At 56.0% G+C, this 108,550-nt stretch carries 123 protein-coding genes and 1 tRNA gene (1 of these 124 cut by a window edge); 58 read left to right on the forward strand and 66 right to left on the reverse strand.

Going from position 1 to position 108,550, the window contains the following annotated elements; translation table 11 throughout:
* The first annotated feature begins 198 nt into the window (after nucleotides 1-198).
* Together ACYSMN_RS16500 and ACYSMN_RS16505 are read left to right on the forward strand one after the other, a co-directional pair.
* Nucleotides 199-522 (forward strand): hypothetical protein, encoded by a 324-nt coding sequence (locus ACYSMN_RS16500; protein ID WP_488925014.1) that lies wholly within the window; start codon nucleotides 199-201, stop codon nucleotides 520-522.
* Between the two features lie 44 nt (nucleotides 523-566).
* Complete coding sequence (locus tag ACYSMN_RS16505) at nucleotides 567-1,142, forward strand: SMI1/KNR4 family protein (RefSeq protein WP_488925015.1); 576 nt, start codon at nucleotides 567-569, stop codon at nucleotides 1,140-1,142.
* Between the two features lie 1,181 nt (nucleotides 1,143-2,323).
* Here the strand turns inward: ACYSMN_RS16505 and ACYSMN_RS16510 are convergent.
* Entirely contained in the window at nucleotides 2,324-2,539 is a 216-nt protein-coding gene (locus ACYSMN_RS16510) for a sensor histidine kinase (protein ID WP_488925161.1), read from the reverse strand.
* A complete protein-coding gene (locus tag ACYSMN_RS16515; RefSeq protein WP_488925016.1) occupies nucleotides 2,449-2,664 on the reverse strand; it encodes an ATP-binding protein in 216 nt (71 codons plus the stop codon). Before ACYSMN_RS16515 ends, ACYSMN_RS16510 begins: the two co-directional genes overlap by 91 nt.
* 218 nt (nucleotides 2,665-2,882) lie before the next feature.
* Here ACYSMN_RS16515 and ACYSMN_RS16520 point away from each other — a divergent pair, with 218 nt between their 5' ends.
* Nucleotides 2,883-3,947, forward strand: coding sequence for a hypothetical protein (locus ACYSMN_RS16520; protein ID WP_488925017.1), 1,065 nt, complete (start codon nucleotides 2,883-2,885; stop codon nucleotides 3,945-3,947).
* Nucleotides 3,944-4,306, forward strand: a complete 363-nt coding sequence (locus ACYSMN_RS16525) for an STAS-like domain-containing protein (protein WP_488925018.1) — start codon at nucleotides 3,944-3,946, stop codon at nucleotides 4,304-4,306. Before ACYSMN_RS16520 ends, ACYSMN_RS16525 begins: the two co-directional genes overlap by 4 nt.
* A gap of 955 nt (nucleotides 4,307-5,261) precedes the next feature.
* On the opposite strand, the gene ACYSMN_RS16530 is transcribed toward ACYSMN_RS16525, so the two are convergent.
* From ACYSMN_RS16530 to ACYSMN_RS16540, 3 genes are all read right to left on the reverse strand, one after another.
* Nucleotides 5,262-5,459 carry a hypothetical protein gene (locus ACYSMN_RS16530; protein WP_488925019.1) on the reverse strand — a complete coding sequence of 66 codons (198 nt, stop codon included), beginning with the start codon at nucleotides 5,457-5,459 and terminating at the stop codon, nucleotides 5,262-5,264.
* A 26-nt stretch (nucleotides 5,460-5,485) separates the two neighbouring features.
* A complete protein-coding gene (locus tag ACYSMN_RS16535; RefSeq protein WP_488925020.1) occupies nucleotides 5,486-5,788 on the reverse strand; it encodes a hypothetical protein in 303 nt (100 codons plus the stop codon).
* Nucleotides 5,789-5,994: 206 nt separating this feature from the next.
* Nucleotides 5,995-6,507: an N-acetylmuramoyl-L-alanine amidase gene (locus tag ACYSMN_RS16540; protein WP_488925021.1), complete on the reverse strand. Its 513-nt coding sequence runs from the start codon at nucleotides 6,505-6,507 to the stop codon at nucleotides 5,995-5,997.
* 259 nt (nucleotides 6,508-6,766) lie between these two features.
* Here ACYSMN_RS16540 and ACYSMN_RS16545 point away from each other — a divergent pair, with 259 nt between their 5' ends.
* Complete coding sequence (locus ACYSMN_RS16545; protein WP_488925022.1) at nucleotides 6,767-7,075, forward strand: hypothetical protein; 309 nt, start codon at nucleotides 6,767-6,769, stop codon at nucleotides 7,073-7,075.
* 405 nt (nucleotides 7,076-7,480) lie between these two features.
* Here ACYSMN_RS16545 and ACYSMN_RS16550 read toward each other — a convergent pair whose 3' ends face one another.
* On the reverse strand, nucleotides 7,481-7,837 hold the full coding sequence (locus ACYSMN_RS16550) for an SLOG family protein (protein ID WP_488925023.1): 357 nt from the start codon (nucleotides 7,835-7,837) through the stop codon (nucleotides 7,481-7,483).
* A gap of 150 nt (nucleotides 7,838-7,987) precedes the next feature.
* Between ACYSMN_RS16550 and ACYSMN_RS16555 the strand changes: the two genes are divergently transcribed.
* The 6 genes from ACYSMN_RS16555 to ACYSMN_RS16580 all read left to right on the forward strand — a co-directional run bounded on the left by ACYSMN_RS16555 (nucleotide 7,988) and on the right by ACYSMN_RS16580 (nucleotide 10,935).
* Nucleotides 7,988-8,317, forward strand: coding sequence for a hypothetical protein (locus tag ACYSMN_RS16555; protein ID WP_488925024.1), 330 nt, complete (start codon nucleotides 7,988-7,990; stop codon nucleotides 8,315-8,317).
* Nucleotides 8,310-8,804: a hypothetical protein gene (locus ACYSMN_RS16560; RefSeq protein ID WP_488925025.1), complete on the forward strand. Its 495-nt coding sequence runs from the start codon at nucleotides 8,310-8,312 to the stop codon at nucleotides 8,802-8,804. The genes ACYSMN_RS16555 and ACYSMN_RS16560 overlap by 8 nt, the downstream gene beginning before the upstream one ends.
* A 51-nt stretch (nucleotides 8,805-8,855) precedes the next feature.
* A complete protein-coding gene (locus ACYSMN_RS16565) occupies nucleotides 8,856-9,167 on the forward strand; it encodes a DUF3846 domain-containing protein (protein ID WP_488925026.1) in 312 nt (103 codons plus the stop codon).
* A gap of 64 nt (nucleotides 9,168-9,231) precedes the next feature.
* Entirely contained in the window at nucleotides 9,232-9,933 is a 702-nt protein-coding gene (locus ACYSMN_RS16570; RefSeq protein WP_488925027.1) for a hypothetical protein, read from the forward strand.
* Between the two features lie 78 nt (nucleotides 9,934-10,011).
* Nucleotides 10,012-10,683: a PD-(D/E)XK nuclease-like domain-containing protein gene (locus ACYSMN_RS16575; protein ID WP_488925028.1), complete on the forward strand. Its 672-nt coding sequence runs from the start codon at nucleotides 10,012-10,014 to the stop codon at nucleotides 10,681-10,683.
* A 27-nt stretch (nucleotides 10,684-10,710) separates the two neighbouring features.
* Nucleotides 10,711-10,935 (forward strand): hypothetical protein, encoded by a 225-nt coding sequence (locus ACYSMN_RS16580; RefSeq protein WP_488925029.1) that lies wholly within the window; start codon nucleotides 10,711-10,713, stop codon nucleotides 10,933-10,935.
* A 102-nt stretch (nucleotides 10,936-11,037) separates the two neighbouring features.
* On the opposite strand, the gene ACYSMN_RS16585 is transcribed toward ACYSMN_RS16580, so the two are convergent.
* A complete protein-coding gene (locus ACYSMN_RS16585; protein ID WP_488925030.1) occupies nucleotides 11,038-11,526 on the reverse strand; it encodes a hypothetical protein in 489 nt (162 codons plus the stop codon).
* 139 nt (nucleotides 11,527-11,665) lie between these two features.
* Nucleotides 11,666-12,412: a hypothetical protein gene (locus ACYSMN_RS16590; protein ID WP_488925031.1), complete on the reverse strand. Its 747-nt coding sequence runs from the start codon at nucleotides 12,410-12,412 to the stop codon at nucleotides 11,666-11,668.
* A gap of 127 nt (nucleotides 12,413-12,539) precedes the next feature.
* Here ACYSMN_RS16590 and ACYSMN_RS16595 point away from each other — a divergent pair, with 127 nt between their 5' ends.
* Nucleotides 12,540-12,755 carry a hypothetical protein gene (locus ACYSMN_RS16595; RefSeq protein WP_488925032.1) on the forward strand — a complete coding sequence of 72 codons (216 nt, stop codon included), beginning with the start codon at nucleotides 12,540-12,542 and terminating at the stop codon, nucleotides 12,753-12,755.
* 62 nt (nucleotides 12,756-12,817) lie between these two features.
* Here ACYSMN_RS16595 and ACYSMN_RS16600 read toward each other — a convergent pair whose 3' ends face one another.
* Both ACYSMN_RS16600 and ACYSMN_RS16605 read right to left on the reverse strand, forming a co-directional pair.
* Nucleotides 12,818-14,134 (reverse strand): site-specific integrase, encoded by a 1,317-nt coding sequence (locus ACYSMN_RS16600; RefSeq protein WP_488925033.1) that lies wholly within the window; start codon nucleotides 14,132-14,134, stop codon nucleotides 12,818-12,820.
* Nucleotides 14,135-14,374: 240 nt separating this feature from the next.
* Nucleotides 14,375-15,241: a S24 family peptidase gene (locus ACYSMN_RS16605; protein ID WP_488925034.1), complete on the reverse strand. Its 867-nt coding sequence runs from the start codon at nucleotides 15,239-15,241 to the stop codon at nucleotides 14,375-14,377.
* A gap of 103 nt (nucleotides 15,242-15,344) precedes the next feature.
* Between ACYSMN_RS16605 and ACYSMN_RS16610 the strand changes: the two genes are divergently transcribed.
* Genes ACYSMN_RS16610 through ACYSMN_RS16640 form a run of 7 tightly spaced genes read left to right on the forward strand, consistent with a single transcriptional unit; the run spans nucleotide 15,345 to nucleotide 18,671 of the window.
* Nucleotides 15,345-15,605, forward strand: a complete 261-nt coding sequence (locus ACYSMN_RS16610; RefSeq protein ID WP_488925035.1) for a hypothetical protein — start codon at nucleotides 15,345-15,347, stop codon at nucleotides 15,603-15,605.
* Complete coding sequence (locus tag ACYSMN_RS16615) at nucleotides 15,605-15,904, forward strand: helix-turn-helix transcriptional regulator (RefSeq protein WP_488925036.1); 300 nt, start codon at nucleotides 15,605-15,607, stop codon at nucleotides 15,902-15,904. The genes ACYSMN_RS16610 and ACYSMN_RS16615 overlap by 1 nt, the downstream gene beginning before the upstream one ends.
* Entirely contained in the window at nucleotides 15,901-16,239 is a 339-nt protein-coding gene (locus ACYSMN_RS16620; protein ID WP_488925037.1) for a hypothetical protein, read from the forward strand. The genes ACYSMN_RS16615 and ACYSMN_RS16620 overlap by 4 nt, the downstream gene beginning before the upstream one ends.
* Before the next feature lie 12 nt (nucleotides 16,240-16,251).
* Nucleotides 16,252-17,250: a hypothetical protein gene (locus ACYSMN_RS16625; RefSeq protein WP_488925038.1), complete on the forward strand. Its 999-nt coding sequence runs from the start codon at nucleotides 16,252-16,254 to the stop codon at nucleotides 17,248-17,250.
* Nucleotides 17,243-17,995 carry a hypothetical protein gene (locus ACYSMN_RS16630; protein ID WP_488925039.1) on the forward strand — a complete coding sequence of 251 codons (753 nt, stop codon included), beginning with the start codon at nucleotides 17,243-17,245 and terminating at the stop codon, nucleotides 17,993-17,995. Before ACYSMN_RS16625 ends, ACYSMN_RS16630 begins: the two co-directional genes overlap by 8 nt.
* The gene (locus tag ACYSMN_RS16635) at nucleotides 17,992-18,198 is read left to right on the forward strand and encodes a hypothetical protein (protein WP_488925040.1); all 207 of its coding nucleotides are present in this window, start codon (nucleotides 17,992-17,994) and stop codon (nucleotides 18,196-18,198) included. The genes ACYSMN_RS16630 and ACYSMN_RS16635 overlap by 4 nt, the downstream gene beginning before the upstream one ends.
* Nucleotides 18,189-18,671, forward strand: a complete 483-nt coding sequence (locus ACYSMN_RS16640; RefSeq protein ID WP_488925041.1) for a VRR-NUC domain-containing protein — start codon at nucleotides 18,189-18,191, stop codon at nucleotides 18,669-18,671. Before ACYSMN_RS16635 ends, ACYSMN_RS16640 begins: the two co-directional genes overlap by 10 nt.
* Before the next feature lie 126 nt (nucleotides 18,672-18,797).
* Here ACYSMN_RS16640 and ACYSMN_RS16645 read toward each other — a convergent pair whose 3' ends face one another.
* Nucleotides 18,798-21,968, reverse strand: coding sequence for an Eco57I restriction-modification methylase domain-containing protein (locus ACYSMN_RS16645; protein ID WP_488925042.1), 3,171 nt, complete (start codon nucleotides 21,966-21,968; stop codon nucleotides 18,798-18,800).
* Nucleotides 21,969-22,588: 620 nt separating this feature from the next.
* Between ACYSMN_RS16645 and ACYSMN_RS16650 the strand changes: the two genes are divergently transcribed.
* From ACYSMN_RS16650 to ACYSMN_RS16685, 8 genes are all read left to right on the forward strand, one after another.
* The gene (locus ACYSMN_RS16650) at nucleotides 22,589-23,245 is read left to right on the forward strand and encodes a hypothetical protein (protein WP_488925043.1); all 657 of its coding nucleotides are present in this window, start codon (nucleotides 22,589-22,591) and stop codon (nucleotides 23,243-23,245) included.
* A 30-nt stretch (nucleotides 23,246-23,275) separates the two neighbouring features.
* Complete coding sequence (locus tag ACYSMN_RS16655; protein ID WP_488925044.1) at nucleotides 23,276-24,337, forward strand: XRE family transcriptional regulator; 1,062 nt, start codon at nucleotides 23,276-23,278, stop codon at nucleotides 24,335-24,337.
* A 311-nt stretch (nucleotides 24,338-24,648) separates the two neighbouring features.
* Nucleotides 24,649-24,870 carry a DUF2188 domain-containing protein gene (locus tag ACYSMN_RS16660; RefSeq protein ID WP_488925045.1) on the forward strand — a complete coding sequence of 74 codons (222 nt, stop codon included), beginning with the start codon at nucleotides 24,649-24,651 and terminating at the stop codon, nucleotides 24,868-24,870.
* 129 nt (nucleotides 24,871-24,999) lie between these two features.
* Nucleotides 25,000-26,226: a nucleotidyltransferase domain-containing protein gene (locus tag ACYSMN_RS16665; RefSeq protein ID WP_488925046.1), complete on the forward strand. Its 1,227-nt coding sequence runs from the start codon at nucleotides 25,000-25,002 to the stop codon at nucleotides 26,224-26,226.
* On the forward strand, nucleotides 26,226-26,696 hold the full coding sequence (locus ACYSMN_RS16670; protein WP_488925047.1) for a type II CBASS E2 protein: 471 nt from the start codon (nucleotides 26,226-26,228) through the stop codon (nucleotides 26,694-26,696). The genes ACYSMN_RS16665 and ACYSMN_RS16670 overlap by 1 nt, the downstream gene beginning before the upstream one ends.
* Entirely contained in the window at nucleotides 26,693-27,913 is a 1,221-nt protein-coding gene (locus ACYSMN_RS16675) for an SAVED domain-containing protein (protein WP_488925048.1), read from the forward strand. Before ACYSMN_RS16670 ends, ACYSMN_RS16675 begins: the two co-directional genes overlap by 4 nt.
* 386 nt (nucleotides 27,914-28,299) lie before the next feature.
* Nucleotides 28,300-29,169 carry a GNAT family N-acetyltransferase gene (locus ACYSMN_RS16680; protein WP_488925049.1) on the forward strand — a complete coding sequence of 290 codons (870 nt, stop codon included), beginning with the start codon at nucleotides 28,300-28,302 and terminating at the stop codon, nucleotides 29,167-29,169.
* A 276-nt stretch (nucleotides 29,170-29,445) separates the two neighbouring features.
* Nucleotides 29,446-29,778: a hypothetical protein gene (locus tag ACYSMN_RS16685; RefSeq protein ID WP_488925050.1), complete on the forward strand. Its 333-nt coding sequence runs from the start codon at nucleotides 29,446-29,448 to the stop codon at nucleotides 29,776-29,778.
* 140 nt (nucleotides 29,779-29,918) lie between these two features.
* On the opposite strand, the gene ACYSMN_RS16690 is transcribed toward ACYSMN_RS16685, so the two are convergent.
* The gene (locus tag ACYSMN_RS16690; protein ID WP_488925051.1) at nucleotides 29,919-30,854 is read right to left on the reverse strand and encodes a hypothetical protein; all 936 of its coding nucleotides are present in this window, start codon (nucleotides 30,852-30,854) and stop codon (nucleotides 29,919-29,921) included.
* A gap of 225 nt (nucleotides 30,855-31,079) precedes the next feature.
* Here ACYSMN_RS16690 and ACYSMN_RS16695 point away from each other — a divergent pair, with 225 nt between their 5' ends.
* Nucleotides 31,080-32,234, forward strand: a complete 1,155-nt coding sequence (locus ACYSMN_RS16695; protein WP_488925052.1) for an AlbA family DNA-binding domain-containing protein — start codon at nucleotides 31,080-31,082, stop codon at nucleotides 32,232-32,234.
* 915 nt (nucleotides 32,235-33,149) lie between these two features.
* On the opposite strand, the gene ACYSMN_RS16700 is transcribed toward ACYSMN_RS16695, so the two are convergent.
* The 4 genes from ACYSMN_RS16700 to ACYSMN_RS16715 form a co-directional block, all read right to left on the reverse strand.
* Entirely contained in the window at nucleotides 33,150-33,347 is a 198-nt protein-coding gene (locus ACYSMN_RS16700) for a hypothetical protein (protein ID WP_488925053.1), read from the reverse strand.
* Nucleotides 33,348-33,413: 66 nt separating this feature from the next.
* On the reverse strand, nucleotides 33,414-33,671 hold the full coding sequence (locus tag ACYSMN_RS16705; RefSeq protein ID WP_488925054.1) for a hypothetical protein: 258 nt from the start codon (nucleotides 33,669-33,671) through the stop codon (nucleotides 33,414-33,416).
* Between the two features lie 48 nt (nucleotides 33,672-33,719).
* Nucleotides 33,720-34,166 (reverse strand): hypothetical protein, encoded by a 447-nt coding sequence (locus ACYSMN_RS16710; RefSeq protein ID WP_488925055.1) that lies wholly within the window; start codon nucleotides 34,164-34,166, stop codon nucleotides 33,720-33,722.
* A 1-nt stretch (nucleotide 34,167) separates the two neighbouring features.
* Nucleotides 34,168-34,626: a M15 family metallopeptidase gene (locus tag ACYSMN_RS16715; RefSeq protein ID WP_488925056.1), complete on the reverse strand. Its 459-nt coding sequence runs from the start codon at nucleotides 34,624-34,626 to the stop codon at nucleotides 34,168-34,170.
* 307 nt (nucleotides 34,627-34,933) lie between these two features.
* Between ACYSMN_RS16715 and ACYSMN_RS16720 the strand changes: the two genes are divergently transcribed.
* Entirely contained in the window at nucleotides 34,934-35,293 is a 360-nt protein-coding gene (locus tag ACYSMN_RS16720) for a hypothetical protein (protein WP_488925057.1), read from the forward strand.
* A 593-nt stretch (nucleotides 35,294-35,886) separates the two neighbouring features.
* Here the strand turns inward: ACYSMN_RS16720 and ACYSMN_RS16725 are convergent.
* Nucleotides 35,887-36,306 (reverse strand): SLOG family protein, encoded by a 420-nt coding sequence (locus ACYSMN_RS16725; RefSeq protein ID WP_488925058.1) that lies wholly within the window; start codon nucleotides 36,304-36,306, stop codon nucleotides 35,887-35,889.
* Nucleotides 36,307-36,485: 179 nt separating this feature from the next.
* Between ACYSMN_RS16725 and ACYSMN_RS16730 the strand changes: the two genes are divergently transcribed.
* The 11 genes from ACYSMN_RS16730 to ACYSMN_RS16780 all read left to right on the forward strand — a co-directional run bounded on the left by ACYSMN_RS16730 (nucleotide 36,486) and on the right by ACYSMN_RS16780 (nucleotide 45,627).
* On the forward strand, nucleotides 36,486-36,845 hold the full coding sequence (locus tag ACYSMN_RS16730) for a hypothetical protein (RefSeq protein WP_488925059.1): 360 nt from the start codon (nucleotides 36,486-36,488) through the stop codon (nucleotides 36,843-36,845).
* Between the two features lies 1 nt (nucleotide 36,846).
* Nucleotides 36,847-37,128 carry a hypothetical protein gene (locus ACYSMN_RS16735; RefSeq protein WP_488924606.1) on the forward strand — a complete coding sequence of 94 codons (282 nt, stop codon included), beginning with the start codon at nucleotides 36,847-36,849 and terminating at the stop codon, nucleotides 37,126-37,128.
* The gene (locus ACYSMN_RS16740; RefSeq protein WP_488925060.1) at nucleotides 37,115-37,399 is read left to right on the forward strand and encodes a hypothetical protein; all 285 of its coding nucleotides are present in this window, start codon (nucleotides 37,115-37,117) and stop codon (nucleotides 37,397-37,399) included. Before ACYSMN_RS16735 ends, ACYSMN_RS16740 begins: the two co-directional genes overlap by 14 nt.
* A gap of 52 nt (nucleotides 37,400-37,451) precedes the next feature.
* Entirely contained in the window at nucleotides 37,452-37,634 is a 183-nt protein-coding gene (locus ACYSMN_RS16745) for a SymE family type I addiction module toxin (RefSeq protein WP_488925061.1), read from the forward strand.
* 53 nt (nucleotides 37,635-37,687) lie between these two features.
* Complete coding sequence (locus ACYSMN_RS16750; protein WP_488925062.1) at nucleotides 37,688-38,002, forward strand: DUF3846 domain-containing protein; 315 nt, start codon at nucleotides 37,688-37,690, stop codon at nucleotides 38,000-38,002.
* Nucleotides 38,003-38,005: 3 nt separating this feature from the next.
* Nucleotides 38,006-39,013, forward strand: a complete 1,008-nt coding sequence (locus tag ACYSMN_RS16755; RefSeq protein WP_488925063.1) for a hypothetical protein — start codon at nucleotides 38,006-38,008, stop codon at nucleotides 39,011-39,013.
* A 68-nt stretch (nucleotides 39,014-39,081) separates the two neighbouring features.
* Nucleotides 39,082-39,327, forward strand: a complete 246-nt coding sequence (locus tag ACYSMN_RS16760) for a hypothetical protein (RefSeq protein WP_488925064.1) — start codon at nucleotides 39,082-39,084, stop codon at nucleotides 39,325-39,327.
* A gap of 48 nt (nucleotides 39,328-39,375) precedes the next feature.
* Entirely contained in the window at nucleotides 39,376-40,047 is a 672-nt protein-coding gene (locus tag ACYSMN_RS16765; protein ID WP_488925065.1) for a PD-(D/E)XK nuclease-like domain-containing protein, read from the forward strand.
* Nucleotides 40,048-40,245: 198 nt separating this feature from the next.
* The gene (locus ACYSMN_RS16770) at nucleotides 40,246-44,370 is read left to right on the forward strand and encodes an RHS repeat-associated core domain-containing protein (RefSeq protein WP_488925066.1); all 4,125 of its coding nucleotides are present in this window, start codon (nucleotides 40,246-40,248) and stop codon (nucleotides 44,368-44,370) included.
* Between the two features lie 5 nt (nucleotides 44,371-44,375).
* A complete protein-coding gene (locus tag ACYSMN_RS16775) occupies nucleotides 44,376-44,771 on the forward strand; it encodes an Imm10 family immunity protein (RefSeq protein WP_488925067.1) in 396 nt (131 codons plus the stop codon).
* A 220-nt stretch (nucleotides 44,772-44,991) separates the two neighbouring features.
* On the forward strand, nucleotides 44,992-45,627 hold the full coding sequence (locus tag ACYSMN_RS16780) for a hypothetical protein (RefSeq protein ID WP_488925068.1): 636 nt from the start codon (nucleotides 44,992-44,994) through the stop codon (nucleotides 45,625-45,627).
* Between the two features lie 382 nt (nucleotides 45,628-46,009).
* Here ACYSMN_RS16780 and ACYSMN_RS16785 read toward each other — a convergent pair whose 3' ends face one another.
* The 8 genes from ACYSMN_RS16785 to ACYSMN_RS16820 form a co-directional block, all read right to left on the reverse strand.
* Nucleotides 46,010-46,420 (reverse strand): hypothetical protein, encoded by a 411-nt coding sequence (locus ACYSMN_RS16785; protein ID WP_488925069.1) that lies wholly within the window; start codon nucleotides 46,418-46,420, stop codon nucleotides 46,010-46,012.
* A 184-nt stretch (nucleotides 46,421-46,604) separates the two neighbouring features.
* Complete coding sequence (locus ACYSMN_RS16790) at nucleotides 46,605-47,240, reverse strand: DUF6266 family protein (RefSeq protein WP_488925070.1); 636 nt, start codon at nucleotides 47,238-47,240, stop codon at nucleotides 46,605-46,607.
* A gap of 57 nt (nucleotides 47,241-47,297) precedes the next feature.
* Complete coding sequence (locus ACYSMN_RS16795; protein ID WP_488925071.1) at nucleotides 47,298-47,900, reverse strand: thermonuclease family protein; 603 nt, start codon at nucleotides 47,898-47,900, stop codon at nucleotides 47,298-47,300.
* Nucleotides 47,901-48,235: 335 nt separating this feature from the next.
* Nucleotides 48,236-49,585: a site-specific integrase gene (locus ACYSMN_RS16800; protein WP_488925072.1), complete on the reverse strand. Its 1,350-nt coding sequence runs from the start codon at nucleotides 49,583-49,585 to the stop codon at nucleotides 48,236-48,238.
* 167 nt (nucleotides 49,586-49,752) lie between these two features.
* Nucleotides 49,753-49,834 (reverse strand) — tRNA-Leu (locus ACYSMN_RS16805).
* Nucleotides 49,835-49,860: 26 nt separating this feature from the next.
* Nucleotides 49,861-50,397: a Fe-S protein assembly co-chaperone HscB gene (gene hscB, locus ACYSMN_RS16810; protein ID WP_488925073.1), complete on the reverse strand. Its 537-nt coding sequence runs from the start codon at nucleotides 50,395-50,397 to the stop codon at nucleotides 49,861-49,863.
* 109 nt (nucleotides 50,398-50,506) lie between these two features.
* Nucleotides 50,507-50,809 (reverse strand): putative quinol monooxygenase, encoded by a 303-nt coding sequence (locus ACYSMN_RS16815; RefSeq protein ID WP_488925074.1) that lies wholly within the window; start codon nucleotides 50,807-50,809, stop codon nucleotides 50,507-50,509.
* 112 nt (nucleotides 50,810-50,921) lie between these two features.
* Complete coding sequence (locus ACYSMN_RS16820; RefSeq protein WP_488925075.1) at nucleotides 50,922-51,698, reverse strand: SAM hydrolase/SAM-dependent halogenase family protein; 777 nt, start codon at nucleotides 51,696-51,698, stop codon at nucleotides 50,922-50,924.
* A gap of 133 nt (nucleotides 51,699-51,831) precedes the next feature.
* Here ACYSMN_RS16820 and ACYSMN_RS16825 point away from each other — a divergent pair, with 133 nt between their 5' ends.
* The 4 genes from ACYSMN_RS16825 to ACYSMN_RS16840 all read left to right on the forward strand — a co-directional run bounded on the left by ACYSMN_RS16825 (nucleotide 51,832) and on the right by ACYSMN_RS16840 (nucleotide 56,625).
* Nucleotides 51,832-52,950 (forward strand): PhoH family protein, encoded by a 1,119-nt coding sequence (locus tag ACYSMN_RS16825; protein WP_488925076.1) that lies wholly within the window; start codon nucleotides 51,832-51,834, stop codon nucleotides 52,948-52,950.
* 173 nt (nucleotides 52,951-53,123) lie between these two features.
* On the forward strand, nucleotides 53,124-53,600 hold the full coding sequence (locus ACYSMN_RS16830; RefSeq protein ID WP_488925077.1) for a GNAT family N-acetyltransferase: 477 nt from the start codon (nucleotides 53,124-53,126) through the stop codon (nucleotides 53,598-53,600).
* A 262-nt stretch (nucleotides 53,601-53,862) separates the two neighbouring features.
* Complete coding sequence (locus tag ACYSMN_RS16835) at nucleotides 53,863-56,106, forward strand: ComEC/Rec2 family competence protein (RefSeq protein WP_488925078.1); 2,244 nt, start codon at nucleotides 53,863-53,865, stop codon at nucleotides 56,104-56,106.
* Nucleotides 56,107-56,160: 54 nt separating this feature from the next.
* Nucleotides 56,161-56,625 (forward strand): hypothetical protein, encoded by a 465-nt coding sequence (locus tag ACYSMN_RS16840; RefSeq protein WP_488925079.1) that lies wholly within the window; start codon nucleotides 56,161-56,163, stop codon nucleotides 56,623-56,625.
* Between the two features lie 169 nt (nucleotides 56,626-56,794).
* Here the strand turns inward: ACYSMN_RS16840 and ACYSMN_RS16845 are convergent, their stop codons facing one another.
* Both ACYSMN_RS16845 and ACYSMN_RS16850 read right to left on the reverse strand, forming a co-directional pair.
* Complete coding sequence (locus tag ACYSMN_RS16845; RefSeq protein WP_488925080.1) at nucleotides 56,795-57,199, reverse strand: Imm51 family immunity protein; 405 nt, start codon at nucleotides 57,197-57,199, stop codon at nucleotides 56,795-56,797.
* A gap of 40 nt (nucleotides 57,200-57,239) precedes the next feature.
* Nucleotides 57,240-59,417: a S9 family peptidase gene (locus ACYSMN_RS16850; protein ID WP_488925081.1), complete on the reverse strand. Its 2,178-nt coding sequence runs from the start codon at nucleotides 59,415-59,417 to the stop codon at nucleotides 57,240-57,242.
* Nucleotides 59,418-59,659: 242 nt separating this feature from the next.
* On the opposite strand from ACYSMN_RS16850, the gene ACYSMN_RS16855 reads away from it, so the two are divergent.
* The 3 genes from ACYSMN_RS16855 (at nucleotide 59,660) to ACYSMN_RS16865 (ending at nucleotide 61,534) form a co-directional block, all read left to right on the forward strand.
* Nucleotides 59,660-59,941, forward strand: a complete 282-nt coding sequence (locus ACYSMN_RS16855) for an ATP-dependent Clp protease adaptor ClpS (RefSeq protein WP_488925082.1) — start codon at nucleotides 59,660-59,662, stop codon at nucleotides 59,939-59,941.
* Between the two features lie 94 nt (nucleotides 59,942-60,035).
* Entirely contained in the window at nucleotides 60,036-60,650 is a 615-nt protein-coding gene (gene recR / locus ACYSMN_RS16860; protein ID WP_488925083.1) for a recombination mediator RecR, read from the forward strand.
* A gap of 224 nt (nucleotides 60,651-60,874) precedes the next feature.
* The gene (locus tag ACYSMN_RS16865) at nucleotides 60,875-61,534 is read left to right on the forward strand and encodes a hypothetical protein (RefSeq protein ID WP_488925084.1); all 660 of its coding nucleotides are present in this window, start codon (nucleotides 60,875-60,877) and stop codon (nucleotides 61,532-61,534) included.
* A 462-nt stretch (nucleotides 61,535-61,996) separates the two neighbouring features.
* Here ACYSMN_RS16865 and ACYSMN_RS16870 read toward each other — a convergent pair whose 3' ends face one another.
* The 5 genes from ACYSMN_RS16870 to nuoK all read right to left on the reverse strand — a co-directional run bounded on the left by ACYSMN_RS16870 (nucleotide 61,997) and on the right by nuoK (nucleotide 67,987).
* Nucleotides 61,997-63,403: an NADH-quinone oxidoreductase subunit N gene (locus tag ACYSMN_RS16870; protein ID WP_488925085.1), complete on the reverse strand. Its 1,407-nt coding sequence runs from the start codon at nucleotides 63,401-63,403 to the stop codon at nucleotides 61,997-61,999.
* Nucleotides 63,404-63,523: 120 nt separating this feature from the next.
* Nucleotides 63,524-64,993 (reverse strand): complex I subunit 4 family protein, encoded by a 1,470-nt coding sequence (locus ACYSMN_RS16875; protein ID WP_488925086.1) that lies wholly within the window; start codon nucleotides 64,991-64,993, stop codon nucleotides 63,524-63,526.
* 54 nt (nucleotides 64,994-65,047) lie between these two features.
* Entirely contained in the window at nucleotides 65,048-65,533 is a 486-nt protein-coding gene (locus ACYSMN_RS16880) for a hypothetical protein (RefSeq protein ID WP_488925087.1), read from the reverse strand.
* A 30-nt stretch (nucleotides 65,534-65,563) separates the two neighbouring features.
* Nucleotides 65,564-67,552, reverse strand: a complete 1,989-nt coding sequence (gene nuoL / locus ACYSMN_RS16885) for an NADH-quinone oxidoreductase subunit L (RefSeq protein WP_488925088.1) — start codon at nucleotides 67,550-67,552, stop codon at nucleotides 65,564-65,566.
* 102 nt (nucleotides 67,553-67,654) lie between these two features.
* Nucleotides 67,655-67,987 carry an NADH-quinone oxidoreductase subunit NuoK gene (nuoK, locus tag ACYSMN_RS16890; protein WP_044004096.1) on the reverse strand — a complete coding sequence of 111 codons (333 nt, stop codon included), beginning with the start codon at nucleotides 67,985-67,987 and terminating at the stop codon, nucleotides 67,655-67,657.
* A 385-nt stretch (nucleotides 67,988-68,372) separates the two neighbouring features.
* Here nuoK and ACYSMN_RS16895 point away from each other — a divergent pair, with 385 nt between their 5' ends.
* The 3 genes from ACYSMN_RS16895 to ACYSMN_RS16905 all read left to right on the forward strand — a co-directional run bounded on the left by ACYSMN_RS16895 (nucleotide 68,373) and on the right by ACYSMN_RS16905 (nucleotide 70,179).
* On the forward strand, nucleotides 68,373-68,837 hold the full coding sequence (locus ACYSMN_RS16895; RefSeq protein WP_488925089.1) for a MaoC family dehydratase: 465 nt from the start codon (nucleotides 68,373-68,375) through the stop codon (nucleotides 68,835-68,837).
* A gap of 244 nt (nucleotides 68,838-69,081) precedes the next feature.
* Complete coding sequence (locus ACYSMN_RS16900; protein ID WP_488925090.1) at nucleotides 69,082-69,687, forward strand: RNA polymerase sigma factor; 606 nt, start codon at nucleotides 69,082-69,084, stop codon at nucleotides 69,685-69,687.
* A 111-nt stretch (nucleotides 69,688-69,798) separates the two neighbouring features.
* Nucleotides 69,799-70,179, forward strand: a complete 381-nt coding sequence (locus ACYSMN_RS16905; protein WP_488925091.1) for a hypothetical protein — start codon at nucleotides 69,799-69,801, stop codon at nucleotides 70,177-70,179.
* Between the two features lie 272 nt (nucleotides 70,180-70,451).
* Here ACYSMN_RS16905 and ACYSMN_RS16910 read toward each other — a convergent pair whose 3' ends face one another.
* The 13 genes from ACYSMN_RS16910 to ACYSMN_RS16970 all read right to left on the reverse strand — a co-directional run bounded on the left by ACYSMN_RS16910 (nucleotide 70,452) and on the right by ACYSMN_RS16970 (nucleotide 81,549).
* Nucleotides 70,452-72,203 (reverse strand): serine hydrolase domain-containing protein, encoded by a 1,752-nt coding sequence (locus tag ACYSMN_RS16910; protein ID WP_488925092.1) that lies wholly within the window; start codon nucleotides 72,201-72,203, stop codon nucleotides 70,452-70,454.
* Nucleotides 72,204-72,416: 213 nt separating this feature from the next.
* Complete coding sequence (locus ACYSMN_RS16915; RefSeq protein ID WP_488925093.1) at nucleotides 72,417-72,929, reverse strand: NADH-quinone oxidoreductase subunit J family protein; 513 nt, start codon at nucleotides 72,927-72,929, stop codon at nucleotides 72,417-72,419.
* Between the two features lie 90 nt (nucleotides 72,930-73,019).
* Entirely contained in the window at nucleotides 73,020-73,583 is a 564-nt protein-coding gene (locus ACYSMN_RS16920; RefSeq protein ID WP_488925094.1) for a NuoI/complex I 23 kDa subunit family protein, read from the reverse strand.
* Nucleotides 73,584-73,606: 23 nt separating this feature from the next.
* Nucleotides 73,607-73,897: a hypothetical protein gene (locus ACYSMN_RS16925; RefSeq protein WP_488925095.1), complete on the reverse strand. Its 291-nt coding sequence runs from the start codon at nucleotides 73,895-73,897 to the stop codon at nucleotides 73,607-73,609.
* 29 nt (nucleotides 73,898-73,926) lie between these two features.
* A complete protein-coding gene (gene nuoH / locus ACYSMN_RS16930) occupies nucleotides 73,927-75,006 on the reverse strand; it encodes an NADH-quinone oxidoreductase subunit NuoH (RefSeq protein WP_488925162.1) in 1,080 nt (359 codons plus the stop codon).
* Between the two features lie 98 nt (nucleotides 75,007-75,104).
* Nucleotides 75,105-76,106, reverse strand: coding sequence for an NADH-quinone oxidoreductase subunit G (locus ACYSMN_RS16935; RefSeq protein ID WP_488925096.1), 1,002 nt, complete (start codon nucleotides 76,104-76,106; stop codon nucleotides 75,105-75,107).
* Nucleotides 76,107-76,218: 112 nt separating this feature from the next.
* Complete coding sequence (nuoF, locus tag ACYSMN_RS16940) at nucleotides 76,219-77,559, reverse strand: NADH-quinone oxidoreductase subunit NuoF (protein ID WP_488925097.1); 1,341 nt, start codon at nucleotides 77,557-77,559, stop codon at nucleotides 76,219-76,221.
* A gap of 12 nt (nucleotides 77,560-77,571) precedes the next feature.
* Entirely contained in the window at nucleotides 77,572-77,895 is a 324-nt protein-coding gene (locus ACYSMN_RS16945) for a hypothetical protein (RefSeq protein ID WP_488925098.1), read from the reverse strand.
* A 12-nt stretch (nucleotides 77,896-77,907) separates the two neighbouring features.
* Nucleotides 77,908-78,477: an NADH-quinone oxidoreductase subunit NuoE family protein gene (locus ACYSMN_RS16950; protein WP_488925099.1), complete on the reverse strand. Its 570-nt coding sequence runs from the start codon at nucleotides 78,475-78,477 to the stop codon at nucleotides 77,908-77,910.
* A gap of 21 nt (nucleotides 78,478-78,498) precedes the next feature.
* Nucleotides 78,499-79,767: an NADH-quinone oxidoreductase subunit D gene (locus ACYSMN_RS16955; RefSeq protein WP_488925100.1), complete on the reverse strand. Its 1,269-nt coding sequence runs from the start codon at nucleotides 79,765-79,767 to the stop codon at nucleotides 78,499-78,501.
* Nucleotides 79,768-79,868: 101 nt separating this feature from the next.
* A complete protein-coding gene (locus ACYSMN_RS16960) occupies nucleotides 79,869-80,435 on the reverse strand; it encodes an NADH-quinone oxidoreductase subunit C (RefSeq protein ID WP_488925101.1) in 567 nt (188 codons plus the stop codon).
* 82 nt (nucleotides 80,436-80,517) lie between these two features.
* On the reverse strand, nucleotides 80,518-81,072 hold the full coding sequence (locus ACYSMN_RS16965) for an NADH-quinone oxidoreductase subunit B (protein ID WP_488925102.1): 555 nt from the start codon (nucleotides 81,070-81,072) through the stop codon (nucleotides 80,518-80,520).
* Between the two features lie 81 nt (nucleotides 81,073-81,153).
* A complete protein-coding gene (locus ACYSMN_RS16970) occupies nucleotides 81,154-81,549 on the reverse strand; it encodes an NADH-quinone oxidoreductase subunit A (protein WP_488925103.1) in 396 nt (131 codons plus the stop codon).
* A gap of 129 nt (nucleotides 81,550-81,678) precedes the next feature.
* Between ACYSMN_RS16970 and ACYSMN_RS16975 the strand changes: the two genes are divergently transcribed.
* Nucleotides 81,679-82,287 (forward strand): Uma2 family endonuclease, encoded by a 609-nt coding sequence (locus ACYSMN_RS16975; RefSeq protein WP_488925104.1) that lies wholly within the window; start codon nucleotides 81,679-81,681, stop codon nucleotides 82,285-82,287.
* A 55-nt stretch (nucleotides 82,288-82,342) separates the two neighbouring features.
* Here ACYSMN_RS16975 and pruA read toward each other — a convergent pair whose 3' ends face one another.
* The 7 genes from pruA to ACYSMN_RS17010 all read right to left on the reverse strand — a co-directional run bounded on the left by pruA (nucleotide 82,343) and on the right by ACYSMN_RS17010 (nucleotide 88,115).
* Nucleotides 82,343-84,013, reverse strand: coding sequence for an L-glutamate gamma-semialdehyde dehydrogenase (gene pruA, locus ACYSMN_RS16980; RefSeq protein WP_488925105.1), 1,671 nt, complete (start codon nucleotides 84,011-84,013; stop codon nucleotides 82,343-82,345).
* A 197-nt stretch (nucleotides 84,014-84,210) separates the two neighbouring features.
* Nucleotides 84,211-84,672, reverse strand: a complete 462-nt coding sequence (locus tag ACYSMN_RS16985; RefSeq protein ID WP_488925106.1) for a carboxypeptidase-like regulatory domain-containing protein — start codon at nucleotides 84,670-84,672, stop codon at nucleotides 84,211-84,213.
* 166 nt (nucleotides 84,673-84,838) lie between these two features.
* Complete coding sequence (locus tag ACYSMN_RS16990; RefSeq protein WP_488925107.1) at nucleotides 84,839-85,384, reverse strand: hypothetical protein; 546 nt, start codon at nucleotides 85,382-85,384, stop codon at nucleotides 84,839-84,841.
* 44 nt (nucleotides 85,385-85,428) lie between these two features.
* On the reverse strand, nucleotides 85,429-86,451 hold the full coding sequence (locus tag ACYSMN_RS16995; RefSeq protein ID WP_488925108.1) for a hypothetical protein: 1,023 nt from the start codon (nucleotides 86,449-86,451) through the stop codon (nucleotides 85,429-85,431).
* A gap of 10 nt (nucleotides 86,452-86,461) precedes the next feature.
* Nucleotides 86,462-87,157 carry a YjjG family noncanonical pyrimidine nucleotidase gene (locus ACYSMN_RS17000; protein ID WP_488925109.1) on the reverse strand — a complete coding sequence of 232 codons (696 nt, stop codon included), beginning with the start codon at nucleotides 87,155-87,157 and terminating at the stop codon, nucleotides 86,462-86,464.
* Nucleotides 87,158-87,320: 163 nt separating this feature from the next.
* Nucleotides 87,321-87,644, reverse strand: coding sequence for a (2Fe-2S) ferredoxin domain-containing protein (locus tag ACYSMN_RS17005; protein ID WP_488925110.1), 324 nt, complete (start codon nucleotides 87,642-87,644; stop codon nucleotides 87,321-87,323).
* A gap of 72 nt (nucleotides 87,645-87,716) precedes the next feature.
* Nucleotides 87,717-88,115 (reverse strand): ArsR/SmtB family transcription factor, encoded by a 399-nt coding sequence (locus tag ACYSMN_RS17010; RefSeq protein WP_488925111.1) that lies wholly within the window; start codon nucleotides 88,113-88,115, stop codon nucleotides 87,717-87,719.
* A 110-nt stretch (nucleotides 88,116-88,225) separates the two neighbouring features.
* Here ACYSMN_RS17010 and ACYSMN_RS17015 point away from each other — a divergent pair, with 110 nt between their 5' ends.
* From ACYSMN_RS17015 to ACYSMN_RS17025, 3 genes are all read left to right on the forward strand, one after another.
* Nucleotides 88,226-88,912 carry a carboxypeptidase-like regulatory domain-containing protein gene (locus ACYSMN_RS17015; protein WP_488925112.1) on the forward strand — a complete coding sequence of 229 codons (687 nt, stop codon included), beginning with the start codon at nucleotides 88,226-88,228 and terminating at the stop codon, nucleotides 88,910-88,912.
* 61 nt (nucleotides 88,913-88,973) lie between these two features.
* Nucleotides 88,974-89,624, forward strand: a complete 651-nt coding sequence (locus tag ACYSMN_RS17020) for a hypothetical protein (protein WP_488925113.1) — start codon at nucleotides 88,974-88,976, stop codon at nucleotides 89,622-89,624.
* Nucleotides 89,625-89,697: 73 nt separating this feature from the next.
* Nucleotides 89,698-91,077, forward strand: a complete 1,380-nt coding sequence (locus ACYSMN_RS17025) for an NAD(P)/FAD-dependent oxidoreductase (protein ID WP_488925114.1) — start codon at nucleotides 89,698-89,700, stop codon at nucleotides 91,075-91,077.
* Between the two features lie 182 nt (nucleotides 91,078-91,259).
* On the opposite strand, the gene ACYSMN_RS17030 is transcribed toward ACYSMN_RS17025, so the two are convergent.
* From ACYSMN_RS17030 to ACYSMN_RS17050, 5 genes are all read right to left on the reverse strand, one after another.
* Nucleotides 91,260-91,634 (reverse strand): PH domain-containing protein, encoded by a 375-nt coding sequence (locus ACYSMN_RS17030; protein ID WP_488925115.1) that lies wholly within the window; start codon nucleotides 91,632-91,634, stop codon nucleotides 91,260-91,262.
* A 39-nt stretch (nucleotides 91,635-91,673) separates the two neighbouring features.
* Nucleotides 91,674-92,111, reverse strand: a complete 438-nt coding sequence (locus ACYSMN_RS17035; RefSeq protein WP_488925116.1) for a hypothetical protein — start codon at nucleotides 92,109-92,111, stop codon at nucleotides 91,674-91,676.
* Nucleotides 92,112-92,190: 79 nt separating this feature from the next.
* Nucleotides 92,191-92,538 carry a DHCW motif cupin fold protein gene (locus tag ACYSMN_RS17040; protein WP_488925117.1) on the reverse strand — a complete coding sequence of 116 codons (348 nt, stop codon included), beginning with the start codon at nucleotides 92,536-92,538 and terminating at the stop codon, nucleotides 92,191-92,193.
* A 96-nt stretch (nucleotides 92,539-92,634) separates the two neighbouring features.
* Complete coding sequence (locus tag ACYSMN_RS17045; RefSeq protein WP_488925118.1) at nucleotides 92,635-94,998, reverse strand: M1 family metallopeptidase; 2,364 nt, start codon at nucleotides 94,996-94,998, stop codon at nucleotides 92,635-92,637.
* A 229-nt stretch (nucleotides 94,999-95,227) separates the two neighbouring features.
* Nucleotides 95,228-95,827, reverse strand: coding sequence for a HupE/UreJ family protein (locus ACYSMN_RS17050; RefSeq protein WP_488925119.1), 600 nt, complete (start codon nucleotides 95,825-95,827; stop codon nucleotides 95,228-95,230).
* Between the two features lie 118 nt (nucleotides 95,828-95,945).
* Between ACYSMN_RS17050 and ACYSMN_RS17055 the strand changes: the two genes are divergently transcribed.
* A complete protein-coding gene (locus ACYSMN_RS17055) occupies nucleotides 95,946-96,383 on the forward strand; it encodes a hypothetical protein (protein WP_488925120.1) in 438 nt (145 codons plus the stop codon).
* Between the two features lie 125 nt (nucleotides 96,384-96,508).
* On the opposite strand, the gene ACYSMN_RS17060 is transcribed toward ACYSMN_RS17055, so the two are convergent.
* Nucleotides 96,509-100,261, reverse strand: coding sequence for a beta strand repeat-containing protein (locus ACYSMN_RS17060; RefSeq protein ID WP_488925121.1), 3,753 nt, complete (start codon nucleotides 100,259-100,261; stop codon nucleotides 96,509-96,511).
* Nucleotides 100,262-101,684: 1,423 nt separating this feature from the next.
* Between ACYSMN_RS17060 and ACYSMN_RS17065 the strand changes: the two genes are divergently transcribed.
* A complete protein-coding gene (locus ACYSMN_RS17065; RefSeq protein ID WP_488925122.1) occupies nucleotides 101,685-102,671 on the forward strand; it encodes an L-threonylcarbamoyladenylate synthase in 987 nt (328 codons plus the stop codon).
* A 41-nt stretch (nucleotides 102,672-102,712) separates the two neighbouring features.
* Here ACYSMN_RS17065 and ACYSMN_RS17070 read toward each other — a convergent pair whose 3' ends face one another.
* From ACYSMN_RS17070 to ACYSMN_RS17105, 8 genes are all read right to left on the reverse strand, one after another.
* Nucleotides 102,713-103,915 carry a hypothetical protein gene (locus ACYSMN_RS17070; RefSeq protein ID WP_488925123.1) on the reverse strand — a complete coding sequence of 401 codons (1,203 nt, stop codon included), beginning with the start codon at nucleotides 103,913-103,915 and terminating at the stop codon, nucleotides 102,713-102,715.
* Nucleotides 103,916-103,968: 53 nt separating this feature from the next.
* Nucleotides 103,969-105,186 (reverse strand): hypothetical protein, encoded by a 1,218-nt coding sequence (locus tag ACYSMN_RS17075; RefSeq protein ID WP_488925124.1) that lies wholly within the window; start codon nucleotides 105,184-105,186, stop codon nucleotides 103,969-103,971.
* Between the two features lie 120 nt (nucleotides 105,187-105,306).
* Entirely contained in the window at nucleotides 105,307-105,396 is a 90-nt protein-coding gene (locus tag ACYSMN_RS17080) for a hypothetical protein (RefSeq protein ID WP_488925163.1), read from the reverse strand.
* Nucleotides 105,397-105,417: 21 nt separating this feature from the next.
* Nucleotides 105,418-105,768: a HepT-like ribonuclease domain-containing protein gene (locus ACYSMN_RS17085; protein ID WP_488925125.1), complete on the reverse strand. Its 351-nt coding sequence runs from the start codon at nucleotides 105,766-105,768 to the stop codon at nucleotides 105,418-105,420.
* Entirely contained in the window at nucleotides 105,749-106,063 is a 315-nt protein-coding gene (locus ACYSMN_RS17090) for a nucleotidyltransferase family protein (RefSeq protein WP_488925126.1), read from the reverse strand. The genes ACYSMN_RS17085 and ACYSMN_RS17090 overlap by 20 nt, the downstream gene beginning before the upstream one ends.
* Before the next feature lie 131 nt (nucleotides 106,064-106,194).
* Entirely contained in the window at nucleotides 106,195-106,875 is a 681-nt protein-coding gene (locus tag ACYSMN_RS17095; protein WP_488925127.1) for a hypothetical protein, read from the reverse strand.
* Nucleotides 106,876-107,301: 426 nt separating this feature from the next.
* Entirely contained in the window at nucleotides 107,302-107,697 is a 396-nt protein-coding gene (locus ACYSMN_RS17100; protein WP_488925128.1) for a type II toxin-antitoxin system VapC family toxin, read from the reverse strand.
* On the reverse strand, nucleotides 107,658-107,879 hold the full coding sequence (locus ACYSMN_RS17105) for a hypothetical protein (protein WP_488925129.1): 222 nt from the start codon (nucleotides 107,877-107,879) through the stop codon (nucleotides 107,658-107,660). The genes ACYSMN_RS17100 and ACYSMN_RS17105 overlap by 40 nt, the downstream gene beginning before the upstream one ends.
* 213 nt (nucleotides 107,880-108,092) lie before the next feature.
* Between ACYSMN_RS17105 and ACYSMN_RS17110 the strand changes: the two genes are divergently transcribed.
* Together ACYSMN_RS17110 and ACYSMN_RS17115 are read left to right on the forward strand one after the other, a co-directional pair.
* Nucleotides 108,093-108,311: a hypothetical protein gene (locus tag ACYSMN_RS17110; RefSeq protein ID WP_488925130.1), complete on the forward strand. Its 219-nt coding sequence runs from the start codon at nucleotides 108,093-108,095 to the stop codon at nucleotides 108,309-108,311.
* Nucleotides 108,311-108,550 carry the 5' portion of a PIN domain-containing protein gene (locus ACYSMN_RS17115; protein WP_488925131.1) on the forward strand. The gene runs 60 nt beyond the window's last position, so the window shows 240 of its 300 coding nt (coding positions 1-240); the start codon lies at nucleotides 108,311-108,313; the stop codon falls past the right edge of the window. The genes ACYSMN_RS17110 and ACYSMN_RS17115 overlap by 1 nt, the downstream gene beginning before the upstream one ends.

Genomic DNA, 108,550 nt, shown 5'->3' on the forward strand with positions numbered 1-108,550 from the left:
GGGTTCTAGTACCATGACCCAAGGTACTGCATTTCTACATAATCAGTACATGACCTTATATTGTAATGTTGACTACAAATACCAGGTTAATGTCGACGGGTGAGCAAGCGCTTCCATGGCAGAGCCACGTGCTATGTGTGAGACGGCAGCTGGAGGAGTCTAAGATATCGTTCACATTGTTAGAGAGACTAAGTAGTTATGAATAAGCCTGATAAAAAAGCACAGGTTATTGGTTCTTTGCTTCGAGGAAAGGAGCAAAAAAGGAAATATTTACTCCACGCATCCAATGTAAAGGATAATAAAATTTACGGAACAGTCGCCGTCATCTTCAAGGATAATAAGTTCTTGATATCAATTCAGGAAATCAAATACCCAGGCGAAGTTGCCTTCCTGGAAAGGGGGTGGGACGTTGATGAATTGCATACCGCAGCGAGCTTGGACGCGGTAGAAGAACTGTTGAAATCTCGTTTAAACATTAGTCTGGAGGAGCTGGACCCAGCGAAAGAATCAAGAAGGTTCTGAGCTAAGCAGCATGAGTGCCACAGGATTTTAATTTTGTTCATATTATGCACTTGCTAACAGTAGAGGAATACGCAGCTTTTCTGAAAGAAGAATTTGCCGGAGTAGACCCCGAGTTTGTGTCAAGTATCGTCCTTGAACGTTCTGAACTTAGCGATGAAGATATTCGAAGAGTGGAGCAGGCGTTAGATATGGGTAAATTGCCGTCAGGCTTCGTTGACTTACTGAAAGAATATGATTTTGGAAATTTAAGTCTAATGAACGAACAGTTCGGAGCCGAGGAGCCAGGGTCGTTAGAATGGCTACTTGATTATAATGATCCAAATAGTTATGGGTTCAAAGATTTTATTAGGGGGTTGAAAGAAGATAATTTAATAATTATTGCCAACGGTGATCCTTTTACCATTTTGATGGACGTCAAAACTGAGAAGATATATGCTGTCGATGATGAAACTCCTATCGAAGAGCGCATCCTTATAGCCAATTCCTTTGAGCGATTTGTAGAGGGAATGGGAACAGGATTTATGTCCAAGAGGAGGAAGACAACAAATGAATTTTTAGAGTCAGCAAGAATCGAATTTGGAGAAGCTTCTATGCCTTTCTGGTTAGAGGCTGCACAGTAGATCAATTTACCCTTAAAATATAAAAGATACCAAAGTAAAAGTTATGTTCAAAGCTAAGTTGGAACCGACACCCACACCCCAAGGTCCTACTCCATACGAACTACGTCAGACCAGTCTAGAGACAGACAATGCTACAGAAAGTTGTCTCAAGCAGTAGCTGAGTCAACGTGTCCGCGGTAAAGCTATCTCATTATCAGGTGTGATATACTTGATATAGTGCGAGGTGCCCTCAAGTACAACAAAGCCCCTCTTTCCTGTTATAAGGGGGATGACATGGGACAAAACATCCAAGCATAATAGATCATACTCCCGTTCAGCACACCAAGCTTCGATCCTTTGCATGAAAAGACTGAAATGACCATTTCTAGGCTGTGAATTTCGAATGTCATTGATACAGAAGAGAGGCCTAGGCAAGCCTCTAAAACCATGAAATTCTGTCCAGCTTCCCGAGATGGTTCCGAAGGTATACTTCCCAATTGCACCTACTGACATAGGTCTCTTCAGGATGAGATCTAGATTGCGACCTATTTGATTGTTGGAATTACTCATTTTGCTCCTTGACTTATTGAAAATTAACTTCAAACTTCTCTAGAAACACAACTTGTCAAAAATTTGATCTGTTTCGATTGAGATAAAAAATACGCAGGGGTGCTAACGATTTATCCTGGTACTATATATCATAAAAATTTTAAGCTAGGTGACGCAAAACGTCACTTATTCATAGAAAGTGGCAGAATTTCAATTGTATCAACTGTGGGAACACTTTCACGCTTCTAGTAGCATGCCTGTTTAATGAAAGATCTAGCAATGGTCAGTGGTGGCATTATGCCTGACATAGGGCCGCACAGTTGGCTGGTATTACGCCTACAACACAGATTAATTGGCCGCGTTGAGCCAATATTCGTGGTTGAATCTGCTTGCTAGCACGCAGCAGATCTCCGCTAGCTAGAGGTTCATCGTATTAAGCGCCAACCTCAAGTCTAGAAACAAAAGAGGCGGCTGATTCAACTGCCTTTTTTGTTTAAAATTGGTGAAGACCACCATCAAGATAGCTCGGCGCTGGTCCAGTCTCAAGTGCTGATAAGCTCACAAAATTCGAGGCTAATTCGGCATATTGAAGCCAAGCAGGAACAGGACCAGTCAGCATATGGTAGGTGCCGTGGGCAGTAGCACCTGCTCACCTAAGGTAGTTCAATAAAGAAACTAGTGCCCTGTTGCTCGCGGCTTTCGAGCCAGATGTGGCCCTGGTGCAGCTCTACCAGTTGTTTGGCAATGAACAGACCCAGGCCGGTGGTCCTTTCGCCGCTCAGGCCCGCGCGACGGGTTGGGTTGAACTTGTCGAACAGGGTGCTGTCAACTTGCTTGGAATGCCAATGCCGGTATCCTGCAGTGTGAATCGGGCCTTACTCCCGTGCTGCTCCAGGCGTAGCGTAATGGTGCCGCCGACGGGCGTGAACTTGAGAGCGTTGCCGAGTAGGTTGTCGAGTACGCGGGCTAACTTCTCCGGGTGGATGCACATCATGCAAATCAATGAGTTAAGCGCGGAGTCTAGCCACCACATCTCGGCAAGTTAATTCTGTCAGAAAGCACCTAGTTAATTGGTGTAACGCTATGCGAAGCTTAACTTTATGACCCTCTTTGTTCTTTACTCGAACTATGCTGCACAACGACTTCCTTCTGCACCCATACATGCTTTTCAGCATCTTATCATGTTAACAGACGCTCAGAAGTAAGGGCTACGTGAAGAACCATATATTAGAGGAACGACGCCGACGTTACCAACTACGCCGTTCTAAAAAGGAAGCGCGTGCTCGTCGCACGCATCCACGACGGTTACGAGCTTGGAAGTTGCGAAGGCAAGCTTTATCAGGTAAACTAGCCACTTCAACAAGCGAGCAAAGGGTCACCTATGATTATATCATCAAGGTGCCATTGAATTTTTCGTTCGTAGAGAACACTACTGGCGCATTGTTATTCTTTGAGCGTTTAAAGTCCGTTTGTTATCCCAAGCGTAAAATTCTGATCAACTTCCACGATGTTGACCAGATTTCACACTGCGCACTACTTCTACTCTCTTCCAAGATGCAGGATGGAGACACGTTTCATCGGGGAGCCGAGCTCTATGTTCGAACGCCTTCAAAGCGTGAATGCTACCGGGTTTGGCAAGCCTGCTTTATGCCATCGCGTAATTCGGGTGATGCGCCGCCACTATTTCAGAATCGAATTTTAGGACGGCGTAGAAACTTTCACAAGCAAGTTGAGGTGAAGTTGGCAGAATCGTTGGTTCATGAAGCTATGCGCTTCCTCAACAATGGCGCGACTTTGGATCATCACGGTGCATATCGAACTCTAACCGAGTGCATGTCCAATACTTTTAAACATGCCGACCCGCAGACAGAGGCTACTGAGAACTGGTGGATTGCTAGCTATGAACACCCAGATCCAGTTCACAAACGGTGGTGTTTCGCGTTTGTCGACAACGGAGTAGGGATCTTGGAAAGTCTTCAGTTAAAGGGTATATTTCAAAAAATTCGCAAATTTTTTGGATTATTGCCTAACCACGAGACGCTACAAAAGCTAGTAGAGGGGCAGATAGGCTCCCGTTTAGGATTGGCTTACCGTGGCAAAGGCTTGCCAGGGATTTACAAGGAAATGCAGCGTGGCCGGATTGAAAATTTGGTTATAATTGCCAATGACACGAAGGCAAACTTTGCTAGTAATGACTTTGTTACCCTAACCCAAGCCTTCTCTGGCACGTTTCTTTACTGGGAAATATCTTCACTATCTTTGCCGGCCCAACCATGAAAGACCTCATGATCAACGTAGCGACTGACTTCACACGGACCCCAGGTGTTAGAACCTCCGCAGAAGGTGACTTTTCGGGCGAGGACTTCTTGGTTCGTTCATTGTACCCTGCGTTCGCTGAGGCAGTAAGGCAGGGCAAGCAACTGGTAGTAAATCTAGACGGAACCGCAGGCTACGCAACTTCTTTCCTCGAAGCCGCCTTTGGTGGTCTAGTTAGAGGTGATCACAAGCATAAGATTCCTGCTACCGATTTGCGTATTGTGCAAAAACATCTGCGGTGTGTCTCTACTGACGATCCGTACTTGTTGGAAGAAATCACCGAGTACATGCAAGATGCTAGCATGATGGCAGCAGCGTGAAGCTAAGTTTACTTGACTTTTTAAAGTGGGGAGCGGTTGCGCTATTGATCACTGCTTGTGCACAAGGCTTCCTACACTCTGAATTTAAGTTTGAGCGTGAGATTAACATCGTGGAGATTGCCGCGGCGTTTCTCACGCTTTTTCTTGCGCTATACATTCCCGCTCGTTTAGAACGAAGGCTAAGTAGTCAACGGTTTGAGCAGGAGGTATTGATACGCAGTATTGAGCGTCTTCAGACTAACTTTATTTCTACATGGGAAACGGTGCAGTCGGCACACAATCCCCTCATGGCTGATGAAGTTACGGCATTGATACGGGCCTTCGTGATTAGTGGTCACGACCTGAACATGATAACAGAGTTAAGCCGAGAATGCCACTTCTCTCAGTTAGCAGCCGACTTGCAACACATAGGAAGTGCTCGCATACAGTTTAAGCGACTAATTACTGGGGGTAATTTCCAGCAGGACCCCAACTTTTTTTATACACCAGAGCAGCTGGTCTCGATCAACCGAGATTACTTTCGTTTGAGTTTGGCATGCTCCAGACTTATTATTAAAGTTAACCGGAGTGAACCCGTAGTATCCAACTCATAATTTATGTCTCTTATTCATCACCGGTGGTCAGCGACCAACTTGCTTTTCGCAAACCCTTTGCGAGAGCAATGGCTCAGAAACTCGACTATTCACCCAGCGAAGGACGTGGTCCCGGCGGCCCTGGCGAATAAACCTACTTAGAAGCCCTGTGGTAGCTCGCTTACGCACCACCAAATTCCAAAATTCAATAGCCCTTCTGGCAGCTACAAGAGAAGCCTGACCCCGCGGCCAGGCTTCCATTTACAATAAGTGTGATGTAGCCGGCAACTAAGTTACCTGCCCTCGCGGCCCGCACACACTTTTCGGGACCGCAACTCGAAGATAACAACGGCCGCTTATAGAGCGGCCGTTAGTTTTTCTGACTAATCTGCTTGCGGCCGCGGGCGCTTCTTTTCCTTTCGCACCCCTTTAAAGGGCTTACCATCCTCCTTCACATCGAGGAATTGTCCGGTATCCGTGTCCCGCTTCACGTATTGCTCCGTTGTGGGGTTATAAGTCTGAGAGCGTTTGCGCACGGCTCCTTTGCGAGCGTTGTCGCCAGTAGGTTTGTTGGTTGCCATCTGTCAAGCACAGGTAAAGGTAAACTCTACAACGAAGCCGCGTCTCCGCGCTCCACGATGTCGCGCATCTCGGCCGTTCTGCGCCTATCTGCATCCTTTAAGGCCGCATCCGGGGCTACTGCCACCGACGACACGACAGCAGCTACCGACCCGCCCAACACAAGGTAGCCACCCAGCGTTACGATAGCCGCCGGCAGCGCCACCGGAGCCGTAGCAATGATGCCGCCCACGGCGGCCAGCACCGCCCCAATTACCCGCACCTTGCGGAAAAAACGCGGGGTAGGCAGCGTCACGCGCTCCAGCACCGTTAAATTGTTGTTCTTGCTCATGGTGATTTGAAGTGAAAAAGGTGAAAGGAAGAAGTGCCGTGTAGAGGTAGCGCAGAAAGTCACTCAGTGCCCTCAGTAGGGTAGGGGCCAGCCCGCACCCGGCTGCCTCCTGACCACTGATTCTTGACTACCCGCTCGTTGCGGGCTTCCTGCGGCGAGCCGCATCCAACAATTCGTGCTGCGTATTCCAAAAATACCCGCATAGCTTACTGCCCGTTACGTGTCCAGGGAGCCGCGGCCAGCAGCCCGAAATAGTCGCCCCGGCACACGTTTGCCGCCGGAACCCCGATTTCGTCGCACCAGGCTGGCACGTCAAAGCACGGGCACGCCTTGGCTCGTACCTGCCCGTGCCCGAGCACTTGCAGCTGCGGGTATTGCTGCAGCCAAGCAAAAACCAGGTTCCGCAAAGTGGCTTTCTGCGCCTTGGTGCGGTTATCAATTGGCCGTTGCTCACTGTCAATTCCTCCAATCCACGCCACATGTAGCGTGTTGCGGTTGCTGATCTGAATTGCAGGGTGCACAAACGGGTAGGTGCCGTTGGTGATGGTGTCATCCGGGTGCAGCCGTACGGCTTTGCCGCTAGCTTCCACCATCTTGTGGTAGCCTCCCACGCCCCATCTCAGGTCTTCCAGAAAGTACTGCTGCACGTCCGCCGCGGTCTGGTACTGTCCGCCAGCAGTGGTATGCAACATCAGATATTTGATCCTCCGCTGTGCCATAACGAGAAATAAGTTTTGTAATTTGATGCGCAATTATATGCATAAAAATGCACATATGCTTCGATTGTTGTATTATAAATAAAGAAGTATGTTAATTGTACTTAATATACTTGTTGAGCTTGGTTAGTACCCTGAACGACCCATCAGTTTCTCACCTATAGTCTTTAGTTGCTGGTTGCATGTGGGCGTGCCCCTTCGGGTCGGGCTGTCCGCCACTCCGCTTCGCTACGGCCCTGCGGGCAGCCTCCCGATGGTCAGCTTGGCTCCTATCCCTCACGCATTTCCGCTGATGCTGCGGGCCCACTCTCGTTGGTCGCGGGCCCTGACGTTTCTGCAGTTACGAGGTCGTTCTACGCTCCCGGGCTGTGGCGCTCCTTCCGCTGGTCGTCGCCCCACCACCCGTCCGCTACCACCCCACGGCGCGCCCCGGCCCGCGCCCGAAAAAGGCGCCGCCCGTGGCACTGCCTACCGCCCCGACGCCTGCCTGCCGCACTGCTGCCGGGCCGCGCGGCAAAAAACCGCGCCACCCGTCCGCCCCACCTCCAACAAGGCCGCAGCCCACCCCTAAAACGGGGCCGGCTGCCCGTTAAATCACGTTCAGGCCACGCAGGCCAAAGAAACAAGCGGTGTGCTGCGCACCGGGTAGTTTTACTGGGAGCCTCCCCAGACCCCTCGCCACCGCGCCGGCCCCCGCCGGCTCCACTCCGCTCAGGCTGCGTTCCGACCGGCCGGGGCCTCTTGCCGCCATCCATGCCCACCGGCTCTGGAAAACGGGCCGCCGGTCATCCTAGCCACCACACGGGGCCAGCTACCGGTCCGGCTCCGCTGCTCTGCGCCTCCCGTCAGCCCGCCCCTAAGCAGCCACCCATAGGTGCGTTGCACGCAGCTTTATTGGGGGAAGACCCCCAAGCCCCCTGAGCTTATAAGGCGGGGTACCCGGCAACCAGCTGGCCCCGTCCGGTAGCCGGGCTGCTTAGGCGTCCAGCGGCACCAGCACCACTTGCCGACCCAGGCGGCGGGCGGCTCGTAGGGCGCTCAGCGTCCCTTTGCTGCGCCCGTCCCACATGGCCAGCACCACATCAGCCGCCGCTACTATTTGGGCGTTGCGCACATGGGGCGCAGCCGGGCCGTGGGTGGCGTAGTCAGGGCGCAGTTCCGTGAGCGGCACCCCGTTCTGCCGGGCCCAGTGAGCTGCCAGCTGGTCAGCGCCGGGTGCTCCGCCGCTTACTATGGCTGTCGGCTTCAGAGCCAGCAAGGCTGGCCTCAAAGCGGCGCAGCTGGTTATGCTCCGGCTGCCTAGTACTGCTACAGTTGTATTGTCTTTTACCATGTTTAAAGATAAGCATTTAATATGCATTTATTTGCAAAGAGTGGATAATTATTTTGCATTTATGTGCACATAATTCCAGTTTTTGCGTATATTTATACATGTAGCGGGAGAGGCCCGCCTACCAGTTTTCACGCCTAGTTCTTACAGGCCATGCACTATCCTTTACCTGCCCTTCACACATTAGCCGCTGTTACTTGGTGCGGCCCCCAGCTTTCCAGCTTTCAGCCCGTTGCGGTGGCTCAGCATCACACCGGCGCCGGTCTATTTTTCTCGGTGTCCTTCTATTTGGGCGCCACCCAGCGGTACCGCGTGGTGTTTGCCGGCTGCCAGCCTTGCCCATTTAGAGCCCTTCGGGCGGCCTTGCGCCAGGGCCGCCGCTACGCTACCCAGCGGGCTTTTGTGCTGCGCCGGGCTTTGCACGCAGTGCGCGTGGCGGAGTTGGAGTACGCCACCGCTTTAGGCTGCCCTGTCCATGCGTAGCGGTGCTATCCTTGCCGTCCCTGTTACGGGGGCGGTGCTGGCCACCGAGTTAGGAGCCCGCGCCTTGGACCTGCTGGCAGTCTGCTGCCGAGTCGCTGGCCAGCCAATCGGCTATTCCGCGCTAGCTACCCGCGCCGGTTTAGGGCAGGAAGAGTGCTTTCAGCTGCTGATTGACTTGCAGTTCGCCAACCTCATCCGGTACCGCAGCGCCAGTCACCCGTTGCGCATCCACGTGGAGGCTTTTGCCCTGGTAGCACTGCCGGCCGCACCCATTGTTTGTTGCCAGTGCGGCAGAGCAGCCCGGCGCTGCCGGTGCCGCGGGCCTTTCTGGCAGCTGCTTGGCACAGCCGGCATTGCCTACCACATTCCCGCTCCCAGCCAGCCCGGCGTCTACTACGCCCAGCCTGACCCCGCTCGGTTTGCCTGCCAGGAGGCCGCCCAGGCCGAGGCCCACCGCCGCAACACGGCCAAGTTAGCGGCTATTTAGCCCAGTCACCGGTACGCCAGGGTTAGCCGGCTGCCCTCATCCCTTCTTTTTATGAAAACCCCTACTCAGTTCCAGCCTAAACTGCTGGACCCTGCCACTGGCGTGGCCCAACCCGTCAACCCTCGTAACGGCCGCAGCTTCAAGTTGGCCGAGCTCTACGAACTCCTAGAATGCGACTTAGTGGATGTGGTGCGTCTCACCGATGAACTCATTTTGATTGTCGACGATGAGGGCAAGTTCAAGCAACCCTGCGTCCTCAATCTAGCTGCCACCTACCTGTGGTACCGGCACGTGCCCGCCGCTCGCGGCGTGGATTCGATTGTCGGCCGCGCCCTGCTTTGCCACGATTCCCAATTCAAATAAGCCTCACACGGCGCCGGGGCCGGCCGACGACGGGCCCCACTCTTTTTTTCACCTCTTTTCTCTTATGTCCACTTCTCCCAACCGCCCGGCCACCGCTGGCAAAGCCGCTAAAAAAGCTGCTCCCGCTGTTTCTGCTGCCCTCGTGCTGCCCGAAGCTCCACCGCTGCCCGCCTACATGCTCAGCAGCGTAGACGAAGAATCCGGCGAGGTAACAGCCATTAGCCGCTTTCGCTACCTACCCGGCCACCCGCGACAAATTCGCTTTGACGCCAAAGCCGGCCAATTTAACATTGGCGGCACCACCCCACTAGGCCCCTCACTCAGTTTCATTCCGCTGGCCTGGCGCATCTTCTCCGACGATATTCTGAACATGGGCCGCAAGCTGTGGGCTGAGCTATTTTTCGCGGACGACAAAGGCGCCGTTTGCGCGGTGCTCTTCCACGGCTACAGCGTCGAAAACCTGTACCGCCTGATTGAGCCGCTATTTTACGACGACCTCACCCTGGCCGACGTAACGGTGAGGGTTACCGCGGAGAAGAAAGAAACCACCAAGGAAGGTAAAAAAGCCACCTATTACGTGGCCCAATTCAGCTATGCGCCTGCCCCAGCCGAGGAAGTAGCCGCCCGCCGCGACTTCGCCCGTGACTTCCCGATCTGGCGCCAGGAAACCTACACCGGCGCCGCTGAGCTGCGCCAAGTACACGGCTACTCCGTCCCGGAAGCTGCGCACCCAGCCTTACCCGCCGCCGAGATTGTCACTGAATAGCCCCGCTGCCTCCACTCCCTCACCACTCCGGTGGGGGAGGAGAGAGGACGCTCCACCTTCTCACTTCTCGTCTCTAATATGTTTGCTAACCTCGAAGCCCATCCGGCCCTGTTACCAGCCGACCACCGCGCCCTGCCGGGCGTTTCCAACACCGACCTGTCCACCCTGAAAGCCGAGCTACTAGGCCAGCTGCGTGCCCCCAACCCGCTGGCCCTGGCCTTCGGCATTCACTTTCACACCGCCACGCTGGAGCCCACCCGCTACCGCCGCACCGACGAACGGTGTAATTGGGTGCTGCTGGAACGGCTGGCGGCGCAGGTGCGGCGGCAGCGGTATTGCCGCGACCTACTTTACCGGGGCACCCCCGAGCTGACCCACACGGCCACCCACGCCGAAACTGGCATAGTGGTAAAGGTGCGGCCCGACTTGCTCATTGCCAGCCCCCGCACCGGCCGTCGGGTGATAGTCGATTTTAAAACCACCAGCTGCCGCACCTACGCCCAGTTCTGCGCCACCATCGAGCAGCACGACTATGACCGCCAAGCCGCGTTCTACTCCGACGTGCTCCAAGCTGCGCGCTTCGTCATCATCGGCGTGCAGAAGAAGCTTCCGCACGAAGTCTGGCAGGTCGAAGTAACCCAAGCCCCCGGCCTCCTCGACCAGGGCCGCAAAAAATACAGCACCCTGTTGCGCCACTACGCTAGGCGCCAGCCGGCCGCTCAACCAGCACCCTTAACCGCACACTGCTAACGTCTCATTGTTGATTACTACCAGCTCATGAACAACACCGTCCAACTCATCCACGACCGGGAAACTCATACCGTTACGCTCACGCTGCAGTACGACGACGAAGCCAGCGCCTGCGCCGCCTACGTTGACTTACTCGCCTATTTCCACGCCCGCTACCCAGCCGCTAGCATCAGCTCACCCGGCCAGAGCTTGGCCGCCGAACCGCTTACCCCCTGGCGCCGTCCGGCCAGGAAGCTTGAGTTAACCCATTGAATAGATTTTAGCCTTGATTGAAAGCGGCCCGTTGGGCAGACGAAAAAAGCCGGTCCCATATTAGGAGACCGGCTTTTCTGCTTTCTACGGTTGACCGTGCTGTTATTCGTGCGGCGCTTCCGCAGTCACGAGACGGGCTTCCTGTTGAGTCACTGCTGTCAATGCAGTAACTGGCTGCAATTCGGTTTTGCTCGTAGCTGCTAGCGCTTGCGGCGGCACCACGACGGGCGGACCGGTTAGGGTTTCGCCGAACAGGGGATTGGCCGGCAGCGGCTGGCCGTCGTTGCCATCGGGCACCTGATTGAACAGGACTAACTCTTCGCCCGGCGTGCTGGCGGCCAACGTATCGGTTACCTGTTGCGGCGTCACTAAGGCCAGCAGATCGTGCACGAGCAGCGTCTTCGTGCTCACGTCCACGTTGTAGAGCTGATTCAGCGCGTTCATCATGGCCGCTGCGGTCTGAGCATCCAGCAATGCTGTAACCAGCTGGCTGGCATAAAAGCGGGCTTTGCAGTCTGCTTTATCGCGTAGGTTGATGGCCCGCTTCATGCGCTGGCGGAACTGGCGTTGGTAAGGAGTGAGGTTGGCCATATGGTTGGAAGTGAGAGGAGGGAGATGAGATATAGGAAATTTTCAACTGACGGAATGGAGCGAAAAAGGAGAGAGGTGAAAAGCAGGAAGGAGCCGTTGCATGACTCTCATCTTTCGCTTCTCACCTCTTACTTCTAGATTATCCCACGAACACAATGGCCAGCGGGTTGCTGCTGTTGTTATTCAGGGGGTAAAACTTGCCATTCAGCTCCTGATAGAAGTTGATGCCCAGCACCCCCAGCACCACATCTGCCGCTGCCGGGTCTGCGGGCAGCGTAGCCGCCACGTTCTGCGCCCCCAGCGCCCCGCCACTCAGCGGCTGCAGGCCCATGGGAGCCGCCACCGCGGCCGCGCTGAAGCTCTTCGTCTCGAAGTTCACCGCAGCCGCGCTGTATACTACCTCATAGTGCGTAGCGCCCTGTGGGGCGGCTATGTCGCTTTGCGGGTTTATGCCTGCCACTCGCAAGGTCACCTCTCTGCCGGCCTGCTCTACGCTGTAACCGAAAAACAGCGCCTGGCTCACGCCGGCACCTGCGTTGAAGTTGAAGCCGAGCAGCGGGCTCGTATTCTCTTTCAGCACCTGCCGGCCGCCCCGGTCGTTGTCCTCGTCCAGGCCGATGATTTCGCGCATTTTCTGCGTCAGGCGCGACACCATCTTGCTGTCACTGGCCGACTGAATGGCTTGGCGCAGGGCGTCGCGCACGAGCTTGCCGGCCGAGGCCGCCTCGCCAAACTCCGAGGCGTTTTCTCGGGTGCGGGCCATGCTAGCCGCGCCGTTGAAGGATGCTTTGTTGGACGCCGGCTTCTGCCGGATGCTCCCGTCCTTGGCAAACACGAGGCCCCCGACGGTGCCCTGAATGCCTAAAATACCAGTTTGCTGAGCCATGCTACAATGAGGTTGGAAGATGATGCAAAAACGGTGTACAGGCTCTTCCTGGCCGCTTTTTCAAACTTAAAAACCTCCTCAAAGCCCTGTATATTCGGTGGCCCGATTAACCCTAAATCGTCCAACTATGCCCCAAATTTGCATCTACCCCAAAGACGCGGCCCAGCTTACCGGCACCCGCTACGGCACCGGCAAGCGCTTGCTCCAACGCATCCGCGCTGCCTTGCACAAGCCACCCCGCGCCTACATCTCCGTGGCCGAATTCTGCGAGTTCACCGGCTTGCCCGAGGAAGAAGTGAAGGCCGCCCTCAACGGAACGCAGGTGGCATCCAGCCGTAGCTAAAGCACAGCTGGAGCATAGTTAAAGCACGGCTGAAGCATGGAACAGCCTGGTAATTGCTCAGCTCAGGCTGCTGCCGGCTCCACCGCACAAACGGTGGATGCAGCATTGCATTCGCCTTTCGCCTGCCCTTGAATGGCTTCGCCGCTGCCTTCCCAGATACGCCGCATGGTTTGGTGTTGCAAGTCCTCCACAACCTTGGCGTAAATCATAGTCGTCTGGATTTTGGCGTGCCCCAGCACTTTTTGCAGCACTTCCACCGGCATGCCGCGTAGCAGGCTCTGCGTGGCAAACGTGTGCCGGGCCGTGTGCATGGTGACCAACTCCCATTTCGGCACCGGCCGCTTCAGCACCCGGCCGGCCACCGTTTCCACCACTTCCACTGGCGCATCAAGGCCGGCCAGCCGGCAAATCCGCTTTAGATACTTGTTCATCACCTGGTTGGCGGTAGAAGGCAAGAGCCGCTCCCGCGTGCCAGCGTATTTATCCAGCAGAGCAGCGGCGGAAGGAGTCAGGTAGATGCTGACGCCCGTGCGCGTTTTGGTCTGCGTCAGCCGCAGCACCCGGCCGCCGTTCCACTCGTGCACGTTGCCGGGGTGCAGGTCCGCTAGGTCCGAATAGCGCAGGCCCGTGTAGCAGCAAAACAGAAAGGCGTCCCGTACCAGCACCAGGTTGGCCGGCAGCAGGGCCGTTTCCAATGCCGCCAGCTCCGCTGCCGTGAGCCACACCTTGTCCACGTCTTCCCATTCCACCGACAGCTTTCCTGGGTCCACGCCCAACATCTGCCCCCGGTTGTCGCGGGCCCAGGCCAGGAAGGGTTTGAGCTGCTTCACCACCCCCGCAATCGTATTCTGCGCTAGTCCCCGTTCCACCCGCAGAAAGTGCAGCAGCTTGTCGTGCATGGCCGCGCTGTAGCTGGGCACTTCCAGAATCATGCCGGTGGTGGCCACGAAATCCGCCAGCGTGTTGCGCACCGTGCCGTAAGAGCGCAGCGTGTGGTAGCGAAACCCGCGGGCCAGCAGTACGGCCCGGTACTCGTCGAACAGCTCCACCAGTGCCGGCGCGGGCAGGTCAGGCGTTGCTTCTTCCTCCGGTTTTAAAGCGGCTCGTAGCAGCGCCACGGTGGGTTCTGTGCCGACCGCTAGCAGGTTGCGGTAAGCCGCCCGCAACCGTTCCTCCAATTGTTCCAGGTACAGATTGGCTTCCTGGTAACCGGGAAACGAGCGGCGAAATCTTTCCTTGTCTTCATTCCACTCGGTGGCCAAGCACCGCTCGGAGGTAGCATAGCGCAGGCGCTGGCCATTGAAATACGCGCGCAAGTGAATGGCGCAACGACCCGCAACATCGGGGCGGTCAGTACGGCGGTCAAACTGAATGTTCATCGTCGTAAAGCGGTAAAAAAGTGGGAGCCTGCTGGGAGCGTTACTGGGAGCGCACTTGGGAGCGAGCTTCGCGTAGTAGGTAGGGATAAATGGCGTAGCAGACCAAAACGCAAAACCCCTGAAAAAGCGCCTCTGTTGCCAGATTTGCGCCTTTTCAGGGGTTCAGCACGTGTTAAAATGTACCCAGAGCCGGGATAAATCCAGTCGTAATAATGTCCTTTATTTCAGTAGGTTAAAAAGTCAGTTTTGGGGAGTGGGGGCAGAATTGGGGCCATTTTCCAGCAGGTGTCGCCGTACCTCGCCTTTGTCGAAGCCCAGCGCCTCAATCACATCCCACAGCCGTTCTGCCGTCACGTCGGGCGCGCTCGGAATGTAGCTCGATACGTAGCCCCGTACCCGCCACAACTCCACCATGTCCCGCGTTTCCATCGCGTAGGGCTGCCGGTGCGGATTGTCTGAGAATAGCGTTACCTCCGTGTCCATACTCCGCACCCGCGCCTTGATGCGCTTGAGCATCACCGACTCCGGCGTGACTATCACGTACACCTCGCCCGGTTCCACGAACCGAAGCTCATCCACCCGGCTACATACCACCACGTCGCGGTGATTGATGGTCGGTTCCATCGAGTCGCCGGCCACCTCAAACGCCCGGAACTCGCCTCGCTCGAAACCTGGTAGCCGGTAGTTGTCGAGATGCTGGAAGTACACGGCTTCGTTATGTTGCAACGAGTAGCCTGCCTGGGCTGGAATCGGTACGAACACCGTGTTTTCCTTGCCTTTGTCGTCTACCGTTACCACTACTACCTTGTCGCCCCGGACTTGCTGCTGTAGCGACAGCGGAGCCGCGTCCGTCGCACCGCCCCGCAGCATCGGGCCTTTACCCAGTACCAGCCAGTCCACCGACACCTCCGGCCAGTGCTCCAAAATATCCGTGAGCGTGCCAAACGACGGGGCCGAGCCTTGCAGAATGCCGTAGAGCTTGCTGGTAGCGGCGTACCCAAGCTGCTTCGTCATGCTGTTAGCGTTCAGCCCATAATGCGCCATCATTTCCTGTAATCTGGAAACCACTGCCGGTACTTTTTGGGGCTGTTCCTCAGTTTCTTTCATATTAGATCACATATTTCAGTAAAAGTTACAGAAATATGTTTGTATGTTTGGTGTAAGTGGTTGCGCTTTTGCTCCACTAATATACAGCAAACTTACAACAATCATGAAAGAAAAAGAGAAAGAAATTACACCGCTCCGGCAATTACTGGAAAAGTTGGGCCAACGTAGCTCCGTGGTGCAGGCCACTCTGTCCCGCCTCCACGAGCGCGGCATCAAAGCCAGCATGTCGCTGGTGTACAAGACGATAAACGGCGAAGTGCTGCGCCATGATGTGGCCGAAACCTTCATCGAAGTAGCCGAGCAGGAGTTGAACCGCCGCCGCCAGCTCGAAGACCGGGCCCGCCAACTTCTTGCCGACGCCTGATGCAAGCCGCCGTGATTCTCAGCGCGGCCGAGTACCAGAGTCTCACCGCCCGCCTCGACAAGCTGGAGCAGGCCGAAGCTACCCGCCGAACCCCGCTGCCCCCGCCCGACCAAGTGATGACCACGGCTCAGGCTGCGGCCTACATCGGCCTGTCTGTAGATGCCCTGCTGCGCGCCCGACGGAAGGGGCGCCTGCCCGGCGTGCGTCTTAACGAGCGGGATTGGGGTTTTCGCCGCTCCGCCCTCGACGCCTACCCGCGCCGCTTCCATCGTCTCACCGTGCAAGCTCAAGCCGCATGAGACGGACTGTCGTTTCCCTGTTCGACCATTCTGGCTGCTTCACCGCACCCTTGGCCGCCAGCTACATCTGCTACTGTGTGGACGAGCAGCACCCGCCCGGCAAAACGTGGCAGGGCAACGTGTGCCTGGTCGGCGACACCATGCGCCGTTTTGTGCCCCCACCCGGCGCGTTGGCCTTCGTGGCCGCCTTTCCGCCCTGTACCGACCTGAGCAACGCCGGTGCCCACTTATTCCTCGTCAAGGGCTTGCGCTCGAAGAAACGCGCTAATCTGCGCAGCCTTACGCCTCGCGGCTTTGCCGCCGCGGTATTCCACACCCACCACCCCGTTTCCTGATGACCCGGCCGCGTGAATTACATCCTCCATACCCGCGCTGCCCACGAGCTGCTGACGCGCCAGCCGGCCGCCACACCCCACCACGTCAGCCTGTACTGGGCACTATTTTACCAGTGGAACGCCGAGCGGTTCCCTGCCAGCCTCGACCTCGACCCCCAGGCTACGATGCAGGCCGCCCGCATCGGCAACAAAAGTACCTACACCGAGAAGCTCTACGACCTCGACACCTGGGGCCTACTGCGCTACCAGCCCAGCCACTCCAAGCACCAGCCCAGCCGATGTTTTCTCAGGGTCTTACCGGGTGCAGAAGTGCAACAAGTAGACAACGCCACCGGGTGCAGTTCTGCACCAAGTGAAACGGCGTTACCTGTTGCAGAAGTGGACCCGGTAAACGACGCTACCGGCACCACTTCTGCAACAGGTGAACTAGCCTCATCAGGTACAGAAGTGCAACAACACTCCTTAATAGGTAAAACAGAAGGTAGTATAAACCACCTGATGGTAAACAGCGGCGGCACCGAAAAAAAAATAGGGGAGGGGTTTTCAGATGAAGGGGATTCAGGAGTGGAACTGTTCGACGACACCACCACCCGCAACGGTAAGCAGCCGACCCCAGGCGAGGCCCCTAAAAAGAAAGTTGCGACAAAGAAAAAGGGGGTAAAGCAGGCTACCAATACCCCTCGCCGAAGTCGGTCGCAACTCCCCGAGGTGCCTTTCGACCAGTCCGACCTAGCCCGCTATGAGGACTTCGCCGCTGCCTTCGCCGACACCGATTACGCGCTGGCCGACCTACGCTTTTACCACGCCAAAATCAGCGCCTGGCGGCAGAAAGGCGAGCCACCCCGTCGCCGCGACTGGCGCGCTACTGCCATTCAATTCTTCCTCAACGATGCACACGACAACCGCCTCAAGCTCGCCCCCGGCGTGCAGCACCACCACCCCGGCACTGCGCCCACCGACGCCGGAACACTCTTTGCTCGCACTGGCTACCGCTCCAAGTACGATGCGTGAGCTGGCTAGCACCGCCAACCCCGAGGCCCGCGCCCTGTTGGCCGAGCTGTCTGTGGGCCTGACCGTAGCCCAGGCCTCCCAAGCCCCTAAGCTGTTCCAGCTTAAAAAGATAGTAGGGGAGGAAGCGCTGGTCAAGCTGCTCATCGTCATCCTGCGCGCTTTCGTGGATAGTGTCCGGGTGGCCGACAAACCTGACGCCGCCGACATCCTGGAACTGGCCGACACGCTGGCCCAGACCTACACCCACGACAGCCTGAAGGATATTATTCTGGCCCTCAAGCAAGCCCGCACCAACGGCACCAAGTTCTTCAATGCCCTTGACCCGGCCACCATCTACGGGCTGCTCCAGACCTATTTCGACAAAAAGGCCCAGCACCTCGAAAACAGCCATCTCGACCGCAAGGCCCATTCTATTAGCAGGGAGGCCGTAGCCCTCCGCCAGCTCCAGCAGGCCGCCCCCGCGCTGGTGCGGAACGTGGCCCTGATGATTCCTGAGAGCCACCCCAATGCCCAGCACTTGCGCGACAAGCTCACGCTCATCAAGCAGAAATACCGCCGTGGCCTCCTGACCAACGACCAGGCCGAGCAGCAGCGTCAGGAGGTTCAGCAGGCCATCTACCGCCACCCCCGGCCCGACTGGCAGCCCTCCAAGGCGGCGCAACAGCAGATAACGCGGCGCCACCAGCAGGCCACTCGCCGCTTCGCAGACAAACTGGGCCTCGAACCCAAACACCTGGGCGCATGAACATCATCCGCTACTACCGCGCCACCTGTGGCAGCCTCTACCGCGTCACCACCACGCCCGCTACCCGAACCCGCGCCGCGAGCTGTATGCAGGCCCGCCGCAGCACCCACGCCCGCCTGTTCAGCCCCGAATATCCCACCCATCCCGCCGAAGTGGCCCGCTTGGTTGCCATCGGCTCTTTCATCGAAGTACTATGCCCGTAGCCCGCAAACACGATCAGCTGCCCCTCGACCTCGGCACACTCCACGCAGGTGAAATCACCAGCGCCATTCTGGCCTACCTTTCGCATCACGGCTTCACCGTCTGGCGCCAGAACACCACCGGCGTCTACAATCAGACCCTAGGCCGCTGGCAGGTCAATCCGCAGACCCGGCGCGGCGTGCCCGACATCATTGGGTTTCGACAGGCGGATGCGGTATTCATCGGGGTGGAGGTGAAGGCCGGGCGTGACCGGCTGCGCGACGATCAGCGGCTGTTTCTCAACGAACTAAAGGCGGCCGGCGGCCTGGCTTTCGTGGCCTTTGACTTCGACCAGTTCCAGCAGTCCTTTGAGCGCCGCGGCTTGCAAACCATAGTCACCGCCACCCCTGCCGTTGATCGAGCGCCGCGCGCTCCGTCAAGCCTACCAGATCCCACTGTTACTGATGACCCACCAGCCACCTATTGTCATGCATAAAATGCAACCGGACACCGAAGGCAGGATGATGCTTACCAACAAGTTTAAAACGGACTTGCCTTTACAAACAAAAATGCCTGGGTCTCAGTGTACCCAGGCATTATCGTCAAATCAGAAATAATCGACTTACTCGGCAAGCGGAAATAGAATCGTTTCCGCTAGGCGCCGCACCTCAGCCAGTACCTGCAAATACTCCGCTTCGGAACATTCGTGTGCGCGCTTTACCATTTGGCTTAGGGCTATATGATCGGTGTCGGCCTGGTCGAACTCTGGTAATGACATGTGTTTAAAGATATCACCGATTTGTAGGTTGATAGTATGGCTTTCAATATACTCTTTCACTCCAGTAGCATTAAGCAAACCACACAAGTAGTAAGCTGGCTCTGGCTCTTGGAAGTCGGCAAAGAATAGCTTGTGGTCAGGGATGAACGGTTTATTACCATCCAGCGGTACAGTGCCCTCGCTCACGACTGCCGAGCGGAATTCTCCCATCTCGGCCCAAAAAACTTTATAAGGCGCAAATGTATAGGCCCCGACATTGTAGATGGCATAGTAGGGCGCGCCAGTCGCTCGCATGCGGATCCGATAAGTAGAGCGGTTTTCTAGCCATGACTGATGCGCACTTAAGTAGCGCAACGTCCTAGGGAACTCTGTGGCAAGTCGAGTCTCCGCTGTATCATATGAAGCACGTAGAATCCCGGTATTAGGAACAATAGCAAATAGGTGGTGCTTACGTGTGATGCGACATGCCTTAAAGTCTGAGGCACCTTTCATCAGAGGATACAGAAGCCCCGGCTCTATCCAGAACTTTTGCTTGACTCCAAACAAGGTTCTACCGGCCTCCGGACGCGTCTCAATCTGCACCAGCCCCTGCCGCGCATTCTCGGCAAGCACATCAACAAAGTAGATGCCGTTCAGGTCAGCAGTGATTCCTTTGCGCCCCTGAACCCAGTTGCATTCGCCGCGCAGGTGTTCTAACTCCTCGTAACGTCCAGGAGCTAAGAGTGCCCAAGGTGAGCCCGGTCCAGCAACTGGGTTAGCTTCTAAGGTGGTGGTGGTCACGCGGAGTAGCACTTCACCTTGGGTCAACGATTCAGGGATAGCGCGGGCAAATCCAGTGCTAGCTTCCCACACCTGATAAGGCACTGGATAGCTAATTTCGGTATGCGCCGTCTTCTTAAATACAACCACTGCTGTACGGTTGGTGGTACCCTGAAACGGCTGTAAACCCTTTAAATCGTCGATTGTACGAGGTACAAGATTGTATTCATCGTTGATTTTGAATTTTCGGAAGCCCTCTGATGATGGTACTTGGAAGTGATTCTGCGGAATGATAAATACCATATCTCCTTCTGGCTTAAGCCACTTATCAGCCACCGTATATGTTATCAGCCCTGAAATATCTAATTCATTACCACCATTGAATGGGGTTGAAGAAAAGATATCATAGCTCTCGCAAGTGGGCTTAGCACGCTCCCGGTAGAGTTCAGGTAGCTTCGACCATCGCACCCAAGGCGGATTGCCCGCCACAATATCGAATCTACCTGCCGACGCCGACCAAAAGAAGTTCCGCACTATGCGAAACCAAATGCCATTCCAATCTCGGTTGTGTAGGTCCAGTACACGATTGTAAGTTTCCCGCAACTGGGTACCCCATGTAGTCAATTCACCATTCGTAACGACATGGCGGCTCACCAACGCTTCTGCTACTCTTTTGTATGACCACCCCTTATCCACACATTCACCCATGGTGGTAAACACATTATCGAGCCGTTCACGGTCAAATGCCAGTTCAGCAGGCAAAACAATTTCTAGATCCGCAATATCTGACCCAATTCGATAGCGCACCGTGGTTTCGTCGTTTGCGGGGTTGCGTGCCGGTGAGTACACCGCATCCGCTAGTAGAATAGGTAACTCGATTTCGTGTCCATGCTCCTCCTTCAACAGATCAGCAATGGCAATTAAAAAGTTAACCCGGGCGGTTTGCACCGCCAATGGATTCAGGTCGAAGCCCCACACATTGTGAGCGATATCGTCTAATAGCTGCACCGCGTTTGCTCCCCTCTGGACGCCAGCGTCGCGTTTGCGCCTTATTACTTCAAGCAGAAAAGTCGCCGAGCCACAGGTTGGATCCAGTACTCGAATGTTATGCCAGTCATCAGGTGCCACTTTATCCAGGGCTACATTGACTAGCCAGTCCGGTGTGTAGTATTCTCCGAGGGACTTACGCAATGCTTCTGGTACCAGCGCTTGGTAAAGTTGCTTCAACACGTCCTTGCTTTTAGCAGCGGTCAAGTCGTCGGTGCGGTAGAGCGCTAGCTTCCCTAGCAGTAGTCTTACGGCCGCTAAAAACTCTTCTTTGAATTGCGTATCTATTTTGGCGGCATCCAGATACCACGAGAAAATAGCTTCCTCTACGAAACCTTTGATGCCAGCCCGACTAAACAACTGACCTTCTTCAATCTCGGTATTGAGGCAATTCATCAGCTCATCATCAGAATACGAAAGAGCTGCTTGGCTGAAAAAAGTATATGCTGTCAGTTTGTGATTTGCGACAATTTCTGCTGCTAAAACCTTAATTAATAAAGAATTATATGTATGAAGTACGAAAAGTGTGGCGGGAATATTATAGTGACCTAATCGCGAAATTGTGAAACCTACTGCCCGCTGAATCCGACCGACTGTAGCAGCATCTAGATTAGCAATCTGCCCATAAAGTGCCTGCCACTCGCGGAAGAGCATTTTAATCTTATTGTTGCCTGCTGCTGTAATGTGGTACGTCACCTTTGTGGCGAGCATATACATCAATTGCCTGCCTACTGCCGAACCGAGCCCAAAATCCTCTACTAAGTTACTAGCCGTTACTGAGCGTCGGTAGCTGCTAAGCAATGCGTCCACCACCATGCCAACGCTCACTTCCGACAACGGCAATAGATGGCCGTGTTCCATTTCCCCAGATATCATCTGAGCGAAGAATATATGATCTCCGTCTATTCCTATGCCGATGAATTCCTCTTCGGGACGACCTTCTCTTACGGCAGCACGAGTGATATATTTCCTGAGTCGGTCGTTCTTGGCTTCTAAAAACTTAGAACTAGTATCCGAACCACGAAAAAGCCCTCGGTCTTTAAATTCGATAATAACGTTGTTATAGCTAGAATCTTCTTTGTATCGTTCAAGATTGAACACGATTCCTAACACCCTTTGTAATGCAGATGTCCACCCAAACCGGACTTCCTCTTCGTTATTCCATCTTGCTCGACTAGCGTTCAGCTCTTCAAATAGTTCTTGGTACATGCGAGTGAAAAAGAGAAAATATTATAGTCAGATCCATTCCAACCCTATTAGCAAAGGTAAAGGAACGAACTTGGTACCCTACACAATTGATCTAAGTCAATAATAAAGTCTCACCGAGTAGCGGCTTGCGAGAGCATCCTAAAGAAGACCAAAGCCGACCAGATTTGGTCGCCGCCTAAGGCAAGCACATCGGTCAGCTCAAAGGGCTCGATATCGAGAATTTGGCCAGAATAAAAAAAGCGTTAGAGAAAGGCCTGCCCGTCACAGAAACAGAGGACCTGACCAGAATCAACCTCTCCAGCGTCAAGCGCTACTGCAAGCATCTGCTAGCATCTGCTAGCATCTCCGAGCCAGTTATAGGCGCGGGCAAATTGTCAATGTGCAAATCCGTCCCCATTGGCAGAAGGACCTTAGTAAGCCCAAGTTTGAGCTTATCGGTGACTTCTGCTTAGATAATACCCTATGACGAAGCGAGCCTAAATGCTACTAGAAATAGCTAAAATTTAATGCAACAAATAAACTATTTGCTTAATAATCAGCAATTTGTTGATTTATCAGTGTTGTTATTTTGCCTGTTATATTTTTCGTGATACTTTTGAGTATCATGAAAAGCTAGCCCAATGAACAAGACCTTCCGACCTGCCATCAACCTTACGGACTTCAAGAGTCAGATTCCTGCAACCGAACTACAGGTCATCATTAAGGCGGTGGAGAATGCCATGCAAATGACCATGGATATTGAAGGTGTCGATCCGTTCATTCCTCACTTCCGCGCAATATACTCTTCGTGCTTGTTTCCTCGCATCTGGGGGAAGCTAGAAGAAGTATTCGCGGGCGAGGACTCGTGGGAAGTTAAGAAAAGCCGCATGACGTTCACGCTCATTAAGAAAGGTGTGTGTCAGTTTCATTTTTACAAAGGCAGCGCCAATGCTGCTTTCAAGGCCACTTCAAAGCGGCAGAGAGCGATTGTTCAAGGCGAGCTGTACGGTGACTTAGAAGAATTGCCAAGTGTGATTCTTCAGCACTTTTCTGACCGGATGAACTCTCAACTGATTGGCTTTCATGCGTTGTTTTTTGTTCGGGGTAGATTAGTAGAGGACTTTGATATTCTTCATCAAAATTCGGCTCAGCAGTCTAACCTATCTATCACTGCGAAACAAGAGAACATCGAGGAGATGGTACCTGGCTTGACTATCCGTTTTAAAAAGAAAGACAAAACGGCACCGGCTACCCCACAAAAGCGTAAACCCACTCAAGCACAACAAGCGAAAGGATAAAGAACTATGGAGGCTCGGTTCAATTACCAGATGCTGGAATTAGCCCGGTCATCACGCGGAATTACCCAGAAGGAATTGGCGACGCTGCTCAATCGGACACAAGCCGCCGTTTCTCAATGGGAGCACAATTTGCGCGAACCTAACGAAGAAGATATTGCTCTGCTCTCAACAGCGCTGGATTACCCAACAAGCTTTTTCTATCAACAGGAAATCGATGTGTACTTGCCGCCCGTGCAGGGACACTACCGTAAAAAGGCCGCTTTGAAAGCCGTATCGCGGACACAACTTGAATCGCACTTCCGTCTGTTGGGAGGCTGGGTAAACAAGTTGCAGGATGCCATAGAAGTGGAGGACGGAATCGCCAGCCCCGACTTCTTGGATGACATGTCAACTGATGCTTCACCCGAAGATTTAGCCCGGCAACTACGGGCCAAGTGGCGGGTACCAAATGGACCCATTCGCAGTTTGACAACCTTGCTGGAAAACCACAAAATCGTGGTAGCTAAAACGTGGTTGTTCAATGAGAACGTGGACGGCTACAGCTTCCACACCACCTCCGGCATGCCCGTCATCTATGTCAACCGGGAAGTAAGCCTTGACCGTTTGCGATTCAATATTGCCCACGAGCTTGGTCATTTGGTGATGCATTCCGATTGCCTGCCCGATGCGGAACGGGAGAAGGAAGCTCACCGCTTTGCCGCTGAGTTTTTAATGCCGGGCCACGAAATCCACGACCAGCTAATCAATCTTCGCTTGGAAGGATTGATGGCCTTGAAAGCCCGATGGGGCTGCTCAATGGCAGCAGTGGTTCAGCGGGGTAAGCAGCTTGGCCTCCTAAACGAAGACCGGTACAAGAGCTTGCTGATTGGCTTGTCTCCCTACCGCAAGAAAGAGCCAGTTGATTTGGCCAAGCACGGCTTCGTGGAAAAGCCTCAGTTGCTTAGCCTGATGATGCAGTACCATTTGGGTGAGGTAGAGATGTCGCCTACTCAAGTCAGAGATATGCTCCATCTCAATGATAGTGACTTTAGTCAGCTAATGCTGATGCTGGGTTTGGGCTCGGGCGGGATGTTTGTTTCCCACCGGCTCTGACCAGCCTGCTGCTGTCACTTTCATTACACTTTCAAATCTTAATTACCTGACTATAAACCTTCTTAAAACGCAAACCGGCTGCCACAGGTCAGTGACAGCCGGCAGGGTAGAGTTGCAGTAAAATTGGTTGGCGCCTGACTTACTGGTGCCGGGAGTGGTCCCCCGGCCGCGCAATACTACCGTGAGATTTACAAAGGTGCAAAGGTAGTGAAAGTTCACTATCTGGGACGCGTATGCCCTTTGTGCTTGGCCCAGTGCAATGCCCACCACTGAATTAGCTCCGTGGGTAATCATTCTAAGCCCCAATAACCATGGCGAAGAATCTGCACGTCGTGCCCCGCTCCACTGGCTGGGCCGTCAAGACGGCTGGCGCAAATCGCGCTGCTACCATCGTTCCTACCCAATCGGAAGCCATCGCGCTGGCTCGGCAAATGGCCATCGGCCGTGGCAGCGAAATGCTCATCCACGGCACCAATGGGCAAATCCGTGCCCGCAACAGCTACGGGAACGATCCTGAATCCAGCAAAGGGTGATACAAAAAGGCGTTGTTCAGCTGCTAAATCAGCAGCTAGACAACGCCTTTTTGGTATTCGTCTGGCATAGGCTGGCGCATCCGCCGCTGGCCTGTGCTTCGGCTCATCACGTCCTAATCACACCTCATTATGGCTTACCCAAACTACGCCCCCCCGGCGGACACGCCTGCACAGCAGTTTGCGCGCAAACAAGAGCTTTACACCCTGCTCGACCGCCTCGGTCAAGAGCTGGAAATCCCCTCCGATCGCTACAAAGAAGCGGAAGAGAAGTACGTTACTGTCAGCGAGGTACTACGCGGTTGCCCAACCCTTAGTCAGTACGACCCGCACGTCTTTGCCCAAGGGTCCTTTGCGCTGGGTACCACAGTACGGCCTCTGCATGGGGACGAGTACGACTTGGATTTTATCTGCTACCTCCAAAAAGCGCATCACTTGCAGCACACCCAGCGGCAAGTTTATGATTACATTCATAAACGACTAGCTGGCCACGGTGTGTACAGCTCCATGGTTGAGCTGAAAAATCGGTGCGTTCGGATTCGCTACGCCAATAAATTTCATCTGGATATTACCCCCGCCGTTCGCAACCCTTATTGTTACCGTGGCGGCCTTTATGTACCAGACCGTAAGCTCGTCACTTGGAAGGCATCGCACCCTAAAGGCTACGTGGAATGGTTTACACCCATCGCAGCCCTGAAGCCCCGCCTGAAAATGCTGGAGAAGGCCATAGAAGGCCGGCACGTAGCCTTGGGTAGTACTGAGAAGCTACCCGAGCAGCAAGTACCCCGTGGCATTTTACGGCGGGCCGTGCAGTTCATGAAGCGGCACCGTGACACTTACCGCGAGCAGTATCCTACTCACGCGGACTACGCACCAATTTCCATCATCATCACCACGTTGGCTGCCCACGCCTACCAACTGGCAGTTAGTTTGGGAGAATATGATTCGGAGTTCGACGTGATGAATGCCGTTATTGACCTGATGCCGCGTTTTATTGGCATTGAGCATGACTGGGCGAACAAGCGGATTTACACCGTGTTGAATCCTACCACCGATGGCGAAAACTTCGCGGATAAATGGAGCGACCCCAAATATTACGAGGTATTTACGGCGTGGCACCAGGCCGCGAAGCACGACCTGCGCAATTTAGAGTCGCTACGGGGCCGTGATGAAATCCAAAAATCACTTCGCAATTCGCTGGGCGGTGTCGAAACCGACCGGGTGTTTGGCTTACAAACGCAGAGCATCAATCAAGCCCGTCAGCAGCAAACGCTGAATATCCCAGCAGCAGCTCGGACGGGTATCGCTAGCGCGGCAGCAGCGCTGCCAGTACCACAGAATAACTTTTTCGGCAAGTAATGGGGCATCTGCGCACAAAGTCGCTCTCCCTGCCACATCAGTTGGCCACCCTCCGCGCTAATTGGCCGGAGGGTGAAACGCGCCTCACACAGCACGGCCTGACGTGGACTGGGCCACTGGTACCTTCCGTATTCAGTCGAACCTACTTGACCCAAGTTTCTTATCAATCGCCGCAGCATCTACCCATTACCCAGGTGTTGTCGCCCTGCCTGGATGAGTTGGCAGGTGGCCGAAAAATTCCCCACATGTACGCTCAAAAGAAGGGTGAGCTGTGCCTGTTCACCCCCAAGTTCTACGAGTGGACCGGACAAATGCGTATTTCACACAGCATTTTGCCGTGGGCAGAGTTGTGGCTCTACTATTTCGAAGACTGGCTGGCTACCGGTGAATGGCAGGGTGGTGGTACTGACCATCCTGCTCCGCGTAGCATTTCCACTTACAGCGCACCCTTTCTGAGAAGCCTCCGATGAATGCCAGCCCCTCTAAACAGCCAAAACAAGCCGGCGCTTCCAAGGAGGCGCAACGCAAAGCCCTGAGCCCAAAAGTCAAGCAGCTGCTGTACGTGCGGGCGGGTGGGCGCTGCCAGCTCTGTCAGGATTACCTATTAGAAAGTGACGAGTTAGGCTACTACGAGTTCAATCGGGGCGAAATGGCTCATATTGTGGGCCAGAGCCTTAATGCTACTTCTCCTCGTGGTGACTTCCCGCTGGCTAAAGAACTACGGGATGAGGTCGAGAACCTCATGTTGCTTTGCGCCAGGGACCACCAAACTATTGACAAAGCCATTGATGAGGGCAATTTCACGGTGGAGCTGTTACGCGAGCTAAAGCGTGAGCGGGAAGCCCATATTAAGCATGTGACGGGGATTCCGCAGAATCACCATACCTGCATCGTCCGACTGGTGGGTCGCATCAGGGGTAATATGGTCCAGATTACGCGTCCGGAATGCAACAGCGCGACGCTGCATCACTACCCTGCTCGGTTTGCCAATTTTGCCCTCGACTACCACCGGCAGGGAGTGGAAATTGACATCACAATGCTGGGTGAGCCGGAAGAAAACCCGACCTATTACCAAACGGCCCAGCTTTTGATTGACCGGGAAATTCAACTCATCCGCCAAGGAGTAGAACGGGGCGAAATAGCCCATCTATCTGTATTTGGCTTTGCCCGTATTCCAGCCTTGGTCTACCTGGGGTTTAAGTTGGGGAACAAGGTTGGCGCTACTTTATTTCAACGACGGCGAGTTGATGCCAAGCACTGGCACTGGCTGCGGGATGCACCCGTACAGCCGTTTGAGTGGGAGCTTATCCAACGCTCGCCACAAGTGGGGAAAGTTGCCTTGATTATCAATGTTACAGGGTGCATTCACCGATGGGAACTCCCACATAATATTGATGATACGTATAACATATTCTTACTGAAGCCAACTGGCGTTGACCCACATGCCGATGCGATTCTGAACGTAGAATCTCTTGACCAGTTCCGTCAGACTTACCGTCAGCTTATGGCCCACTTAGAAAGCAAACACAAGTCAGCGGACCAGGTGCATTTGTTTCTAGCTGCCCCGACTGCGGTAGCTATTGCGTGTGGTCTTGACTTAATGCCTCATGCGCAGCCAGCGTTATTAGTTTATGATCGGATGCCCCGTGAGTTCGCCGCGGTTCTGTCAGTAAATCAAAAGCTCTGAGGCGGTATAGCTAAGCTGGACACTTCTGGGACGTAGTTTGGATCTGAGTTTCGAAGTAGTTGGGTGAGCAGCCAAGTGACGCGGCACATCTTGGAGGAAAGCCAAGCGGATCTAAATCAGGATTTGCAACAATGAGCGCAGAGCTTATCGACCGAGGACAGGACGTACGCTGTCAGGTTCGGCACGAGTTGCTACTTGTGCTAACTGCCAGCAGGAGACCCTACACGCTCACGTAGAAGTTATAGGGCAGTATGCCTATGCCACAGAGATATTGATGGAATGCACCGCCTTCGGCACCCGGTGCATGTGGTTCCTATTAAAGATACCGAATTAACTATCAGGCTGGCAACACCAAAACCTGCCATCCCAAATCGTACACCTTTTGCATGGCTAAGCTTTTAACATTCGCGCGTTTTCAAGACTTCTTGGAGCACAACCGGGCGCATATGGAGGCACACTTTTATGTTTACTTCCACGTCTTTAAACTGCTTCCCCTGCTGCGAAGCAAACAAGCAGGTGTCTTCAACGCCTATAATATTGTGAATGAAGAGGGTCACCAAATCATTGCTTTACATGCTACCGGCAGCTATTACCTGTTTAGCTTTGGCTGGACAGCGCCCATGCTGGACCTGCCGGCCACCCAAGTGGACGTTGGCAAATGCAAGGACAACTTTCAGTTCCTAGGGCAGCGCGATTTGATTCTGGAACTGCTGCAAAAGCACGAGTGCCAATGGTGGGTACTCAAGGAGCGGCTGGTTTACCAATGCGATGAAGTGCTGGGCCAAAGCCAGGTACCCAACGCTCATGTTGAGAACGGCAACCTAGAGGATGTGCACGCGCTTACGGAGATGACGTTAGCGTATGACATCGCCGAATATCCCACTAAGCCCCACCGGGACGCGGACAAAGCGTTTGGTCAAGTCCTGCACGGGATAGAGAACAATGGCCTGTTTGTAGTCAAAAGAGAGGGAGAAGTCTGTAGTATGGTGCAGGTAATAGAAACGGACGGGTACACGAAGCCCCTATTGGGCAGCTTATACACACTGCCCGAGCACCGGAACAAAGGGTATGCGTCGTTGCTGCTCAGAACCGTAACGCAAGGATTGCTGCGGCACCGCGGAGAGGCGTGCGGTCTGCTCTCGGATATTACCAACCCCGCCTCCAATAAGGTCTTTGTGAACGTAGGTTTCCGTTCCATCTACCATTGGATTAACATCATCATGGGCCAAGCAACTCCTGCCGAGGCGGTGTCCTAGTGAGTTCGAGGAAACGTTGCCAGAACAGGCTGCATGGCCACCCGCGGTAATGCCACGCCGGTAAGGCATCCGAGCTGGTTCGCAAGGGTAAGCAGGGGTGCGGAAGGCTGCTGAAGTGTATTTAGCGACTTGTTTTTATCCGCTCAACATCAGAAAGTTTGAAATTATAGCGTAAAACGTGCACAAGTTGAGCTATAGTTGGGAGGCAAAAGAAAAAACTACCTGCTGAAGACGTATTTATAGTTACCAGGGCCTTTTTAATCCTGGCTAATCAATATGGACACGTCAATCGTGCATCTATCAAACCTGCTGGGCAAAATCCCAGCTTTTGCTCGGGTGGCCGCCGTGTACGGCACACAGGGAATCGCCAATGGCCGCGACGGTCTGGCCGTTCGGTACCCCGATGGCACCGAAACCTTTCACTCCTTATCAGCAGGTAGCCGGCCGTGGCTACGGAAGTTATTTCCCTGGCTTGGGTGGCGGGCTGAAGTCGGACACGATGCCAACTACCAGACGTTCGTGTTCAGGTTTTCCACCTACCATGATTCGTTGGTGACGAAAACGCGAGCCCGCGTGCTGTGTGCCCAAGCCTGGGGCATCTTGCGGTAGCAGAAGGGCTGTCGACACAAACGCCCACCCATAATGGGTGGGCGTTTTGCATTTTAGCGTCTCAGTGTAGAAACAGTACCTTACCTGTGACGAAAGGCGTCGGTCGACCAGAATTCTTCCACCAGTATTTGCCCAGCTATCTAATGAGCCTCCGGGTTTAGAACTACCTGAATGGGCTTGTCAGACCTAGGGAAGATGCGCCAAAGCTCCCGATAGGCTTTTTCAGCGGCACCCCGGTTGCGGTACCGGTTAATGATAATAGCGGTGATGTCGGCAATTTGCACTTCGAACGAATTATGGGACTCGTAAAAGGCACAATGGTTTTTGAATACATCGGCGAAGTCTAGTCCCTCGCCGTCTTTCTGCTGGTATTTGTCTAGGAAGGGGTGTCCAGTCTGCTTCCATCCCTCCATCACGGGAAATCCTTTCGCCGTGTTGATGAAGCTGGTTCGCAGTAGCTCTTTCCAAAATATTTCCGGCTCGCGGCCGCGAACAAAGTCTTGGTCTATTTTGAACTCAATATTCAACAGGTTTTCGTGGAAGGGGTCCTGGCCCGCCAGCTCCAGCGCAATGGAAACACCGACGACTTGTTCAAAGCAGGTGGTAATGAGTTCCCGGAGCAGCAACAGTTTCATGTAATGCTGGTAGTGCATCTTTCTGGCATTCTTGTACCAGATGACCATGGCAGTATACTGTTTTGTCATTTGGTCTTTGCCAGCTCCCCGCGCTTTGTCAGCGGCTCGCTCCAGCGAGGCTACTTCCCGGGCTTTGAAAGTTTTCATCAAGTCTTCCGAGTTTTCGGAAGGTCGAAACTGCACGTATGTGATGCGGACCGGCGGTTCAGCGCAGATAACGGCTTGGGCGAAGGACATCAGTTCATCTTCAGTTAAGTTGCTGCCCTTTATTTCACCGGTTATAGCGAGCTTTTCTGTGGGTATTGTGGCCAGCCACTCCCTGAACTGCCGCTCCTTGGTTTGAATTCCGTGTTGGTATTGCACGAGCTTCACCGCGATGAAGAAGCTGAGTAATTCGCTGCCAGGGGCAAAATCGCCAGACTCATCAATTCCTACTATCACAATTAAATTATAAGGCGTGGTGCCTAACTAAGCTGTTTATGCTTGGTAAAGCTAAAGTGCTAAATCGGCCGGGGAGTGCATGCTGTTCAATGGAAACGTTGACTGCACAACTGTTGCGAGAAGTAGCCAGCCGACCAGCGAACCGAAATAGCGGAACTTACGACGGAATTTACTGTAATGTCTGACACCAGATGACGTTGAAGGCCAATCTCAAAAATTAACTTTATGAGTCTACCCAGCCTCGAACCTATCATTCGCAATTTGATATCTTCCAAACGCGAGGGAGACTACTGGGACTTCAAAGCCGAGCCCCATAACAACAATGCCACCTTACTGCACGACCTGTTGTGTCTCGCCAACTCCCTGTACAAAGGAAACCGCTACCTGATTCTGGGCGTCGATGACCCAAGCAAGGGCGCTAACGTTGTAGGCCTTTCTCAAGGTCAAGAAGGCCGCAAAACCCAGGCGCAATACATCGACTTTTTGCGAAATCAGAAGTTTGCTAGCGGCTCTCGACCAGAGATTAATCTGGTGACCTTACTACTAGACGGCAAAGAGGTCGATGTGCTGGTCGTGGTTGATGCCCCGCACAAGCCGTATTGGCTTACCGAGGATTATTTAGGTGATAAGGGTAAAGTTGTCCGTGCGCAATACATCTACACACGGGTGGGCGACACGAATACGCCGATGACGAAAGCTGCGGACCCACATCATATTGAAAAAATGTGGCGGCAGCGCTTAGGCATGGATCTTATCCCGAGTGAGCAGATGAAACAGCTGCTTTATCAGCCCCAAGACTGGATCATTGATTTTAACATCAAAAAATACGCGTACCACGCGCACCTATCAGATTACCGCGTTACCTTGTCTGAGGTAGAGGAATTCTGGGAGCCGTTCAGCTTCTTCTTTACCAATAAGAAGTCATTTTGGGGTACTGCTTCATTCAATCATAATGCGACCACTCTCTTTGAAATAGACTACGTCTACTTGGACGAAATGCGCCTCATGCTACCGTTTCCTGAGACCGGGTATGTAGAGCTGCAAGACCGAACGGTATGGTATTATCATTATAACCAAGACACTACGGGAGCCTTCCTGAAGTTTCTAATGGAAGGTCGTGGCGGGCTCGAATCACGAGGTATGAAAGTGCCCTTCCTCCTTTTTAAGGATGAGGCTGAACAAGATGTTTTTGATGCATTTATTAAAAAGCACGAGCACCTATTGATAGAAGCAGATCCGGGTTACTGGGCGCAGGAGGCGGCTAAAGAAATGCGTAACGCGGGACGTGAGCATCAAATAGACCCTATCGATGTAGGCAAGCTTTACGCAGTCTACCAAACATGGCAACGAGGCGAGTATAGAAGACGTGAAAGTTCTTGACTGAACACCGCAACGGGATAAGGATGCTGCAATGAACAATGCTAGGGGCTACCTGTTGAGTAACGTTAATGCCTTCTTGTGCCTAGCAGCGTTGCATAATACTTCGGCATAATATAACCATCGTATGACTCCGGCTCAGCGACTGCAAGCAACGATAGAGACGCTCACTACCATTAACAATCGAACCACTAGTAACGTGGCTCCCGGAGTGTACGTTGATTTGGTCAAGTCTACACCCGCTTTCGCCGATGATTGCGTTATCCTAAATCGTATTACATCAGCCGAGGAAGAAGAAAACACATTGGGGCTCGAAAGCCTTTGCTACTTGGCAGATGAAGCAGGCTGTGCAATGCAGTTGATTGTGAATAAGAAAGACTTCACCGGCAAGCATAAACTGTCTATAGGCCAACTGCGAAAGATGTTCAGGTCTGTTGGTTTCAAAGAATCTAGAGAGCCCGGAAAAAAGGATTGGTACAAACGACTCCCGCAAACGGTGTAACTTATAAACTAAGTAAGTATCTGCGGGCCGAATTATTCGGATTAGTAATTATTCCTTAGTTAAAAATTTGATCTAAAGCTAATGGAAGCGGGACTATTGGAAGTAGTGTAAAACGCAAGTTCGCGGAAGAAGCTGTCAAGCATATTACCTAGGATCCGATGAGCCCGGCCGCACGCAAAATCACTCAGGACGTACACAGTTTTATTTTGGCATATAACCTTCGTTAGGGTTCCAATTGAATACTATTCGTCACAATAGCAAAAGAAAGCCCAGCCTTGCGACCGGGCTTCCAATTACAACAGGTGTGGCATAGTCGATAACCAGGTTGTCTGCCCTTTGCGGTCCGCACACACTTCACGGAACCACAGCCCGAAGATAACAACGGCCGCTATATAAGCGGCCGTTGTTCGTTCTGGTTAGTCTACTTGTGGGGGCTGCTTTTTCTTCTCTTTACGCACCCCCTTGAAGGGTTTGCCATTTTCCTTCACGTCCAAGAACTGTCCAGTCTCGGCATCTCGCTTCACGAACTGCTTTGTCACCGGATTGTAAGTTTGAGACCGTTTGCGCACGGCTCCTTTGCGGGCGTTGTCGCCGGTAGGAGGGTTGGTTGCCATGATGGTTAAATGGTTGGTGAGTATGAGAAAAGAGTAGAGCGAAGCGGCATCTCGTGCGCCAGCAGGTTAAACGCCTCCGTTGCCGTCTGTCGGACCCGGAACTGCCTCCGGGTCCACGGCCAGCGTCGATACGGCCGCGGCGACACTGCCCGCCAGCACCAGATAGCCGCCCAGCGTCACGAGCGCGGCCGGTAAGGCTATTGGAGACCTGGCCAGCACTCCGCCTACTGCCGCCACGGCCGCGCCGATAACCCGCATCTTGCGGAAGAACCTGGGTGTAGGCGCAGTCGCCCGGTCCAGTACTGTCAGTTGTTGGTCCATCATAGAAAAAGGGGTAAAGGTGAGAAAGTAAAACCGCCACCGTCCGATGGCTTATCTTCCGTTGTCAGGCCCCGCCGTGTCCAGCCGCGCCAGAATCCGGTCCGCCCATTCGTTGCGCTCTTGTTGGTCTTTACTGGCTTCGGTGAGCGTTTTCGTCCGTTCCTCTACCAGCGCCATCGTCTTGTCGATGTGGGCCAGCTTCTCCGTCATCTTGATGACCAACTCCACCATTTCCTTGCGTAGCTCCGTGCGCTGCTGCAAGGCTTCCAGCCGCACCTGTTCCACATAAGTCTTGATTTCCTCGCGTAGCTTATTTTCTCGCGCCACCGCTGCCACGTAGCACTCCTCCACGCGCAGCGCCAGCGCCGCCGACTGCTGCTCCTGCTTCTGCCCCGATACCTTGAGCGTCTCCACATCTCGCCAACTCTTCACGAAGTACAGCAGCACCGCCACCGCGCCGCCCACCACCGACGAGATGACACCCCAGTTCTCAAGCACGCTACCCACGGACGTCACCTCCTTTCCGCTGCGTTAACACCTCGAAGTGTGGCCGGTCTTTGAATCGTTTCCAGTCACCGCCCCACACCACCCGCGCATCGGCCGCCTTCATCAGCCGGGCGAACTTCGAAAGCAGCAGTCCCGACCACGACACCGACCCATCGGCTAGCAGAAACGCTACGTCCAGCGCTGGAGTAGGCCGTAAGTTGTGGTTCGACTGCCCACCGCGTTTATAGGTTACAATAGGCCCGGGCTTACTGCGCCCCTGCGCGTACAGCTCATTCTGCCGCTCCACCGAGCGGAAGCATTCCGTCACTATCGGCCGCCCAGCAAGCCGCAATGTCGGGTCCAGTAACCACCGCCGTAACGCCTCATCATAAGCTGACGCCAGCGCCGGAACCGCCTGAGCCAACCGCGCTGCTTGCACCGCCGCCTGCTTAGGCGTCAACGCCAGCGGCATTCTCGGAGAGATAAAAGTAGAACGCAACATATTTTAGTTTGATGTAAGTTAGTGAATACAAAGATGCAAAATATTACATAATTATGTAACAAAGATTAACTCTGAAACTTCCCATTGTAGAGCCGATAATCAGCTAGAGTAATTGCATTTTTTTGCGCATTCCTGCGGGTCGGGCTGTCCGCCACTTCGCTTCGCTACGGCCCTGCGGGCAGCCTCCTGCGTCGGCTTGGCTCCCATCCCTTGCGCATTTCTTTCGCTACTATTCTTCTCTGCTGATACTAACCACCCAACGCCGCCTGCCCAAGCCTTGAAAAACAGGCCCCGGCAGTCGGCTACCGTCCCCACGCAGGCCACCAGGCCGCGCCCCCAAAAAGCGCCGCCCGTCGTCCCGCTCACCGCTCGTTCCACGCTCCGGCCCGGCACCGCTACCTTCCCGCAAAACCCACTGCGCTGGTGCCCAGCCTCCGCTACCGATGCCCCGCCCGGCCCGTTTCCCTACGCGACCTCCGCCCACGCTGCGCTCCGCTCATTCGTCGCTCCGCTGCTCTGCGCTCCTCATCCGCTATGCTTGCAGGGCTCCAGTTGCTCCGGTCAGCCGGCCTCCGTCTGCCCACCTCCCGACTCTGCCACCACTGCCGACCGCCTCACGCTCCGGCCCGCTGCCTAACCTCCCCACTAGCTCACCGCACGGCAGCCAGGCTCCCGCTACCGAAAACCTACGCCGCGGCCCGCCTCCCGTTGGTCGGCCAGCCTCTGCCCAGCTCCCGTACGTCTCCCTGACGCCTGCCCACCGCACCGGCCCAGGCCGCCAATTCGCAAGGTCAGCGGCTCCTTCGGTCGCCACCTCCCAAGCGGGCTGCCTGGCCGCTGCCCACGCACTTATCGGTAGCTCCGACAGCAAGGTGCCGCTCCGCGGCCGGTTTCATTGGGGGCACCCAAGCCCCGGCGTCCATGCCCTGGCTGACGCCTGGTCATCTGCCTCGGGTTCCGCAGCCTTCCTTTGGTCGGCCGCTGCACCCTCATAAGGTGCCCTTCGGGCCAGTCCATTGGGGGTGCTCAGGCCGCCCCCCAAACCCCCTGGCCGAGGCTTTCAGCTGTTCGGTAGGTCGCGCCATTCCGGCAGCTGGTGCCGCGCATTTTTAGACTCGACCCTACCAGGTTAAGCAGCTGGGCGGGTTTAGGCAGGGTGGCAGGCAGCTAGGGTCGTGGTGGCCTCAGTTGGTGCCTCAGCTGCCCACGTCCGGGGCGGCGGAGCAGGTTTCACAACTCCAGCCGGCCGGCTGGCTCGCCGGGTGGGGCGTGTAGCAGCCACTCGCAGCGTCGGCCCAGCCGGGCGGCGGCGCGGGCGGCGCTCAGTGTACCCCGGCTTTTCCCGTCCCACAGCAGCAGTACCAGGTCGGCCCGGCGCACTATTTCCGCATTGCGCACATGGGGCGCGCCGGCACCGTGGGCAGCGTAGTCGGGCCGCAGTTCCAGCAGCGGCACCCCATTGGCCCGCGCCCAGCTGGCCGCTAGTTGGTCAGCTCCCGCCGCACCCCCGCTTATCACCAGTGCCGGTCGCAGGTGCGCCAGGTAGCGCGTCAGGCGCTTGGCCGTGGAGCCACCCTTCACGCTCCGGCTGCCCACCACGGCCACCACAGGTCCATTTTCAACATGCAGCTTATTTTGTACATTATTCATATCGTAATATAGCAAAAATTTTCTTTATTCTGTAAATTATTATTTACTGTTTTCTTTGCTTTTAGTTACAGTTTTCCGTATAATTGTAATAGAAAGTCGGGGGAGAGGCCTCCGGCGTATGCGCTGCCGGCAGGCGGGCCCCCGGTCGGCAGCGCATCATACGGCTAACATCTACAGCCATGCTTACTGCTTTACAATTCTCGCAGCTCGCCGCTGCCGCCTGGTCAGGCCCTGCCGCCGCTCATTTCGCCACTATCAGCTGCTATCTGGCCCCCTGCGGCCACAGCAAAACGCAGTATATCGTTTCGTATCACGTCGGGCAGGGGTGCTATATGGCCCAGCGGGATTGTCCTTTGTTGGCTATTGCGGAGGCCGTAGCCGCCGCCCACCAGGGTGGGGTGCCCGTCTCGCTGCCGCGCACCACCCGCGCGCTGCACGAGGCCGCCCGCCAGTTGGCCGGGGCCACCCATCGCGCCGGCTTGCCCGGCTTCGCCTACCGCTGCCTCCGCCACCGCTGCGCCCGTCTTCGCCATGCGTAGTGTGGCCCTATTGCCGGCCGCTCCCCCGGTGGGGGCGGCCCCGGCGCTGGCCGTGCGCCAGCAGCTGGCCCGCACACAGACGGCCCTGTTTGATGCCCGCGAGGCGCTGTACGCTTTACGTGACGAGTACCCGCGCCGACCGGCTCGTTTTTCCCGGTTGCGCGCGCTTATCCTGCGCCACCGGCAGGCCCGCGCCGCCTATCAGGCCGCTGCCGGCTCGTTTCACGCCAGCCCGGCCGGGGAGCAGCTGCAACGCTTGCGCCGCACCTATGGCACGTGGTGATACGCCGCCGACCGGCCGGTGGTATGCCGCCTGCCTGTACGCCACCGGCCACGGATGGGCCGTGGTGCGCGATGTGGCCCAGCCCGGTACCACCCCCGGCGGCCCCGGCCACTATCAGCAAGAGGCCGCTCCCGGCCGCTACGCCACTCAGGAGGCCGCCTACGCTGCCGCTGCCCGCTTCAACGCCCCGCGTCTGCGGCCTGCCGACCGCTACGGTCTGCTCCCCACCCCGGCCGAGGACTGCCATCCTCATCCCTGGGAGCTGCAATAATCTGCCACCGGCCCGCGCCGCATTTGGCGCGAGCCCCCACAACCATAGCACTGTGGCCCTCACAACCCCCCGCCGCCTCAAGGTGGCCCTGCATTACCGCCGGCTGCATCCCACGCTGTCTACTACCTCGCTGCTCGTGCTGCGCGGCAACTGGCTGGCCCAGGCCGGCTTCGTGCCCGGTGCTACGGCCGTGGTAGAGGTCGAACCCGGCCGGCTCATCATCACGGCCAAGTAATTCCCTCATTGGCCCGCGCCGGATCAGGCGCGGGCCCTAACCTTCCAGCCGCTATGCCCGCTACCGCTACTACCTACCAGCCCCATCTGCTCGACCCGCACAGCGCCGAGCCCCAACCCATCCGCCCCCGCAATGGCCGCAGCTTCAAGCTGGCCGAGCTGTACGAACTGCTCGACTGCCAAACGGTGGATATAGTGCGCCTCACCGACGAGTTGATTTTGATCATCGACGACGAAGGCAAGTTCCGCAACCCCGCTTACCTCAACCTGCTGGCTACTTACCTCTGGTACCAGTATCAGCCGCAGGCGCGCGGCGTGGACAGCATTGTGGGCCGCGTCATTCTGTGCCACGATAAGCAGTTCCGCTAACTCATGCAGGCCCCCACGTTCCGCGCCTGGGTGCGGCCCTGCCCGCGCTTCGGCTTTGTCTGGCAGTTGCGCCAGCCCTTCTACCCAACCACCGCCAACGGCGAGCGGCCCACACGGGCCGCCGCCATGCGCGAGGCCATCCGCGACGCCCGCCACTTCCAGACCGTCCACGAGGGACCCGAGGAAGGCGGCGAGGCCTTCTACGAGCCGCCGCCCGCCCTGGGCGTCGGAGGGCTACTGCGACGACATCGACTACTAACGGCCACCGGGGGCCGGGCCGACAACCGGCCCCCATTCTTTTTACCATCCAACCCTTTCCCTGCAATGGCTAAACAATCCGCCACCGCCCCAGCTGCTACCACTCCGGCCGCAGAAATGACTACCATCACGCCCAGCCGGGCTTATCTGACGGCCGCCGTGGACGAGACCAGCGGCGAGGTCACCGAGACCAGCCGCTTCCGTTACCTGCCCGGCCACCCGCGCCAAATCCGCTTCGATGCCAAAGCCGGCCAGTTCAACATCAATGGTATCACGCCGCTAGGCCCCGCACTCAGCTTCATTCCGCTGGCCTGGCGCGTCTTTCAAGACGATATTCTGAACATGGGCCGCAAGCTCTGGGCCGAGCTGTTCTACGCCGACGAGAAAGGCGCCATCTGTGCCGTGCTGTTCCACGGCTACAGCGTTGAAAACCTCTACCGCCTTATCGAGCCGCTGTTCTACGACGACCTGACTCTGGCCGACGTGGTGGTGAAAGTGCAGGCCAGCAAGAAGGAAACCACGAAGGAAGGCAAGAAGGCCACCTACTACATCGCCGAGTTCAGCTACGAGGTAGCCGACGTGCAGGAGGTAGCCGCCCGCCGTGAGTTCGCTCTGGATTTTCCCATCTGGCGCGAGGAAACCAGCACCGGCGCGGCCGACGTGCGCATCAGCCACGGCTACTACAACCCAAAGGCCGAGGCGACGCAGCTCACCGAAGCCTCGCCCGCCGAAGCCCAACCCGAAACCGTCTAGCCCACCGGCCCCGCTCCGCCAGGGGTGGGGCCAACCGGACGCCCACGCAACCCATAATTTTCCTCGTTATGTCTGCACCTCTGGAAGTACCGCAGCTCGTCGTGCACCAACCCGCCCGCGACGAAGTCGAGGCCCAGCGGCTCACCCAATTAACGCAGCTGATCGAAGCCGCCGAGCCACTATCCGACCTGCGCGACCTGGCCCCGGCCGTGCGCAAGCTGTTCCCGCCCCCGGCCTACGAAGTCGGCTGCGGCGGGGCCCACATCTGGCTTCACCGCCAGGACGAACCCCAGCGCCTGGCCTTCATCTGCTAAGAAACCACGCATTCCTCTTAGCTTCTAACTCCTAGCTCCTCCATACCCATGTTCCATAGCATTCAATCTCTACCAGAACTGACCCAGGCCCAGCATCGTGCCCTGCCGTACGTGAGCAACACCGACCTCTCCCGCCTCAAGGAAGAACTACTCGGACGGCTCCGGGCCCCCAACATCCAGGCCCTGACTTTCGGGACGGCCTTCCACGAGGCCGTGCTGGAGCCCGCCCGCTACCACGCCCCGCAGGGCCTACCGCCCGCCCAGCTGCGCCTGCTTGAGTCGCTGGCTGCCGCCGTGCGCCGCCACCGCTACTGCCGCGACCTGGTCTACCGCGGCACGCCCGAGCTGACGCACACGGCCACCCACACCGCCAGCGGATTGGCCGTCAAGATCCGCCCGGATCTGCTGCTGACCACGCCCCGCCTCGGTCGCCGGGTGCTCGTGGACTTCAAAACCACCAGCTGCCGCAACTATGCCCAGTTTGTCGGCACCGTCGAGCAGTACGACTACGACCGCCAGGCCGCTTTCTACACCGATGTGCTGCGAGCCGACCGCTTCCTGATTGTGGGCGTGCAGAAGAAGTCCCCGCACGAAATATGGCTGGTGGAGCTTTCCGCCGACGCGGCCACGATGGAGCAGGGCCGTAAGAAGTACCAACGGCTGCTGCGAGCGTGTGCCGAACGCACTAACGTAGGGGCTGCTCAACAGCTGGCAGTCTGAATCTGCGGACTGCGTTTTGCCGCCTGAGCTGCTTGGCGCAGCCGAGCGCAGGAAGGGCCTAGTCGGTTCTGGCAATAGCTAGCCGGGGTGATGATAGTGCTTAGGTTTCTTGTATGAATAACCTAGGCCAACTGGCGGCTTTTTAGTTTATTGCAGGGCTTTTCTTACTTATTCTTATTTCTTTCTTACAACTCTTGTATGGCGACGGGCGATAAATACATCATGAGCGGGGTGTGGCTCACCTGCGACAAAGGCGTCATGCCGACCATGTTTACCGTGCTGCCCAAGCCGGCGCAGCTCTACGAAGAACCCTACGCTACGGAGTTCGACAAGATACCGCTGGTCAACATCAAGCCCTTCGGGGTGTGCCAGGTCACGCGCACGCCCTGCATGCCGGCACCCGTTAAGTGGGACCGGGTCATGGACTCGGGCCTGACCGTGCTCGGTGGCCGGCCGCTGCTGCACACGAGCAAATGCCAGTGCGGCGCGGGCGGCCAGATCTCGATCAACTTCACCCGCGCCGATGCGAATGCCGCCGTGGCCCTGGACCAGAAGCTCGACCAGGTGGACGAAGCCGCTGACATGGCGAACGAAGCCTCTACCTGGGCGTTTTATGGCGCTATTGCATTAGGTATTGGCGGGGCCATCCTCTGTGCTACGGGCGTGGGCGCGCCGCTAGGAGCCGCTATGATGACCGGCGCCGGCTACCTGATGACCACCAGCACGGTGCTGGCCACCAGCGCGGCCGTGGTCAAGGGTGTCACGCGCGTCGCCCGCGACCCAAGCCTGCAAACCGGCCTCTCCATTGCCGGGGAGGTGCTGCTCGAAGCGGCCGAAGAGTACATCATGAAGAAGCTCGGCGGCAAAATAATCAAGAAGCTCGGCCAGGCCGCCCAGCGGGCCATGAACAAGCTCAACCTCTCGGAGCGAGCGAAAGCATTAGCCAACAAGCGGCTGTGCTCGTTCACGGGTCACCCGGTCGATGTCATCAGCGGCTACCTGTACACCGGAACCGTCGATTTCGAGCTGCCGGGGCCCATTCCGCTCCGGTGGGAGCGGCTCTGGAACTCCACTTCCATTCACCAGGGCCCGCTCGGCCACGGCTGGCACCACGCCTACGACATGGCTCTGTGCGTAGATGCCGAACAGGGCGCGGTAGCCTTCCGCACCGCCGACGGCCGGGGCATCGCCTTCGACCTAGTGGCACTCGGCCAGCGCGACTACAACCGCCTGGAAAAGCTCACGCTGCTACACGACGTGCGCGGCTACGCCGTGCTCGACCACGGCACCGACCTCACCTACCGCTTCGGCGCGGACCGCGGCGATGGCGTCTCGCCGCTCATTGCGGTGGAGAATGCCAACGGCTTTGTCCTCACGTTTCACTACGACGAGCAAGGGCACCTGCGCGGCATCACCGACAGCGCCCGCCGCCCCCTTCAGGTAGCCTGCGACGAGCAGGGACGGGTGCGCGCCATCACGGCCCCGCACCCGACCGAACCCAAGCAGCAAGTGGTGCTGGTGGCCTACGCCTACGACCGGCAGGGCCAGCTCGTGCGTTGCCAGGATGCGCTCGGCCAGGCCGCCACCTACCAGTATACGCAGGGGCTGCTGGTGCGCGAGACGTTCAAGAACGGCCTGAACTTTTACTTTGAGTACGAGGGCACCGGCCCCGAGGCCCGCTGCATCCACACCTGGGGCGACGAGGGCATCTACGACCACACGCTGGCGTATGATGTGGCGGCCAAGCGCACAGTCGTTACCAACTCGCTGGGCCATGCCACCACCTACCAGGGCAACGAGAACGGGCTGGTGGTGGAAACCATTGATGCCCGCAGCGGCGTCACGCTCACCGAGTACAACGAATACAACGAGCTGCTGAGTGAAACTGACCCGTTGGGCAATGAAACCCGCTATAGCTACGACGAGCGCGGCAACCGCATCCAAACGGAACTGCCCGACGGGGCCACGTTGCAGTTTGTGTATGACGCGCAGGACCGCTGCACGCAGGCCACCGACGCCGTGGGCGGGCAGTGGCAGTGGGCCTACGACGAAGCCGGCAACCTGCTCTCCCGTACTAACCCGCTCAGCAACACCGACCAGTACGAGTACACCAACGGCCTGCTCCAGCGCCTCACGGATGCGGCTCATCGTAGCACAGAATTCGTCTACGACGAGGCCTACAACCTGCGCGAGCTGCGTCTGCCCGCCGGCACGAGCAGTCGCTGGCTGCCTGATGGCTGGGGCCGTCCCCGCAAGCTCACCAATGAGCGCGGTAACGTGCAGTGGCGCGAGTACGACCTGCTCAGCCGCATCACGACGGTCCACGAACCCGACGGCAACGTGCGCCGCTTCACCTACGATGCTTTCGATAACGTGGTACGTGCCCAGGACCGCCACCATGATGTGCAGTATGCTTACCGTGGTATGGGTCGATTGATCCGTCGGGTGGAAGCGGGCACGGCCGTGGAGTTCTTGCACGATACGGAAGAGCAGCTGCGCGCCATCGTCAATGAGCATGGCTTAGCCTACCGCTTCGAGTTAGATGGCGTAGGCGACGTCATCACGGAAGCGGGCTTTGAGGGCTTGACGCGCCGCTATGGGCGCGACATAGGCGGGCGGGTAGTAGAGTTGACTCTAGCCACAGGCCAGCGTACCCGCTACGGCTACGACCGCCAGGGCCGGGTCACGGAAGTAGTGTACGCCGATGGAACTACGGAAACGTACCGCTACCGGGCCGATGGAGCGCTGCTGGAAGCAGCAAATGAGATAACGACAGCGGTGTTCGAGCGCGATGTGCTGGGCCAAGTGACGCAGGAAACGCAGGGCACGCACACCATCACGAGTGAATATGACTCCTTGGGCTACCGTATCGGTGTTGTCTCCTCCTTGGGCGCAAGCGTACGTTACGCCCGCGACGCTGCGGGCCAGATAGAACAAATCAAGGCTGGTGAGTGGCAGGCGCTGTTCACGCGCGATGCGCAGGGCCTGGAAATCCAGCGCACCTTGAGCGGTGGGGTGCAAACTCGTTTGAAACGTGATACGTTGGGACGGCTCACAGAGCAGCGCATCAGCACCAACAACAGCCGTGTGGCTGAGCGAGTGCGCAGTTATAGCTGGCAAGAAGATGACCGACTCAGTTCCTTGCATGATAGCGTGCATGGCCTCACCCGCTACGAGCATGATGCGTTAGGCAATTTAGCGGCCACAACCTTTGCCGACGGCACACGAGAACTGCGCCAGCCGGACGCGGTGGGCAACCTATTTCGCACAACTGCCCGACAGGACCGGCGCTACGGCCCTGCCGGGCAGTTGCTAGAGGCCCATGGCACTCACTATTCCTATGATGAAGCGGGCAACCTGCGTAAGAAGACCTTACGAACAGGCCAGGAGTGGCATTACGCCTGGAATAGCGCAGGGCATCTAACGGAGGTGGTACGGCCCGATGGGGGAGTGGTACGCTTCACGTACGATGCCTTGGGACGGCGCGTGAGTAAATCATATAAGGGCAAGGTCACCCGCTGGGTGTGGGATGGAAATAAACCACTGCATGAATGGACAGAACTAACGGTTAGGGCCGGCGCGGCTGCCATTGAGGATTTAGTAACGTGGTTGTTTGAGGCCAATATGTTCGCCCCCCTGGCGAAGTTGCAAGGACAAGAGCGGCACAGCATTTTAACTGACCACCTGGGAACACCTGTGCAGATGCACGATGGGCAGGGACAGTTAGTGTGGGCGGCCGAATTAGATAGCTACGGTAGGACGCGGCGGCAAGAAGGTGAAGCAGTAGCCTGCCCGTTCCGTTATCAGGGCCAATACGAGGATACAGAGACAGGCCTCTACTATAACCGCTTTCGTTACTATGATCCTGAAGCAGGACAGTATGTGAGCCAAGATCCTATTGGATTACATGGAGGGTTTGAATTATATTCCTACGCTCATGATCCTTTGACGTGGGTAGACCCAGAGGGCACAATGGCCTTTGGGTCTGGAAAGGGACAGCATGAGGCGATTGTAAGGGTTGTTGATGATGCTACGGGAAAAACAATCCACAAGGAGAGAATGGTGAGTGGGAATATGACCCCGGATGAGAAAGCTTTAGGCTTTCCTCAATCTAGTTTGGCCACTCATACTGAAGCACGAGCCGTTAAACATATTCCATTGAAAGAAGGACAAACAATGGTCATAACAGGAAAATATCCTCCATGCTCTTCGTGTAGAGGTAAAATGAATGCTAAAACTGCAAGCTCTGGAGGGAACGTAGTTTATCAATGGAGAGAGGACGGGAAAACGAATCGTTGGAAGGCTAAGTGCCCAAAGAAATAGTGATCATGACAAAGACTTTTTCAAGCCAAACAATTTCAATTGAGTGGAATGACGATGAAGGGTATTCATTAATCGGTATGGCCGATGACGAGTCAGACCCTCAAGACTATGTAATATTTCAGAGGTCTTTTGAGTTTGATGAACAAGATGAAAGCTTGGGTCTGAATAGCTACTATTTCGAGTTGTGTGAACAAAAATATTCTAGCTATAACGCTTGTGAGAAAGTGACTTTAAGCAGGGAAAAACTTGTTGTTAAGGTTTCGGAAAGAGCAAAAAGGATTTATCCCGAATATGATACAATAGTAGTTGCGCTTTCCATAGCAGAGCCTGACTATAACAATCTAATTGATGCTTTTAAGTACATACTTCAGGATAATGTAAACGTACTCTCTGTAGAATAGAATGTTTATAATAATTGTTATCTCTCACGCTTGACTAATGCGTAGCACCTACTTGAAAAAGGCTCCTTTATTCCGGTAGCCAAGTCACAAGTCAAAGCATAGTGTTGTGTGTGACCATGTGAGATGTGAAAGGCTTTGACACAAACACTTTTGGCATCACGACACGAAAGAAGATTTGTATTTCAGCCGATTTAGATCTGCTTGACAGGTTGAAATGCCTATGATGAATTTTGGATCGCTGTTCGTCGAGCGCAACAGCAGCATGTTGCTTCAAATAGAAGAATTGACCCCTCGTTACAAATCTAGGATAGGAGGGCTGCCCCCTGCTTTTGTTGATAAAGAGACATTCAAACATACAAAAGAGCTTGGCGAGTATGCCTACCTATTTACGCTGAGTGATGATTTTTCTCATTTTATCAATGGCAAGGATTTATCAGTCTTTATACCAAAGAACTATGATGATTATAGCCAACACTCAATTTATCCAGATTTTAAGTTAAAATGCTTTGTTCACGAACCTTCCAGTATTCCGAGTAAGAATATTGACTTAATATATTCAGCCGTAAAAAAGGGCAGTCTGGCTCCCTTAGTTAAAACATCCGGTAGTGATGAAGAATATAGCTACTTTATCAAGGTTGGCTCAGACCCCTATCATCTTCAGGAGGAGCAGTATTTCTACTCCGAGTTAGAAGCAAAAGGATACACGTTCATCTTTCAACTTGACGAGAATGGTCTCACGGAAGACTTCTTGAACGGAAGTTATCCGTTTGGCTTTGGATCAGTATATTTCTATGGTAGAATCGATCACGACACCCAAAGCATCACGGATATAATTTCTGGCTACTGGCAAAGATAAGCAGCCTCAATAACGCTATCAGTGAGCATAGGCCTGTTAACTAAATTTTCCTAAGTTGCTCCTAACTCCCGACAACAGCGAAGACGGAAAAGCCAATCCTATCGGGCTTATCTTCACCCAAAACTGAGAAAGGGCTGACCGGCCGGTCAGCCCTTTCTGTAAGCTGTCAGTAGCTCGTGGCCGATGACGGCTCACCCGGCTGGCAACCTCTCTGGCTTGGCCACCACATCCTGCGTCTGCTCGTGCAAGGTGTGCAGCTGGTCATTCACCTGTGCGGCGAATAACACGATAAAGAAAGAGCGCCAGCCTACTGGCTGGCGCTCTTCATTGTTTTGGGTTAGGGCAAGCCATTCTGGTCGGGGTTCTCTCGGAGTGAAGTTGGCTACCTGTCCATCACCTGTGGCGTCCCAGGAGCCTCAACCTTAATCGGTGACGTTTTGGCTACCTCACCGAATACGGCTTCCAATGCCAGCGCAGCCCCGCCATTGCCGTCCGGCGTGGGGTTGAACAGCTGCACCTCCTCGCCAGGGGTACTTTCCCCCAGCAGAGCCACCAACTGCCCGCTCAGGTCGCTTGTACGCACGCTATGGGCCAACAGCGTTTCCGTGCTGATGTCCACGCCGTACAGCTGGTTGATTCTATTCACGCGGTTACGGGCATCCAGTGCCCCGGCCGCTGCGATTATCAGCTGCTGCGCTGCCTTGCGGATGAGCCCGTCAAACCGGGCCCGCAACCGCAGCGCATCTTTCGTGCGCTTGTCGGCTTGTTTCTGAAACTCCGTCTTCTTAGCCATGTGTAAAAAGGTTGTCGTAGAAAAATTTAATTCAAGTGAGCCGAAAAGCGGGCAGGGTCTTCTCCCGACTTCCTCCCAGCTTCCTCCTGAGATTCTCCCGGCAGCCCCGGTGCTCCATCATCCTGCCCGAATGCAAAAAAGCCGCCCCGGCCTCAGCGAGTCGGGGCGGCTTTTCACGTCCGCACTAGGCCACCTGAGCAGCCGAGGTAGACGAGGCGTCGGAGCCGTCAGCGCGGTAGGCGAAAGCCAGCGCCGTCAGGTCGGCGGCCTGCACGCCCGTTAGTGCGTCGTCATCTAGCTCCAGCGCGCCATCAGCGCGGGTCACGCCCTCATCTGACTGCGACACCACGCGGCCCGTCTGCTTGTTCACCACTAGGGCCTTCACCCGGTCAGTTTCCAGGGCCGTGTTGCTGTTCGTGTTGTCAGCGAAGCTCACCGTCACCTTGCCGCTCACAGCGTCCAGGGCCGCCGATACGCCCGCCAACGGCTCCACCGAGCCGGCTGACAGCACCAGCTTCGAGTAGTCTATGCTGGCCACGCTCTGCGCGTCGGCCGAAGTGTTGATGAAGTTCTGCGCCACGAAGCGGTTGTAGGGCGACTGGCCGTTCTGCCGCTTCAGGCCCGTTTGTGCCGCTCCCGCGAATTTCTTGAACAAGTCGGCCAGCAGTTTGAAGCGCGAGCGGGTGTTCTGCTGGGCGGGCGTGTTGCTGCCGTTGCTGGCAATTTTGGTGCGCAGCTGGTTATTGCCTGCCCCGCCCGAGAAGGTGAGGTTGCCAATGCTGCCTTTGATGTTGCCCAATGGGCTGTAAATCCGTGCCATGTTGAAAAAAGAGGTTAAATGAGAGAAAAGATGTTGCTGCCTGCTTGCGCGCCCGGCCTACCAGGAGCAGCTACCCCAGTAGGTCAGTTTTTCTTGTTTGTTGAAGCTCCGCCACACTCCCGGCCGAACCGGCGCGGCGTTGCCGCATTTCCACAGCCCCCGGTACCGGGCCTGGGCCAGCTGCTGAAGCAGCGCCCAGCGCGGTATTGTCTGGCCTGGCTCAACCGCCCAGGCCCAGCCCCGCACCACCAGCAACGAGTCCGCCCGCAGCCAGCGGCGACCTGTACCGGCCACCACCGCCACCCGCAGTTCCGCCAAGGTGCGCCCATACAGATCAGCCGCGCCTCGATCCACCTCTAGCAGCCGTCCTCGCAGCAGCCGCGCCGCCGAGTCCGCCGCCTGCCGCCCGAAGGGCTGGCTAAGCTCTGGCGCGTCTACCCCGTGCAGCCGCAGCCGCACCAGCCCGGCCGGAAGCAGCACCTCGTAGGTATCGCCGTCTAGCACCCGCCGTACCGAACCGTACTCCGGCCCCACACCGCGCCGTGCCGCTGCTACTGGCTTTGGCGCAGGCAATGGTTTCGGTAGTGCCGAGGCCCGCACCTGACCATGCGCCAAATGCGCCACCAATGCCCATAGCGCAACTAGTGTGAGCTTCTTCATGCTCACAAATATGTATATAATTTACAGATAAACAGGTATAATTACAGTTAAATGTGTGGTATGTTACTTCAGCCCGGCAGTTGTATCTTGCTCAAATGCTTCGTTGTCTACTTCCGTTACTTCTGCTCCTCTGCTCAACTAGACCACCAACCCTAACGATAACCGCCGTTGAGGCCGCCAAACGTCCTGGCCAGTACGTCCATGTCCGCGCCACAGTAGCCCGCGTATTCACCACTAAGGCTGGCTACACTTTTCTGAACCTTGACCACTCCCGGCCTTACTGTCCACTGAAGGTAGTCATCCGCCCCGACTTGTTGCCCAACCTCATCCGCCACCTACAAAAACGGCCCGCCAAACTGGCGAGCCGCGTAATAGAGGTCGAAGGATATGCTCACTGCCGAAGGCTCCACGGCGCAAATCTGGCTATCTAGAGCCTCCGCGCTGACTGAATTGACTCCCTGACCACCTTCCCAGATGCGCTGCATGGTGTGATGCTGGAAATCCTCCACGACTTTGGCGTAGATGAGCGTGGTTTTGATGTTAGCGTGGCCCAGCACCTTTTGCAGCACTTCCACCGGCATTCCGCGCATCAGGCTTTGGGTGGCAAAGGTGTGCCGCGCCGTGTGCATGGTCACTAGTTCCCACTTCGGCACGGCCCGCTTGAACACCCGCCCGTCTACCGTTTCCACTAGCTCCACCGGTTGTTCCAGTCCCGCCAGCCGGGCAATACGTTTCAGATAGCGGTTCATCACCGCGTTGGCCATGACTGGGAGCAGCCGTGCCCGCGTCCCGTCGTACTTGCCTAGCAGCGCCAGCGCCGGCGCGGTCAGGTAGATACTCACGCCCGTTCGGGTCTTGGTCTGCGTCAGCCGCAGCACCTTGCCGCCTTTCCAGTCCGACAGGTTACCTGGATGCAGGTCGGATAAATCAGAGTACCGTAGCCCCGTATAGCAGCAAAACACGAATGCATCCCGCACCAGCGCCAGGTTATTCGGCAACATGGCTGTGGCCACTGCTGCTAGCTCATCGGCCGTGAGCCAGCATTTCTCCACGTCCTCCCATTCCACGGCCAGCTTCGACGGGTCCACCGCCAACTCCTGCCCGCGGGCTTCCCGCGCCCATGTCAGGAATGGCTTCAGGTGCTTGACCATGCCCGCGATGGTGTTCTGACCGTGGCCCTTCTCCTGGCGCAGCCAACTCACCAGCGCATCGTGCGCCGCCTTGTTGTACTCCACTACCGTCATGCCACCCGGCAGGGTCGCCACCCATTCCGCTACGGCGTTGCGCGTTGTCTTGTAGCCCTTCACCGTGTTGACGCGAAACCCGCGCCCCGGCAACCCGGCCCGGTGCTCATCCAGCAGTTCTACCAGTTCCGGCGCGGGTGCGTCAGCTGCTACCGTCAGCGCTGCCTTTAGCTGGGCCACCGTCACCGCGCCGTGCTTCGTGCGCAGGTTGCTATACGTTGTTTCTACTCGGTTTCGTAAGTCCTTCAACCGGGTTGTAGCGTTGTCAATATCGGCGAAGGACTTTCGGAACCAGCCGGTTTTGTCGTTCCATTCCGAGGCCAGGCATTTCTCCTTGGAGCCTAGCCGCAGCCGTTGGTTTTCAAATGTGGCTACCAGACGGATGACACAGCGCCCAGCCGAATCTGGCCGGTCAGCGCGACGTTCAAAGCAAATGTTCATAGTACAGATGGGGGCAAGTGTGGGGGCAGGATTGGGGACAGAACCTACGCCTAGAGTCGCCGGAAAACATCTGGAGTCTAAAACGAGAAAGCCCCTAAAAAGCCGTGTATCTAGTTGATTCACGGCTTTTTAGGGGCTTATTCAATACCTCGCGTCTAGCGAGATCGTACCCAGAGCCGGGGTCGAACCGGCACATCTTTCGATATCGGTGTTTGAGACCGACGCGTCTACCGATTCCGCCATCTGGGCAAGTTCTACTTCCGGGCCTGTCGGTATCAGGAACGGGTTGCAAACTTAGCCAGACTTTCCCGAATGCGCAATAGATAACGCTTCTTGAGATAGTAGGTGCGCACCTGTTGCAGGGCTTGAGGGCGAGTATCAGGGGGTAAACCGTCGTAGCCGGCGAGCACGGGCTCTATACCCGCTTCCAGCGTATCGGTCAGCGCGTTGACTTCGTTTTCGACGCGGGCGGTGGTGGCTGGATCGGGGTCGAATTCCAGCTCCATTAATTGCTCGTTTAGCTCCATTACTTCCATCAAAAAATCTGGTGGAAGCTCTTGTTTACCCTCTTCGAGCAGTCTGTGCTGGCTAAGAATGTAGGCCATCCGCTGGTCCGGATCGATGAGGGTGCGGTAGGCGTTGGTATTGAGTGTAGCCAGCGTCAGGATTTCCTGTTGGCGCTCCGGACTCTCCGTGGCGTGAAAATCCGGGTGATATTCGCGACTCAAGGCGTAATACTTGCTTTTGAGGGCCTTCTCGTCGGGGAGGAAGCTTTCGGGCAAGTCATAGAGGGCAAAATAATCGGGCAGCATAGGGCAGTGAAGAAACGTGGGGCCAGTAGTGGGGCACTGTAAGGTATACGCTAGGCAGTATTCTAAAGCTCGGAACTAAAAAAGCGACGGAATTCACTCAACAAGCCGACTAATACTTTTCGCTAGTCTCGACTGTGTGAGCCGAAAACGCTAGGGGCGGAGCGGCAAAGAGTGCCTTGGTAGCGGGCCATACGCGCCCAAACAGAGCCGACCGGCGATACGCAGCCAATGCTTCCGCTGATTCCCAATGACTATGGGTGCAGTAGACATGCGGCTGGTCGGCGTCCTGCCACAGCTCCAAAAAACGGCAGCCTGGCATTTGCCGGATCTGTGCCTCAGACTCCCGGAAAAGCTGCAGAAATTCTTCAATTTGGCCTGCAGCAAACGTCATGCGCACGATACGAATCAGCATAGATACAAAGTGGTTGAAATCAAAAGATACAGGTAAGCCATACTGTCATATATTGATTAACATAATAATAAAACAGGTTTGAAATAGCGCTTTAATAAGCAAAAAGACCATTCTAGTCTTCATTCGGAAATCGAATATCTACCTGCGAATCAAAGTGTAGGCCTAGTAATTCGGCGGCGCTGCCCTGGTTGATGCCGATGCAGAGCTGTTGCTGACTGTTGAAAATGCACACCACTTCACCAGGGTCGGCGGCCTGAAAATGGGGCGCTACTTCGCGAACCGTTTCGCGCGCGAAGTGGATGGTGCAAGGACGGTTGCGGCCAATCACTTCCACTGCCGGCCGAGTGATGTTGGTGACCAAGTTGCCGTAGTGATCGACGTGGACGACGTGGCCGGTGATGCGGTTGTCCTGGAGCCGAACCTGGCGGTTGAGCAGCGTGTAGAGGTCCGTGGTGGCGGGGCCCAGATCTTCCAGCAAGCCACCCTGCGCCAAGTGCACGGCGGCGGGAGCCAGCACGTCGCGGGTGGGGGAGGAAGTGACGGACATTGCGGCGCCTAGCATCACTAGTTCGTCGGGTTGCCCATCGCAGAGCAGGGAAAGTAAGCCGTTGTCAGCCGCCACGAAGTAGTGTCCCTGGAAACTTGCCGCCCGCCAAGCCGCCCGTGGGCCGCCTAGGTCATTGACGCCGATTAGGTGTACCGTGCCCGCTGGAAAATCCCGAAATACAGCTTGGAGAACGTGCAGGGCGTGCGCGATGTTAAAGGACTCAACGGCGTGGGTGATGTCGAGGACGGGCACTGCTGGGGCGAGCTGAAGAATCCGCGCCTTCACCGCCGCCACGTAATGGTCGCGGTAGCCGAAGTCGGACAGAAACGTAATCAACCCCATTGCCGGAAATCCTGAGTTCTTCGTACTATTGTTTGGCTGCCCTGAGAGCGGCAAAAGTAGGCTATTTAGCCGAACCACTCCCACTGTCAAAACCGCCTTTTTCCTAACTCCCTAGCTACAAAACCCCCACAGATTGGTCGAGAAAGTCATCACGCTCGAAAATGTGTCCCTGGTAGATTTCCTGGGGCCTGACAACCAGAATATCCGCCAGCTTGCGGCGGCTTTTCCCGGTAGCAAAATTATTTCACGCGGCAACGAGATTAAGATTCAGGGCCAGACGCCCGTTATCAGCCGCATCAACGACATCCTGTCGGCTCTGCTGGAGCATTATCATCAGTACGGGCAGATAACCGACAAAACCATTGCCCAGTACCTGTCCTCGGCCTCCGAAGAGATGGAAGAAGCCCGCATGGCCGCCGCCCCCGACGTAATTCTGTTCGGTTCGAAGGGCGGGGTCATCAAGGCTAAAACTGCCAACCAGCAGCGCCTTGTCGACACAGTGCTCAAGCACGATCTGGTATTTGCACTTGGGCCGGCTGGTACCGGCAAAACCTACATTTCGGTGGCGTTGGCCGTGCGCGCACTCAAAAACAAAGAGGTCAAGAAGATCATCATCTCCCGCCCCGTGGTGGAAGCTGGCGAAAGCCTTGGCTTCTTGCCCGGCGACATGAAGGAGAAGGTAGACCCTTACCTGCGCCCCATTTACGACGCGCTGGAAGACATGCTGCCGCCCGAGAAATTCAAGTTCTACCTCGAAAATAAGACTATCGAGATAGCGCCGCTAGCTTATATGCGCGGCCGTACGCTCAACAACGCGTTTGTACTGCTGGATGAGGCCCAGAACACCACGCCTTCGCAGCTGAAGATGTTCCTGACCCGTATGGGGCCTTCGGCGAAGGTGATGGTGAACGGCGACCGGAGCCAGATTGACTTGCCTACCAAGCAGAAGTCGGGGCTCATTCAGGCACTGGATATTCTGCGCGAGGTACCGGGAATCGGGTTCGTGGAGATGACGGCTGAGGACGTGGTACGCCACCGCCTTGTGAAGCAGATCGTGCAGGCCTACGACCGGTTCGATGTGGAAATGCAGCATGAGCAAGCCAATCAAGCCAACCGCCCGATCCGCGAATACCAGCCCTACCGCCGCCCCAACAATCCTGGCAACGCTGCCTCCGACCCTGGCCGCCACCCCGATGCTCGCCGCGAAGACGACGGCACGCGGGAACTGCCCGTCAACCACGAGCAGCTGTAAGAAGCTAGTTGCTTCTGTGCTGAACTATTCAACACTGGTCCGACAAACGCCATAAACACGTAAAAAGCGGCTTCTTTCGGGAGGCCGCTTTTTTGTTCTCTGTCTATTTTTGCGCGTAGCAAATGTAGAAACTCGTCCGCGAGATGTGCTACGCCTATTCTAACCCGCGCTACATGAAAGTCCACCGTATTGCTTCTCAACCTGATCTGGCGGATGCCTTATCCATTCGACGCACCGTGTTTGTGCTTGGCCAGAACGTGCCCGCCGAATTGGAGCAGGACACGCACGACCACACCGATGCCACTCATTATCTGGCCCGCGCCGCCGACGGCACTGCTTGCGGTACTGCCCGCTGGCGCGCCACCGAAAACGGCGTGAAACTGGAGCGTTTCGCGGTACTGGCTGACTTTCGTAATCAACAAGCCGGCGCCAAGTTGCTCCGGGAAGTACTACGCGATGTTATAGTCGCGCATCCTCATACTACAGTGTACTTGCATGCCCAATTGCCAGCTGTGCGCTTCTATGAGCGGCACGGGTTCGAGAAGGTGGGAGAGATGTTTGAGGAGTGCGACATTCAGCACTACAAAATGGTGTGGAAGCACCAGCTACCTCAGCCAGAAGCAGAAAGTCAGGAAGTAATACGGCTGTAGATTCACGCTTCAGCTTAGTATGAAAAGCTCTTTTGCCGGTGAGGCAGAAGGGCTTTTTGCTGCCGGGTGCACAGCGTTTTGGTAGTCAGTTGAACTTACTGATTGTACGGCGGACCATCTTTTTAGCCCGCAGAAGGCGCAGAAGTTGGCGCAGAGGACGCAGAAGTAGATAGGCTAACGTGCCTAAGCAATTTGTTTAGTTACAAGCCAATTCTCATTAATTTATATATTACGTCTACTATTCTTTATTCATTCTGTGCTTATGATTCATTGGTCTTCCTATGCGTTTGTGCGCCTCACGCTGGCCTTGATGGCTGGTATTCTGACGTATCTATACATCGGGCATGAACTTCCGAGCCTGGTTTGGCCGCTGACGGGCTTGGTTCTGGCATTTGTAGTGCTGCAAGCCTGGGTGTGGCGCAGCCCAAATCCAGCGGCGGCCGACAACGCAGGGCTGCTGGCTCTCATTACGGTGTACGTGGCAGGAGCTGCTTTCACGCAGCAGGCTACTGAATCGACCAGAGACACTCACCTCTACCGTTTTGGTGGTCGCATCGAGTTTTATCGGGCGGTGGTGGACGACTACGTGGTGACGCGGCCCGCTACGTACGCCACTACCGTGCGCGTGTCGGCGGTGCGGGTAAGCGGAGTGTGGCGGCCGGCAATGGGCGGCATTCGGGTTTCCATTCCGCGCGACTCCGGCGTGTTGGTCCCGCAATACGGCGACCTGTGGCTGGTGCGGGGCGCGCCCACGCCGAGCAAAGCGCCTCTCAACCCCGGCGAGTTCGATTACCGCCGCTACTTGGCTTATCACCAGGTCTACCACCAGCAATTCATCCACCCCGACCAGTACCAGAAAATAGGCCTAGCGTCGCCCAATCCGCTAAAAGCCGTGGCTATGCGCGCCGCGCGGGTAGTGGAAGGCGTGTTCAAGCAGTACGTGAAGCAGCCGCGGGAATCGGCTATGGCCTCGGCGCTAGTGCTAGGACTCAAAGATGACATCGACCAGGAAACCAAGCAGGCATACGCGGCCACTGGCACCACGCACATCATGGCCGTATCGGGTTTGCAGGTGGGGTTGCTGTTTGGGGCCGTGACGTGGGTTCTGGGTTTGCTGCCAGGTCGGCGCGGGGCGTTTTTTCGGTTCGTGACGGCGGCGTTGGGGCTGACTGCTATTTGGAGCTACGCGCTGCTGACGGGGCTTTCGGCCTCGGTGCTGCGGGCGGCCGTGATGTTTACCTTCATCATTGTAGCGCGGGCTACGCAACGGCAAACCAACATATTCAACACCTTGGCTGTGGCTGCCTTCTGCCTGCTGTGCTACGACCCGTATTTGCTCTGTGATGTTGGCTTTCAGCTATCCTTTCTCGCTGTTATCAGCATTGTGTATCTACAGCCGCGCATCGTGGGCTGGCTGGATGTGCAGGGCTATTTTCTGGACAAGCAGCGGCCTTGGCAATCCCGATCCGTGCAAAAGTTGTGGAAAGGAGTTGGTTGGGCTGCCAATGGTATTTGGCAGGCCACGGCGCTGTCGTTGGCGGCGCAGGTGGCTACGTTTCCGCTCGGGTTATTCTATTTCCACCAATTCCCGCTCAGCTTCCTGCTTTCCAACCTGGTGGCCGTGCCCATTTCCAGCCTGGCCGTGTACGTAGGGCTGGCGCTGCTAGTCCTGAAAGGGTTAGTCGCGCTTGTTGGCTTGGGCGCGCCGGGACTGGCGGCGGTTCTCGACTGGGGGCCAAGACTTGTGGCCGGGCTGTTCGAAATCCTGATCCGCTGGTTCAACGACTACATCTTCTGGATTGGACGCCTGCTGCCCGACGCGCTTATCACCGGCATCCACGTAACGGCTCCGCAGGCTTGGTTGATCTTCGGCGTAATTCTGGCGCTATTGGCTTTTTTCCGGCTGAAGCATCTGGCTTGGATGGGCGTGGCTTGCGGGCTGCTGAGTGTATTTGCGGGTAGCCGAGTATGGGCCGCGCACCAACTCGCGCCCGATGAGCGCCTCATTGTATACAGCATTCCGCGCCGCTCGGTGGTAGGCTTTTGGCAGGGCCCGACGGCCGAAATCGTGAGTGCCGACTCGTTGCCACTCTCCGAAGCCGAACGTACTTACCGCATCGTGCCGGGCACCATTGAGCGGGAGGCCCGCCGCGTAAGCTACCACACCAGCTGGCGCAGTGCTCCGGTGCCCGCTATGGCCGACACCACAACCGGCTCCAACCTAGTGCTGAGCGTCTGGCGAGGCATGCGGGTGGCGTGGGTAGGCGGAAAACTAGCCGGCGCGCAGGAGCCCGTGCCGGTACAGGTGGTAGTGCTGCGGCGCAATGCCCGCATCTGGCCCGAAGATATAGCCGCTATTTTCGGCAAGCGGCCCGTCGTTGTATTCGACTCGTCGTGCAAGTCCTGGTATGTTTCCCACCTGCGGCCTAAGCTGCAAGCGGCTGGTTGGCAGACGCATGACGTGACGATGCAAGGCGCTTTCGTCTGGTCTCGTCGCGTAAAATAACTGGCTTTATTCCTTATACTTACTTGTTATTCACTTGCTACAACTCCCTCAGCTATGCAAAACCTGGTGAAATACCTCTGCCTCTTGGTGTTGCTGACACTGGCAGCTTCAGCAGGTGTCGCTAATCCACCCAAACCAGTCAACTATGTGAAGATTGAGCACCTCGGTCCGAGTGACAAACCTATTCCTGACCTCATCATTAGTGACGGGCCTATGAAGCAAACCGGAACTGCAACTCAAGTTATTATACCGGTGAGCCATTCTGCTTTTGAATCAGTACTCAGGCATGTAGATGGATACATAAAGAAATCGAGTGGTTATGAGACGGATGTTTACGAATACGGTACGTTCAGAACAACGACTCAGCGTGGTGACTATAAGTTATCCTATACTTCTTTCCCCGCCAGTCAGTCAATTCAATTTTTCCGCTGGATACAACGAATGCTTAATTATTCTCCATCAGCAGAGAAGAAGCACATAAATGATGCTTTGGACGATATAATTCGCCGGTTAGAATAGGTAGGAAACGGCCATCTGCGCTATACCTAGTAGGAAATGAACCCCAGTTCGAGCGGAAAATCTGACACTCCAAAAGCGTAGCTTATTGCAACACAAAACGCCCTTATCCTTGCGGTAGGGGCGTTTTGTGTTGCAATAAGCTACGCTTTTGGAGGCCGCCTTGCGAAGACTAGGTAAGCTGACCGATTTGCGGCGGGTTCTGTGCCAGCTCCCACAGCAGAGCTAGCAATTTTCTGTAGTCTGCTTCGGTGGAAGTATACAGTACGCAAGCTTCCGTGTCACTGTCGCCTTCCACTTGCTCGTTGAGGTTTGGGGCCTTCTTGATCAGAAAAGCGCGAATGGCTTTTTCCCAGCCGTAGCCATTCACTTCAAAACCCGCTCGTTCGAGCTCCGCATTCAAATCGGCTAGCTCTGGCTCGTTGTGCGGCGAGAGGTATACTTCGTACAGCACCTCGCCCGTTTCATCGTGCACCGATAAATGAAACGGCGCGTAGGCATCTTCTTCCCACCTCGATTCCTCAGCCAGAATTCTTTTCAAGGACTTCGGAATCCGCAGTTCATTGAGGTTTTTCACGCTATTCAGGAATGGAGCCGAGAATAAAAGAGACTGGTGCTTACAGCTTCTCGTCGAAGTACTGCGTGATTTTATTGTAGAGGTGCACCCGGTCTTTGCCGCTCACGTTGTGCGGGTGGCCGGGATACACGAAGTAGTCGAGCTGCACGCCTTGATCGACGGCCGTTTTGAGGTAGTTGAGGCTGTGCTGCCACACCACCACGTCGTCGACGGTGCCGTGAATGAGCAGCAGCTTGCCTTGCAGCTTATCTACGTAGTTGAGCAGATTGGCCTGGGCGTAGCCGTCGGGATTTTCCTGGGGCGTGTCCATGTAGCGTTCCGTGTACATGATTTCGTACATCCGCCAGTCGATGACGGGGCCGCCACCCACGCCCACTTTGAACGTGCCGGGACTGCGCGTCATCATCGTCGTCGTCAGGAAGCCGCCGTAGCTCCAGCCGTGCACCCCGATACGGCTCTGGTCGACGTAGGGCAGGGTTTTGAGGTAGTCAACGCCCTTGAGCTGGTCCTGCATTTCGATGGTGCCGAGTTGCCGGAACGTGGCCCGCTCAAACGCCGAGCCCCGGTTGCCGGAACCGCGCGAATCCACCGTAAACACCACGTAGCCCTTCTGCGCCATGAGCTGCATCCAGAGGTTGCCGCCGCCCAGCCACGACTCCGTGACGAGCTGCACGTGCGGCCCGCCGTAGAGGTACACGACGGTTGGGTATTTTTTGGCCGGGTCGAAGCCGGGCGGCGTGGTGAGGCGGCAATACAGGTCCGTTAGCCCATCGGCGGCTTTGATGGAGAACAGCTTGGTTTCGCCTAGCTCATACTCCGCCAATGGGTTGGCGGTGCTCAGGAGCTGTTGCTTCGGCTTACCATCGGCCACGCCCACAAGGCTAATGGCGCGCGGTACGGTGGTGCTGGAGTAGGTGTCGAGGGCATACGTGCTGCTGGGGCTGAGTAGGCCAGTATGCACGCCTTTGCCCTGCGTGAGGCGGCGGGGTTTGCCGCCGCTGAGGCGCACAGCGTAGAGCTGCCGCTGGAGTGGGCTTTCGGCGGTGCTGCTGAACACAACTTCGCGGTTCTTGCCGGCAAAGCCCAGCACGTCTATCACCTGCCACGGGCCGGTGGTGAGCTGGCGCGAAAGCTTGCCGTTGGTGCCGTAGAGGTAGATATGCTCGTACCCGTCGCGCTGGCTGCGCCACAGAAACTGGTCGGGACGGCCGGGCACGAATTGCAACTCGTGCAGCGGCTCCACGAAGGTCTTCTCGTCTTTCTCCTCGAACAGGGTCTTCACGAAAGCGCCCGAGCCAGCATCGTACTGATTGAGCTTCATCTGGCTCTGGCCTCGGTTCAGCACGGCCACGTAAATCGACTTTTCGTCGGGGCTCCAGCTGATGTTGGTCAGGTACTGCTCCTTGGGCTCGCCGGTTTGCAGAAAGACGGTTTTGCGCGTCGTCAGGTCGTAGACGCCCACCGTTACCTCGTGGCTTTTGTCGCCGGCCATGGGGTATTTGATGGCCTTTTCCTGGGCTGGGGTGGTCGAAACATCCACCAGCGGATAGTCGGTCACCATCGTTTGATCCATGCGGTAGTAGGCTAGCTTCTGGCCCGAGGGGCTCCAAAATGTGCCCTTCGTGATACCAAATTCCGAGCGGTGCGCCGCCTGCCCGTTCACGATGGCCGCGTTGGATTCCTGCGTCACGGCCTCGTTTTCGCGGCCCGCCAGCGAGACGTAGAGGTTGGGGCCTTTCGTGTACGCCACACGGGTTTTGCTGGGGTCCATTTCCACGTTTTCGGCAGCCGCATCGTAGCCATATAAAGCCGTGGCCTGCTTGGTCGCGGCATCTACACGGTATACTTTGTTGAGGCGCGTAACCAGAAAAGCCTGCGGACTTCGCCAGGTAACAGTCGGAAATGCCGAGGCTTTCACGGCCGGCGCGCCGGCCGCCTGTAGCGCCTGCCCCAGCTCTCCCAACGTTACCACTGCCGTAGCGGGCTTGCCGGCTGCACCGCGGACCAACTCGTCCTGTCCGCCCACGGTGCGCAGGTAGCTATACTCGTCCTGTGAGCCCGGAATCCAGGCGAGCTGCCGCAGGTTGTCGGGTTGCAGGTTGCGGTTGAGGAAGGCATCTTCCATGGTCAGGCGTTTCTGCTGGGCGTGCAGAGCCGGCAGCTGCGCCACAAACGCCAGCAGCACGAGCAGCAGCCGGCGGGGAGAGGAGTGAAGCATGAAATAAGAAAGGGTAGGGAATGAAAGCCGGAAATTACGCCGGATTTGCCGGAGCACGAACTATTGGGTTTGCTTATCGGCGAGTCTGCGCCGACGGGCCGACAGCGGCCTAAAACACAAACTATCTATTGCTTGATATTCCTCGAAAACCGGGAAACGATTCGGGGTAGTAAGGGGTTATACAAAGCCAACAAATGCCTCACAACCTGTTCCTCTGCCCGTTTTTACGTACTTTTGAGCCCATGAACAGCAAACCGCAAATCGAGTACGACGAGGACGTTCTGCTCCTGGAAGAAACCATTGACGTGCGCGACCTGGTCGTGTACAACGACGACGTCAACACCTTCGACCACGTCATTAAAACGCTCATGGACGTGTGCGGCCACCAGCCCGAACAGGCCGAGCAATGCACGCTGCTCATTCATTACAAAGGCCAATGCACCGTGAAGCACGGCGCCTACGAGGAGTTGGCTGGCATGTGCACCGCCATCCACGACCGGGGCATCTCGGCCGACGTTATTTGATGTGCTAATTAATTGATGTGCTGATGTGCTGACAGGCAAGCAGCACATTACCCAATCAGCACATTAGCATATCAACCAATCAGCACATTACTGAATGGAGTTTCCTTCCAAATTGATAGAGAACGCCGTTGGCGAATTGTCGAAGCTGCCGGGCGTGGGTAAAAAAACCGCCCTGCGACTGGCGCTGCACCTGCTCAAAGCCGAAGCCGATACCACGGCCACGCTGGCGGAGGCCCTAGCTAAAATGCGCTTCGAAATTCGCTACTGCGATACCTGCCACAACATTTCCGACACGCCAGAGTGCAGCATCTGCGCCAATAAGCTTCGCGACCGGGGCACCGTCTGTGTGGTGTCCGATATCCGCGACGTTATTGCCATCGAAAACACCGGTCAGTACAAAGGCATCTATCACGTGCTCGGCGGCGTAATTTCGCCCATTGAAGGCGTGGGCCCCAGCGACTTGCAGATAGACTCCTTGGTGCAGCGCATGGGCGCGCCCGACTCTGAAATTAAGGAAGTCATTCTGGCCATCAGTCCCACCATGGAAGGCGACACCACAGCCTTCTTCCTCTCGCGCAAGCTCCGCGACTTCGATGGTGTGCACATCAGCACCATTGCGCGCGGCATTCCCATGGGTGGCGAGCTGGAATACGCCGATGAAATCACGCTGGGCCGCAGCATTGTGGAGCGGCAGCGACAGGCGCGGTAAGAGCGTCTCGCTCTGGCTAGGTCTGTTTCGAAACCAAGGACAGTTCAAATTATTGACCAACAAAAAGGTCAGCTTCTGCAACTGCGGAGGCTGGCCTTTTTGTTAGCTACGCGTACCCATATTCCTTCTTTTGTGCTTTGAGCGGGGCCATTAGTGAAGCGAATAAACTATTCGTGCGAATCTGCTAATCATGCGTCCGTCTCACTGCTGATGTCTTACATCACATGTCTCTTTATATGCAGTTTCTCAACTCCATTGATTGGTCGGCAACTATTTCCAGTCTCGGCATCTACACGCTGGCGCTAGGAGCCGCCACCTGGCTCGCAAAGGCGCTGGCCGAACAGTACCTGAAAATACGGTTTCGTGACTACGAGAAGCGCCTTGAAACCACCAGTGCCGACCTCAAGATGCAGCTCGATGCCAAGCTCGAAGCTGTGAAAGCTGATTTAAACTTGGCTGCCAGCAAAAACAGCAAGCTGCACGAGAAGCGCATGCTGGTGTTGGAAAGTCTGTACCAGAAAATCGTGGTGCTCAACGATGATATGAAGGAGCTGACGGCCGAGGTGCAATTCATCCAGGCAGATCCGGCCGAAGAGGAGCGGAGCCGTATGCGGGCCGCCAGCGAGTCGTACCGCGAATTCTTGCAGTATTATACGGCCAACAAGATCTTCTTCTCGCCGTCCACTTGCACTCAGATTGAAACCTTGCAGAACAAGTACTTCAACAGCCTAGTCAGCTACCGCACCCACCAGCTAGCTACCGGCCCCAACTCTCCCTTCAGCCCCGAGAAAACGCTCAACGCTTCCGAAACCATCCGTCGGGCCGTACCGCCCGTGTTACGCGCCATCGAGCAAACCTTCCGCGAATTGCTAGGCGTGCAATAAGTGAGAACTGAGAAGTGAGAGCCGAGAGCTTAGAGCGGTTTTCGAAACTGTGTATTTGCCTAAGCCCTAACTAGCCCAGGGTTTAAACCCTGGGCTATGGAGCGGGATGGATCACAAAAGTCTTCTAATTCGGAGAGCAGAGCAGGTAGGTAAGCCCCAGCGGGGCGGCATATCGGTGGAAAGAACAAAGCTCAAAAAGAACCAAGCCCCATCGGGGCGACACCACCGTTGAACGATTGGTGCCGCCCCTACGGGGCTTTGCAGGCCTTCGTGGCCGATGTTTCTACTGATATACCGCCCCGCTGGGGCTCATCTACTTACTAACTGCGCAACGGACAATAAGTAAGCTGCTTTACTACTATTAGGCTACCTAATCACTCGCTGACCCTTCGCCACTAAAAAAGAGCAACTCATGAGCTGCCCTTTTTTAGTGATGCTAGTGATTTGAAGTGCGCGGATTTGCTACAGAATCCCACTCAACAGACCGGGCAGTACGCCTAGCACTACCGTCAGCAGCGCTAGTAGCAGCAGGGCTGCCGACTGGAACGGACTTACCTGAATCGGCGCGGCGTTGGTGTCGTCGGCGTCGCGCATGTACATGGCGATGATGGGGCGCAGGTAGTAATAGATGCTCACCATTGACATTACTACCGCGAATACCACGAGACCGATGTAGCCGTTTTCGACGGCGGCGGAGAAGACGAAGAACTTGCCGAAGAAGCCACCCGTGAGCGGAATGCCCGCCAAAGAAAGCATAGCTACCGTCAGGACGAAGGCAAGGAGTGGGTTGGTCTTGGCGAGGCCGTTCAGGCCGTTGTAGTCCTCCCGCTGGCGGGCATCGGCCACTAGCTTCACGACCCCAAACGCCGCCACCGTGGCTACCGAGTAGGCTAAAGAGTAGAAGAAAATGCTGTTAGCTGAAGCTCCTTCCAACTCACCGTTGAAGGCAACCAAACCAATCAGCAGATAGCCGGCATGCGATACGCTGGAGTAGGCCAGCATCCGCTTGATGCTCGTTTGAGCCACGGCGCCCACGTTGCCGATGAGCAGCGTAAGGACGCACATAGCCGTGAGCGTGGGTAGCCATAGTCCTTGTGCCGAAGCAGCCGGGAAGGCCTGCACCAGCAGCTTGAGAAAGGCGGCGAAACCAGCCGTTTTCACCACCGTGCTCATGAAGGCCGTGAAGAAAGTGGGCGTGCCTTCGTACACGTCGGGCGTCCAGAAGTGGAAGGGGGCCGCCGATACTTTGAAGCCTATGCCGATAAGCATGAGCAGCATGCCGATGTAGAGCATGGGCGTAAGCGACTCATTCACCGGGTTCTGCACCGCGAAACGAATGTCTTCCAGCGCGAACGTGCCGGTAGCCCCGTACACCAGCGCCATGCCGAAAAGCAAAATGCCGGTAGCGAAAGCACCCATCAAAAAGTACTTCAGGGCTGCTTCATTGGAACGCAGGTTGCGCTTGTCGGAGCCGGCCAGCACGTACATGGCCACGCTCAGGATTTCGATGCCCAGGAACAGCATCAGCAGGTGGTTGTAGCTCACCATCATGATGGCGCCCACCAGCGAAAACAGCAGCAGCGAGTAGTATTCGGCGAGGTTGGCTTCGCCGTCGTGCACGTACTTCTGTGAGAAGGGCAGCAGCAGCAGCGCCGTCAGAACCACGATGCCGGTGAAGGCCACCGAGAAGTCGTTGATGACGAGCATCCCGTCGAACCAGGCCCGCTCCGTGCCCCAATCAGTGAAATTGATGGTCAGGACCACGCCCAGCATAAGCATGGCGGCGGGCAACAGCAGCCGGTTGGAGCGCCGGAACCCCAGAAAGAGGTTGCCGAGGCCGAAGACGGAAAGCAGAATGATGGAATTCATGATGTCGCTGAATGTAGCGCGAAGCTCCAGCTTCGCGTATCGTTGAACGAGGTCGCTGAACGATAATCGTTAAGACGGCGCGGACGTAGCGCGAAGCTGGAGCTTCGCGCTACGTGCAAATTATCTTTTCACTACCTCGTTCAGAATCTGCACCACGCTGCCTTCCGACAGGTGCAGGAAGGTGTTCGGAAACAAGCCGATCCAGAAAACGAGCACGATAAGCGGAATCAGCACGGCCAGTTCGCCGCTGGTAAGGTCGGTGAAGGTGGCGGTGAACGAGGAATCGGGGCCGAGCATGACGCGCTGGAACATGCGCAGCAAATACACGGCGCCGAGTATGATGGTGAGGCCAGCCACCGCGCCCATCCAGGCGTTGTACTCGTACACACCGGCCAGTAGCAGGAACTCGCCCACGAAGCCGTTGGTGAGGGGTAGGGCCACCGTACCGAGCAGCAATACCAGGAAACACACCGTCAGCACCGGTGCCTGGCGGGTCAGGCCGCCGAGGTCAGGAATGAGGCGGGTGCCGGTGCGGCGCTCAATGGCATCGGCGATGAAGAACATGCCCACCACGTTGATGCCGTGCGCTAGCATCTGCACGCTCGCGCCTTGCAGCCCGATTTGCGTGAGCGAAAACACCCCGGCTATCATGAGGCCCACGTGAGAGAGCGAAGAGTAAGCAATGAGCCGCTTCACGTCCTGCTGCCGGATGGCAATGATGCCACCGTAAATAATACCAATGATGGCCAGAATCAGCACCAGGTTTTGCCACTGACTCACGCCCAGCGGTACCACCGGCAGCAGCCAGCGCATACAGCCGTAGATGCCCATTTTCAGCATGATGCCCGAAAGCAGCATGGTGGCCGGAGCCGGGGCTTCGGTATACGTATCGGGCTGCCAGGTGTGGAAAGGGAAAATGGGCATTTTCACAGCGAAGGCCGCGAAAATGAGCCAAAACAGCCACGATTGTTCCTGCACGCTTAGATTCAGGTTGTAGAAAGAAGCGAGGTCCGAGTTGTGGGCGGCGAGGCCGTTGATAGCGGGCCCTGTCTGGAAGTACAGATACACGAAGCCCGCCAGCATGAACAGCGAGCCGACGATGGTGTAGAGGAAGAACTTGAACGTGACCTTGGCGCGGTTTACGCCGCCCCAGACACCGGCCAGGAAATAAATCGGAATCAAGGCAACTTCCCAGAAGAAGTAGAACAGAAAGGCATCCTGCGCCGTGAACACCCCAATCAGGCCCGTTTCCATGAACAGCACCAGCGCGTAAAACGCCGACTCGTTCTCGAAGTCGCGGCGGAAGGCGCTCAGCAAAATTAGCGGCACCAGAAATGCAGTGAGCAGTACCAGCACCAAGCTTAGCCCGTCGATGCCGACATGAAAGCTGATGCCAGCCGAGCCAATCCAGGGCACGTTGAGCGAGAGCAGCCCGGAATTGTTAGAGTTGAAAGTAACAGCCGCGAAAACCGCCAGCGCGAATTCAACCAGCGCCGCACCAAACGCCGCGACCCTAGACGCGCGCCCCTTGAAGAAGTGCAGCAGCAGGGCAGCCGCCACGGGCCAGAGTAGAAGAAGGACTGTGAGCATGCTTTAGTGTGAGGGTACGGCCTTTTATTTTGAAATATAATTAGTGTATTTTATCTAAAAATTTCTTCTATCCCGAAAATAGACATATGCCTCCTTGTCAAATATAATCTGTGGTCCTCCATAAACCCATACTATACCAAATGGCCTGTCAACAAGCCCTGTTATTATAGTCATGTTATTAACAGTTTGATATACGAACACATTATCTTTATTTTCATATGGCGTCCAGTCCTTAAAGAAAAATCTTGGCCAGTATAGATTAGTGTATTTTTCCAAAGTCAGATCTACTTTGTCTCTAAATGTATAATGTGAACCTACTTCTGTGCAAGACAAATATAAACGCCTTCTGTATTTATTTTCGTTCTCATCTAATCCCTCAAGAATAAAATAATATCCTTCTTTATCTGTTTCTCCTTTCGCAAAATACTCTCCATGCATGACCAATTGATATCTATTAAAATCAATTTCGCGACTTTTTTCTAGAGGTACATAATTATCTTTATTTGGATAGCATGAAACAAAATCAGGATTGTATTTCATGGTTTATAAATTTTATGTAATATATCTGCTTTAAAAATTCACGTAGTTCAGCGCCAGCACCAGCACGATGCCCACTACCATCAGGATGAGGTAGGTTTCCACGGAGCCGGTTTGCACGTAGCGCAGCAGTTGCCCGCCACCCATTGTCAGGCGGCCGAAGCCATTTACGATGGGGTCGATGATGCCCTGCTCCACGTAGCGGTGCAGGCCGCGCGAAAGCCACATCACGGGGCGCACGAACAAGGCATTGTACAGCTCGTCGATGTAGTATTTGTGGTAAACCACGTTTTCTGGTGCGGAGCGGGTAGCTTCGTCCGCGGCCGGGCGCACGCCGCGACTCACGTACTGCACGTAAGCCAGGATGATGCCTAGTACACCCGCGCCCACCGAAAGGCCGATGAGCATGTATTCCGTGGCGTGGTCAACTTCGCCGCTGAAAGCCTCGGGGTTGATTTGGCGGGAATAGGTGAAGAGTGGGGCGAGGAAATCGGCCAGGTAGCCGCGGCCCAGCACCAGCGGCGCGTTCATAAAACCACCCACGGCCGCCAAAATGGCCAGCACGATGAGCGGCAGCGTCATGGAAGCCGGCGACTCATGCAAGTGGTGCTTCTGCTCCTCGGTGCCCCGGAACTCGCCGAAGAACGTGAGGAACAATAGGCGGAACATGTAGAAAGCCGTCAGGAAAGCCGTGAACAGACCCACCGCGTACAGCACTTTGCTGTGCTCGTAGGCGTGCAGCAGGATTTCATCTTTGGAGAAGAAACCCGAGAAAGGCGGAATACCCGCAATAGCCAGGCATCCTACCAGGAAGGTGATAAACGTGATGGGCAGCGCCTTACGCAGACCGCCCATGCGGCGCATATCCTGCTCGTTGCTCATGGCGTGAATCACGGAGCCCGCGCCCAGGAACATCAGCGCCTTGAAGAAAGCGTGGGTCAGGACGTGGAACAGGGAGGTGCTGTACCCCATCACGCCGAGCGCCAGGAACATGTAACCCAGCTGCGAAACGGTGGAGTAGGCCAGTACCTTCTTGATGTCATTTTGGGCCAGACCAATGGTAGCGGCAAACAACGCCGTAGCCGCCCCAATGATGGCAATAACTTCAAGCGTTTCGGGAGCCAGCGTGAAGAGCACGTTGGCGCGCAGAATCATATAGATGCCAGCCGTCACCATGGTGGCGGCGTGAATCAGGGCCGAAACGGGCGTGGGGCCGGCCATAGCATCGGGCAGCCAGGTGTAGAGCGGCAACTGCGCCGATTTGCCGGTAGCGCCCACGAATAGCAGCAGCGTAATCACGGTCACGACACCCACGCCGTAAGTGCCGAACTGGCCAAGCGCCGCCTTCTGGAATACCTCCCCAAACTGCACCGAGTTGAAGGTGAGATAGATCAGGAAGATGCCGAGCAGGAAGCCCAGGTCGCCGATGCGGTTGATGATGAAGGCTTTCTTGGCGGCGTTGTTGTAGTTGGTATTCTTGTTCCAGAAGCCGATGAGCAGGTAGGAGCACAGCCCCACACCTTCCCAGCCAATAAACAAAATCACGAAGTTGGACCCGAGCACCAGCACCAACATGCTGAACACGAACAGGTTCAGGAAGCTGAAAAACTTGCCCACGTTTTCGTCGTGGTGCATGTAGCCGATGCTATAAACGTGAATCAGGAAGCCCACGCCCGTCACGAGCAGCAGCATAATGAGGCTAAGCTGGTCGATTTGGTACTGGAAGGGAATCTGCATCGAGCCCACCGAAATCCAGTCGAACAGCGTGACGGTGTAGGCCATGTGGGCCGTGGTGCCCGGAATAAACCAATTGACGGTCGGGTGGGTGAACTCCCAGAACAGCGTGGCTGAAATCAGGAAGGAGCCGAGCACGGCCACGCTGCTTATAGCGCCGGCTACGGTGCCGGAAAGACGCTTATTGAGCAGCCCGTTGAGGAGAAAACCCAGGAACGGCAGCAGCGGAATCAGGACGTAGAGCAACGTCGAGAAAGGAGCGTCGGCGCGAATGACAGTTTCTTGCATCTGGCTTAATAGCTTAATGGCTGCATGGCTTAATTGTTAACTGTTCTGACGGATCATTGACCGACCCAACCATTTAACCATTAAGCCATGCAGCCATTAACATTAAAATTTCAGGCGATTGAGCAGGTTGACGTCGGTGTTTTGCAGGTTTCGGTAGATCATCACGATGATGGCTAGACCCACCGCCACTTCGGCGGCGGCTACGGCCATGATGAAAAACACGAACACCTGCCCGTTGGGGTCGGCGCGATAGGCCGAAAAAGCCGTCAGCAACACGTTCACGGCATTGAGCATCAGCTCCACGCACATGAAAATGATAATGGCATTGCGCCGGGTAAGTACGCCAAGCACGCCGATAGAAAACAGAGCGGCGGCGAAGAAGACGTAGTACTGAAGAGGAACCGTTTGGATAACCTGCGGTATGTTCTGGTCCATGCGGTAGGGCTGACGACGAAAAGGCGCCCCCAATAAAGATGAGTTGGGGACAACTAGCCGGCAAAGGTATCCTGAAAATCGGAAAACGCCACCCCGGTTTTGACCCTTTCCGAGGCGTTTTCGTCTGAATATTGCACTGGAACAAGGAAACCCATCGGTCCGCTGTCTGCTGCTACCGTTTGCGCAGTGGTTTGTGGTTGTTGGTTTGTAGTTGTTGGTTTAAGCAGTTTATAAGATAAGCCGCAGCCGTAAACCAGCCACCAACAACTGCAAACGAACCGAAATCATCTGCTAGTAAAGCCACCTGCGTAACAGCAGTCACTCAGATGTCCTGTTACGGCCTGCCATTGTACATTCGCCTTCTCATTACTAACCTATCTTCTCCATGAGCAGCATCACCATCCGCACCCTGGCCGAGCTTCAGCAGTACGAGGGGCAAGAGCTAGGAGTATCCGGGTACCACACCATCACGCAGGAGCAAATCAATCAGTTTGCGGCGGCCACCCTCGATTTTCAGTGGATACACGTGGATGCTGAGCGGGCGCAGGCGGAATCGCCGTTCGGCAACACCATCGCTCACGGCTACCTCACGGTGTCGTTGCTGCCCTACTTCTGGACGCAAATCGTGAGCATCGAAAACCTGAAGATGCAGGTCAACTACGAAATCGAGAGCTTGCGCTTCAACCAAGCTGTTACTGTCAACAGCCAAGTCCGCCTGCGCGCCCGGCTCCTCTCTGTCCGCGACCTGCGCGGCATCGCCAAAGCCCGCATCGAAGTGACAATGGAAGTGGAAGGCAGCCGTAAGCCCGCGTACACCGGCGTCATTACGTTCCTGTACCACTTCGTTTAAAACTCAGAAATGAGAGCTTAGAATCTTGACAAATTGCCGGCTTGTTTGCAAGCCTTCATAACTGTGATGCTATGGCATACGATATTAATCAGATACTTCCTTCGTCAGCAGGATAGGTTACCCAGAAGCGCAGGCTAGCTTTCGGAGCTGATTTTCGCCTGAAGAAATGAAAATTACTTTCCATCTGAATAATTTATACCTAGCCTAAAGTATTCCCCTCTCTATTCGCGTCTACTGATGCAGAATGAAAACTCTTGCCATACCCCTTGACGCTTCACTGATGACGGCCGGCCACCAGGACCTGCAGATACAGGAAGCAGTGCGCACACAGCGCAGTCGGCTGCTGGCCTTCATCCGCCGCCGCATTCCCGATGAAACCGAGGCGGAAGACGTTCTGCAGGACGTTTTCGCCGAGCTGGTAGAAAGCTACCGGATGTTGAAGCCGGTGGAGCAGGCCGCCGCCTGGTTGTTCCGGGTGGCCCGCAACAAAATCACGGACCTCTACCGCCGCAAAAAGACCGTTTCCCTGGAAAACGAAATGGCGGCCTACGCCGCCGAAGGCGACGAGAATTCGCTGCTGCTCGCCGATATTCTGCCTGCCACCGACGATGCCCCCGAAAACCGTCTGCTACGCCAGACGCTGATGGAGGCGCTAAGCGATGCACTGGCGGAGTTGCCCGCCGCCCAGCGTCAAGTGTTTATTTGGCACGAGCTGGAGGAAAAAACCTTCCGCGAGATGGAGCAAGAAACCGGCGTGCCGCTCAAAACTCTGATTTCGCGTAAGCACTACGCCGTGCAACACCTGCGCAAACGGCTCCAAAAGCTTTACACCGAGCTTTTCACTGATTAAATGGCAGAGCGGCGTAATGGTTGAAAGGTGGTTTTCACGCTATTTCAACTAGCAGTAGTAGCAAGCTGCATAACAGCCGTTCTTCCATCCAAGAATTCAACAATTACTCCAATGAAACGCTCCTTTTGGCTGCTTCGCGGCCTCAAATTCATATTCTTCGCGGCCCTCTTTGTGGCCGTTGCCGGCTTCCTCACCATGAATCTTTGGAACTGGCTGGTACCGGCACTGTTCCAGGGCCCGGCCATCAACTTCTGGCAAACGCTCGGTCTGTTGTTGCTGTCTCGCATCCTGTTTGGCGGCTGGGGCCGAGGTGCCCGCGGCCGTGCCTGGGCCCGCCGCCGCAACATGTGGAAGCAAAAACTAGAGGCCCGTATGGCTGGCCTCACTCCCGAAGAGCAAGAGAAGTTTCGCCAGAAAATGCAAGGCGCTTGCTCTGGACACTCCTGGATGCGCCGCCGGGCAACGGAAGAATCTACCTCTACCGCGCTATAAGCTGCTGATAAGCATCCATATTAAAGGCCCCTGGCAGAGATGCCAGGGGCCTTTATTGTTAGCATATATTGTATTTGGGGGGCTCCGAAGTCCGTATCCCGCTTTTATATCCCGTCCTGAAGACTGCTTCATCTAGGTATACACCCTTCTACTTTTCCTTACTAGTGTATACCTCACACGAGAAGCGGTGACAATGATAGAAAACGAGAACTGCGCTTCAGCCAACAGCGGCTACGATAGTCTCACTTCCCATGTCTTCCTGTCTCATGTCACTACTTACCCGTTAGCAGCCCGCGCAAGCGGGAGAGGTAAGAAGATTGTGAAGCGGCAGACTGAGGAGTTGACGGCTGCGACTTAGTTGCGGGAGTAAGAGCAGGCTTCTGACTTCGCGTTTTGCTGGCTACAGCTTTGCCCCGAGAGCCTGCTTTCAACTTAGACTTGGCCAAGAAAGGAGCCGCCTTGGGCATCTGGAAGCGCAGGACTGGGTTGTTGTCAATAGTATAGACGGGCAGCAGGTTGGTTTTTTCGTCCAGCCGATACTCGATTACGCGGGCGTAGTACGTGCGGCCCGGCTGTAACCGACTCACCTGTACAACGCTATCTGTGCCAGCTGCTACCACATAGTTGCCGCGACCAAACGAGGCACCGTGCCCAAACACGCTGCCGCTGGGATACAACTCGCCATCCAAGGGAAGAGCATCAACGGGCTCGTCTTCGCGCATAACCACCAACCGGTGCGTGCCGTCGCCATTAGCCCAAGTCAGGGTGGCAGAGTTAGGCGCAGTGCCAGCGAGCCGCAGTTCAGCGGCATTTTGGCCGGGCGGCAGAAGGTCGTTGGAGGGCCAGGCGTTGGGGCGGTTGATACAGTCCCAACCAAGGTCTTCGAGGTCGTTCCAGAAACGGTTCGTGTTGGGGCAGGCATTGAGCAAGATGGCCCAGGTATAGCCGTCGGCGGTGCGGGCAATGATGCTGCTGGAGCCGTTGAGGTAGCCCGTATGCCACCACACGCCCCGCTTGTTCACCATCCAGCCTTTGGCATAGCGCCGGTTCTGCTCCGAGGGCGCCGTCATGGTGTCGAGGGTGGCCGGTAGCAGCATGTCGGGGCGGGTAGGGGAGTTATCGACGGTAAGCAGCAGGCGCACCAAGTCGCGGGCCGTGAAGAGCCAGCCGCCGTGGGCGTTCATGGCCTCTATGTTGGCGCCGCCGTAAGCAAATGGCACCCGCTTGCCCGTCCCGTAGCACGACTCATTGGTGAGTGGGCAGAAGTATTCCGCCTCGTTTTCTCGCTTGCTGGTGCGCAGGTTGTGAGCCAAATGGGCTTCCTGCACGCCGCTAGGCAGCAAGACGTGGCCCCGCACCCAGTCTTCGTAGTGCTGGCCGGTTACTTTCTCAATGATTTTCCCGAGAACGAGGTAACCGATGTTGGAATAAGCAAACTTGCTGCCCGGCGTAAAATTCAGGCCCCGGCTCAGCAGGTAGCGCACCAGGGTGGAGTCGCCCACGGGGTTAGGAACCTGCATGACCTGCGCCACGTGCAGCGGAAAATCAACTGGGTCGGAACTGCGCCGGTCGTCTACGCCCGCGTCGCGGTTCCAGCCGGCCGTGTGCTCCAGCAGCTGGCGCAGAGTGATGTCGTAAATGCGTTGGTCGGTGATGACGCCAGTATAATAGGCATCATCGAGGTAGCCAGTGGGCCCGAACACCTTGTGTTGCAGCTCTAGTTGGCCGTCTTCCACCAGCTTCATAATGGCTATAGCCGTTACGGGCTTCGAGACGCTGGCCACGCGCAAAAGCGTGGCGGGCGTCATGGGCTTCTTGTGGGCTAAGTCGGCATAGCCAAAGCCGCGTGCGTACACCAACTCGCCGTGCCGGCTGATGGCCACGGACGCGCCGGGAATCTTCCAGCGGGTTATGAATTTCTGCACTACAGCATCGCAGGGCGCGGTTTCAACCGACGATACTCCCGTCTGCGCCAAGGCCGGTAAGGCCAGCAAGCCCAATAGCAGGGCCAGCAACTTTTTCACGAAATCAATCAGATAAAAAAGCCTCTATAACAGCCGAATGCGGCAGTTGCAGTCTTTTAACAGACCTACAATTTTATGAGATAATGAGCAGATTATAGCTGGTCCTTAACAGGAATATTTTTGATTTCTTATTGGGACGGATAGTCCTAAAATGAAAAGCGGCAACTGATGTATCAGCTGCCGCTTTTCGCGTTTGTCAGATGAGCAGAAGCCCTAGAAATTCCGCTCGCCAGCTTCCCGCTTGCCCAGCATCACGGCGCCCACCATCGCAATTAGAAACAGCACCGAGGCCAGCTCAAAAGGCAACGAATAGTTCTGATAAAGCACCAGCCCTAGCCGATCTACCATTCCGATTTGGCTGTCGAAGGAGCTGTTGAGGGGCGAGCCGGTGGGCTGAATGTCTTTCAGGGCCGCCACCAGAATGAGTAGCAACGAACCACCCGCTACGGCCGCGGCAATCTTGGCCAGGGCCGGTTTGTGCGGCTCCGTGTCTACGTTCAGATTCAGGAACATAATCACGAACAGGAACAGCACCATGATGGCGCCGGCGTACACGATGATGTTCACGGCCGCCAGAAACTGCGCGTTCAGCAACAGATAGTGCCCAGAAAGCGTGAAGAACGTCAGGATCAGGAACAGCACGCTGTGCACCGGGTTCTTGGCGAAAACCACTCCCAGCGCGCTCAACAGCGCCACGAAAGACAAAAACAGAAAGAGAGGAGACATTAACTAGGTATTAGGTTGAAGTCGTTAGTTGTCGGGTAGGGAAGGCGTTGCAATTGCGTGAACCGACAACTAACAACGAGCAATGGACAACTAAGCCAACTGCTTACGCAATTTTTCGGCTTGCTCCGGCGTAAGCTGAATGCCGCGCACTGACCGTTCATCGGGCGAAACCGACTCTACGAGGCGGTCCTTGCCGTAGATAAACTCGTCGCGCTCGTAGCGCGGTGGGGCCATTTTATCGGGTTGTAGATACACAGCTGCTTTCGGGCAGGCTTCTTCGCAGAGGCCGCAGAAGATGCAGCGCAACATGTTGATTTCGTAGCTGATGGCGTATTTCTCCTCACGGTAGAGGTGCTCTTCGCCTTTCTTTCGCTCGCCGGCTACCATCGTAATGGCTTCGGCAGGGCAAGCTACGGCGCACAAGCCGCAGGCCGTGCACCGCTCCCGGCCCTGCTCGTCGCGCTTGAGTACGTGCAGGCCGCGGAACACGGGCGAGAAGGGGCGCGTCTGTTCGGGGTAGCGCACGGTGGCCTTCTTCATGAAGAAGTGACGCATCGTAATGCTCAGCCCTTGGAAGATGGCTGGCAAATACGCCCGCTCCGCCAAGGTCATCGGCTTCTTCTCTAGTTTCTTGGCTCGGTTGGTGAGTTGCATGGTTGTAATCTATCTCTATTGGCTTAGGAAGCCTTTGGAAGCACAATGTTTTCCAGCACGCGCACCCGCTGGTCGAGATGCACGATTTCCTCTATGCGCTCAGCCAGCTTCATGTTGGATAAGCGCATCTCATTCAGGCCAATGTTGGTCTTAGCCTGCTGGATTTTCAGTTCAGTGATGTCATTCTTCATCACATTGATGTCGTTTTTCATCACGTGAATATCCCCTGCCATCGTCTGCGTAACTTCTTTGAGGCCGCGCAGCTCGCTCAGCATGTCCGCCATGATTTCAATTAAACGCTCATCGGAAGACATAGCAGTAGGAGGTTGGGTGAAGCACGAATCTACTGAATCACCTTGAACAGGATGAGTCCGCCGGTGATGAGGATGTTGATGACGGCCGCCGGGATGAGGATGGTCCAGCCCAGACGCATCAGTTGGTCGTAGCGGAAGCGTGGCAAGGTCCAGCGCACCCACATGAAGAAGAAAATGAACCCGAAGATTTTGGCGAACAGGCCTACTGTACCGAGCGCCGTAATCAGGTTTTGAGCCGAAATTAATTCCCAGCCCTGGCTGCTTACGAGCCAGTCGCGCAGCTCGTACTGGAAGGGGAAGTTGAAGCCTCCGAAGTACAGCACGCTCATCACGGCCGAAGCCACGAAGATGTTGATGTACTCCGCAAACAGGTACAAGCCCAGCTTCATCGACGAGTACTCCGTGTGGTAGCCACCCACCAGTTCCGTTTCGCACTCCGGCAAGTCGAAAGGCGTGCGGTTGGTTTCCGCGAAAGCACACACGCAGAAAATAATGAAGCCCAAGGGCTGCTTCACGATGTTCCACATGGCCCACTCGCCCGGCACCGACTGTTGCAGCGTGATTTCGCGCAGACTCAGCGTGCCCGAAATCATGAGTACCGCAATCAGGGCCATACCCATGGCCAGCTCGTAGCTGATGTTTTGCGACGCGGCCCGGATGGCGCCGAGTAAGGAGAACTTGTTGTTGGAAGCCCAGCCGCCAATCATGATGCCGTACACGCCCAGCGAAACCACGCCGAACACCCACAGCATGCCCACGTTCACGTCGATGCCTTGCAGGAAGAAGTTGTTATTACCGAAGCTCACGCTGTTGCCAAACGGAATTACCGCCGACGACATCAGCGCCGTAATCATGGCCAGGCAGGGGCCGAAGACGAACAGCACCTTGCTGGCGCCGCCAGGGAAAAATTCCTCTTTGGTGAACATCTTCACGGCATCGGCCAGCGGCTGGAGCAAGCCGTAAGGCCCGGCCCGGTCTGGTCCCACGCGGTCTTGCAAAAAAGCCGCAATAACGCGCTCCGCATAAGTGGAGTACGTCGCAATCAGCAGCGAAAGCGCAAATACGACGAAGATGACAATGGATTGCCAGCCTAAGGTTGGTAGTTCGATCATGTTCTTTATTGTTTAATGGCTGCATGGTTAAATGGTTGGTCGTTCTGAGGACTCGTTGGACGGTCAACCATTTAACCATGCAGCCATTAAGCCATTTAGCCTAGTTTCAAGGGTGGATTCTTTTCCAGGTCGCGCTGGGTGCTGGCGGGCAAGTCGGCTACTAGCGTGTGATTCAGCACGGGTAGCTCGTAGTGGTTGGCCGAAATTACCGAAGAACGGTCGATGTGCGCCGGGCCTTCGATAGTCCAGTCAGCGGTTTCCTTCTTCTCGAAGCGGCATTCGTTGCAGATCCACTCCTTCACCTCCCCGTACTGGTCTTTGCGGGCCGTCACGCGCAGCACGTCGGGGCCTTTATACCAGAGCACCACGTTGCCGGTGCATTTAGGGCAATCACGGTGAGCATTCACCGGCTTAGTGAACCACACGCGCTGCTTGAAGCGCCAGGTTTTATCGGTCAGCGCGCCCACCGGGCACACATCGATGACATTACCAGAGAAGTCGTTATCGATGATGTTCTCGATGTAGGTGCCAATTTCGGCGGCGTCACCGCGGCCCAGCACGCCGTGCACTCGGTCGCCCTTCGCGATTTGGTCGGCGGTGTACACGCAGCGGTAGCACAGAATGCAGCGCGTCATGTGCAGCTGAATCAGCGGGCCGATGTCGATTTTCTCGAACGTGCGGCGCTCTTCCTGGTAGCGGGTCGTAGACACGCCGTGCTCGAAAGCAAAGTTCTGTAAGTCGCACTCGCCCGCTTGGTCGCACACCGGGCAGTCTAGCGGGTGGTTGATGAGCAGCATCTCTACGATGCCTTTGCGCACGTCCAGCACCTGCTCGGAAGTCGTATTTTCAACCACCATGCCGTCCTGCACAGGCGTCACGCACGAGGCCACCAGTTTAGGCATCGGGCGCGGATCTTTGGCTGAGCCAGCGGCTACCCGCACCAGACAGGCGCGGCACTTACCGCCGGAGCCTTTCAAGGGCGTGTAGTAGCACATGGCTGGGGGCACGATGCTGCCGCCGATCTGGCGGGCCGCATTGAGGATGGTGGTTCCGTCTGGAACTTCTACCTCGATGCCATCAAAAGTTATTTTAGCCATTGGTTCTATGTTGAAAGCTTAGAAGTGAGAATCTGGAGCTTAGACTTTTGGTCTTGGGCCACTGTCTTTCACAAAATCTAAGCTCTAAGTTCTCACTTCTAAGCTCTAAATCTTAAGCTTTAACTAATTCGCCAGGATACACCGCGCCGGGTTGGGCGGCTTCTTTGGCGTGGGTCACGTGCCACTCAAATTCGTGGCGGAAGTGGCGTACGGCGGCGGCAACGGGCCAGGCGGCAGCTTCCCCGAGCGGGCAGATCGTGTTGCCCTCAATTTGCTTGGCGACACTTACCAGCACGTCGATGTCTTCCATGTGGCCGTGGCCGTGTTCGAGGCGGTGCAGTACCTTCTCCATCCAGCCCGTACCCTCACGGCACGGCGAGCATTGCCCGCACGACTCGTGGTGGTAGAAGCGGGAGAAGTTCCAGGTGTTGCGCACGATGCAGGTTGTTTCGTCCATGGCAATGAAGCCACCCGAGCCCAGCATAGTACCCGTCACGAAGCCCCCATCCGACAACGACTCGTAAGTCATCAGGCGGTTTTCACCGGCTGCCGTTTTCAGAATCAACTCCTTGGGCAGAATCGGCACGGAAGAGCCGCCGGCCACTACGGCTTTCAGCTCCCGACCTTTCCAGATGCCGCCGCAGTACTCATCGGAATAGATGAATTCCTCGACGGGCAGACCCAACTCAATTTCGTAGATGCCGGGCTTGTTTAGGTGGCCGCAGGCGGAAATCAGCTTGGTGCCTGTGCTCCGGCCAATACCGATTTTGGCGTATTCGTCGCCGCCTTCGTTCACAATTACGGGCACCGCCGCAATGGACTCCACGTTGTTTACCACCGTGGGGCGAGCGTAGAGGCCTTGCACGGCGGGAAATGGCGGCTTGTTGCGCGGGTTGCCCCGTTTGCCTTCCAACGATTCCAGCAGCGCCGTTTCCTCACCGCAGATGTAGGCGCCACCACCGGGATGCAGGTACAAATCGAGGTCGTAGCCCGAGCCGAGGATGTTCTTGCCCAGGAAACCGGCCGCGTAGGCTTCGGCAATGGCCTTTTCCAGAATACGCAGCACGTACAACAGCTCTCCGCGAATGTAGATGTACGAGGTGTTGGCGCCTAGCGCGTACGAGCTCGTAATCATGCCCTCGATGAGCAGGTGCGGCAGCTTCGACATCAACTGGCGGTCCTTGAAGGTGCCTGGCTCCGACTCGTCGGCGTTGCAAACGAGATAGCGCGGCACACCTTCCGGTTTGGCCAGAAAGCTCCACTTCATACCCGTGGGGAAGCCCGCGCCGCCGCGCCCTCGCAGGCCCGACTTCTTCACTTCTTCCACCACCTCTTCGGGCGTCATCGTCTTAATAGCCTTCTCCACTGAGCGGTAGCCGCCGTGCTTGCGGTACACTTCAAAAGTGTCGATGCCTTCAACGTTGATATGTTCGGTCAGCAGTTTGCGTCCCATAGTCGTAGGGGGTTAGCCGTTGTATTTAGCTTCGAGCTGCACCAGACGCTGCTCAAAATCTGCGTTTACCTGCTGTTGCTGGCTCAACGTTTTGTTGATGGAATAGGTCATGAACTGCCGGTCTTCCTGATTCTCCCGCCGAATCTCGGTCATCAGCGACGTCACATACTCCATGTTCTTTTTACTCTCGTCCTGCATCGTGCTGAACATAGCATTCGTGTGCTCTTGCTGCTTCAACACAACAGAAGCCACCCTATTAAGAGCTTCTTTCATCTCGTACATCTCAATGAGAATTTCCGAGACAATCAGTGGCAGGTCCTTGTTCCGTTCTTCCATACAAGGTAGCGCTTAGTTGCGCGCCAGCGCGTTTGGCAAGCCGGTTTCTTCCCACGGAAGGGCTGGGCGGTGCACCTGGTTACGCAGCTCAGTAAGCATGGCGTCCACGGCTTCTGGTGTGTCAAGCTGCTCGTAGTATTTCTCCCGCACTTGCACAATGGGAGCAAAGCCGCACGCCGCCAGGCATTCCACTTCTTTCAGCGTAAACAGGCCATCCTCCGAAGCCGGGCCGCCTACTTTGGCCCCCGTGATACGCTCAAGGTGGGCTGTCAACTCGTCGGAGCCGCGCAGCATGCAGGGACCCGTGCGGCAGATTTCCAGCACGTGCTTGCCTACCGGCTTCAAATTAAACATGGTGTAGAAGGACGAAACCTCGTACACCTCAATTGGCTTAATGCCCAACACTTCGGCTACTAGATCTTGTACTTCAGGGCTTACCCAACCGCCAAACTCGGCCTGCGCGATGTGCAGCACCGGCAGCAAAGCCGACTTGCGACGGTCATCAGGGTATTGCTTACAAATGCGTTCAATCTCCGCTTTGGCGGCTTCGGAAAATTGCGGCTTGACGGCAGTCGTCTCCATAGGGGTCAAATTCAGCAAAAACTACGCGTCCAGCTCGCCAGCAATCACGTTCATCGACGACAGAGTCACGATGGCGTCGGAAAGCGTTTGGCCCACTACCATTTCAGTGTAAGCCTGGTAGTAGATAAAGCAAGGACGGCGGAAGTGCAGGCGGTACGGCGTGCGGCCACCATCGGAAACCAAGTAGAAGCCCAGCTCACCGTTGCCGCCTTCCACCGAGTGGTAGACTTCGCCAACCGGCGCCTCAATTTCACCCATCACAATTTTGAAGTGATAAATGAGGGCCTCCATGTTTTTGTACACAGCCTGCTTGGGCGGCAGATAATAGTGAGGCGCATCGGCGTGGTAAGGACCTTCAGGTAGGTTTTCCAGCGCTTGATTAATGATGCGCAGGCTCTGCCAGATTTCCTCGTTGCGCACCATGAACCGGTCGTAGGTGTCGCCCTTAGTACCCACCGGAATTTCAAACTCGAAATCCTGGTAGCTGGAGTAGGGGTTCATCACCCGCACATCATAGTCGACGCCAGCGGCGCGCAGATTAGGGCCGGTGAAGCCGTAGTTCAGCGCGCGTTCTGCCGAAATAGCTCCCACATCAACCACGCGGTCCATGAAGATGCGGTTGCGGTTGAACATCTTCTCGAACTCCGCCATCACCGCCGGGAAGGTTTTCAGCCAGGCCCGCAGCTTTTGAATGGCTACATCGGTGAAGTCGCGCTCCATGCCGCCTACGCGGCCCATATTAGTGGTGAGGCGGGCGCCGCTTACTTCCTCATAGATTTCGTACACCTTCTCCCGCTCATCCATGAGGTAGAGAAAGCCGGTGAAAGCACCCGTGTCCACGCCCAGGATGCCGTTGCAGATCAAGTGGTCCGTAATCCGAGCCAACTCCATCAGAATCACGCGTATGTACTGGGCGCGCTTTGGCACTTCCACGCCGAGCAGCTTCTCCACCGTCATGTGCCAACCCATATTATTGATGGGCGACGAACAGTAGTTCATCCGGTCGGTGAGCGGGGTAATCTGGTAGAAGGGCCGGCGCTCGGCAATTTTCTCGAACGCGCGGTGGATATAGCCAATGGTTGGAACGCCCGACACAATCCGCTCCCCGTCCATTTGCAGAATGTTCTGGAAGATGCCGTGCGTAGCGGGGTGCGTAGGGCCTAGGTTGAGCGTAGTCAACTCCTGGTTGAAGTCGTTGACGGTGGGCACCAACGGATTAATCCGCGGCGCCTGCTCCCGTGCCGACTCTGGAATTTTGCCGGTTTGCTCCAGCGTATCGTTTACTGCCATTTTAGTATTGAGTAGTGCGTACTGAGTAGTGAGTATTGGGTGGGAAATTGAAATCCGTTTGGAGTACTGAGTACTCAATACCAACTACTCTATACTACCAGTTATCGGCCGAAGAACAGGTCGGTTTTATCTTCGCGGGTGCCGTCTTCCAGGGCGTATTCCTTGCGCATGGGGTGGTAGTCCATTTCTTCCACATTCAGGATGCGAATGAGGTTGGGGTGGCCAGGGAAGATGATGCCGTAAAAGTCGTAAGCCTCGCGCTCCATCCAGTTGGCGGTAGCGTAAAGGTCGGTCAGCGTAGGTACTACTGGGTCCGAAATGGGGAAGAAGATCTTCAGCCGCAGCCGCACGTTGTATACTAGGCTGTGCAGGTGGTACACCATGCCCAACTCTTGCCCTTCCTGTTCGGGAAAGTGCATGCCGCACATGGTAGTCAGGAAGTTAATTTGAAGCTCTTGGTCCTGCTGCAAGCCGGCAATGATGCCGTGAATACGCTCCCGCGTGGTGGTAGCAGTAAGTAAGCCGTACGGCTCCTCTACATCCATGAAAGCGTCTTCGCCAAACAGGCGATGCAACAGGGCTAGCAGCTGCGCGTTCTTCTGCGCGGCCGGGTCCAACGCAGCAGCGGCTTCCTGAGCGGCCGGGGATTCTTCGTTCTGTTCAGCCATTTCTTAGTATTAAATAGTGAGTATTGGGTATTGAGAATTTGACCACAAAAAGTCTAACTACTCAATACCCAATACTCACTACTTACTTAATGTTGTAAGACGCCAGCAGGGCCTGGTATTCGGGCGAGTTGCGGCGGCGGAAGGATTCGTTTTTAGCCAAGTCCTGAATGCGCATCAGGCCGTCGAGCACCTGCTCGGGGCGGGGCGGGCAGCCGGGCACGTACACGTCAACCGGAATGATACGGTCGATGCCTTGGAGCACGGAGTAAGTGTCGAAGATGCCGCCCGAAGAGGCGCAGGCACCCATGGCCAGCACCCATCGAGGCTCAGCCATTTGCTCATACACCTGCTTTACCACCGGCGCCATTTTCTTGGCAATGGTGCCCATTACCATCAACAGGTCGGCTTGGCGGGGCGAGAAGCTAGGACGCTCCGAGCCGAAGCGAGAAATGTCGTAGCGGGCGCCCATGGTAGCCATGAACTCGATGCCGCAGCAAGAGGTGGCGAAGGGTAGGGGCCAGAGCGAGTTGGCACGGGCAATACCCACTACTTTCTCCAGCGAAGTGGCGAAGAAGCCGGCTCCTTCAATGCCCTCGGGGGCGTCCACTGTTTTTATTTCCGGGACTCTAGTATCCATGAGATTTAGTCAGTTTGAGGAAGCCGAGCAGCTTCATTCAGGCAACACTAGAAAGGGCTCAAAGGTTGCCTTATGAGGCTTTTATGCCTCGTTCCAGCGCAGAATTCCTTTCTTAATGACATAAGCAAAGCCTGCCATCAACAACGTCAGGAATACTATCATCTCAATGAAGCCTAGCGTGCCCAACGCGCGGAAGTTCACGGCCCAGGGGTACATGAAAATTACTTCCACGTCAAAGAGCACAAATAGAATGGCCGTCAGGAAGTACTTCACCGAAATAGGCGTGCGGGCATTACCCACCGACTCGATGCCGCATTCGAAGGATTCGTCTTTCACGCGGCTCTTGCGGCGCGGGCCCAGCAAATGCGAGGCTATCATTGAAAAAGCCACGAAAGCCACCGCCAGTGTGAATTGCACCACAATAGGTAGGAAGTCCTGTGGCTGGTAGTTGGTTGGGGTCTGAACAGCGAGAAGCATAGGCGTCTACAGGTAAAGGCCGTTCAAAAACGGCATGGGAGGCAAAGGTAGCGCCTGGGTAGTTGGGAACAAAGGTGAAATCAGGCGGTAAGAGAAAGGTGTATCTTTGAAAAGAAACTGGCCTGCGTCATGGAACAAGTACAATCCCAATCTCCGCACTACACCGTCGAAGAATATCTGGCGCTAGAGGAGACGTCCGAGGTGCGTCACGAGTATTTTCAGGGTGAGATATTCGCTATGGCGGGAGCGTCATTGGCGCATAATCGTATTATTCGCAATGGCAGCAGTATTATACAGCAATTACTAGGGTCGGGAGCATGCGAAGCTTTCATTGATGGGGCGCTACTGAAAGTAGACGATACCTGCATTTTGTATCCTGACCTCACCGTTTCCTGCCATCCCGACGACTTAGCCGCCGACCGAACACTGCAACATCCTTCTGTCATTGTTGAAGTTCTCTCGCCAAGTAGCGCCGATTACGACCGAACTTCTAAGCTGCGGTTGTACCAACGCCTGCCCAGCCTGCGGCACTATGTGCTAGTGCGGCAAGACTACTGCTGGGTGGAATGCCTGACGCGCCAATTAGGTGAAGTAAGCCCCGAGAATGAGTGGACGCTGCAAGTGTACGACGCTCTGACAGATGAGCTGCACTTATCAGCATTATGCATCCGAGTGCCGCTAACGGAGCTTTATGCCCGCGTCAAGCTGACTGCGCCGCCTCAGATTTCATCTGAATAAAAGCAAAAGCCGCTTCAGTCTCCTGAAGCGGCTTTTTATTGATATAAGAGTGGGCTTAAAATCCGCCCTGGCCGGTCACGTTGAGGTTTTCGCCGGTTTCTACGCCGAGGAAGGGGTAGCGGTAGTCCACGGGTGGCACGAAGGTTTCCTTGATGGCGCGTGGCGACACCCAGCGGAGCAGGTTCAGCAGGGAGCCGGCTTTGTCGTTGGTGCCGGAGGCGCGGGCACCGCCGAAGGGCTGCTGGCCTACCACGGCGCCGGTGGGCTTGTCGTTGATGTAGAAGTTGCCGGCTGCCTGCACCAGTTTTTTCGAGGCCAAGTCAATGGCATAACGGTCCTGGGCGAAGATGGCACCAGTGAGGGCGTAGGGCGAGGTTTGGTCTACCACATGCAGCGTCTCCTCAAATTGCTCAGCATCGTAGATATATACCGTCACAACGGGGCCGAACAGCTCGTCACACATAGTCACGTATTTGGCGTCCTTGGTCACGATAACCGTTGGCTCGATGAAGTAGCCTTTCGACTTGTCGTAGTTGCCGCCGGCCACGATTTCCGCGTTGGCATCAGCTTTGGCTCCATCGATGTACTTAGCGAGCTTATCGAAAGAAGCCTCGCTGATGACAGCGTTGATGAAGTTTGAGAAGTCCTCCACGTCGCCCATCTTAAACGAAGCCAGATCTTCCTTCACGTAGCCCAGAATTTCGTTGGCGAGATTGGAAGGCAGGTAGATGCGCGAGGCGGCGGAGCACTTCTGGCCCTGATACTCAAAGGCACCACGCGTGATGGCCGTGGCTACGGCTTTGGCGTGGGCCGAGTGGTGCGCCAAGATGAAGTCCTTGCCCCCGGTTTCGCCCACAATGCGCGGGTAGCTCTTGTAGCGCTTGATGTTCTGGCCGATAGTCTGCCAGATATTCTGGAATACGCCCGTGGAGCCAGTGAAATGAATACCAGCGAAGTCGGGGTGGGAGAAGATAACGTCGCCGGCCGTAGGGCCATCCACATACACCAGGTTGATAACGCCATCGGGCACGCCAGCCTCTTTGAACAGCTCCATCAGCACCTGTGCCGAGTAGATCTGCGTGTTAGCGGGTTTCCACACCACTACGTTGCCCATGAGGGCTGCGGAGGTGGGCAGGTTGCCGGCAATGGAAGTGAAGTTAAATGGCGTTAGGGCAAACACGAAACCTTCCAAGGGGCGGTGCTCCAGGCGGTTCCACATGCCGGGCTGGCTCTGCGGCTGCTGCCGGTAAAGCTCCTGCATGAAGTGCACGTTGAAGCGGAAAAAGTCGATCAACTCGCAAGCAGCATCGATTTCAGCCTGGAAGGCGTTTTTGCTTTGACCCAGCATGGTGGCTGCGTTGAGGCGGGCGCGGTAGGGGCCCGCCAACAGTTCCGCAGCTTTCAGGAAAATAGCCGCCCGCTGCTCCCACGGCAGTTCAGCCCATTGCGGCCGTGCTGCCATAGCCGCGTCAATGGCCTGCTGCACGTGCGTGGCGTCGCCTTCGTGGAAGTAGCCGAGAGTATGTTGGTGGTCGTGGGGTGGGCTGATGCGCTGCGTTTTGCTGGTCCGCACCTCCTGGCCCCCGATGTGCATAGGAATGTCGCGCTCCTGCTGCTTGAGTTCTTTCAGCGTTTTGAGCAGCTCGGTACGCTCCGACGAATTGGGCGCGTAGCTCTTAACAGGCTCGTTGATGGGGATGGGGACGTTGAAAAAGCCGTTGGCCATAGCGGTTTCTGGTTGGGAAAGTGTAAAGAAAACGAGGGGTGGAAGCGGCAAAGGTACGCGTGTGCGGCACATGCAAAAGGTGGCTCCTATTGCGGCAGATTCCTTGTTGGCTTGATGAGCATATTTCACCTAAAAACAGCAAACCCCAACCACTTCCTGCGGCTGGGGTTTGCTATTTTCTCGGCAGGATGATCTGCTTAGGGTTTCTTGATTTTTAGGTCACCTGTCCTCTTGATGGTGCCCTTGAGCTTGCCTCGCTGCTTGATACGGGTGCTCGGCAGCGGCTCTAACGTGACATCACCAGGATTGCAGTCCTGCAAGCGAATCTCCGTCTCCGTATAGCCACCCGCGCTGACTTGCAACACATTAGCCCCGGTAACAGGGATGGTAACCACGTATAGGCCCTCAGAATTGGTTGTAAAAACCTCGTAGGTTCCCTTGATGGCTACTGTGGCCCCAACTAGTCCTTCGTTGTTATGGTTAAGAATACGACCCTTGACGGTGGGGCAGGACACAACTGGTGCTGCGCTAGGCGGGTCCTGCGATACCGGCACCGCATCCGCTTGCAGAGCTTTATCTGGCGAAACAGCTACGTCCGTCTGAGCAAACGCAGCCGAGGAAAGGCAAAAAAGAGCCAGAAAAGTGTACAAGAAGCGCATACAAACTACTATTTCAAAACAAGTGTGAGGTCCCATACGGGGTCATGTCCCGATGGTTGAATGAAAGTGGACAATAACTTTACCACTATGATTAAATTAAGTAATTCACGCAGAAAATTACGTAAAATAAGCTTAGAATTTGTAATCTGACTGTCACTATTACGTCTCAGATGCGGCCGAGTAGGTTGCGAACCTGCCATTCGAGGTCCGACCAAGAGCCTATATTCTGGATAACGAAATCGAAATGCGAATACGTATCAAGGGCGGTTTCACTAGGATGGTTGTCGTCGCGGCTGCCATCGCCGCGCTGCTGTAGTGGGTCGCCTTCTACGCGCACCATTAGTCCGCCACGCTGGCGGATAGTATCCGCTTCGTTGGGGAAGCGCACATCAGGAATTAAGATGCATTGGCTGGCTGGAAGCTGTGAGAAAAACGCCTGTACCCAAATGTCTGGCTCCCACTGGCGCAACGCCAAGCCTACTTGCTGAAGCATTTCTCCGCGTGTGCGCCCGAAAGCGGGCAGCAGTTCCGTCTTGCCCCGTTGCGAGTAGTAGGGCGCTACGTCCTCACCCGCCAAAACGGCACAAACGGCTTTGATAGGCTCGCCCACCGACCGAATTTTCCACTGCCGCTCCGGCTGGAGCTGCTGCATCAAGCGTGCTATCGTGTCTTTGCCGCTACCGCGCCGGCCCGAAAAACCAATCAAGTGCATGGAACAGAGTGAACTAAAGTGCTGATGCAATAGGGGCGCAGTCATCAATCCCAGCTATTGTAATGCCGCACGTATTTCTCCAGGTTGATGCCAATTATAACAACGCCGATGGTGCCAAGTATCCAGCCTAAGGTGTCGGAATCGAGGCCTAGTATTGTTGAGCCGCTGCTTTTGGGCTCCTCTTCCTTTCCTTCTTCGGACAATACCGCCATTTCTGGGGCATGAGTAGGGTAGGCCACTAGCAGCTGAACCTTTTCGGTTCGTGGCCGCGCCAGCCGTGCATAGAGCAAGGCGTGTTGCTCGGCACTGAGCGGCAGAGAGACGTCTTGTGAGTCGGCTGGAGTTTCTGGGTTAGATTGGGTGGATAGCCGAACTAAGGCTACAGGCGAATCTGCGCCGGGCAAGTATTGAACGGCAAGCAAGGGAGCATAACCGTGCTCGAATGCCAAGGGCTCCTCTTGTTGAGCAAAGCTGTTTGACGAGTGTCGGCAGCTAATGATGCCGCCGCTAAATATTGCCACTCCTATCGTAATCCAAGCCAACGTTCTGACTGCGGAGTAGGCGCGGGGAGCGGCAAGTGCCGCTGTTGGTTTCTCGGTCTTGTTTTTTATTGCTCTCGGCGCTAGCCCTTCTCTACGTGCTAGTCGTTTCTTTCTGATTTTTCTTTTGTTGCGCAGGGAAATGAAGGATGAGATAATTATTAAAACCAATACGCAGTACAAGACGACGGCATAAGCAGAGAATAAAGGTTCGGCAACGAACATTGTATGTTCTGGCTCGCTTTTATCGTATTTGATGGGAACGACATCCTGAATAGCAAAAGCGTGGTAGTTGCTTTTGCTTATTTGTAAATCACTGGTTACGGTGCGGTTTCCAATCTGCCTGAACTGGACTCTTATATAATGATGGTGGTTCTTGCCCGTCGTCTCGTACTTTTCAACTACCGTTGCTACGGTTTCAGGACCAAGCCAAGTTTGCAAGTCTTGCCACGCTGCCCAGGTGACAAAACAGAATATAATGGAGTAGAGGGTAAGCAGAACGGCAGGATCATCCTTCTTAACAGGCATACTAGTACAGTTACAGAATATCTTTCAACTCGCTCAGGCAGCTAATTTCATAAGTGGTTTGGGCGAAGTGGCGGCGTTTTCCTGGGTTGAAGTATACTTGGTCGAGGCCAGCATTATGAGCACCTAGCACGTCACATTCGAGGTTGTCGCCTATCATAAGACTCTCGGTGGCAGTGGCGCCGGAGCGCTCCAGCGCATGCTGAAATATGCGCGTATCAGGTTTGAGGTAGCCGCAACACTCGGAGGTTACTATTTCTTGGAAGTAGTCGGTCAGCTGCGAAGAGTTGAGCTTGAGGTACTGAATATCCTTGAAGCCGTTCGTGATGAGGTGTAGTGCGTAGCCCTTGTTGCGCAGGTAGTCCAGCACTTCGTAAGTGTGCGGAAATACAGCTTTTTTCAACGGCAAAATATCGGTGAATTGCTCTGACATAGCAGTGGGCGAGTCGGCTTCCGTGAGACCGAGCTTCACGAAAGTGCGCGGAAAACGAGTAGCGCGCAGTTGGCCCTGCGTGATTTTTCCACCTTGGTAGAGCCGCCACAAGCCGTGGTTGATATCGGAATACACACGAATAAACTCATCCACCGAAAAGGCGCCGTAACGGTCTAGTTCGTGCAGGTCGTAGAGGTGTCGTAGCGTTTCATCGGCGTTGGTTTCAAAATCCCACAGCGTATGATCGAGGTCGAAAAAGAGATGACGGTATTTCAAATCAATGAGGAATTAGCAGATGAAGTTTTTGAGTGCGGATGATGCGCGATGAGGTTCAGCAAAGAGGGTAGAGAAATGCCCGCAAGAACTGCTGCTAGTTTTGGACGAGAAGCTGTAGATAAGGCTCTTATAATTCTTCATTCCTCATTTCCAATTCCTCCTTCTACTCCAGCCGCAGCCGCTCTACAACCCGGCCCTTGTCCAGATGTTCGTGCACGATTTCGGCGGCGTCTTTGGGCTTTACGTCACCGTACACAATGCCTTCCGGGTACACGATAAGCGCCGCACCGGGGCCTTTTTTACAGTGCCTGCAGAGGTCCAAGCAATTGCAGGTTTGCACCCGCACTTTTTGTTTCTCCCCGCCAGTCAGTAGGTTTCTAACGCCCTGCTTCTTCAATTCGATTTTCAGAGCCTTCGCTACTTCTTTACCCACTTCGTCTTTTTGGGCGGTGCAAACGAACAAGCGGGCGGTAGTAGCGGATTTCACGGCAGCAAAATTGGATGGAGAAAGCGAAAAGATCGGCGACATCCACGGAATCGGAGGCGAGGCCGCGCCTACTCAGCGCGACTCGGGAAGGCCGGTCCAGCGGCGGTTTTGGAGCTTATACGCGGCCAACTCCCGGTTCGACCAGAGGGTTTTGTACACTTTCTGATCGTGCGCCAGTTGGGCATCGCGCTCCATATAGCCTAGCAACTGCTGAACGAAGTCCTGCGCTTCTTCCTTTATGAAGTAGAACACCCAGTTGTCGAGGCGCCGAAAGTTGACCAAGCTCGCGTTTTTGAGGTAGGCCAGCTGGCGGGAAGTCTTCGTTTGGGTGAAGTCGAGCACCTGTTCCAGGTCGGAGATGCACATTTCTTGGTTGCGCCACAGCAGATGCAGAATCCGGACGCGGCTTTCGTCGCCGAAAGCTTTGAAGAGTTGCTGGCCAAATGCAACGCTGAAGTGTTTAAGACGCATCTTTAGGAAGAGAAGGGGCGAAGTGGGCTAGCGTGGCCCGCTGCAAATTTACTTCAAACCCGGCAGCGACCCCTAAAAGTGCCGTATACTTGTAGTCTGTAATGCCCTGTATGTCTGTAGTAGTTCGATTTCCCTCTTGGCTGGCGGCTTTCGCGATGATGCTGCTCGCAACCTGGCTGGCGCCCACGGCGGCGCGGGCCCAGGGGCAGCAGCGCGTAGTGCAGTTCACCGGCATCGTGGCCACCGGCGATTCGCTGCTGGGCGTGCCCGGCGCCACGGTGTTTGTGCCCAAAGCCGGCCGCGGTACCGCCACTAATGCCTACGGCTATTTCTCGCTGCCCGTACTGGCCGGCGACAGTATCGTGATTCGGAGCCTGGGCTACCGCAACCAGTACGTGGTGATTCCGCCCGACTACCCGCGTCAGAGTTACTCCGTGATTGTGCAACTGCGCGAAGATGCCACGGTGCTACCGGAAGTCCGCATCTTTCCTTACGCCACCGAGAAGGCGTTCAAAGAAGCTTTTCTGGCGTTGCGCCTGCCTACGGAACGGGGCTCTAGTGCCGCCGAAAACCTGAACCAGGACATCTTGCGGCGCATTTTCAACAACGCGCCCGTGACGAGCATGGGCAATTACCGCCAAACCATCCAGAACCAGCAGCTCGACCAGCAGCGCCGGATGGGCATGGGCCCTTCGCCTTACACCAACAACCCGCTGCTCAACCCATTTAGCTGGCTGCAACTTATCAAGCAGGTGAAAGACGGCGAGTTCAAAAAGAAAGAAGGCGTCGATTATTAGGCTGGAGCGTAAAGTTTTGCTTGCTTGAGGCATAACCTCAACCGCAACTCCCGCCATTAACATGAGCGACTTTACACTTTTCAAGACCTTTACCGATACGGAAAGTGCCCAATCCACGATAGACACCTTATCGGCCGCCGGCATAGCTGTGCAGATTGATGATACCCGGCTCCTGTACTCCAATGCTCTCCAGCAAGTAGCCACCCTCCCGGAGGTTCGGATACTGATTCCGGAGACTCTGGTGCCCCACGCTCGCGCCCTGTTCGAAGCCGAGGCAGTTGAAGCTGCTGAGCAAATACCGGAAGACCATTATTTGCACCAGTTTTCGGATGAGGAACTCCTGGACTTGGTAGCAAAACCCGAGGAGTGGAGCGCGCACGATTACGTGTGGGCCCAAGAACTGCTAGCGGCACGGGGCCGCCCGTTGCGCCCCGCCGAAGTGCAGGCACTCCGATTTGTACGAACTGAGCAACTAGCCAATTACAAGGTATTGCCTACGGGCTGGCTGGTGGCCGGCTGGTTTACGGCCGTGCTTGGCGGCTTTCTAGGCGTTGCGGTAGGGTGGTATCTTCATACGGCATCAACTACTCTACCCAACGGCGACCGAGTACCCACTTACTCCCCGGCCAATCAGAAGCAAGGTCTCTGGATGATGGGGCTGGGTATTGTGATGTTTGCGCTAGGCCTGGTCCTGAGAATTGTATATGGTTGATACCAGTCAAATTCTGGACAACCCCAGACTCTATTTCACGGTAAAGCAAGTGTTTGACCTTCTCTGACTTGAAATGGATACCAACATACCTGTTACTTCCCAGCCACGCATCGTGATAGTGGGTTGCGGCTTTGCTGGGCTCCGCCTGGCTAAAGACCTGCGCGATGCTCCCGTGCAAGTGGTAGTAATTGACCGTAACAACTACCACAATTTCCAGCCCCTGCTCTACCAAGTTGCCACTGGCGCGTTGGAGGCCGATAGTATTGCTTACCCCATCCGCAAGATTTTCGCCGGGCAGCAAAACTTTTTCTACCGCATGGCCGACGTGCAGCGCGTCGATACCGCTAACAACACGGTCATCACCAACATCGGCGAGATTCGCTACGACCATTTGGTGTTAGCTACTGGCTCGCTCACCAATTTCTTTGGTATTGAGAGCATTGAGCGTAACGCCATGCAGATCAAGAGTATTCCGAATGCGCTGAACCTGCGTAGCTTTCTGTTCCAGAATTTCGAGAAGGCGCTGCTCACCGAAGACCCCGAGGCACGGCGGGCGCTGATGAACATAGTAGTGGTAGGCGGCGGCCCCACGGGCGTCGAAATTGCGGGCTCTCTGGCGGAGATGCGCAAGGACGTGCTGCCCAAAGACTATCCCGAACTGGACCTGCGCGAAATGGAAATCTACCTCGTGGAGGCCGGGCCCGAAGTGTTAGGGCCCATGTCGAAGACCGCGCAACAGAAGTCCAAGGCATATCTAGAAGATATGGGCATTCACGTGCGGCTGAACACGGCTGTGAAACGGTTTGAAGACTGCAAAGCCTACGTATCGGACACTGAGTTTATTCGGACTGAGAACCTGATCTGGGCAGCTGGCGTGAACGGGGCCGAAGTGCCGGGCCTGCCCGCCGAGGTGGTAGCCCGCAACAAGCGCATCAACGTGAACAGCTGGAACCGCGTGGAAGGCCACAAAAATGTCTACGCCATCGGCGACTTAGCCAACATGGTGACTGAGGACATGCCGCGCGGTTACCCCATGCTAGCGCCCGTAGCTATTCAGCAAGCCGAGCAGCTCGCCGACAATTTCAAGCGCCTGCTGCGGGGCGATGCGCCGGTCAATTTCAAGTACACCAACAAAGGCACCATGGCCATCGTGGGCCGCAACCGCGCCGTAGTGGACCTACCCGGCGACAAGCATTTCGGTGGTTTCCTGGGCTGGCTCACCTGGCTGTTCGTGCACTTGATGACGCTGGTTGGCTTCCGCAACAAAGTGGTGACGCTCGTCGACTGGGCCTTCAGCTACGTCAGCTCCGATCGGGCCCTGCGCCTCATCATCCGCCCCTTTAAACGCTCCGATTTCAAGGACGACAAAGGCAAAGCGAAAGCCGAACACAACGCCCAGACGCCGCAATACAACCCGCCACCACCTGCTATCCAGGAACCCGTGGCGAAGTAAAGCCTTGTCATTGCGAGCGGAGCGAAGCAATCCTTCCTCTCAGTGAGACTAGTTTTCTAAACAGACAAACCCTTGACGTATGCTAACGTCAGGGGCTTGCTGTTTTAACCAGGTTTGATGCTACGTAAGGAAGGATTGCGTCGTCGTGCTTCCTCGCAAGGACAACGAGGGCAAGAGAGCCGCTACAACGCAAACTCCGCTAAGGCGCGCGCGACGTCATGGATGGCTTGGTCGTTGCGGAAGGTTTTGCTGATGGGCTCCGCTTGGCCGCGCACCCAGATTTTCAACTCCGATTCCAGGTCGAAGTGGCCGGTGGTTTCCATCGAGAATCGCTCTACGCTGCGGTACGGAATGCTGAGGTATTCACGCTTCTTGCCCGTTACACCTTGCTTATCGACCAGAATGAGGCGTTTGTTGGTGAATACCAGCAAGTCGCGGATGACGGCGTAGGCTTTTTCTACTCGCTCATTGCTGGCGAGCACCTGCGTCAGATCTTGCTGAATAGTTTGGGCGTCGCTTTCAGAAGCATTGCCAAGAAGGCCGTCGAGAAGTCCCATGTAGAAGAGAGTAGTGAGGCGAAAAGCTACGAAGGAAAACTATTCCGGCAGCAACGAACTACACGACGTGACTGAGGTACCAAGCAACTCGAACTGCGGAGCATAATACAAGATGGAGTTTTGCGGGCAAGCTATTGGGATAACGAAGCCCGGCTCATTCTTAAAAGCTTTGTATTGGAAGTAAAACTTAGCTCCGCGCTGCATAGGCGGCAAGGGAGAAAACGTGCTGATGACGTTGTTGTACACCCGGAACTGGGCAGGTGGGCCCGAAAGAGCAGTGCCTGCATCGCCGCGAAAATCGACACTTGTTCCAATGGCTTGCTGAGCGGTGGTATCCACCTGAATTAGGTAGGCACCTTCGCAGGTAGTGCCAAGCAGCGTGCCCGCCACACACGGCGGCGTGTCATCGCTCTTTTTACAGCTTTGGATACCAAGAATAAGGGCTGCTGAAGCCACCGCGAGAAAATATTTCGTCATACTGAAAGAGCTTTAGGACTTGTTTATACCTCGGACAAGAGCAGTTTACTATGGATATAGTTGCACGAACCGACCAAGCTTACGTAGCCAAAAAGCCGCCATCCACGATAATCAGCTTGGCCCCGTGCGCCGTGAACGAGCGGTGAGAACTCAGCTCATCGGAAACTTCATACGACATACCCGCCGTCATCCGAAACAATTGGCCGTCGGCCAGTTCCGTTACCAATTCGCCTTCCGTCACGAAGAGCAAGTGACCTTTCTGGCACCAATGATCTGCTTTATAGCCGGGCGAGTACTCAACCATTCGCACGCGGAGGCTGCCCAGCTGCAGACTGCGCCAATACGCCATACCGGTTTCGCCGGGGTGTTCCGTAGCCGGTATCTGAGTCCAATCGGTTACTTGGAAGGGGATGATATCAGGTGACATAGATGCGGAGTTTCGGAGAAGGTGGGAGGCATAGGTACAATAAAAAGAGCCAGATAGTCTATCTGGCTCTTTTTATTGAAGACGAGAAGATGACGCTTAATTGGTGCCGCCGCTTGCTCCGCCGGTGCTGCCGGCGGGCTTTTGCTCCTGCTTCTGCATGGCGTTTTGCTGCATGGGGTTGGGCTGGCTGCGCTGCTGCTGCTCAAACAGCTCGAAGCGCGACGGGGTGGCTTTTTGCGGCCAAGCGTTGTTGCTCAGATCGGTGTCAGCGGTTTGCAGGTAGGGGTCCAGCACAAAGCTCACTACTGGCTTTTCGGTGATGAGGATTTTGGTGACTTCGGCGTTGTTCTTGCGCCAGATTTCAGCCGGAATGTTCATCACTTCCTGCTTGCCGTCCTCGTAGGTCATCTGGATGATGACGGGCATCGTGAGGCCACCCAGGTTTTTGAGGCTCAGTTCATAGAAGTTCAGGCCGGCGTTCAGGCGCTTCTGTTGCTCTGGTGTGAGGCTCTGCACGAACTTCTGGTAGCGCTGCTTGTCGGCCTCGGTGGTAGCCAGCGGGTCGTATTGGTTGTAGAAATCCAGCAACTGGGGTTTCTCATCCACTAAGGTCTTCGGGATGTCCTGCAAGTTGCGCTGCTGCGACAACGTTTGGGGCGCCTTATTGATAAGCTCCCGCTTGCGGGCATTTTCAATTTCAGGGTTCTTGGAATCCACTGAATACCACTTCACGCCCGCAATAGCTAGGTCGGTCCGGTCGGTGGTGTAGAACCAGCCTCGCCAGAACCAGTCGAGGTCGGTACCGGAGGCGTCTTCCATCGTGCGGAAGAAGTCGGCGGGAGTGGGGTGCTTGTAGGCCCAACGGCGCGCGTATTCCTTGAAGGCATAGTCAAAAAGCTCGCGGCCCAGAATGGTTTCGCGCAGAATATTGAGGCCAGTAGCCGGCTTGGCGTAAGCGTTGTTACCGAACTGCAGCACCGACTCCGAGTTGGTCATAATCGGGGTTTGCAGCGTTTTGTCGGTGCGCATATAATCCACGATGGCTGCTGGCTCGCCGCGGCGCGAAGGATAATTCCGCTGCCACTCCTGCTCCGTGAGGTACTGCACGAAAGTGTTCAGCCCTTCGTCCATCCAGGTCCACTGCCGTTCGTCGGAGTTGATGATCATGGGAAAGAAATTGTGGCCCACTTCATGGACAATCACCGAAATCATCCCGTATTTCCGCTCCGCCGAATACGTGCCATCCTTCTCTGGTCGGCCGCCATTGAAGCAAATCATCGGGTATTCCATGCCGCCCACCGGCCCGTGTACGGAAATGGCCACCGGGTACTGGTACGGAATCGTGAACTTGGAGTAGGTTTTGATGGTGTGCGCCACTACTTCCGTGGAATACTTACCCCACAAAGGGTTGCCTTCTTTGGGATAGTAGCTCATGCACAACACCGGCGTGCCGTTCTGCTCGATGCCCATAGCATCCCAGATAAACTTGCGCGACGAAGCCCAGGCAAAGTCACGCACGTTTTTGGCGGAGTAAGTCCAGGTTTTGGTATTCTTGACGCGCTTCAGCTCGGCCTGCTCCGCTTCCAGCGGCGTTACAATCAGAACCGGGCTTTTCGCTTTCACCGCTTGTGCCAGGCGCTGGCGTTGCGTGGAGCTCAGTACTTCGTTGGGGTTTTGCAACGTCCCGGTGGCACCCACTACGTGGTCGGCGGGCGCCGTGATGCTGACGCGGTAGTCGCCGAAGGGGAGGGCAAACTCGCCATTGCCGAGAAACTGCTTGTGCTGCCAGCCCTGGTTGTCGGAATACACAGCCATGCGCGGGTAAAACTGCGCGATTTCGTAGAGGTAGTTTTTATCCTCCGGAAAATACTCGTAGCCGCTGCGCTGGTTGATCTTGAGTTGGTCGTTGATGTTGTAGCTCCACGTGATGCTGAACGTAACGGCCTGCCGCGGCCGTAGCGGCGTCGGCAAATCCACGCGCATCATGGTGTGGTTGATGACGTGCGGCAGCGTCTTGCCGCCTTTCAGCTTCACCTCCCCAATTTTGAAACCCCCGTCAAACTCGCTACGCTGTAAATAATCCAGCGCCTGAAACGACATTTTCTCCTGAATCTGGCCGGTTTCAGTGGCCGTCGTGATGGAGTTTTTGTCGAGCACATTCTGGTCGAGCTGCACCCACAGATAAGTGAGCACGTCAGGCGAAAGGTTGGTATAAGTGATGTCCTCGGAGCCCGTAATGGATTGTTTTTCGTCGTCGAGCTTTACGCGGATAACGTAGTCGGCGCGTTGTTGCCAGTAGTCGGTACCGGGCGCGCCGGAGGCCGTGCGGTAGGAATTGGGCGTGGGCAACAGCGTTTCGAGCTGAGCAAATTTGTCGGTGCCCGAATTGGTGGTCTGGGCCAGCGTGGGTGCGGCCGTTAGGAGCGTCAGAGCAGCAGCTGGTAGAAGTATTTTGTGCATAGGTGGTACGTGCGGAGAAGCCGGAGAGCGAGGAGGGTAAATTTAAAGAATTTACTCCGCCAATTTTCCAAAGACGAGAGAGGATGGAACGGTGTTGCACCAAGTTTGTAGCAGACAAATTCGTTCCCCGAGGAATGGGGAAAACTCCTACATGATTAAGGCATGTCCTGCACGCTCACATTCTCGCTGCACAAGGCGCGAAATGAATATCAGCAGCCCATCAACCTAGTTACGCCAACAACAGCACCACCGCAATACCAGCCGCCGCACCACTGATTACCAGCAGCCAGTCGCGGCGCGATACACCAACGCCACGCAGGAGCAGAAACCCAAATAGCAGAATTAGGAGCACGATGAGCAATTGGCCCAATTCCACGCCCAGATTGAAGGCCAGCAGCTCCAGCACCGGCCGGCTTTGGCGGCCGAGCAGTTCCCGCAAATAATTGGAAAAACCCAGGCCATGAATCAGCCCAAACCCGGCGGCTAGCAGATTCGGCAGGGCCAGCAGAATAGGCTCGGCCTGACTCCGGCGGGCCAGGCGCGGCTCAGCACGTCCCGCTCTAAGTAGGTTTCCAACGCAAGTCAGCAGAATGGTAACCGGAATGAGCTTCTCAATCAGGCTCGGGCTGTACTGCACGAAGCCCAACGTAGCCAGCGCCAGCGTGAGCGAGTGGCCGATGGTAAAGCTCGTTACCAGAGCCACTACGCGGCGCCAATCGGCCAGCACGTAGGGCGCGCACAAGGCCAGCAGGAACACCATATGGTCGTAGGCCTGCAAGTTAAAGATGTGCCGGAAGCCCAGTTCGAGGTAGGTCTGAAACAGAGACATAGGACAAAGCTAATAGTAGTGCTCACATTAGGTGCCATGTCAGGCTGAAAACCACTTACATTTACGGCAGTGCCATATTCTGCCCCGGTACGTTTTCAATGTCATCTTCTTCATTTGTATGTCTAAAAATTTACTGCTCACTACCCTGGTCCTTGGATTTGCCGCGCAAGTCCTAGCCCAGACTTCTGATGCCCTACCCGCCGCCACTCAAAGCGCGGCCGCGGCTGTAGTGTCCGCCACGGCACCCGACAGCGTTATGGCCGTGCGTAACCTGTTTCGTCAGCGTCGTACTGGAGGAGGTGTATTCTCGGCTATCGGCGCAGGAGCCACTGGAGCTATTGCCCGTGGCCTCAGCAGCGGCGACTCCGGTGGTAATGCTGCGGGTGCGCTGGTAAGCATTGCCGTGATTGGCGGCCTACCCGTCGCTATAGGTATCAGCAAGTTGGCGCGGTTCAGCGCGTCGCGTGAAGAGGCAATAGTAGCTGCCTATCAACAAGGCAAATCCTTGCCCGGCTACGTCCGTCGCCGCCTCAAACCCAAGCATTTTGGGACGTAAGCAATACAGTCAACTCAATACTCACTACTTAGATAGTGACTAGCAACAGCCACATCTTGGAGCTTCCGAGCAACAAAAAGCCCCGCCAGCAACCTGGCGGGGCTTTTTGTTGCTCGGAAGCATTGTTATTGCTTCACGATGCGGCGCACATCGAGGCCGCCTTCGGTGCGAGCCCGGAGCAGGTACACGCCATTCGGCAGTTGCGTCAGGTTCAGCGGCTGCGTCAAACGGCCGGCGGGTACTGTCAGGGTTTGCACCTGCTGCCCAACGGTGTTGTATACGCTCAGCTCCACTGCTTTAGTGTAGCCCGCCAGCTTTACTACCAAGTTGCCATCGGTGGTGGGGTTGGGATAAAGCGTGAGCGAGGAACCAGCCAGTGGCTTCACGCTGGAGTTCACCGTCAGCGGAGCCGAAGGAGTAGAAGCGCAGCCGTTGGCGTTGGTAGTAGCCACGGTGTAGCCGCCGAACTGCGCCGCGGAGTTCACCACGTAGGTTTGGTTGGTAGCACCAGGCACGGCCACACCGTTGAGAAACCACTGATTGCCGGTTGCCGCGCTGGAAGTCAGCGTGGTGGTGGCGCCGTTATATACCACGCTGATGGTCGGCGTAGCCGGACGAGCATTGATGGTTACGGAGAAGGTAGCCGTAGCTGCCGCGCAGCCACCCGCAGCAGCCACCGTGTTGGTAACCGTGTAAGTGCCAGGCGTGCTGCTAGCCAGCGTGATAACACCCGTTGTGGCGTTAATCGTCAGGCCCGTCGTTGAGGAGAACGTGCCAGCCGTGCTGGTAGCGGGTACTACCGGCGCCGGATTCGTGCCCGAAACGCAATAAGCAGCGTTAGCATAGGAGAAAGTAGCTACCTGAGCAGTGGTGATAGTTACGGAAGCCGTAGCCGACGAAGGGCAGGTGCCCGCCACGCTGTACGTTACGGTGTAGGTGCCGGGCGTGCTGGCCGCTAGGTTGATGGCACCCGTGGTAGCGTCGATGCTCAGGCCCGTAGTGGAAGAGAACGTGCCACCAGCCGTACCAGTAACCGTGGCTACCGGGTTGGTACCGCTCTGGCAGAAAGTAGCAGTGCTGTACGCAAACGTGGCCGTAGTAGCCGGATTAACGGTTACCACAACCGGAGTCGAAGTGGCTGTACATCCGCTGGCGTTGGTCACTATCACCGTGTAAGAACCACCCGTCGTAACGGTGGCGGTGTAAGTAGCACTGGTAGCACCAGAAATATCAGTGCCGTTGAGTTGGTACTGGTAGGTAGCGCCGGCAACCGGAGCGGCCTCCAGCGTCAGAGCGCCGGTGCCGCAGAAAGTAGTAGCCGTACTAGCCGTCAAGGTAGCCGTTGGCGCAGGGTTAACGGTTACAGTCACCGGAGCCGAGTAGACCGTCCGGTTGTCGGCGGTCTGAATAACGGCCCGGAACGTGGTGGTAGCCGTTAGGTTGCTGAAGGCCAGCGTGGCGCTGGTATTGGTGCCTGGTACGGCCACAAAGCCACTGCCCGTATTGGCTTCATAGCCAGTGATGGTGCCTACATTACCCGCCAGCGTGATAGTGCCCGAGTTGCTGCCCGCGCACACGGCCACAATGGAGCTGCTAAGCGTGCCGCCTTCCGTATTGGCTAACGCGAAGAAGTCGTTGCCCGGCGTCAAATCTAATGCTGATACAATACCGGTAGCCGGAGCCGTGGCGGCAGCGCCTCCAATAGAAGCATACGCGCCACTAGCCGTAGGAGCTTGAGCCACTACAGCCGTAGCCGCGTTGCCTACTACGTCATCGGCGCCGTAGCTCAGCTGCACCCGAGCAGTGGCCGGCAGGTTAGCCGAGTTTTCCAGGCGCACATAGCGGGTAGGATTCAGGTTAGTAACCGGCGAAACGCCCGTGCCGCCCGTGGCGCCACTTACCACCGTAGCTGTGAAAGTTTGATTGGTGGCGGCAGTGATGCCCGTCACCACTACGGGCCGCCACTGCGTGTCGCCCACGGCGAAAGTACGGTTTACGGCCGTGGCACTATTGACCGTGATGCCCAATGGGCCGCGCACGTAGCTAGCAGCTAGTGGCGTGGTACCAGTAGTAGCAGCCGAGCCGGTTGGGATGGCGCCAGCGTTGGGACCGAGCACTACGGTATTAGCGGCTGAGGTAGTGAGCACTCCCTGCACCAGTTGCAGCGAAGCATTGCTTACACCCGCAATGGCTAGGTTGCCGCCCGCGAGTATTACACCCTGCGGGTTGGAAATAGTCATAACGTCTACGCTGCGCGAAGCCGGAATCTCTACCCCCGTAGTACGAGGAGCAATTTCGGGTGCGTATAATAATTGCAGCGCGCCCGAGCCTAGATTAAACACCGGAGCTACGTCGAAGTTGCCGGTAGCCATCGTGCTACCATTTACCCCGTACTGAATGCTGTTGAACACGGCATTGCCTGCGCCTATCGTTAGACTGCCGGCGCCCGTTACATTGCCCGAAAATAGCGCTACGCTCGTTGCCACCACCGGCGCCGATAAAGTCACTCCGGCCGGGGTGTCAAACGAGATTTGGCGAATAGGGCTAGAGTAAGTACCCGTACCACCCAGCGTCTGGGCCGCGGCGCCACCGAGGAAGTACAGGCGGCTGCCTGCTACCGTGCCAACCGTTGGCGTGGTAGCCGTGAACGTACCATTATTGGTGATGCTGGTGCCTGCTTGCACGTAAGTATTAGCGCCCACGTCGAAGGTGGTGCCGCTATTCACCAGCAGGGTTCCGTAGTTGAAAACCGTGCCGCCCAGAGCCACCGTTTTGGCCGTGCCCGTGTTGTCGAGCACAATGCTGGGCGTGTTGCCATTAATACGGAAGTTGAAGTTGGTGGCCGTAGCCGCCGTACCGATTTGCAGCGTACCGCCCGTGATGGCTGGCGTGCCTCCCACATTGTAGTCGAGGCCCGGCGTGGCGTTGCTGTTGCGGTTGACCAAATTGATGGTGCCGCCGGAAATATTCACGTTCACCACCGTCGTGGCGGTGGCTTGGAAAAGCCCGAAGGTGGAGTTGGTTGACGCATTGCCTATGGTGGCCACGTTGATGGTGCCATTCGCCAGCGTAAAGGTCATGGCGTTGCCGCCATTGCTGAAGCGGCCGGCTACATTGAGCGTACCGCTCTGCTGGTTGTACACCGCGCCCGTGCCGAAGGTAAGCGAGTTACCAATTGCCGTACCCACGTTAAATGCACCCGCCGAAATGTTCAGCAAGCCGTTCACTACTGGTGAGCCATTGCGGCCAAGCACGGTAAAGTTGGGGTTGTTCAGCCACAGTCCGCCCGTGGCCGGAATAGTGTAGCCGTTCGTGGTGCCGCCTACCACGTTATTGCTGATGGTAGCCGTACCTGAAATCTTGAGGGTGCCGGTCATGTCGTCGGCCGGGGTGGTGCCAGCGGTGCGCGTCAGCAGGAAGCCATCCGGAGCCGTGGTGCTGCCTTTTACCGAGAGGCTCGGCAGGTTCATCTCTACCACATCGGCCCGAACCGACTTGGCCAGCGTCACGGTTTGCAGATCCGTGGTGCCGGTGCCGGTGAAGTTGGCACTACCGGCGCCTATAAAGCGTAAATCCGACCCAATGGCGGTAGTGGCGCTCAAATCCAGCGTGCCGTTGTTGGTCACGCTGCCGGCTACCTGTAGCGAGTACGCCGTGGTAGCGGAGGTGAGCAAGGAGCCAGTGCTGGCTACGGTAAGCGAAGCGCAGCTACCCGCTACGTCCAGCGTTACGGTTGCTCCTGCCGCAATTGTCACATCGTCGGCAGCGGTAGGTACTACACCACCCACCCAAGAGGTTGGGGCGCTCCAGTTGCCGCCCGTCGCCGTAGAGCTGATGGCTGCCAGCGGCCGATGTGCTGTTACGGTACGAGTGGGCACTACCACCGCGGGAGGCGTTGTTCTGGGAAGTACTACTCTCTCAGCCGCTAGGGGCAGCTGCAAGAGCCGGTTTTGGGCGTGTGAGCCGGTTGTGAATGAGAGCAACCCAAGAGTAGCAGCCACCAGGGGCCGCCAGTTGCACCGTTTAGTACGTAGTCCCAGGAATGGGAACAAGGACGTACCAGTAGAAAGTAAAGGTTGGGGCATAAAAGAGAAAAAGTGAAAAAAGAGAAAGGGTTGAAAACAGACACACGGCCCCGATGCTGCCAAAAGGCAACAGGCGCAAGCAAAGCGTCAGAAAAGAAGAGGGAGTGCGGGAGACTTGTAGTAAACTGAACTCCGAAAAAACTTCACTAGGGCAGAAGAATTAGAATGCCGGGTCTGTAAAGATGCTGCCTTTTTCGAGCTATTTTACACTGTGCATAAAAATATTATTATGTCTCATTGCTACACTGCTTCAACAGTCCCTCATGCAATGCTTCCCAAGTTGTAGATCTGCTACTTCGTGATTTCAGTGGACTACCTGAGACATAATGCGAGGTGCTATAAGCAAGCACGATGGAGCCTTTGCGGCACTCGACTAGATACGCTGAGTGATAGGTCTATAACTGGCTACAGTGGGCGAAAGAGCAGAAAAGCGAGTTGAAAATTATTGCTGAAGGGTGCTCGCGCAAAGCTGTCTCCTAGCTCCCCTTACTACTGATCTTGTTGTTACTGGCGGCTACAAATGCTGACTCTGCTCATGTAGTAGCTACTTCCCGGCCATTGGATTGGTAGGATAGCGTGTGAAAGTGATGCACAAACGTTGCGAGACGGGTAGGAACAAATAACAAGAAGCCACCCTGTCGGTAATATGCCGGTAGGGTGGCTTCCCTTTAGAAAGAATGAACGGAACGCAACTTCTGACTGCGTTAGCAGACGCTACTAGAAGAATATGATCTTCAGTCTTTGCGAAATAATAAGGTGCTGACTGGCGCATCAGAACTGCCACCAGTGAAAGTACTAATCAGCGTGTAACCCTCCGCGTAGAGCCGAGCGATAAGTTGTTGAATTTGTTCTGTGCTCGCTTTTTGATCTTTCTTGCCAACCACACTGGCTAAGTCTTGTTGCTCCGTTTTGCCTTCTCCATAGCTCAGAAACAATCGCATGGCTGATGGTGCTTCAAACAGTCGTACTACGGCTATCTTACTCGTGGTTTATGCTAAAGCAGCGGGTATACCAGTACATAGGTTACTAAAAAGTAGTACAGTCAGGACAAGCGTTTTCATGGGCTATAGAGATTAAGTACAAAGAACAGAGTGCAATAATCCCGCCAGCATGGGGCTACTATATTTTTCACTTAGACCAATACTGAAATACTGAAAGAGACCGGGCCGTACCTTTACCGTGTGCTCCGGCTATCGGGAGCTACTCTGTTTACGCTATGAATACTCTGCTAGGCACCGACCTACACCACACCGCCGCTTTGTTGCGGGCCGGCGAGCTGGTCGCTATTCCAACTGAAACCGTATACGGTCTGGCTGGGCATGGCCTGCGGGAAGAGAGCCTGCGCCGCATTTTCGCCGTGAAAGGTCGCCCGCTGAGCAACCCGCTGATTCTGCATTTTGCCAGCACCGAACACCTAACCGGCTACGTGCGCCCCGAAGCCGTACCACCCGCTGCTCATACTTTGCTGGCGGCCTTTAGCCCTGGCCCGCTCACCTTGCTGCTGCCCCGCGAGCCGGCCGTAGTGCCCGACATGGTTACGGCTGGGCTACCCGATGTAGCGGTGCGCATCCCGGCTCATCCATTGGTACGGGAACTACTCGCTCAACTCGACTTCCCACTGGCGGCGCCTTCCGCCAATCCCTTCGGCTACATCAGCCCCACGCTCCCCGAACACGTGTTGCGTCAGCTCGGCGGCCAGATTCCCTACATCCTCGACGGCGGGCCCTGCCAGGCGGGTATCGAAAGCACGGTGGTCGGTTTCGGGCCAGCAGGCGAGCCGGTGGTGTACCGGCCGGGGGCTATTTCGCTGGAGATGCTCCAAGCCGTAGTGCCCGCTGCCCGGCTGCGCACCGCTGCCGAAAAAGAGCAGCGGGCTGCCAGCCCCGGCCTGCTGCCCTTCCATTACTCGCCCCACACGCCGTTGCAGCTTTTCGGGCCTGGCCTAGCCGATGTTCCCCCCTTCGACCCGGCTACCACCGGCGCCCTCACGCTGCGCGAGCCAGTGCCGGGCCTGCCCAGCGCGCAGCAAGTGGTGCTCAGCCCCGGCCGCGGCGACCTAGCTGAAGCCGCGCACGGCCTTTACGCCGCCTTACACCACCTCGACAGCCTGGGCCTGAAGCAGCTACTAGCCGAGCGCCTACCGAACACTGGCCTGGGCGTGGCGCTCAACGAGCGACTGGAAAAGGCGGCAGCGCGAGGGTAAAAAGCGTGGTGGCAGGGTAGCGCGAGCGGCTCAGCGCCTACTTAAAAATTGAAGTCCTCTGGTTCGCCAAGCAACTGGCGGCCCTTCAAAATACCCTCCCGAACCATGTCGCCAATGCCATGCTGTTCGCGGTCGGACAGAGGCGGCTGGGCAATGCCCCACTCCCGGCGCTGGCAGTACGCTTCATAAGCCAGCGGCAAGTTCTCGAGTAGCTTACGTTTGCGGAAGGCATACGACGCCTGGCAGACGGCACGCCGCCAGTCGGGGCCGGCTTCGATGGGTACGGGTTCTTCGAGGGAAGTAAGAAAATCAATGACCCTTTCCAGCTCTTCATCTTCAAACTCGTCTGGCGGGTTGGCCGTTTGGTACGCGAAGCGTTGGCGGTTCACCTGGGCCGACTCAAACTGCCGGGCAAATTCGTCGCGTAACGCAAGTCCCTCTTCGTAGTCGAGGTAGCTGGGGCGCGGGTCGGCAGGCGGGGCGGGTGGGGCCGCCTGCTGCTTGGCTTCGTACTCGGCTTTGTTGTTGGCGCGCCACGCTTTGAGGTAATATTCCTCTTTTTCGCCTCGGATGTCGGGCAGCTGCAGCAGCCTTTGGTTACCGGTGTGCTGGTTGTGAAACAGATACCATTCCGGCACCTCCTCCAATACCCAAGCCGAGTCCTGTTCATCGTCGGAGTAAACCGCTTTTACATCATCATACCGTTGCCACCCAAAACGATTCCCCCAGTGTTCGAGCAGGTCTTCTTCGTAGTCGGCTTGTTCTACGAAGCGTAGGTAGAGAGCCAGGTCGTCTTCGGTGATGGGCTCGATGACCGTGCAATTTTCGATTTGGTGAGAAAGGTTGTCGAAATCATAGCTTATCTGCACGCCCGGCACTTCTGCCTGCTCGGCCCGCCATAAGCATTGCAAATCGAATAGCTTTTTCTGCTGGATGTCCCACAAGCGTTTGTAGGCTTCGCGCTCAAATCGGGTGAGCTGCCCGGTAAGCTGGCGTTCGGAAAAGTCGCCAAAACGCAGCCACAGTATTTTTTGATGCACGTACTCGCGGGCGAAGGTTTCGCGTACCTTGGGTTGGTAAGGCGCGAAAAAAGCGTCGTACTGAGAGTTGGTGCGTAGGTCTTGCTCAATTTTAACTGCCAGCTCGGCGTACTCCTGGTTTTTCTGCGCTTCTTTGGTATAGTGCGCAGCGCGTGGGTTGGCGGGTTGTTCAGGCTGTTCGGCGGGTTGTTCGGCGTCGCTCATACGGCAGAAGAAAGATGAAAGAAAGAGTATAGGGTGAGTAACTTCACCACTGTTCAAAAATCGAAGTCTTCGGGTTCGCCCAGCAGCTTGCGGCCATTCAGCACCTGCCTTTTCATGGCTTCATGTGTCCTCGATGGTCTTTTTTCGCGCACCTGTGGATGCGCAATGCCCACTTGCTCCCGCATCAGATACGCTTCGTACGCCTGGGGTAGGTGCTCGAGCAGCTTGCGGCGCTTGAATTCGCTTACGGTTTTGAGCAGTGCTTGCCGCCAATTGGAGCCGGCTTCGATGGGCACGGGCTCATGAATGTCGTTCAGAAAGTCAACGGCCTCCTGGATATCGTCGTCCCGGACGTCATCGTCGGGACGCTCCTGGTTGGCGGTTTCGTAGGCTTCCATGCGCTGCCGCACCTGAATAGGCTCGAACTCGCGCGCGAACTGCTGAATCAGCTTGGCTTCTTCCTGGTAGTACAGCCACGACGGGCGCGGATCGTGGGGCGGGGCCGGGGGCGGCGGGTTGTCGCGCTGCTCTTGTTCGCGCTTAGCCCGGTAATCTTCGCCGTATGCTTGCAGGTAACGCTCTTCTTTGTCGCCGCGCACGTCGGGCAGGCGCATAAGCTGGCCGTGGCCGGTGCGCTGGTTATGAAACTCGTACCACGCGGGCAGCTCGCGCCCGGTGTCGTTGTCTGCTTCCCACTCCCGGTAGTCGGAGTACTCATCGAACGAGCCTATGTCGTCGCCATCGTTTAGCACGTCCTCATCGAAATCGGGCGTCTGTTCCACGAATTGCACATAGAAATCCAGCTCCGTCTCGGTAATGGGCGGCAGCAGCGGACAATTTTCGATTTTATCTCGCCGCATCGGCCAGAAATCGTAGGTGCTTTCTATACCGGGCAGGGTGAGTTGCTCGGCCCGCCAGCGGCACTCCAGGTCGAACAGCTTCTTGTGCTGGATGTCCCACAACCGTTCGGCGGCCAGGTTTTCGAAGTAGCTGAGCTGCCCCGATAAGTGCCGGGCGTAAAAGTCGCCGTAGCTCACCCACAGCAGCTTGCGTTGCGCGTAGCCGCGCGCAAAGTGTTCCCGCACCTGCGGATGATACTGGGCGAAAAACGCATCGTAGCGGGCGTTGCGCAGCAGATCCTGTTCGGTTTCGGCGGCAGATTGCGCGTGTTGGGCGTTTTCGGCCGCCTGCTTGCGGTAATAGGTGCCGGCGTCCAGCGGCTCTTTGGCTGGATCGGTATTAGCGGCGGGCGTAGGATCGGTGTCAGCCATAAAATGGAATAGGATGTTGAGGTCATTAAAATAGAAAGAAAAGCCTTGCCGACACATTACCGGCTGAGCTTTTTATCACTTCGCTATCAATGAGCAAGTAACCGCCCGAAATTCCCACGGTCACGAACCAAAGGGCAGGTCGAAGCCCTGCTCGCCGAGGGAGTCAAGTGCCTCGTCGGTGGCTTCGAGGCGGATACCAGCTTCTTTCAGGCGCTGTTAGGTCTACCGGAACTATCCCGGCCCTTGAAGGTCTCGCAGCATCTGCGCTACGGTTTCACTTAGCGGGTCAATTTCACTTTCCAGCACATTGATTACGACCTCAAAGTCAATGTCGAAGTAGTGGTGAATGAGCCGGTCGCGCATCCGGGCAATTTGTTTCCAGGGTACAGTTGGATACTGTTCCCGCCACTCGGCCGGCAGGCTTTTGGTGGCCTCGCCGATAATTTCCAGACTGCGCACTACTGCCCGGCTTAGCGTCTCATCGTGGGCAATCTCGCGCAATGAGTGCTTGGCCCGGCAGCGTTGCAGGTAAGCCACCTCGTCGCGGATGTGCAGCAGGCGCTCAAGCGGCGGAAAGGACATACTCCGTGGTGCGTAGAATGTGCGGACCTATGTAAGGCGACAAGCTCTGCTGCGTTAGCAACTCTACGTCGCGGCCCAACAGTTCTTCCAGAAAATCAAGTACCTCGAAGAAGCTTCGAAACGTCTTACGGCCTCTCTCAAAATCTACCAGTACATCCACGTCGCTATCCGGCCCGGCCTCATCGCGCACGAAGGAGCCGAACAATCCCAGCCGCGCCACGCCCAGGGCGCGTAGCTGCGCCTGTTGCGCTTGCAGGCGGGCAATAACTTCGGCTTTGGTGCGAACAGGCTCCATAAAACAGGCTACGGGACTAGAGACACGCAAGATACGGTGCCTCACTAGCTTCTCTCCACCCGCGCCGCCGCTGCGCGGGTAACGGCGGTTTCTTTCAACGGGTCGTGGCAGGCCAGCCGCGAGAAGCTGGCCTAGTTGAACTCGTCCAGGTAGCCCAGCTCGCGGCGCTTGGCGGCGCGGGCCTGCGGGTCGCGGTACTGGGCGTCGAGCAGGCTGAGCATGGCTTGGAGCACGTCGAGCACGTAGGCTTGCAGCGGCTCGCGCTCGGCAATGGCTTTGGTGACGCCCTGGGCCGCGTTGGTGGCCTGCCCGGTGGCCGTGGCGTAGGCCGCGCGGATGGGCTGCCAGAAGGCCGTGCCGTAGTCGCGGGCGTCGAGGCCGTTGGCCGTAAGGGCGGCCAGCAGCTTGTCGAGGGCTTTGAGGCGCTCGCCCTGGTCGGCGGGCAGGATGTAGCTGTCGCGGTACGTAACGATGCCGAACTGGGCGTAATGCTCCTTGGCGCGGGCTTTGGTGAACTTCTCGGCGATATAGCCCTTCACGTAGTTCAGCCCATCTTCCATCTTGGCATCGAGGGCGCGCAGGTCGCCCGACACCTGGGGGCGCAGCAGGCCGGCGGTTTCGCGGGCCGTCACGGCCGCCTCGAAGGCCACGGCTTTCGGCCCGAACTCGGCGGCCGTGGTCCAGATAAACTCCAGCTGGGGGTTGGCGGTCCAGGCATCTTTCAGGCGCAGGGCCAGATCGGCTTGGCCGCGCAGGGCGCTCGGAATGGCCGGAGCCGGCGTCGGGTCGTTCGGGGTAGGGGTAGGTTCCATCGGCAAAAAGGGGATAGGGTGAATGACTACAGGGCAAGCAACCCCCAGCGTGTGGCACGGACTTCAGTCCGTGGCCCAAAACAGAGCAGCTTACCGTGGTGAAAGTAGCATTAGTTCCGATATTCCGCCGCACCCGCCTGAGAGTGCCGCCCAGGTAGCCCACGCACCCGCCCAGGCGGCTTACCTGGCTCCCAGGTAGGTGGTGCATCGGCTTTCACCACCCACCTAGGAGCCAGGCAGGCCGGAAAAGCCGCTTGGGGGCTCACCTGGCTCCTAGGTAGGGCGCAAAAGTTCTTTTGGAGCTTACCTAGGAACTAGGTAGGTCGGGAAAGCAGGTGGGGGCCTTGGTTGGGAGGAGAAAAACACCCGCTACTCACACTGTAGCGGCGAGAGTAGCGGGCGTTTCATAAGACGTGGTTACTGACCTTACTGCACCACATGCACACCATATAGATGAAACTTGCTGTCAGAAGTCAGAACGGGCAGGTTTTCTGTGAGAGCCTGTGCGATAATGAGCAGGTCGAATGGGTCGCCGTGGTCCTTGATCTTAGGCAGCGTGGCAATGTAAAGCAAGTGGCTTTGCTTGATGGGCAGCAGGCTAATCCTAAACTTGCGGCGAATTACAACGGTAAAGGTTTCCAAGGAAAGGTCGCTTAAATCCAGCTTGCCCAACCGAACCTTGATAGCCATCTCCCACAGGCTGGCCGGACTCACGACGAAGGAATTATCTCCATCCAGCAAGACGCGCTGCGAAACCGGCGGCAATGCGCCAAAGTCGGTACCTAGCACGATAAGCGCGTTGGTATCAAGCAAGTATTGCATTCGCCGCTCGGCCAATTAGCCGGACGTTCATGCGGCTCGAAGAAGTCGGGATGCACGATGATTTTGCCCTTAAAATAGTTCGGGATGATGCTCGACTTTTTGGCCGGCTTGGCGGCGGACTTTTTGGCCACTCCTGGTTTAGCCGGCGCAGCTTTCTTCTTGTTGGGGGCAGTCGTAGGCATGGCGGTGAAGGGGGTAATAAGCAAAGATAACGCGGGCCGCAAAAACTTAGTTGCTCCCTGTGTGCCAGTGCGGTGGGGGTAGCGAGGGGGCTGCCGGCTTCTTCCAGCCGCTGCTGCATCTGCCGGAACTGAATGTGCGCACGAGGCGGCAGCGGGGCACCATTTTCTAAGAGGGCCTTGTTATCTTGCTACAGCATCAGCCACCCTACGAGTATGAGTCTTCCTTCCAACCAGCCTACCAAACTAAACGACTTGCAAATCAGCTTGCTTCGCTTGTTTGAGCGCGGCATGAGCGACGAGGAGATTTTGGAAATTCGGGAGTTGCTGGTCGCGCACATGTCGAAGAAAATGCTGGACGAAGTGGAGCGCGTGAATGAGGAGCGCGGCTATACAGCGGCCGATGTCGAGGCCATGCTCAACGACCCGTCCTGATGCAGCGCTTGGTCGTTGATACCAATTGCTTGCTGGCATCGATTAACCCCCGCGGCGCGTATTTTCAGCTCTATGAGCTCTTCATCTCGAAGGCGTTTGAATGGGTAATCAGCAATGAAATCCTGACGGAGTATGAGGAGCAGGTTACGCGCCGCTACTCGGCTAGCACGGCGCAGCAAGTGCATGAAGTACTGCTTATGGCCCCCAACACCTACGTACAGGAAGCCTACTATAAATGG

The organism is Hymenobacter sp. M1-2, assembly GCF_057808495.1.

Excerpts from the sequence above, each read along its gene's own strand:
- recR (WP_488925083.1), top strand. The coding sequence starts at position 60,036 with ATGGAGTTTCCTTCCAAATTGATAGAGAACGCCGTTGGCGAATTGTCG.
- ACYSMN_RS16985 (WP_488925106.1), bottom strand. The coding sequence starts at position 84,672 with ATGCGCTTCTTGTACACTTTTCTGGCTCTTTTTTGCCTTTCCTCGGCT.
- ACYSMN_RS16955 (WP_488925100.1), bottom strand. The coding sequence starts at position 79,767 with ATGGCAGTAAACGATACGCTGGAGCAAACCGGCAAAATTCCAGAGTCG.
- ACYSMN_RS16895 (WP_488925089.1), top strand. The coding sequence starts at position 68,373 with ATGAGCAGCATCACCATCCGCACCCTGGCCGAGCTTCAGCAGTACGAG.
- ACYSMN_RS17095 (WP_488925127.1), bottom strand. The coding sequence starts at position 106,875 with ATGGAACCTACCCCTACCCCGAACGACCCGACGCCGGCTCCGGCCATT.
- ACYSMN_RS17010 (WP_488925111.1), bottom strand. The coding sequence starts at position 88,115 with ATGCGTCTTAAACACTTCAGCGTTGCATTTGGCCAGCAACTCTTCAAA.
- ACYSMN_RS17050 (WP_488925119.1), bottom strand. The coding sequence starts at position 95,827 with ATGTCTCTGTTTCAGACCTACCTCGAACTGGGCTTCCGGCACATCTTT.
- ACYSMN_RS16715 (WP_488925056.1), bottom strand. The coding sequence starts at position 34,626 with ATGCCGCTGGCGTTGACGCCTAAGCAGGCGGCGGTGCAAGCAGCGCGG.
- ACYSMN_RS16840 (WP_488925079.1), top strand. The coding sequence starts at position 56,161 with ATGCAAAACCTGGTGAAATACCTCTGCCTCTTGGTGTTGCTGACACTG.
- ACYSMN_RS16990 (WP_488925107.1), bottom strand. The coding sequence starts at position 85,384 with ATGCACTTGATTGGTTTTTCGGGCCGGCGCGGTAGCGGCAAAGACACG.
- ACYSMN_RS17055 (WP_488925120.1), top strand. The coding sequence starts at position 95,946 with ATGTCTAAAAATTTACTGCTCACTACCCTGGTCCTTGGATTTGCCGCG.
- ACYSMN_RS16530 (WP_488925019.1), bottom strand. The coding sequence starts at position 5,459 with ATGGCAACCAACAAACCTACTGGCGACAACGCTCGCAAAGGAGCCGTG.
- ACYSMN_RS16755 (WP_488925063.1), top strand. The coding sequence starts at position 38,006 with ATGCAGGCCCCCACGTTCCGCGCCTGGGTGCGGCCCTGCCCGCGCTTC.
- ACYSMN_RS16770 (WP_488925066.1), top strand. The coding sequence starts at position 40,246 with ATGGCGACGGGCGATAAATACATCATGAGCGGGGTGTGGCTCACCTGC.
- ACYSMN_RS16995 (WP_488925108.1), bottom strand. The coding sequence starts at position 86,451 with ATGCCTGTTAAGAAGGATGATCCTGCCGTTCTGCTTACCCTCTACTCC.
- ACYSMN_RS16600 (WP_488925033.1), bottom strand. The coding sequence starts at position 14,134 with ATGAACATTCAGTTTGACCGCCGTACTGACCGCCCCGATGTTGCGGGT.
- ACYSMN_RS17040 (WP_488925117.1), bottom strand. The coding sequence starts at position 92,538 with ATGTCACCTGATATCATCCCCTTCCAAGTAACCGATTGGACTCAGATA.
- ACYSMN_RS16555 (WP_488925024.1), top strand. The coding sequence starts at position 7,988 with ATGCACTATCCTTTACCTGCCCTTCACACATTAGCCGCTGTTACTTGG.
- ACYSMN_RS16640 (WP_488925041.1), top strand. The coding sequence starts at position 18,189 with ATGCCCGTAGCCCGCAAACACGATCAGCTGCCCCTCGACCTCGGCACA.
- ACYSMN_RS16535 (WP_488925020.1), bottom strand. The coding sequence starts at position 5,788 with ATGAGCAAGAACAACAATTTAACGGTGCTGGAGCGCGTGACGCTGCCT.
- ACYSMN_RS16800 (WP_488925072.1), bottom strand. The coding sequence starts at position 49,585 with ATGAACATTTGCTTTGAACGTCGCGCTGACCGGCCAGATTCGGCTGGG.
- ACYSMN_RS16680 (WP_488925049.1), top strand. The coding sequence starts at position 28,300 with ATGGCTAAGCTTTTAACATTCGCGCGTTTTCAAGACTTCTTGGAGCAC.
- ACYSMN_RS16660 (WP_488925045.1), top strand. The coding sequence starts at position 24,649 with ATGGCGAAGAATCTGCACGTCGTGCCCCGCTCCACTGGCTGGGCCGTC.
- ACYSMN_RS16960 (WP_488925101.1), bottom strand. The coding sequence starts at position 80,435 with ATGGCTGAACAGAACGAAGAATCCCCGGCCGCTCAGGAAGCCGCTGCT.
- ACYSMN_RS16740 (WP_488925060.1), top strand. The coding sequence starts at position 37,115 with ATGGCACGTGGTGATACGCCGCCGACCGGCCGGTGGTATGCCGCCTGC.
- ACYSMN_RS16540 (WP_488925021.1), bottom strand. The coding sequence starts at position 6,507 with ATGGCACAGCGGAGGATCAAATATCTGATGTTGCATACCACTGCTGGC.
- ACYSMN_RS16835 (WP_488925078.1), top strand. The coding sequence starts at position 53,863 with ATGATTCATTGGTCTTCCTATGCGTTTGTGCGCCTCACGCTGGCCTTG.
- ACYSMN_RS16620 (WP_488925037.1), top strand. The coding sequence starts at position 15,901 with ATGAGACGGACTGTCGTTTCCCTGTTCGACCATTCTGGCTGCTTCACC.
- ACYSMN_RS16610 (WP_488925035.1), top strand. The coding sequence starts at position 15,345 with ATGAAAGAAAAAGAGAAAGAAATTACACCGCTCCGGCAATTACTGGAA.
- ACYSMN_RS16830 (WP_488925077.1), top strand. The coding sequence starts at position 53,124 with ATGAAAGTCCACCGTATTGCTTCTCAACCTGATCTGGCGGATGCCTTA.
- ACYSMN_RS16900 (WP_488925090.1), top strand. The coding sequence starts at position 69,082 with ATGAAAACTCTTGCCATACCCCTTGACGCTTCACTGATGACGGCCGGC.
- ACYSMN_RS16595 (WP_488925032.1), top strand. The coding sequence starts at position 12,540 with ATGCCCCAAATTTGCATCTACCCCAAAGACGCGGCCCAGCTTACCGGC.
- ACYSMN_RS16915 (WP_488925093.1), bottom strand. The coding sequence starts at position 72,929 with ATGTCTCCTCTCTTTCTGTTTTTGTCTTTCGTGGCGCTGTTGAGCGCG.
- ACYSMN_RS16670 (WP_488925047.1), top strand. The coding sequence starts at position 26,226 with ATGGGGCATCTGCGCACAAAGTCGCTCTCCCTGCCACATCAGTTGGCC.
- ACYSMN_RS16950 (WP_488925099.1), bottom strand. The coding sequence starts at position 78,477 with ATGGAGACGACTGCCGTCAAGCCGCAATTTTCCGAAGCCGCCAAAGCG.
- nuoK (WP_044004096.1), bottom strand. The coding sequence starts at position 67,987 with ATGGACCAGAACATACCGCAGGTTATCCAAACGGTTCCTCTTCAGTAC.
- ACYSMN_RS16650 (WP_488925043.1), top strand. The coding sequence starts at position 22,589 with ATGAACAAGACCTTCCGACCTGCCATCAACCTTACGGACTTCAAGAGT.
- ACYSMN_RS16675 (WP_488925048.1), top strand. The coding sequence starts at position 26,693 with ATGAATGCCAGCCCCTCTAAACAGCCAAAACAAGCCGGCGCTTCCAAG.
- ACYSMN_RS16685 (WP_488925050.1), top strand. The coding sequence starts at position 29,446 with ATGGACACGTCAATCGTGCATCTATCAAACCTGCTGGGCAAAATCCCA.
- ACYSMN_RS16655 (WP_488925044.1), top strand. The coding sequence starts at position 23,276 with ATGCTGGAATTAGCCCGGTCATCACGCGGAATTACCCAGAAGGAATTG.
- ACYSMN_RS16525 (WP_488925018.1), top strand. The coding sequence starts at position 3,944 with ATGAAAGACCTCATGATCAACGTAGCGACTGACTTCACACGGACCCCA.
- ACYSMN_RS16920 (WP_488925094.1), bottom strand. The coding sequence starts at position 73,583 with ATGCAACTCACCAACCGAGCCAAGAAACTAGAGAAGAAGCCGATGACC.
- ACYSMN_RS16645 (WP_488925042.1), bottom strand. The coding sequence starts at position 21,968 with ATGTACCAAGAACTATTTGAAGAGCTGAACGCTAGTCGAGCAAGATGG.
- ACYSMN_RS16500 (WP_488925014.1), top strand. The coding sequence starts at position 199 with ATGAATAAGCCTGATAAAAAAGCACAGGTTATTGGTTCTTTGCTTCGA.
- ACYSMN_RS16550 (WP_488925023.1), bottom strand. The coding sequence starts at position 7,837 with ATGGTAAAAGACAATACAACTGTAGCAGTACTAGGCAGCCGGAGCATA.
- ACYSMN_RS16565 (WP_488925026.1), top strand. The coding sequence starts at position 8,856 with ATGAAAACCCCTACTCAGTTCCAGCCTAAACTGCTGGACCCTGCCACT.
- ACYSMN_RS16965 (WP_488925102.1), bottom strand. The coding sequence starts at position 81,072 with ATGGATACTAGAGTCCCGGAAATAAAAACAGTGGACGCCCCCGAGGGC.
- ACYSMN_RS16765 (WP_488925065.1), top strand. The coding sequence starts at position 39,376 with ATGTTCCATAGCATTCAATCTCTACCAGAACTGACCCAGGCCCAGCAT.
- hscB (WP_488925073.1), bottom strand. The coding sequence starts at position 50,397 with ATGCTGCCCGATTATTTTGCCCTCTATGACTTGCCCGAAAGCTTCCTC.
- ACYSMN_RS16905 (WP_488925091.1), top strand. The coding sequence starts at position 69,799 with ATGAAACGCTCCTTTTGGCTGCTTCGCGGCCTCAAATTCATATTCTTC.
- ACYSMN_RS16850 (WP_488925081.1), bottom strand. The coding sequence starts at position 59,417 with ATGCTTCACTCCTCTCCCCGCCGGCTGCTGCTCGTGCTGCTGGCGTTT.
- ACYSMN_RS16630 (WP_488925039.1), top strand. The coding sequence starts at position 17,243 with ATGCGTGAGCTGGCTAGCACCGCCAACCCCGAGGCCCGCGCCCTGTTG.
- ACYSMN_RS17035 (WP_488925116.1), bottom strand. The coding sequence starts at position 92,111 with ATGACGAAATATTTTCTCGCGGTGGCTTCAGCAGCCCTTATTCTTGGT.
- ACYSMN_RS16590 (WP_488925031.1), bottom strand. The coding sequence starts at position 12,412 with ATGGCTCAGCAAACTGGTATTTTAGGCATTCAGGGCACCGTCGGGGGC.
- ACYSMN_RS16785 (WP_488925069.1), bottom strand. The coding sequence starts at position 46,420 with ATGGCTAAGAAGACGGAGTTTCAGAAACAAGCCGACAAGCGCACGAAA.
- ACYSMN_RS17030 (WP_488925115.1), bottom strand. The coding sequence starts at position 91,634 with ATGGGACTTCTCGACGGCCTTCTTGGCAATGCTTCTGAAAGCGACGCC.
- ACYSMN_RS16820 (WP_488925075.1), bottom strand. The coding sequence starts at position 51,698 with ATGGGGTTGATTACGTTTCTGTCCGACTTCGGCTACCGCGACCATTAC.
- nuoL (WP_488925088.1), bottom strand. The coding sequence starts at position 67,552 with ATGCAAGAAACTGTCATTCGCGCCGACGCTCCTTTCTCGACGTTGCTC.
- ACYSMN_RS16695 (WP_488925052.1), top strand. The coding sequence starts at position 31,080 with ATGAGTCTACCCAGCCTCGAACCTATCATTCGCAATTTGATATCTTCC.
- ACYSMN_RS17045 (WP_488925118.1), bottom strand. The coding sequence starts at position 94,998 with ATGCACAAAATACTTCTACCAGCTGCTGCTCTGACGCTCCTAACGGCC.
- ACYSMN_RS17105 (WP_488925129.1), bottom strand. The coding sequence starts at position 107,879 with ATGCCTACGACTGCCCCCAACAAGAAGAAAGCTGCGCCGGCTAAACCA.
- ACYSMN_RS17015 (WP_488925112.1), top strand. The coding sequence starts at position 88,226 with ATGTCTGTAGTAGTTCGATTTCCCTCTTGGCTGGCGGCTTTCGCGATG.
- nuoF (WP_488925097.1), bottom strand. The coding sequence starts at position 77,559 with ATGGGACGCAAACTGCTGACCGAACATATCAACGTTGAAGGCATCGAC.
- ACYSMN_RS16575 (WP_488925028.1), top strand. The coding sequence starts at position 10,012 with ATGTTTGCTAACCTCGAAGCCCATCCGGCCCTGTTACCAGCCGACCAC.
- ACYSMN_RS17065 (WP_488925122.1), top strand. The coding sequence starts at position 101,685 with ATGAATACTCTGCTAGGCACCGACCTACACCACACCGCCGCTTTGTTG.
- ACYSMN_RS17110 (WP_488925130.1), top strand. The coding sequence starts at position 108,093 with ATGAGTCTTCCTTCCAACCAGCCTACCAAACTAAACGACTTGCAAATC.
- ACYSMN_RS17075 (WP_488925124.1), bottom strand. The coding sequence starts at position 105,186 with ATGGCTGACACCGATCCTACGCCCGCCGCTAATACCGATCCAGCCAAA.
- ACYSMN_RS16815 (WP_488925074.1), bottom strand. The coding sequence starts at position 50,809 with ATGCTGATTCGTATCGTGCGCATGACGTTTGCTGCAGGCCAAATTGAA.
- ACYSMN_RS16635 (WP_488925040.1), top strand. The coding sequence starts at position 17,992 with ATGAACATCATCCGCTACTACCGCGCCACCTGTGGCAGCCTCTACCGC.
- ACYSMN_RS16725 (WP_488925058.1), bottom strand. The coding sequence starts at position 36,306 with ATGAATAATGTACAAAATAAGCTGCATGTTGAAAATGGACCTGTGGTG.
- ACYSMN_RS16515 (WP_488925016.1), bottom strand. The coding sequence starts at position 2,664 with ATGATGTGCATCCACCCGGAGAAGTTAGCCCGCGTACTCGACAACCTA.
- ACYSMN_RS16855 (WP_488925082.1), top strand. The coding sequence starts at position 59,660 with ATGAACAGCAAACCGCAAATCGAGTACGACGAGGACGTTCTGCTCCTG.
- ACYSMN_RS16935 (WP_488925096.1), bottom strand. The coding sequence starts at position 76,106 with ATGGCTAAAATAACTTTTGATGGCATCGAGGTAGAAGTTCCAGACGGA.
- ACYSMN_RS16750 (WP_488925062.1), top strand. The coding sequence starts at position 37,688 with ATGCCCGCTACCGCTACTACCTACCAGCCCCATCTGCTCGACCCGCAC.
- ACYSMN_RS16975 (WP_488925104.1), top strand. The coding sequence starts at position 81,679 with ATGGAACAAGTACAATCCCAATCTCCGCACTACACCGTCGAAGAATAT.
- ACYSMN_RS16700 (WP_488925053.1), bottom strand. The coding sequence starts at position 33,347 with ATGGCAACCAACCCTCCTACCGGCGACAACGCCCGCAAAGGAGCCGTG.
- ACYSMN_RS17100 (WP_488925128.1), bottom strand. The coding sequence starts at position 107,697 with ATGCAATACTTGCTTGATACCAACGCGCTTATCGTGCTAGGTACCGAC.
- ACYSMN_RS16705 (WP_488925054.1), bottom strand. The coding sequence starts at position 33,671 with ATGATGGACCAACAACTGACAGTACTGGACCGGGCGACTGCGCCTACA.
- ACYSMN_RS16925 (WP_488925095.1), bottom strand. The coding sequence starts at position 73,897 with ATGTCTTCCGATGAGCGTTTAATTGAAATCATGGCGGACATGCTGAGC.
- ACYSMN_RS16875 (WP_488925086.1), bottom strand. The coding sequence starts at position 64,993 with ATGCTCACAGTCCTTCTTCTACTCTGGCCCGTGGCGGCTGCCCTGCTG.
- ACYSMN_RS17090 (WP_488925126.1), bottom strand. The coding sequence starts at position 106,063 with ATGGAGCCTGTTCGCACCAAAGCCGAAGTTATTGCCCGCCTGCAAGCG.
- ACYSMN_RS16775 (WP_488925067.1), top strand. The coding sequence starts at position 44,376 with ATGACAAAGACTTTTTCAAGCCAAACAATTTCAATTGAGTGGAATGAC.
- ACYSMN_RS16870 (WP_488925085.1), bottom strand. The coding sequence starts at position 63,403 with ATGAATTCCATCATTCTGCTTTCCGTCTTCGGCCTCGGCAACCTCTTT.
- ACYSMN_RS17085 (WP_488925125.1), bottom strand. The coding sequence starts at position 105,768 with ATGTCCTTTCCGCCGCTTGAGCGCCTGCTGCACATCCGCGACGAGGTG.
- ACYSMN_RS16505 (WP_488925015.1), top strand. The coding sequence starts at position 567 with ATGCACTTGCTAACAGTAGAGGAATACGCAGCTTTTCTGAAAGAAGAA.
- ACYSMN_RS16970 (WP_488925103.1), bottom strand. The coding sequence starts at position 81,549 with ATGCTTCTCGCTGTTCAGACCCCAACCAACTACCAGCCACAGGACTTC.
- ACYSMN_RS16790 (WP_488925070.1), bottom strand. The coding sequence starts at position 47,240 with ATGGCACGGATTTACAGCCCATTGGGCAACATCAAAGGCAGCATTGGC.
- ACYSMN_RS17070 (WP_488925123.1), bottom strand. The coding sequence starts at position 103,915 with ATGAGCGACGCCGAACAACCCGCCGAACAGCCTGAACAACCCGCCAAC.
- ACYSMN_RS16560 (WP_488925025.1), top strand. The coding sequence starts at position 8,310 with ATGCGTAGCGGTGCTATCCTTGCCGTCCCTGTTACGGGGGCGGTGCTG.
- ACYSMN_RS16570 (WP_488925027.1), top strand. The coding sequence starts at position 9,232 with ATGTCCACTTCTCCCAACCGCCCGGCCACCGCTGGCAAAGCCGCTAAA.
- ACYSMN_RS17020 (WP_488925113.1), top strand. The coding sequence starts at position 88,974 with ATGAGCGACTTTACACTTTTCAAGACCTTTACCGATACGGAAAGTGCC.
- ACYSMN_RS16780 (WP_488925068.1), top strand. The coding sequence starts at position 44,992 with ATGATGAATTTTGGATCGCTGTTCGTCGAGCGCAACAGCAGCATGTTG.
- ACYSMN_RS16665 (WP_488925046.1), top strand. The coding sequence starts at position 25,000 with ATGGCTTACCCAAACTACGCCCCCCCGGCGGACACGCCTGCACAGCAG.
- ACYSMN_RS16865 (WP_488925084.1), top strand. The coding sequence starts at position 60,875 with ATGTCTCTTTATATGCAGTTTCTCAACTCCATTGATTGGTCGGCAACT.
- ACYSMN_RS16760 (WP_488925064.1), top strand. The coding sequence starts at position 39,082 with ATGTCTGCACCTCTGGAAGTACCGCAGCTCGTCGTGCACCAACCCGCC.
- ACYSMN_RS16730 (WP_488925059.1), top strand. The coding sequence starts at position 36,486 with ATGCTTACTGCTTTACAATTCTCGCAGCTCGCCGCTGCCGCCTGGTCA.
- ACYSMN_RS16585 (WP_488925030.1), bottom strand. The coding sequence starts at position 11,526 with ATGGCCAACCTCACTCCTTACCAACGCCAGTTCCGCCAGCGCATGAAG.
- ACYSMN_RS16580 (WP_488925029.1), top strand. The coding sequence starts at position 10,711 with ATGAACAACACCGTCCAACTCATCCACGACCGGGAAACTCATACCGTT.
- ACYSMN_RS16615 (WP_488925036.1), top strand. The coding sequence starts at position 15,605 with ATGCAAGCCGCCGTGATTCTCAGCGCGGCCGAGTACCAGAGTCTCACC.
- pruA (WP_488925105.1), bottom strand. The coding sequence starts at position 84,013 with ATGGCCAACGGCTTTTTCAACGTCCCCATCCCCATCAACGAGCCTGTT.
- ACYSMN_RS16945 (WP_488925098.1), bottom strand. The coding sequence starts at position 77,895 with ATGGAAGAACGGAACAAGGACCTGCCACTGATTGTCTCGGAAATTCTC.
- ACYSMN_RS16880 (WP_488925087.1), bottom strand. The coding sequence starts at position 65,533 with ATGAAATACAATCCTGATTTTGTTTCATGCTATCCAAATAAAGATAAT.
- ACYSMN_RS16605 (WP_488925034.1), bottom strand. The coding sequence starts at position 15,241 with ATGAAAGAAACTGAGGAACAGCCCCAAAAAGTACCGGCAGTGGTTTCC.
- ACYSMN_RS17025 (WP_488925114.1), top strand. The coding sequence starts at position 89,698 with ATGGATACCAACATACCTGTTACTTCCCAGCCACGCATCGTGATAGTG.
- ACYSMN_RS16795 (WP_488925071.1), bottom strand. The coding sequence starts at position 47,900 with ATGAAGAAGCTCACACTAGTTGCGCTATGGGCATTGGTGGCGCATTTG.